Source organism: Hyphomicrobium sp., from assembly GCF_035687085.1.
Taxonomy (GTDB): domain Bacteria; phylum Pseudomonadota; class Alphaproteobacteria; order Rhizobiales; family Hyphomicrobiaceae; genus Hyphomicrobium_B.
In genome coordinates this window covers 228,487-341,808 of the sequence record NZ_DASRYS010000005.1, presented here as the reverse complement: position 1 = coordinate 341,808, position 113,322 = coordinate 228,487, and the positions used below count along the sequence as shown (strand labels likewise).

At 61.7% G+C, this 113,322-nt stretch carries 107 protein-coding genes, 1 tRNA gene, 1 other RNA gene and 1 pseudogene (2 of these 110 cut by a window edge); 44 read left to right on the top strand and 66 right to left on the bottom strand.

The annotated features are described in order from the left end of the window. On the top strand, window positions 1-607 hold the 3' portion of the coding sequence (locus VFG26_RS05060; protein ID WP_325022884.1) for an adenylate/guanylate cyclase domain-containing protein. It extends 677 nt beyond the left edge of the window; the window shows 607 of its 1,284 coding nt (coding positions 678-1,284); the start codon falls outside the window, past its left edge; its stop codon occupies window positions 605-607. An 11-nt stretch (window positions 608-618) separates the two neighbouring features. Here the strand turns inward: VFG26_RS05060 and VFG26_RS05055 are convergent, their stop codons facing one another. The 5 genes from VFG26_RS05055 to VFG26_RS05035 form a co-directional block, all read right to left on the bottom strand. Continuing rightward, window positions 619-1,116, bottom strand: a complete 498-nt coding sequence (locus VFG26_RS05055; RefSeq protein WP_325022882.1) for a UPF0262 family protein — start codon at window positions 1,114-1,116, stop codon at window positions 619-621. 6 nt (window positions 1,117-1,122) lie between these two features. After that, window positions 1,123-2,421, bottom strand: coding sequence for a histidinol dehydrogenase (hisD, locus tag VFG26_RS05050; protein ID WP_325022880.1), 1,299 nt, complete (start codon window positions 2,419-2,421; stop codon window positions 1,123-1,125). A gap of 41 nt (window positions 2,422-2,462) precedes the next feature. Further along, window positions 2,463-2,921, bottom strand: coding sequence for a DUF2948 family protein (locus VFG26_RS05045; protein WP_325022879.1), 459 nt, complete (start codon window positions 2,919-2,921; stop codon window positions 2,463-2,465). 104 nt (window positions 2,922-3,025) lie between these two features. Then, entirely contained in the window at window positions 3,026-4,318 is a 1,293-nt protein-coding gene (gene murA / locus VFG26_RS05040; RefSeq protein ID WP_325022876.1) for a UDP-N-acetylglucosamine 1-carboxyvinyltransferase, read from the bottom strand. A 122-nt stretch (window positions 4,319-4,440) separates the two neighbouring features. After that, window positions 4,441-4,623, bottom strand: coding sequence for a hypothetical protein (locus VFG26_RS05035; protein ID WP_325022874.1), 183 nt, complete (start codon window positions 4,621-4,623; stop codon window positions 4,441-4,443). 185 nt (window positions 4,624-4,808) lie between these two features. On the opposite strand from VFG26_RS05035, the gene VFG26_RS05030 reads away from it, so the two are divergent. Next, window positions 4,809-4,883 (top strand) — tRNA-Thr (locus VFG26_RS05030). A gap of 16 nt (window positions 4,884-4,899) precedes the next feature. Here the strand turns inward: VFG26_RS05030 and VFG26_RS05025 are convergent. The 9 genes and pseudogenes from VFG26_RS05025 to VFG26_RS04985 all read right to left on the bottom strand — a co-directional run bounded on the left by VFG26_RS05025 (window position 4,900) and on the right by VFG26_RS04985 (window position 13,133). Continuing rightward, window positions 4,900-5,121 carry a hypothetical protein gene (locus tag VFG26_RS05025; RefSeq protein WP_325022872.1) on the bottom strand — a complete coding sequence of 74 codons (222 nt, stop codon included), beginning with the start codon at window positions 5,119-5,121 and terminating at the stop codon, window positions 4,900-4,902. A gap of 86 nt (window positions 5,122-5,207) precedes the next feature. Continuing rightward, on the bottom strand, window positions 5,208-6,098 hold the full coding sequence (locus VFG26_RS05020; protein WP_325022870.1) for an N-acetylneuraminate synthase family protein: 891 nt from the start codon (window positions 6,096-6,098) through the stop codon (window positions 5,208-5,210). Between the two features lie 11 nt (window positions 6,099-6,109). After that, complete coding sequence (locus VFG26_RS05015; protein ID WP_325022868.1) at window positions 6,110-7,342, bottom strand: acylneuraminate cytidylyltransferase; 1,233 nt, start codon at window positions 7,340-7,342, stop codon at window positions 6,110-6,112. Beyond that, complete coding sequence (locus VFG26_RS05010) at window positions 7,339-8,172, bottom strand: SDR family oxidoreductase (protein ID WP_325022866.1); 834 nt, start codon at window positions 8,170-8,172, stop codon at window positions 7,339-7,341. Before VFG26_RS05010 ends, VFG26_RS05015 begins: the two co-directional genes overlap by 4 nt. After that, window positions 8,165-8,809 carry a Gfo/Idh/MocA family protein gene (locus tag VFG26_RS05005; RefSeq protein WP_325022864.1) on the bottom strand — a complete coding sequence of 215 codons (645 nt, stop codon included), beginning with the start codon at window positions 8,807-8,809 and terminating at the stop codon, window positions 8,165-8,167. The genes VFG26_RS05010 and VFG26_RS05005 overlap by 8 nt, the downstream gene beginning before the upstream one ends. Window positions 8,810-8,860: 51 nt before the next feature. Beyond that, window positions 8,861-9,166, bottom strand: a pseudogene (locus tag VFG26_RS17630) (Gfo/Idh/MocA family oxidoreductase); the annotation flags it as partial. Window positions 9,167-9,227: 61 nt separating this feature from the next. Beyond that, window positions 9,228-10,076 carry a phytanoyl-CoA dioxygenase family protein gene (locus VFG26_RS04995; RefSeq protein ID WP_325022860.1) on the bottom strand — a complete coding sequence of 283 codons (849 nt, stop codon included), beginning with the start codon at window positions 10,074-10,076 and terminating at the stop codon, window positions 9,228-9,230. 52 nt (window positions 10,077-10,128) lie between these two features. Next, window positions 10,129-11,865, bottom strand: coding sequence for a hypothetical protein (locus tag VFG26_RS04990; protein ID WP_325022858.1), 1,737 nt, complete (start codon window positions 11,863-11,865; stop codon window positions 10,129-10,131). A gap of 491 nt (window positions 11,866-12,356) precedes the next feature. After that, window positions 12,357-13,133: a glycosyltransferase family 25 protein gene (locus VFG26_RS04985; RefSeq protein WP_325022856.1), complete on the bottom strand. Its 777-nt coding sequence runs from the start codon at window positions 13,131-13,133 to the stop codon at window positions 12,357-12,359. Window positions 13,134-13,482: 349 nt separating this feature from the next. Here VFG26_RS04985 and mgtE point away from each other — a divergent pair, with 349 nt between their 5' ends. Then, window positions 13,483-14,853, top strand: coding sequence for a magnesium transporter (mgtE, locus tag VFG26_RS04980; protein WP_325022854.1), 1,371 nt, complete (start codon window positions 13,483-13,485; stop codon window positions 14,851-14,853). Between the two features lie 234 nt (window positions 14,854-15,087). Then, window positions 15,088-15,678, top strand: a complete 591-nt coding sequence (folE, locus tag VFG26_RS04975) for a GTP cyclohydrolase I FolE (RefSeq protein WP_325022852.1) — start codon at window positions 15,088-15,090, stop codon at window positions 15,676-15,678. On the opposite strand, the gene truA is transcribed toward folE, so the two are convergent. The 12 genes from truA to VFG26_RS04915 form a co-directional block, all read right to left on the bottom strand. Then, complete coding sequence (truA, locus tag VFG26_RS04970; protein ID WP_325022850.1) at window positions 15,668-16,426, bottom strand: tRNA pseudouridine(38-40) synthase TruA; 759 nt, start codon at window positions 16,424-16,426, stop codon at window positions 15,668-15,670. The genes folE and truA overlap by 11 nt on opposite strands. A 117-nt stretch (window positions 16,427-16,543) precedes the next feature. Then, complete coding sequence (locus VFG26_RS04965; protein WP_325022848.1) at window positions 16,544-16,846, bottom strand: hypothetical protein; 303 nt, start codon at window positions 16,844-16,846, stop codon at window positions 16,544-16,546. Between the two features lie 99 nt (window positions 16,847-16,945). Beyond that, window positions 16,946-17,887 carry a methionyl-tRNA formyltransferase gene (fmt, locus tag VFG26_RS04960; RefSeq protein ID WP_325022846.1) on the bottom strand — a complete coding sequence of 314 codons (942 nt, stop codon included), beginning with the start codon at window positions 17,885-17,887 and terminating at the stop codon, window positions 16,946-16,948. Between the two features lie 31 nt (window positions 17,888-17,918). Then, window positions 17,919-18,434 (bottom strand): peptide deformylase, encoded by a 516-nt coding sequence (gene def, locus VFG26_RS04955; RefSeq protein WP_325022844.1) that lies wholly within the window; start codon window positions 18,432-18,434, stop codon window positions 17,919-17,921. A 31-nt stretch (window positions 18,435-18,465) separates the two neighbouring features. Next, window positions 18,466-19,452: an NAD-dependent epimerase/dehydratase family protein gene (locus VFG26_RS04950; RefSeq protein ID WP_325022842.1), complete on the bottom strand. Its 987-nt coding sequence runs from the start codon at window positions 19,450-19,452 to the stop codon at window positions 18,466-18,468. Window positions 19,453-19,549: 97 nt separating this feature from the next. After that, entirely contained in the window at window positions 19,550-20,935 is a 1,386-nt protein-coding gene (locus tag VFG26_RS04945; protein WP_325022840.1) for an MATE family efflux transporter, read from the bottom strand. Between the two features lie 97 nt (window positions 20,936-21,032). Beyond that, window positions 21,033-21,638, bottom strand: coding sequence for a recombination mediator RecR (gene recR, locus VFG26_RS04940; protein ID WP_325022838.1), 606 nt, complete (start codon window positions 21,636-21,638; stop codon window positions 21,033-21,035). 195 nt (window positions 21,639-21,833) lie between these two features. Continuing rightward, window positions 21,834-22,154, bottom strand: a complete 321-nt coding sequence (locus VFG26_RS04935) for a YbaB/EbfC family nucleoid-associated protein (protein ID WP_045837167.1) — start codon at window positions 22,152-22,154, stop codon at window positions 21,834-21,836. A 49-nt stretch (window positions 22,155-22,203) separates the two neighbouring features. After that, the gene (locus VFG26_RS04930; protein WP_325022834.1) at window positions 22,204-24,018 is read right to left on the bottom strand and encodes a DNA polymerase III subunit gamma/tau; all 1,815 of its coding nucleotides are present in this window, start codon (window positions 24,016-24,018) and stop codon (window positions 22,204-22,206) included. A gap of 101 nt (window positions 24,019-24,119) precedes the next feature. After that, window positions 24,120-24,209: signal recognition particle sRNA small type (ffs, locus tag VFG26_RS04925), an RNA gene on the bottom strand. 104 nt (window positions 24,210-24,313) lie between these two features. Beyond that, the gene (locus tag VFG26_RS04920; RefSeq protein ID WP_325022832.1) at window positions 24,314-25,225 is read right to left on the bottom strand and encodes a prephenate dehydratase; all 912 of its coding nucleotides are present in this window, start codon (window positions 25,223-25,225) and stop codon (window positions 24,314-24,316) included. A 27-nt stretch (window positions 25,226-25,252) separates the two neighbouring features. Continuing rightward, window positions 25,253-25,987 (bottom strand): 3-deoxy-manno-octulosonate cytidylyltransferase, encoded by a 735-nt coding sequence (locus VFG26_RS04915; protein ID WP_325022830.1) that lies wholly within the window; start codon window positions 25,985-25,987, stop codon window positions 25,253-25,255. A gap of 158 nt (window positions 25,988-26,145) precedes the next feature. Between VFG26_RS04915 and VFG26_RS04910 the strand changes: the two genes are divergently transcribed. The 7 genes from VFG26_RS04910 to VFG26_RS04880 all read left to right on the top strand — a co-directional run bounded on the left by VFG26_RS04910 (window position 26,146) and on the right by VFG26_RS04880 (window position 35,215). Continuing rightward, window positions 26,146-26,706 (top strand): cytochrome c family protein, encoded by a 561-nt coding sequence (locus VFG26_RS04910; protein WP_325022828.1) that lies wholly within the window; start codon window positions 26,146-26,148, stop codon window positions 26,704-26,706. A 157-nt stretch (window positions 26,707-26,863) separates the two neighbouring features. Further along, window positions 26,864-28,798: an extracellular solute-binding protein gene (locus VFG26_RS04905; protein WP_414653261.1), complete on the top strand. Its 1,935-nt coding sequence runs from the start codon at window positions 26,864-26,866 to the stop codon at window positions 28,796-28,798. 29 nt (window positions 28,799-28,827) lie between these two features. Then, window positions 28,828-30,705, top strand: coding sequence for an extracellular solute-binding protein (locus tag VFG26_RS04900; RefSeq protein WP_414653258.1), 1,878 nt, complete (start codon window positions 28,828-28,830; stop codon window positions 30,703-30,705). Further along, window positions 30,705-31,826 carry a microcin C ABC transporter permease YejB gene (locus tag VFG26_RS04895; RefSeq protein WP_325022824.1) on the top strand — a complete coding sequence of 374 codons (1,122 nt, stop codon included), beginning with the start codon at window positions 30,705-30,707 and terminating at the stop codon, window positions 31,824-31,826. Before VFG26_RS04900 ends, VFG26_RS04895 begins: the two co-directional genes overlap by 1 nt. A 2-nt stretch (window positions 31,827-31,828) precedes the next feature. Beyond that, entirely contained in the window at window positions 31,829-33,043 is a 1,215-nt protein-coding gene (locus VFG26_RS04890) for an ABC transporter permease (protein WP_325022822.1), read from the top strand. Next, complete coding sequence (locus VFG26_RS04885) at window positions 33,043-34,677, top strand: ABC transporter ATP-binding protein (RefSeq protein ID WP_325022820.1); 1,635 nt, start codon at window positions 33,043-33,045, stop codon at window positions 34,675-34,677. The genes VFG26_RS04890 and VFG26_RS04885 overlap by 1 nt, the downstream gene beginning before the upstream one ends. Before the next feature lie 88 nt (window positions 34,678-34,765). Beyond that, a complete protein-coding gene (locus VFG26_RS04880; RefSeq protein ID WP_325022818.1) occupies window positions 34,766-35,215 on the top strand; it encodes a hypothetical protein in 450 nt (149 codons plus the stop codon). Between the two features lie 13 nt (window positions 35,216-35,228). Here VFG26_RS04880 and VFG26_RS04875 read toward each other — a convergent pair whose 3' ends face one another. Both VFG26_RS04875 and VFG26_RS04870 read right to left on the bottom strand, forming a co-directional pair. Then, window positions 35,229-36,128: a C40 family peptidase gene (locus tag VFG26_RS04875; RefSeq protein ID WP_325022816.1), complete on the bottom strand. Its 900-nt coding sequence runs from the start codon at window positions 36,126-36,128 to the stop codon at window positions 35,229-35,231. Further along, window positions 36,125-37,549 (bottom strand): leucyl aminopeptidase family protein, encoded by a 1,425-nt coding sequence (locus tag VFG26_RS04870; RefSeq protein WP_325022814.1) that lies wholly within the window; start codon window positions 37,547-37,549, stop codon window positions 36,125-36,127. Before VFG26_RS04870 ends, VFG26_RS04875 begins: the two co-directional genes overlap by 4 nt. A 213-nt stretch (window positions 37,550-37,762) precedes the next feature. Between VFG26_RS04870 and VFG26_RS04865 the strand changes: the two genes are divergently transcribed. Then, on the top strand, window positions 37,763-38,728 hold the full coding sequence (locus VFG26_RS04865) for a tetratricopeptide repeat protein (protein WP_325022812.1): 966 nt from the start codon (window positions 37,763-37,765) through the stop codon (window positions 38,726-38,728). Between the two features lie 157 nt (window positions 38,729-38,885). Here the strand turns inward: VFG26_RS04865 and VFG26_RS04860 are convergent, their stop codons facing one another. From VFG26_RS04860 to VFG26_RS04815, 10 genes are all read right to left on the bottom strand, one after another. Then, window positions 38,886-39,869: a type II secretion system F family protein gene (locus tag VFG26_RS04860; RefSeq protein ID WP_325022810.1), complete on the bottom strand. Its 984-nt coding sequence runs from the start codon at window positions 39,867-39,869 to the stop codon at window positions 38,886-38,888. Between the two features lie 39 nt (window positions 39,870-39,908). After that, window positions 39,909-40,922 carry a type II secretion system F family protein gene (locus tag VFG26_RS04855; RefSeq protein WP_325022808.1) on the bottom strand — a complete coding sequence of 338 codons (1,014 nt, stop codon included), beginning with the start codon at window positions 40,920-40,922 and terminating at the stop codon, window positions 39,909-39,911. Then, entirely contained in the window at window positions 40,891-42,390 is a 1,500-nt protein-coding gene (locus VFG26_RS04850) for a CpaF family protein (protein WP_325022806.1), read from the bottom strand. The genes VFG26_RS04855 and VFG26_RS04850 overlap by 32 nt, the downstream gene beginning before the upstream one ends. 13 nt (window positions 42,391-42,403) lie before the next feature. Further along, window positions 42,404-43,705: a CtpF protein gene (locus VFG26_RS04845; RefSeq protein ID WP_325022804.1), complete on the bottom strand. Its 1,302-nt coding sequence runs from the start codon at window positions 43,703-43,705 to the stop codon at window positions 42,404-42,406. 15 nt (window positions 43,706-43,720) lie between these two features. After that, on the bottom strand, window positions 43,721-44,461 hold the full coding sequence (locus tag VFG26_RS04840; RefSeq protein WP_325022802.1) for a CpaD family pilus assembly protein: 741 nt from the start codon (window positions 44,459-44,461) through the stop codon (window positions 43,721-43,723). Between the two features lie 18 nt (window positions 44,462-44,479). Then, complete coding sequence (locus VFG26_RS04835; RefSeq protein ID WP_325022800.1) at window positions 44,480-46,096, bottom strand: type II and III secretion system protein family protein; 1,617 nt, start codon at window positions 46,094-46,096, stop codon at window positions 44,480-44,482. Window positions 46,097-46,138: 42 nt separating this feature from the next. Next, window positions 46,139-46,945, bottom strand: coding sequence for a Flp pilus assembly protein CpaB (cpaB, locus tag VFG26_RS04830; RefSeq protein WP_325022798.1), 807 nt, complete (start codon window positions 46,943-46,945; stop codon window positions 46,139-46,141). A 171-nt stretch (window positions 46,946-47,116) separates the two neighbouring features. After that, window positions 47,117-47,647 (bottom strand): A24 family peptidase, encoded by a 531-nt coding sequence (locus VFG26_RS04825; protein ID WP_325022796.1) that lies wholly within the window; start codon window positions 47,645-47,647, stop codon window positions 47,117-47,119. Window positions 47,648-47,714: 67 nt separating this feature from the next. Next, on the bottom strand, window positions 47,715-47,891 hold the full coding sequence (locus VFG26_RS04820) for a Flp family type IVb pilin (RefSeq protein WP_325022794.1): 177 nt from the start codon (window positions 47,889-47,891) through the stop codon (window positions 47,715-47,717). Window positions 47,892-48,092: 201 nt separating this feature from the next. Continuing rightward, complete coding sequence (locus tag VFG26_RS04815) at window positions 48,093-48,281, bottom strand: Flp family type IVb pilin (RefSeq protein ID WP_325022792.1); 189 nt, start codon at window positions 48,279-48,281, stop codon at window positions 48,093-48,095. 557 nt (window positions 48,282-48,838) lie between these two features. On the opposite strand from VFG26_RS04815, the gene VFG26_RS04810 reads away from it, so the two are divergent. From VFG26_RS04810 to VFG26_RS04795, 4 genes are all read left to right on the top strand, one after another. Beyond that, on the top strand, window positions 48,839-49,336 hold the full coding sequence (locus tag VFG26_RS04810) for a pilus assembly protein N-terminal domain-containing protein (protein WP_325022789.1): 498 nt from the start codon (window positions 48,839-48,841) through the stop codon (window positions 49,334-49,336). Between the two features lie 145 nt (window positions 49,337-49,481). Then, a complete protein-coding gene (locus VFG26_RS04805; protein WP_325022787.1) occupies window positions 49,482-50,066 on the top strand; it encodes a TadE/TadG family type IV pilus assembly protein in 585 nt (194 codons plus the stop codon). A 27-nt stretch (window positions 50,067-50,093) separates the two neighbouring features. Next, the gene (locus VFG26_RS04800; protein ID WP_325022785.1) at window positions 50,094-50,696 is read left to right on the top strand and encodes a TadE/TadG family type IV pilus assembly protein; all 603 of its coding nucleotides are present in this window, start codon (window positions 50,094-50,096) and stop codon (window positions 50,694-50,696) included. A gap of 293 nt (window positions 50,697-50,989) precedes the next feature. Further along, window positions 50,990-51,625, top strand: a complete 636-nt coding sequence (locus VFG26_RS04795; RefSeq protein ID WP_325022783.1) for a TetR/AcrR family transcriptional regulator — start codon at window positions 50,990-50,992, stop codon at window positions 51,623-51,625. Here VFG26_RS04795 and VFG26_RS04790 read toward each other — a convergent pair. Next, on the bottom strand, window positions 51,622-52,452 hold the full coding sequence (locus VFG26_RS04790; protein ID WP_325022781.1) for a metal-dependent hydrolase: 831 nt from the start codon (window positions 52,450-52,452) through the stop codon (window positions 51,622-51,624). The two genes, VFG26_RS04795 and VFG26_RS04790, sit on opposite strands and share 4 nt — an antisense overlap. A gap of 243 nt (window positions 52,453-52,695) precedes the next feature. On the opposite strand from VFG26_RS04790, the gene VFG26_RS04785 reads away from it, so the two are divergent. After that, complete coding sequence (locus VFG26_RS04785) at window positions 52,696-53,613, top strand: cation diffusion facilitator family transporter (RefSeq protein WP_325022779.1); 918 nt, start codon at window positions 52,696-52,698, stop codon at window positions 53,611-53,613. On the opposite strand, the gene rimO is transcribed toward VFG26_RS04785, so the two are convergent. Further along, window positions 53,610-55,001: a 30S ribosomal protein S12 methylthiotransferase RimO gene (gene rimO / locus VFG26_RS04780; RefSeq protein WP_325022777.1), complete on the bottom strand. Its 1,392-nt coding sequence runs from the start codon at window positions 54,999-55,001 to the stop codon at window positions 53,610-53,612. The two genes, VFG26_RS04785 and rimO, sit on opposite strands and share 4 nt — an antisense overlap. Window positions 55,002-55,071: 70 nt before the next feature. On the opposite strand from rimO, the gene VFG26_RS04775 reads away from it, so the two are divergent. Both VFG26_RS04775 and VFG26_RS04770 read left to right on the top strand, forming a co-directional pair. Continuing rightward, window positions 55,072-56,100, top strand: a complete 1,029-nt coding sequence (locus tag VFG26_RS04775; protein ID WP_325022776.1) for an XdhC family protein — start codon at window positions 55,072-55,074, stop codon at window positions 56,098-56,100. Next, complete coding sequence (locus VFG26_RS04770; protein ID WP_325022774.1) at window positions 56,097-56,708, top strand: nucleotidyltransferase family protein; 612 nt, start codon at window positions 56,097-56,099, stop codon at window positions 56,706-56,708. The genes VFG26_RS04775 and VFG26_RS04770 overlap by 4 nt, the downstream gene beginning before the upstream one ends. Here the strand turns inward: VFG26_RS04770 and VFG26_RS04765 are convergent. From VFG26_RS04765 to VFG26_RS04745, 5 genes are read right to left on the bottom strand one after another with little or no spacing between them, the layout of a single operon-like run. After that, window positions 56,687-57,799, bottom strand: coding sequence for a DUF1513 domain-containing protein (locus VFG26_RS04765; RefSeq protein WP_325022772.1), 1,113 nt, complete (start codon window positions 57,797-57,799; stop codon window positions 56,687-56,689). The two genes, VFG26_RS04770 and VFG26_RS04765, sit on opposite strands and share 22 nt — an antisense overlap. Beyond that, on the bottom strand, window positions 57,789-58,859 hold the full coding sequence (locus VFG26_RS04760; protein WP_325022770.1) for an imelysin family protein: 1,071 nt from the start codon (window positions 58,857-58,859) through the stop codon (window positions 57,789-57,791). The genes VFG26_RS04765 and VFG26_RS04760 overlap by 11 nt, the downstream gene beginning before the upstream one ends. After that, window positions 58,856-60,031: a di-heme oxidoredictase family protein gene (locus VFG26_RS04755; protein ID WP_325022768.1), complete on the bottom strand. Its 1,176-nt coding sequence runs from the start codon at window positions 60,029-60,031 to the stop codon at window positions 58,856-58,858. Before VFG26_RS04755 ends, VFG26_RS04760 begins: the two co-directional genes overlap by 4 nt. Further along, window positions 60,028-61,491 carry a multicopper oxidase family protein gene (locus VFG26_RS04750; protein WP_325022766.1) on the bottom strand — a complete coding sequence of 488 codons (1,464 nt, stop codon included), beginning with the start codon at window positions 61,489-61,491 and terminating at the stop codon, window positions 60,028-60,030. The genes VFG26_RS04755 and VFG26_RS04750 overlap by 4 nt, the downstream gene beginning before the upstream one ends. Window positions 61,492-61,538: 47 nt before the next feature. Next, window positions 61,539-62,825 (bottom strand): imelysin family protein, encoded by a 1,287-nt coding sequence (locus tag VFG26_RS04745; protein WP_325022764.1) that lies wholly within the window; start codon window positions 62,823-62,825, stop codon window positions 61,539-61,541. A 215-nt stretch (window positions 62,826-63,040) separates the two neighbouring features. On the opposite strand from VFG26_RS04745, the gene VFG26_RS04740 reads away from it, so the two are divergent. From VFG26_RS04740 to phoB, 8 genes are all read left to right on the top strand, one after another. Then, complete coding sequence (locus VFG26_RS04740) at window positions 63,041-63,535, top strand: Rrf2 family transcriptional regulator (protein WP_325022762.1); 495 nt, start codon at window positions 63,041-63,043, stop codon at window positions 63,533-63,535. Between the two features lie 50 nt (window positions 63,536-63,585). Continuing rightward, on the top strand, window positions 63,586-64,851 hold the full coding sequence (locus tag VFG26_RS04735) for an ATP-binding protein (RefSeq protein ID WP_325022760.1): 1,266 nt from the start codon (window positions 63,586-63,588) through the stop codon (window positions 64,849-64,851). Between the two features lie 277 nt (window positions 64,852-65,128). Beyond that, entirely contained in the window at window positions 65,129-66,172 is a 1,044-nt protein-coding gene (gene pstS, locus VFG26_RS04730) for a phosphate ABC transporter substrate-binding protein PstS (RefSeq protein WP_414653257.1), read from the top strand. A gap of 96 nt (window positions 66,173-66,268) precedes the next feature. Then, window positions 66,269-67,252, top strand: a complete 984-nt coding sequence (pstC, locus tag VFG26_RS04725) for a phosphate ABC transporter permease subunit PstC (protein WP_325022758.1) — start codon at window positions 66,269-66,271, stop codon at window positions 67,250-67,252. A gap of 2 nt (window positions 67,253-67,254) precedes the next feature. Then, window positions 67,255-68,106: a phosphate ABC transporter permease PstA gene (gene pstA / locus VFG26_RS04720; protein WP_325022756.1), complete on the top strand. Its 852-nt coding sequence runs from the start codon at window positions 67,255-67,257 to the stop codon at window positions 68,104-68,106. Continuing rightward, the gene (pstB, locus tag VFG26_RS04715; protein ID WP_325022754.1) at window positions 68,103-68,888 is read left to right on the top strand and encodes a phosphate ABC transporter ATP-binding protein PstB; all 786 of its coding nucleotides are present in this window, start codon (window positions 68,103-68,105) and stop codon (window positions 68,886-68,888) included. The genes pstA and pstB overlap by 4 nt, the downstream gene beginning before the upstream one ends. A gap of 40 nt (window positions 68,889-68,928) precedes the next feature. Next, on the top strand, window positions 68,929-69,645 hold the full coding sequence (gene phoU, locus VFG26_RS04710) for a phosphate signaling complex protein PhoU (RefSeq protein ID WP_325022752.1): 717 nt from the start codon (window positions 68,929-68,931) through the stop codon (window positions 69,643-69,645). 46 nt (window positions 69,646-69,691) lie between these two features. Next, window positions 69,692-70,399 (top strand): phosphate regulon transcriptional regulator PhoB, encoded by a 708-nt coding sequence (phoB, locus tag VFG26_RS04705; RefSeq protein ID WP_325022750.1) that lies wholly within the window; start codon window positions 69,692-69,694, stop codon window positions 70,397-70,399. A 16-nt stretch (window positions 70,400-70,415) separates the two neighbouring features. On the opposite strand, the gene VFG26_RS04700 is transcribed toward phoB, so the two are convergent. Then, window positions 70,416-71,315 carry a zinc ABC transporter substrate-binding protein gene (locus VFG26_RS04700; protein WP_325022748.1) on the bottom strand — a complete coding sequence of 300 codons (900 nt, stop codon included), beginning with the start codon at window positions 71,313-71,315 and terminating at the stop codon, window positions 70,416-70,418. A 252-nt stretch (window positions 71,316-71,567) separates the two neighbouring features. Here VFG26_RS04700 and VFG26_RS04695 point away from each other — a divergent pair, with 252 nt between their 5' ends. The 4 genes from VFG26_RS04695 to VFG26_RS04680 all read left to right on the top strand — a co-directional run bounded on the left by VFG26_RS04695 (window position 71,568) and on the right by VFG26_RS04680 (window position 74,018). Beyond that, entirely contained in the window at window positions 71,568-71,957 is a 390-nt protein-coding gene (locus tag VFG26_RS04695; protein ID WP_325022746.1) for a hypothetical protein, read from the top strand. Between the two features lie 162 nt (window positions 71,958-72,119). Then, window positions 72,120-72,614, top strand: a complete 495-nt coding sequence (purE, locus tag VFG26_RS04690; RefSeq protein WP_325022744.1) for a 5-(carboxyamino)imidazole ribonucleotide mutase — start codon at window positions 72,120-72,122, stop codon at window positions 72,612-72,614. Between the two features lie 11 nt (window positions 72,615-72,625). Further along, entirely contained in the window at window positions 72,626-73,723 is a 1,098-nt protein-coding gene (locus tag VFG26_RS04685) for a 5-(carboxyamino)imidazole ribonucleotide synthase (RefSeq protein WP_325022742.1), read from the top strand. A gap of 166 nt (window positions 73,724-73,889) precedes the next feature. Continuing rightward, window positions 73,890-74,018 carry a hypothetical protein gene (locus VFG26_RS04680; protein WP_325022740.1) on the top strand — a complete coding sequence of 43 codons (129 nt, stop codon included), beginning with the start codon at window positions 73,890-73,892 and terminating at the stop codon, window positions 74,016-74,018. Between the two features lie 156 nt (window positions 74,019-74,174). Here the strand turns inward: VFG26_RS04680 and VFG26_RS04675 are convergent, their stop codons facing one another. The 4 genes from VFG26_RS04675 to VFG26_RS04660 all read right to left on the bottom strand — a co-directional run bounded on the left by VFG26_RS04675 (window position 74,175) and on the right by VFG26_RS04660 (window position 78,593). Further along, complete coding sequence (locus VFG26_RS04675) at window positions 74,175-75,137, bottom strand: HAD family hydrolase (RefSeq protein WP_325022738.1); 963 nt, start codon at window positions 75,135-75,137, stop codon at window positions 74,175-74,177. Between the two features lie 69 nt (window positions 75,138-75,206). After that, a complete protein-coding gene (locus VFG26_RS04670) occupies window positions 75,207-76,091 on the bottom strand; it encodes a formate/nitrite transporter family protein (protein WP_325022736.1) in 885 nt (294 codons plus the stop codon). After that, on the bottom strand, window positions 76,091-76,798 hold the full coding sequence (locus VFG26_RS04665) for a TlpA disulfide reductase family protein (protein ID WP_325022734.1): 708 nt from the start codon (window positions 76,796-76,798) through the stop codon (window positions 76,091-76,093). Before VFG26_RS04665 ends, VFG26_RS04670 begins: the two co-directional genes overlap by 1 nt. 70 nt (window positions 76,799-76,868) lie before the next feature. Continuing rightward, window positions 76,869-78,593, bottom strand: a complete 1,725-nt coding sequence (locus VFG26_RS04660; RefSeq protein ID WP_325022732.1) for a glycosyltransferase family 39 protein — start codon at window positions 78,591-78,593, stop codon at window positions 76,869-76,871. Window positions 78,594-78,698: 105 nt separating this feature from the next. Here VFG26_RS04660 and pyrE point away from each other — a divergent pair, with 105 nt between their 5' ends. Then, window positions 78,699-79,277: an orotate phosphoribosyltransferase gene (gene pyrE / locus VFG26_RS04655; RefSeq protein WP_325022730.1), complete on the top strand. Its 579-nt coding sequence runs from the start codon at window positions 78,699-78,701 to the stop codon at window positions 79,275-79,277. Between the two features lie 126 nt (window positions 79,278-79,403). Here the strand turns inward: pyrE and VFG26_RS04650 are convergent, their stop codons facing one another. Beyond that, window positions 79,404-80,075: a dienelactone hydrolase family protein gene (locus tag VFG26_RS04650; RefSeq protein WP_325022728.1), complete on the bottom strand. Its 672-nt coding sequence runs from the start codon at window positions 80,073-80,075 to the stop codon at window positions 79,404-79,406. A 129-nt stretch (window positions 80,076-80,204) separates the two neighbouring features. Further along, window positions 80,205-81,794, bottom strand: coding sequence for a phosphoenolpyruvate carboxykinase (locus VFG26_RS04645; RefSeq protein ID WP_325022726.1), 1,590 nt, complete (start codon window positions 81,792-81,794; stop codon window positions 80,205-80,207). A gap of 394 nt (window positions 81,795-82,188) precedes the next feature. On the opposite strand from VFG26_RS04645, the gene VFG26_RS04640 reads away from it, so the two are divergent. The 5 genes from VFG26_RS04640 to VFG26_RS04620 all read left to right on the top strand — a co-directional run bounded on the left by VFG26_RS04640 (window position 82,189) and on the right by VFG26_RS04620 (window position 86,051). Continuing rightward, a complete protein-coding gene (locus tag VFG26_RS04640) occupies window positions 82,189-82,893 on the top strand; it encodes a response regulator transcription factor (RefSeq protein ID WP_325022724.1) in 705 nt (234 codons plus the stop codon). A 26-nt stretch (window positions 82,894-82,919) separates the two neighbouring features. Continuing rightward, window positions 82,920-84,767: a stimulus-sensing domain-containing protein gene (locus VFG26_RS04635; protein ID WP_325022722.1), complete on the top strand. Its 1,848-nt coding sequence runs from the start codon at window positions 82,920-82,922 to the stop codon at window positions 84,765-84,767. Beyond that, window positions 84,751-85,227, top strand: coding sequence for an HPr kinase/phosphatase C-terminal domain-containing protein (locus tag VFG26_RS04630; protein WP_325022720.1), 477 nt, complete (start codon window positions 84,751-84,753; stop codon window positions 85,225-85,227). The genes VFG26_RS04635 and VFG26_RS04630 overlap by 17 nt, the downstream gene beginning before the upstream one ends. A gap of 107 nt (window positions 85,228-85,334) precedes the next feature. Further along, the gene (locus VFG26_RS04625) at window positions 85,335-85,736 is read left to right on the top strand and encodes a PTS sugar transporter subunit IIA (RefSeq protein WP_325022718.1); all 402 of its coding nucleotides are present in this window, start codon (window positions 85,335-85,337) and stop codon (window positions 85,734-85,736) included. 9 nt (window positions 85,737-85,745) lie between these two features. Next, complete coding sequence (locus VFG26_RS04620) at window positions 85,746-86,051, top strand: HPr family phosphocarrier protein (protein WP_325022716.1); 306 nt, start codon at window positions 85,746-85,748, stop codon at window positions 86,049-86,051. 60 nt (window positions 86,052-86,111) lie between these two features. Here VFG26_RS04620 and VFG26_RS04615 read toward each other — a convergent pair whose 3' ends face one another. After that, entirely contained in the window at window positions 86,112-87,491 is a 1,380-nt protein-coding gene (locus tag VFG26_RS04615; protein ID WP_325022714.1) for a pilus assembly protein, read from the bottom strand. Between the two features lie 390 nt (window positions 87,492-87,881). On the opposite strand from VFG26_RS04615, the gene ahcY reads away from it, so the two are divergent. The 7 genes from ahcY (at window position 87,882) to trxA (ending at window position 101,492) form a co-directional block, all read left to right on the top strand. Then, the gene (ahcY, locus tag VFG26_RS04610; protein ID WP_325022712.1) at window positions 87,882-89,291 is read left to right on the top strand and encodes an adenosylhomocysteinase; all 1,410 of its coding nucleotides are present in this window, start codon (window positions 87,882-87,884) and stop codon (window positions 89,289-89,291) included. A 230-nt stretch (window positions 89,292-89,521) separates the two neighbouring features. Further along, a complete protein-coding gene (locus VFG26_RS04605; RefSeq protein WP_325022710.1) occupies window positions 89,522-92,008 on the top strand; it encodes a PAS domain-containing sensor histidine kinase in 2,487 nt (828 codons plus the stop codon). A gap of 11 nt (window positions 92,009-92,019) precedes the next feature. Further along, window positions 92,020-93,570, top strand: a complete 1,551-nt coding sequence (tsaE, locus tag VFG26_RS04600) for a tRNA (adenosine(37)-N6)-threonylcarbamoyltransferase complex ATPase subunit type 1 TsaE (RefSeq protein WP_325022708.1) — start codon at window positions 92,020-92,022, stop codon at window positions 93,568-93,570. Between the two features lie 22 nt (window positions 93,571-93,592). Beyond that, window positions 93,593-94,333 carry a nucleotidyltransferase family protein gene (locus VFG26_RS04595; RefSeq protein WP_325022706.1) on the top strand — a complete coding sequence of 247 codons (741 nt, stop codon included), beginning with the start codon at window positions 93,593-93,595 and terminating at the stop codon, window positions 94,331-94,333. A 13-nt stretch (window positions 94,334-94,346) separates the two neighbouring features. Beyond that, a complete protein-coding gene (addB, locus tag VFG26_RS04590) occupies window positions 94,347-97,475 on the top strand; it encodes a double-strand break repair protein AddB (RefSeq protein ID WP_325022704.1) in 3,129 nt (1,042 codons plus the stop codon). Further along, the gene (gene addA / locus VFG26_RS04585; RefSeq protein WP_325022702.1) at window positions 97,472-101,059 is read left to right on the top strand and encodes a double-strand break repair helicase AddA; all 3,588 of its coding nucleotides are present in this window, start codon (window positions 97,472-97,474) and stop codon (window positions 101,057-101,059) included. Before addB ends, addA begins: the two co-directional genes overlap by 4 nt. 100 nt (window positions 101,060-101,159) lie before the next feature. Beyond that, complete coding sequence (trxA, locus tag VFG26_RS04580) at window positions 101,160-101,492, top strand: thioredoxin (protein ID WP_290991305.1); 333 nt, start codon at window positions 101,160-101,162, stop codon at window positions 101,490-101,492. Between the two features lie 75 nt (window positions 101,493-101,567). Here trxA and VFG26_RS04575 read toward each other — a convergent pair whose 3' ends face one another. From VFG26_RS04575 to rpsA, 13 genes are all read right to left on the bottom strand, one after another. Beyond that, complete coding sequence (locus VFG26_RS04575; RefSeq protein ID WP_325022700.1) at window positions 101,568-102,167, bottom strand: cysteine hydrolase family protein; 600 nt, start codon at window positions 102,165-102,167, stop codon at window positions 101,568-101,570. A gap of 34 nt (window positions 102,168-102,201) precedes the next feature. After that, complete coding sequence (locus VFG26_RS04570; RefSeq protein WP_325022698.1) at window positions 102,202-102,597, bottom strand: DUF779 domain-containing protein; 396 nt, start codon at window positions 102,595-102,597, stop codon at window positions 102,202-102,204. An 81-nt stretch (window positions 102,598-102,678) separates the two neighbouring features. Beyond that, complete coding sequence (adh, locus tag VFG26_RS04565) at window positions 102,679-104,199, bottom strand: aldehyde dehydrogenase (protein ID WP_325022696.1); 1,521 nt, start codon at window positions 104,197-104,199, stop codon at window positions 102,679-102,681. A 246-nt stretch (window positions 104,200-104,445) separates the two neighbouring features. Continuing rightward, window positions 104,446-105,795 carry a folylpolyglutamate synthase/dihydrofolate synthase family protein gene (locus VFG26_RS04560; protein ID WP_325022693.1) on the bottom strand — a complete coding sequence of 450 codons (1,350 nt, stop codon included), beginning with the start codon at window positions 105,793-105,795 and terminating at the stop codon, window positions 104,446-104,448. Window positions 105,796-105,823: 28 nt separating this feature from the next. Then, the gene (gene accD / locus VFG26_RS04555; RefSeq protein WP_325022691.1) at window positions 105,824-106,906 is read right to left on the bottom strand and encodes an acetyl-CoA carboxylase, carboxyltransferase subunit beta; all 1,083 of its coding nucleotides are present in this window, start codon (window positions 106,904-106,906) and stop codon (window positions 105,824-105,826) included. Window positions 106,907-107,083: 177 nt separating this feature from the next. Continuing rightward, the gene (trpA, locus tag VFG26_RS04550) at window positions 107,084-107,914 is read right to left on the bottom strand and encodes a tryptophan synthase subunit alpha (protein ID WP_325022689.1); all 831 of its coding nucleotides are present in this window, start codon (window positions 107,912-107,914) and stop codon (window positions 107,084-107,086) included. 1 nt (window position 107,915) lies between these two features. Next, window positions 107,916-109,157 (bottom strand): tryptophan synthase subunit beta, encoded by a 1,242-nt coding sequence (gene trpB / locus VFG26_RS04545; RefSeq protein ID WP_325022687.1) that lies wholly within the window; start codon window positions 109,155-109,157, stop codon window positions 107,916-107,918. 46 nt (window positions 109,158-109,203) lie between these two features. After that, window positions 109,204-109,854, bottom strand: a complete 651-nt coding sequence (locus tag VFG26_RS04540; protein WP_325022685.1) for a phosphoribosylanthranilate isomerase — start codon at window positions 109,852-109,854, stop codon at window positions 109,204-109,206. Window positions 109,855-109,867: 13 nt separating this feature from the next. Next, complete coding sequence (locus VFG26_RS04535) at window positions 109,868-110,107, bottom strand: hypothetical protein (RefSeq protein WP_325022683.1); 240 nt, start codon at window positions 110,105-110,107, stop codon at window positions 109,868-109,870. A gap of 17 nt (window positions 110,108-110,124) precedes the next feature. Beyond that, a complete protein-coding gene (locus VFG26_RS04530; protein WP_325022681.1) occupies window positions 110,125-110,475 on the bottom strand; it encodes a LapA family protein in 351 nt (116 codons plus the stop codon). A 64-nt stretch (window positions 110,476-110,539) separates the two neighbouring features. Beyond that, complete coding sequence (ihfB, locus tag VFG26_RS04525; protein ID WP_325022679.1) at window positions 110,540-110,839, bottom strand: integration host factor subunit beta; 300 nt, start codon at window positions 110,837-110,839, stop codon at window positions 110,540-110,542. 32 nt (window positions 110,840-110,871) lie between these two features. Next, window positions 110,872-111,834, bottom strand: coding sequence for a signal peptide peptidase SppA (gene sppA, locus VFG26_RS04520; RefSeq protein WP_325022676.1), 963 nt, complete (start codon window positions 111,832-111,834; stop codon window positions 110,872-110,874). Window positions 111,835-112,027: 193 nt separating this feature from the next. After that, window positions 112,028-113,322 carry the 3' portion of a 30S ribosomal protein S1 gene (gene rpsA, locus VFG26_RS04515; RefSeq protein WP_325022674.1) on the bottom strand. Its footprint extends 427 nt past the window's final position, so only the last 1,295 of its 1,722 coding nucleotides appear in the window; the start codon falls outside the window, past its right edge — the gene reads right to left on this strand; the stop codon is at window positions 112,028-112,030.

Genomic DNA, 113,322 nt, shown 5'->3' with positions numbered 1-113,322 from the left:
CGTCCTGCCCGACAGCGTGGTCGAGCGCCTGAAAGCCGCGCCCGGCGAAACCATCGCCGACGGCTTTTCTGACGCCTCAGTTCTTTTTGCTGACATCACGGGCTTCGTGGGCATGGCGCGCGGACTGGGCCCGGAAAAAACAGTCGCCCTGTTGAACAAGCTCGTCCGCGCTTTCGATGAACTGGCCGAGCATCACGGCGTCGAGAAGATCAAGACCATTGGCGATGCCTACATGGTGGCCTCCGGCGTTCCGATCCCTCGCCCCGACCATGCCCACGCGTTAGCAGCAATGGCGCTCGATCTCGTAGAAGCCGTCAAAGCGGTGAGCGCGGCTGAAAAAGTGCCGCTCAATGTCCGCGTCGGCATGGCGAGCGGACCGATGATGGCCGGCATCATCGGCAAGAATAAATTTAGCTACGATGTCTGGGGCGATCCGGTGAATCTCGCGAGCCGCCTGGAGCAATCGAGCGTTCCCGGACGGGTCACGATCTGCCCGTCGTGCTACGCGGCTCTCAGCGACGCGTTTCTGATCGAGCCGCGGGGGCTCATCGAAATAAAAGGTGTGGGTGCGCAGGAATCCTGGTTCCTGATCAGCCGGAAAGCTTGAGAGTAAGGGCGTCAGCCCTTCCAGTGCAGCGAGCACACGAGTGTGAAAAGGCGCCGCGCCGTGTCGTCGTCAACGATGACCTTGGGCAGCAGCTTTTCCTTGAGCAGCACGCTGCCTTCATCGTGCAGTGCGCGCCGGCTCACGTCGATCGCCTGAATGCGAGCCGGAGGCGCCGTACGCACGGCCTCGTAGTAGGACTCGCAGATCATGAAGTAGTCTTTGACGATGCGCTTCAGCGGCGTCAGCGCGATCGCGTGTTCGACAACGTCTCCATCGTTTGCCGGAGAGACGGCGAACAACAGCCGGTCGTCCGCGAGCGAGAGATTGAGCTTGTATGGACCAAGATCAACGCCATCGACGCGGAACGAATTGCCATCGAGAATATCGAAGATGGCAACTTCCCGCTCATGCTCGATATTAGAGTTGCTGCGCCCGAGCGATTTCGTATCGAGCACAATGTCGATGAGACGATCCCGGCTTTTTTCTTGAGCGGCGACCGTTTGATCCATCGGAATTCAACCTGCCTTTTGAAGCCGGATTTCAACGGAGCGGCGATGGCCTTCCAGGCCTTCCGCGCGTGCGAGCGTCATGGCAGCGGGTCCGATCTTTTCCAGAGCGCCACGATCGAGCTTGAGGATCGATGTCCGCTTCATGAAGTCGAGAACTCCAAGCCCCGACGAGAAACGCGCACTGCGCGCTGTCGGAAGGACGTGATTTGAACCGGAAACGTAATCCCCGATAACCTCGGGCGTCACGCTGCCAATGAAAATCGCACCGGCATTGCGAATGCGCAGCGCGAGATCTTCCGCATTGGCCGTGGCGATTTCGAGATGTTCGGCCGCGACGCGATCCGCCAGCGGCACTGCTTCTTCGAGCGAACGTAAAATGATTGTGGCGCCGAATGCGTTCCAGCTTTCGCCCGCGATATTTCCGCGCGGCAAAGTTTCAAGCTGCCGCCGGACGGCCTTCTCGACGGCATCTGCGAAGCCTTCGTCGTCCGTCATCAAAATCGATTGCGCCGCCGTATCGTGCTCGGCCTGCGCCAGAAGATCAGACGCGATCCAATCAGGATCGTTGTGCTTGTCGGCAATGACGAGAACTTCCGAGGGACCGGCAATCGAATCGATGCCGACCTGACCGAACACCTGCCGCTTCGCCGCCGCGACGTAGGCATTGCCCGGCCCGACGATTTTCACGACCGGCGCAATCGTCTCCGTGCCGTAAGCGAGCGCTGCCACAGCCTGCGCGCCGCCGATGCGATAGATCTCCGACACGCCCGCGATCTTCGCAGCCGCGAGCACCAGCGGATTGAGTTCGCCGCTCGGGCACGGCACGACCATGACGATGCGCGGCACGCCCGCGACCTGCGCCGGAACGGCATTCATTAAAACAGAGCTTGGATAAGACGCGAGCCCACCCGGAACATAGAGCCCGACGGATTCAACCGCCGTCCAGCGATGACCAAGTTCGACGCCCGCCGCATCGGTATAGCGATCGTCCGACGGCAACTGGCGCTTGTGGTGATCGGCAATGCGATCGCGCGCGAGGACCAGCGCATCGAGCGTCTCCTGCGAGCACGCGGCATAAGCGGCTTCGATCTCAGCCTCGGTCACAGCGAGCCCGGTCTTGCGAAGATCGATCCGGTCGAACTTGAGTGAAAGATCGATAAGCGCCGCGTCTCCGCGCGCCCGCACGTCGTCAACGATGGCGCGAACGGCATTGTCGACATCGGCCGACACTTCGCGCTTCAGTCCGAGAAGCTCGACGAAGCCCTTCTCGAAATCCTTGTCAGTGCTGTTGAGCCGCACAGGCATCGGCATCATTCCTCAAGGCATGCAGTCGAAGACAGTCGGTTTCAATCTTCCGGGTGCTGCGGCGAGTGCTTGGTCGCCCAGGCGGCCCCCAGGTCTTTCAGTTCGACCTCGATACATTCGACGCCCAGCCGAATGGCCGCGCCGCCGGCAAATGTCAACGTGACATCGCCTTCGGGCGATTCCGCTCCTGAAGTGGGCTCATAGGTGAGCGCCAGCAGTTCCAGCGCGGCGCGCTCGTCTTTGAGATCAATCTGATGGACTTTGACGCTGTTGACGCGCTCGAAGCGAAAACCGCAGCGGCGGCGCTCCAGATCGCCCGTTTGCGCAGCCTGCGGATTCTCCGCCAGTTTTTGCCAGTCGAACCGGTTTGCAATACCGGCGAAACGCTTCTCTTTCGGCAGATAAGTCATGTCGCCGACGCGCAGAACCGCGTCTTGCAGGTGAGCCGAGATGACGCCGAGATCTTCCGCATCGAAGGCAATGAGTTTGAGGTCCGGCATCCGTATCGAATGTCTCCGCTAAACGGCCTGAAAGGCTTTCTAGCGCAGAGTGTTACAAACACATACCGAAAGCTGCAACGCGGACTGGAAACCCGCGCACCCGTTCAGCTGCTGGCGACGCGCTCAATTTCGGCGCCACATGCGCCGAGCTTGCTTTCGAGCTGCTCGAAACCTCTGTCGAGATGGTAAACCCGGTTGATCACCGTCTCGCCTTCGCCCGCAAGGCCCGCGATGACGAGCGACACCGACGCTCGAAGGTCTGTCGCCATGACGGGCGCGCCTTTCAGCGTTTTCACGCCCCTGATCGTCGCCGTATCGCCGTGGAGCTGAATATCGGCGCCGAGGCGCGCCAGCTCTTGCACATGCATGAAACGGTTCTCAAAAATCGTTTCGCGAATGACGCTCGTGCCGGACGCGCGCGTGAGCAGTGCCATGAGTTGCGCCTGCAGGTCCGTCGGAAAACCGGGGAATGGCTCGGTCTCGACCGAGACCGGCGCAATGCCGCCGCCGTTGCGCATGACGCGGACGCCCGTTTCCGTCTCCGAGATCGACGTGCCCGTGTTCGCGAGAACCTCGAGCGCAGCCTTGAGGTCGCGCAGCCGCGCACCCTCGAGCATCACATCGCCGCCCGTCGCGGCAACCGCCATTGCGAACGTGCCGGTCTCGATCCGATCCGGCAGCACAGTATGCACCGCGCCTTCGAGACGATCGCGGCCCTGAATGCGCAGCGTCGACGTGCCGATGCCTTCGACCTTCGCGCCCATCTTGCTGAGGCAGAGCGCGACGTCGCCGATTTCCGGCTCGCGCGCCGCGTTCTCGATAACGGTTTCGCCCTTGGCGAGCGATGCTGCCAACAGCACGTTGTGCGTGGCGCCGACCGACACCTTCGGGAACACCACACGCGCGCCGTGCAATCCTTTCGGAGCACGCGCGATGACGTACCCTCCTTCGATGTCGATCTCGGCGCCGAGCGCCTTGAGGCCCGTCAAATGCAAATCGACCGGCCGCGTGCCGATCGCGCAACCGCCGGGCAGCGAAACCCGCGCCTCGCCCATGCGCGCGATCAACGGCCCAAGCACCCAGAAGCTGGCCCGCATCCGCGAAACCATCTCATAAGGCGCCGTAGTATCGACGATATCGCGCGCCGTCAGATGGATCGTATCGCCGAGATGGCTCGCTGGACCCGGCCGCTTGCCGTCCACGGCGAGATCGACGCCGTGATTGCGCAGAATGCGAACGAGAAGATTGACGTCGGCGAGGTTGGGAACGTTCTTCAGCGTCAGGCGGTCTTCGGTCAGAAGGCTCGCGATCAGCAGCGGCAATGCCGCGTTCTTGGCTCCTGAAATCGGAATTGTACCGCGTAGCGGCTTGCCGCCGACGATTTTGATCCGATCCATGTAAGCCTATTGTCTCCGGGGTGATGAAAACGGCGGCCCGAATCTCGGGCCCCGCCACAAACTCTGAGCGTGATTAAAGGTTGCGGCCTGCGGTGAGCAAGCGGCTTTTACGACAGAGGAGGCTAGGTCTCATTCGTGTCGGGAGGAGGATCGCCGCCTTCCCCACCCTGCCGCTTGCCCGCGGCCTTGCGCCGCTTCAGGTTGGCCCGAAGCTCTTGAGCGAGCCGATCCTGGCGCGTGAGCTTTCCTGTGCCCTTCCCCGCACCCGCGTTTCCTGGCCGCTTTGGCTGGGAATTGCTCGTCATATCCGCTCATCGCCTTCCGCAACTTCTCGCCGGCTTCGATTTTTTGGCGCCTGCGCAATCTGTTGGCAGCTTGGCTTTCCGGCTTGCTCGCCGTCAAGCCTTGTGGCAGTGTCCGCCCGCCCGAAGCAGGAGCGTACCAACGCGACGCCCCTGAAATCTCCGATTCTTCGAGGCGCACGCCTTCAGCTGCCGTAGCTCAGTGGTAGAGCACTCCCTTGGTAAGGGAGAGGTCGAGAGTTCAATCCCCTCCGGCAGCACCATCGAACCTAAGTAAATTCACAGTGCCGCAACAGCCCCCGCGATCGGGTCGATGAGCCATCGCAGAAGCGGATGGCGGCAGCCGATCGTCAGGTCCTCAGGCGGGTCAACCAACTCCGCCAAGCCGGCATCGTGGAGACCGCAGGCGCGGCATTGGCTACGTCTGCCGCGGCCGCCGCAAAAAAACCAGACAATGTAACCCTCCTCGGACGAGCTGCCCGCTGTTGCTGCCGCTTTCATTCAAGCGGGTCCTCTCAAAGGCGGACACGGCGAATTCGCCGCTAGGTCCGGCCGTATACTTCACTCGGCCATTGCGGCTGGGCCGATCAATTCGGGCTCAGAAGCGTATCCTTGACGCGCAATCGGGCCGCCGCGCTTCGCTCGCTTTCGTAGACTCTCTTGATGCCATCGCCGAGTGCGAGTTCGATGGCTCTGAGGTCTTTGATCAAGCGGCTCATGCCAACCGGCTCGACGGAGGCAGCTTGATCGCTTCCCCACATGGCACGGTCGAGAGTGATGTGGCGCTCGATAAAGCTCGCCCCAAGCGCCACTGCCGCGACCGACGTAGCAACGCCCACTTCGTGGCCGGAATAGCCGACCGGGCAGGCATAGAGGTCGCGGAGCTTTGGGATCATCCGCAGGTTGAGCTCCTTATCTGCGCACGGATAGGCGCTCGTGCAGTGCGCGAGGAGCAGGCGTTCCGTCCCGAGAATGGACACGGCAGCATCGATCTGGTCCAGCGTGGACATTCCCGTCGAAAGGATGAGCGGAACGCCCGCACGCCGGCAACTCTCGAGTAGCTCTCTATCGGTGAGGCACGCGGACGGGATCTTGATACAGGGCACATTGAACGGCTTGATAAAGTCGACCGAATCCGCGTCCCAGCATGAAACGAACCACGCGATTTCGTGCTCTTTGCAATATTGATCGATCTGTTGAAATTCAGCTTCCCCGAACTCAATCCTGTTCCGGTAGTCCATGTAGTTGATATAGCCCCAGGGCGTCTCCCGCATCCGATCGCGCTGATCGGCAGGAACGCACTTTTCCGGATTGCGCTTCTGAAATTTGACCGCGTCGCACCCGATGGCTTTAGCAACGGCAATCAGGCGCTTTGCAATATCTATGTTGCCATTGTGATTGATTCCGATCTCGGCAATCACGTACGTAGGAAACCCATCCCCTATTGTACGCCCTTCAATATCCTGCAACACGGCCATTATAATCCCTCCTATAAAAATGCTTTCAAAATAACGTCGCAAAACTCTCTGATGGCGCCGCGCCCCCCGGGCCGCGTTAGTATGAGATGTGCATGAGGAAGCACCGCTGCGTGCGCATCAGCGGGCACGACAGCACATCCAACAGACTTCAAACACGGAAGATCGTTGATGTCGTTTCCGACGAAGACGGTGTTGGAGATCGAGAGACTTCGATCAGCACACAACGTACGCAGCGCCGCCAGCTTGTCAGCCAGACCCTGCAGATACTCTAACCCGAGTTTCCGGCAGCGCGCCGCGACAACCGGGTTTTCTTCGGTCGACAACACGATCAGCGGGATTCCAAGACGACGCAGCTGGGAAATGCCGAGACCATCTGCACGATCGCAGAACACGCTTTCCTTCCCATCCGCAAACACCAAGACGCGATTGTCCGTAAACACCCCGTCAAAATCAAACACGATGAGGTCAATGGCGGCAGGCAGCCTGAATTCTGATGCCAGTCGCCCCGTTCTTGACGGCATATTGACATCGAGCGCTTCAACGGTCATCGCGCGGGCAGCAGCATTGAAATCCGCGATTGTATCGATATCGATGCAATAGGCGGGGTCCACCATGATCGGACGCACGCGCCGGCCGGTCAGCGAGTGCTGCTCGAGAACTGTCCGCGTCCACATGACGTCGATATGCCCGGTTTGCCAAAGCACCTCGGGCAGTTTTTGCCGTGGCTGGTTGTAAGGCTCTTGCAGATTTGTATCCAGCAACTGCTGCATATATCCGCCTTCCGCCGGCTGCCACATCTTGTAAGGGGTCTGCTTGGGGACCGTGACGCCGCGAACGGAGTCTGCTTTTTGATCGGATTCCAACAGCGATATTGCGCGGTCGATCAGCCCCCGTGGACGTAACGGAGTCGTGGGCCGCAATTGCACGATGACCTCCGGCCGATAGCCTTCGCGTTTCCAAAGCCAGTCGAGCGCGTGCTCGAATAGCGGAAAATCCGGTGTGTCGTCGTCGGCTATCGACGCAGGCCTGCGAAAGGGCGCCTCGGCGCCATAAGCCCGGGCGGCTTCAGCGATCGCTTCACTGTCCGTTGAAATAATTGTTCGCGTAACGCGCGAGGCGACAATGGCGCTGGCCACACTGTAGGCGATGAGAGGATGCCCCTTGAGAGGCAAGATATTTTTGTTCGGCAATCCCTTCGAGCCGCCGCGCGCCTGAATGATCGCCAGCACTTCGGTTTGTTTCACCACACCGTCCAACCCCCGTCGACCACGAGATTGGCGCCAGTCATGTAGGACGATGCGTCCGAGACAAGAAAGAGCAGCGGTCCGTTCATCTCATTTGGCCGCGCCATGCGGCCAAGGGGCGTGCGGCTGTTGAAGCGCCGGGTAAACTGTTCGTCGTGGCCGTCAAAAATCCCGTGGGGCGTCAGCGTATTCACGCGAATGCCAGCCTGGCCCCAGTACGACGCCAAATATCGCGTTAGGTGGGCGACGGCAGCCTTCGTAACCGCATAGCTTGCGGGCTTGAATGCGCGCTGCTGCTCTTCGCCGTCCCGCTGATACAAGCGCTGGTCGGGAGCGACGAGGCCATAGGTAGAGGAAATGTTCACAATGACGCCGCGTCCTGCGAGCGTCATGGCTCGGCCGGCGGCCTGCGCGCAGATGAACGCCCCTGTGAGATTGACGTCGATTGACTGCTGCCACGATGAAAGCGGAAAATCCTCGAAACCGCCCGCAAGCGCATTCCCCGTTTCTCCGTTGGCTTTCGGATCGATCGCTGCGTTGTTGATCAAGATGTCGAGCCTTCCCCAACGGGAGATCGTGGCATCCATCATCGCAGCTACGTCTTCCTGGCTCCGGACGTCAACCTCCCACGCCATTGCCTCCCCGCCGGCCGCATCGACAGCCGCAGCCGCTTCGGTTGCAGCCGCTGCTCCATCGATATCGGCAATAACCACGCGCGCCCCTGCGAGGAGCAGCGTCCGGGCAAACTGCCGGCCGAGCAATCCGGCGCCGCCTGTCAGTACGGCGACACGTCCCAACAAGTCGAAGAGCGGTGAAACCGGCTCAAGCATCAAGCTTTTCTGAAGCAACGCACCGCGCCTCCAACGCCATTTTGAGCACTGCAACGCCATCCGCTAACGGTATCTGCGGCTCGCTCCGTTCTTTCACACAAGCTAGGAAGTGACGCACCGCATCCCGGAACATCGTGTTGCGGTCAAAGCCATCCGGCGTGCGGCGCACGATTGTTTCGCCCTCGCCCACCCAGCATCGCAATTCACCCGCGTTGAAGTCGCAGATCGCGCGACCGCGGTCGCCCACCACGCTCAATTGGTGAATGGGCGGCCGTTGAACGTAATCTACGTGAGCATGAGCCACGACGCCGTTCGCGAATTCCACGTTGATGTCGCTCCAATCTTCGCCGGCCGGCGTATCAAGGAAGGACACGCGCCTCACCAACGCCTGAATCCGCCGCCACTCGCCAAAAAGAGCATAGAGATAATCCAGTGGATGACTGAGCGTCAGGATCGCGCCGCCACCCAATTCGCGCCGCGCGCTATAGCTCTTTCGATGGTCCTCCCATGGGTGCCAATCCGGCAGGTACTCCCCGTACGCCGCCGAAGCACCCGCAATGGAGCCGAGCTGGCCACGCGCGATCATCGCGCGGAGTTCGGTCAACATCGGATGAAACCGAAACTGGCAGCCGATCATCGCGATGAGCTTGCGTTCGCGAACTGCCGCGAGCAGCCGCCCGGCGTTCTCCAGCTCATGCCCGAGCGGCTTCTCGATGTAGAGGTCGCAGCCTGCCTCGGCAGCCGCCAAGGCAATATCCAAATGCTGAGAGCTCGGCGTCGCGACCACGACGATCTGCGGCCCAAAGCGGAGAGCCGCCTCCAGGCTACGAGTGGACGGAAAATCCGCAATTTCGCAATCATCCAAGACGCCAGCGCCGCTTCGAAGAAAAACGAAATTGCTATGGCCGAGCGCCCTCAAATTCCTGAAATGCCGCCGGCCCGCCGATCCGTATCCGGCGATCAAGATCGGCGAGGTGAGGTGCACGTCGGGCATCGATTGCAGCATCCCAGCAAAAAACTGAACGTCGCGGCGGCTTAATCCCGCTCACCCAGAATTAGCTTTTTGAAAATGTTCTTGCGCCGCCGTCCAGCCGGAACGGACGCTTGGCACGAACCTCAATATGGATCGAACAGCGCTCTTCGCCTGCGGCGCCTTGAAGGCGAGCGTGATACCCGCATGTGTTAGCCACGACTAAAGTATTGGCCCGACACACGACGACAGTTGGTTTTGGAAGCGAAGCGCTTTCGCGCGCATTAACCCGCCGCGATGGATCGTCGTCGGACTTCATCGTCGCGCTATGCTCATACACGCGGTAGAGCCGATCGGGAGTGAGCAAGTGGGTGCGCTCGACATATGTGAGCGGTCCACTCGCCATTGTGACATCGGTCAAGTACAGCCACGCCTTGTGGCTCGTGAAGTAGATGTCACTGTGAAGCTCAGTTTGCGGATCCCTCTTTTCCGCTTTCGCACCCTGCGTGAGATGCTCGATCTTCGCATATTGACCGAGATCGCCGAGCCGTCGCCGCTCCGCAGCTTCAAGAAGCGCTCTGAGGTGGGAATCCGCAAGAAACCGCACGAGCGCCGGAACGCGGCTTAGGTCCAGATCGGACACGCGAACACGCGCATCGCGATTCGGACCGCTATTGCGGACATAGGATCCCGGCGTCGAACTGACCGGGAGGTTCATGCACTCGGCTCGAAGTGAATTGAAGTGATCGCTTGCGAGAAAATCGTGCCAGAGGACAATGCCGTTCTGCTCCACCTGACGCACCTTGTCCGCTACGCTGGCATCGACCTTCATGTGCCGGCAATGATGAACCAGACGAGCGCCAACCGATCTGAATACCTGGAGTCCCATCAAATTAAGAGGCTTACTCGCGACGATCTTTTTGTCAGAGAACATCCTGAATCCTCATCGTCCAAAATAAATTGTCCCGGCACGCACGCCGGGTAAATCAATTCCTCTGCGCTGTGTGTGCTGCGCTCAATCTTGTTTTAAGATCAGCCCACCGGCGGGCCATTCCGCGCGCGTGACCGTTGAAGCGTTTCGGCAAGCCGCGGATTTCTTTTGCAGCTCGAGGAGGCGGTAGCAAAAAGTCCTCAGCTTCGGACCACGTTGCCCAGTCTGCAAATGCGTTGAGGTCTGAAGCTTCGAGCCAGTCTGCCAGCGTGCGATTGCGAATACGCACGCCGCTGTAGAAGGCGTCGACCCCGTATTTTTTATCGTACTCCAAGGTAACGGTGGACAATGGAAGGGGACGCAACCGGAACAACGCAAATGCGTAGCGGTTGGCAAGTTCCGTTTGGTCTGCCGACAAAGGCGCAATCTCATGCAGCCTCGCCACCTTGGCCAAATAGTCTTCTCGCGTATCCGAGTCGATCGTGAACCCTCTTCTATCGTAGCGGCCGGTTCCGCCTGTGAGCACCGGAATGCCCGAACGGGCAGCCTCGAGCCCCGCTGTCCCGCGGACGGTCAATGCCCAGTCCATCAGAGGAAAGATCGAGTAGGTGCTAACTTTGAAGTCCGCCGGTATGAGCTTCACGTGTTCGGGCAGCGTGCCGATGCGCTCGCGCAGAATGCGCACCTCGCTCGGCTCGACAGCCTCAAAATCGATTGCGTTTTTGCCGACGTGGGCCGGATGAATTTTGATCAGCCATTGCAGCTGCGTGTTGGCGCAGGCAGCCCGCACTGTTTCGACAAGCCACTCTTCATAATCGTTGAACAAGTCACGGCCACGGCCAAACGATGCATCCCAAGCGATGTGCGCAAAGATGACGGCAACCTTCTTGGAGCCGTCAATTCCGAGCGCAGAACGCACACGCGCGGCGTCTACGACGGGCCTTTCAAATTGCGTCGCCGTTTCGCCGTACCAGTCTCCGGCGGAATAGGAGGCAAAGAGTTCGTCATCGACCTCCTGCGCATAAGCATCCTTCCAAGCCATCGCCTTCACGAACTGCCAGGATGGCTCGGATAAAGAATTCAAATCGGAATCCCGATTGGCGGCCGTGTACCGCTTCAACATGAGCGTGTTGTTCCTGTGTCCTGGGAACCAGCGGATGAACGGAATGCCGAACGCAAGTGCCGTGTCCAAAATCTCACCTTTAGGCGTGTAGACCGTGTCTACGGCCAGCACCAGTTTGGGAGACGTGGCAGCGATGACGCATGCGGCGGCTTGCGCCGCGGCCATGGAGTTTGCGAGGTGGATCGCAAGACGCGCTCTGATTTCATGTGATCCAAAATCGATCCCGCCAATGCGCAGGTGCCTCCGCGCGCTCGAGATGGCGTGACCGCCGACGCGAACGCCGCCGATTTGCAGCGCCTGCAGGTCTTCGAGGGTGTAGCAGGAAGCAACGGCAGCGCCGGCTCGCTCGGTAAACATCGCCGAGTCTGGCAGATAGTCAGACCATTCGTAGATGGCACTCGGACCGAGGAGCTTGTAGTACGCCTTCAAAACATCGGGCTGCATCATGATAATGGGGATCGGATTCCACCCGGCCACCGAGAGCGCTTTCATCAAGCACAGTTCTATCTCGGTGCGTGGGGGAGCGCCGCTGATGAACAATGCGCGGGGTGCTGACCCATCGGGCGGCGGCAGCGGGACCTCGAGTGCACGCCGGTAAGTCGCGCCAAATTCATGGGCCCGCCGCTTCAACGCCTGCAACCGGCGCTCCCACGCAACATTATCCTGCATTCACATTGGTCCTCGGCTCTGGATATCCTGCGGAGGCAGTCGGGATCGACGTCTGGGATCAGTGAGCGCTCAGCGGCAGATGCCAGTGTTTACGTCAGAGGTTTACTTGCCTTCCGGCGAGGTAAAAAAATTCGCAGTATTTCATCGCTTCAAAAAGCAAAAATGAGAATTTGAACAACGCGTCCGAAAACCGAAGTTCCCACCAACTTAGGGGGCAACCATTTTTGCGACAAGCGCAATAGGAATTAACGAAGTTATTTGTAAGTGGAAAAATCAGCCATTCAAAACGGTGTTCTCACCCGAACGATATAATTGTCGAATGGTATCGGAATAATTCCGGCGGAATTCTGTTGTCCTCTTCCGGAGAGCTGCCAAGTTTTAGGGCCTCTCGATATCGGGCGCGGCGGTGTGAGCCTTGCCGAAAAAAAGCACGTCGCCATCGGAGCGGCCATAGCTGCCCGCTTCCCCAGCCAGCGCCGGGTTATCGGATCTCAAGAGTGACGCGTGATCCGGCTCGGAGCGACCGCCGCACTTAGCCCCATAATTTTGAGGACATGGGGACGTCGCCGGATTTCGTAGCCGAGTTTCCAGGCAAAATAGGCCAGCATGCTCCGCATCTCAGATGAAGAAGGGTTTTCTATCCGGCCTTGATCAATTCGAGAGCCGGCAAGATCTTCTTGTGCAACCAGCGTAGGAACGACCTCAAACGCCTTCGCACCATGCACATGCGTGTCTCTGAGGTAGATGTCATAGGGAAACCGGATCGGCAGAATATTGCGCAAGAGCTGCGAAGCACCCTGCCGCGAGACGACATAGGCGTGCGCGCAAACTGTCGTTGCATGCGTTCTTACGATTTTTCCCACGGCGGTCTCTAGCAGTAACCGCCCCCTGACACCCCCGATGCCGCCGACTTTAAGAAGACCCCAATCCCCCGGCAGGTGTACAAGGAGAGAAGCAATCGCTTGGCGAAGGTTTGCGGGAACCACGGCATCGTCCTCAAGGATCAGCGCCGTGGACTCTTCACTTGCGAGAAACGTCTCCAGCGCAAGCTTGTGAGACAAAGTGCAGCCGATCTCGGCAGCAAGAATCGGGCGACGAAAACGCGCCATAAAGCGCGAGGGAGCAAAAGACTTGATCTCTGATGCGGAAAGCTCGCGCCCGTCGACCCCCATCAGCATAACAAATGCGATTTCGGCCGCTTGCAGCCGAACCGAAATCTTCTCCTGGCGCCGCGTTGAAGTAGGCAAGCTGATGACGAGTGTAAGCATCGATGCACCCCAGCCGCCGGCCCCACCGGCTCAACTAGTATGCATACGGACGACTTTGCACGCCAATAGAGTGAGGCGCTTCGACACGCTTTTTCCATAGAGCGTGACCTCATTGACCGGTCGAGCCTTCGCCTGCTTGCCGGAAAAAGCGGCTTCCCTTGCCCTTGACTATTATGGCCAATCGGATCATGTGGCTGTGTGGCTGCCAGCAGTTTCGGCGCCGCGTTTTCGAAGGAAACCAATCCCTTGTCTGGCGACAGTAGTCGAATGCTTCGGCTGTTGCGGCACGTGGCCTGACCCTGGGTCGGCTCGCCACGATCCGTTGCAACGGCGGATCGAAAGGTGAGCCATGGAAGACATCCGCAGCGCCTCGGGTGAAACGCTCGACCCCATTGCCCTGGTCGAGCTGCTCGAAGAGCACGACGCCGACATCGTCGCCCGCCTCAACGATCTCGATCTCGAGACGGCAGGCGCGATCCTCTCCGAACTGCCACTCGATCGCGTCATCGAAATCTTCGACCGCCCCGAACTCGCGCGCGCCGGCGACTTGATCCTCGAACTTCCCGACGAATTCGCGGCCCAAGTTCTGAAGGGCATGTCCGCGGACCGCGCCGCCGACACCCTGCGCCTCCTCGACTCCCCCGACCGGACCAAACTCTTGGGGCTGCTCGATTTCGAGACCGCGGCCTCGCTGAAACTGCTGCTCGCCTATCCCGAAGGAACCGCGGGCAGCATGATGACGACCGAGTTCGTCAGCGTCCCCTCGACCTTCACCGTCGGCGAAACTTTAAAGCACATCCGCGAGGTGGAGCACACGCGCGAGACGATCTACGCGATCTACGTTCTCGATCCGCGTTCGCGCGCACTGGTGCAGACCGTGACGCTGCGGCAGCTGATCATGGGAGAACCGGGCCAATCGATCCTCGATGTCGCGCCTGACCGCGATCCCGTTTGGGTTAGCCCCGATACCGACCGAGAGGAAGTCGCGCGCCTGATCTCGATCCACGACCTTCTGGCCGTACCCGTCCTCAATGCCCGCCAGCGCGTGCTGGGCATCGTGACGGTTGACGACGTTGTCGATGCGATTCTTGCGGAAAGTACGGAAGACGTGCAGAAGTTCGGCGGCGTCGAAGGCATCGCCGAGCCCTATCTGCAGATTGGCTTCATGGAGATGATCCGCAAGCGCGCCGGCTGGCTCTGCGTTCTTTTCCTCGGCGAAATGCTCACCGCCAGCGCCATGCAGCATTTCGCCGATGAGCTGGAAAAGGCGGTCGTTCTGACCCTCTTCATTCCGCTCATCATGAGTTCGGGCGGCAACTCCGGGTCGCAGGCCACCTCCCTTCTCATTCGCGCGCTCGCACTTGGCCAGCTGCGGCTGCGAGACTGGTGGCGCGTAGCGGTGAGAGAACTCCCGACCGGGGTCATGCTGGGCGGCATTCTGGCCCTCATCGGCATGCTCCGGATCGCGCTCTGGCAGAAGCTTGGAATTTTCGACTACGGCGAGCACTGGCAGCTCGTTGCGCTGACGGTGGGCCTCGGCCTCATCGGCATCGTGACCTTTGGCTCGGTGGCGGGCTCCATGTTGCCGTTCGTACTCAAACGCTTAGGTTTCGACCCGGCGAGCGCCTCGGCCCCGTTCGTGGCCACCCTCGTCGATGTCACCGGCCTCATGATCTATTTCAGCGTGGCCCTCCTCGTCCTGCGGGGAACCCTGCTGTGAGGTCAGAAGACCTAACCGGCGCCCGGCGGCCGGCTCCTCGCCAGAGGAGTCGCCGGGCGCACGCAACAGAGGGCAGTTAACTGCGACAAGTCTCCGGTATCGACAAAAGGGAGCCCCACCCCCATCTAGCGGCGGCAAGGTGACGTTTGCCGTGCCGATTCCGATGGGTCTATAAGGCATCAACCGGCGGCCGTTGCCGTGACCGCTCCTTCCAACATCAACCAGTGTTAAGCAATGAATTCGAACGATAAGCCGACGCGCGCCGATGTTGAAGCGGCAGTCAAGACGATCATCCGCTGGACGGGAGACGATCCCTCGCGCGATGGCCTGCATGAAACGCCTGCCCGCGTGGTGAAGGCGCTTGAAGAATATTTCCGCGGCTACGCCGAGGATCCGGAAGAGATCCTGCAGAAGACCTTCGAGGAAATCGAAGGCTACGACGAGATGATCGTGCTGCGCGGCATTCGTTTCGAAAGCCACTGCGAGCATCACATGGCGCCCATTATCGGCCGCGCCTGGATCGGCTATATCCCGAACGGCCGCGTCGTCGGCATTTCCAAGCTCGCCCGCGTTGTCGATGCTTACGCCAAGCGCCTCCAGATCCAGGAGAAGATGACCGCGCAGATCGCCAATGCCATCCAGGACGTGCTGAGCCCGCAGGGTGTCGCCGTGGTCATCAAGGCCGAGCACCACTGCATGACGACGCGCGGCGTCCATAAGCCCGGCACTGACATGGTGACGAGCCGCATGCTCGGCGTCTTCCGCGACAACCCGATCACGCGTCAGGAATTCCTGGCGATCGTAACGGAAGATTCTAAGTCGTAACGGCGTCGTCCGGATAATCGACGCCGACGAGATAGAGGCCTGATGCGGGCGAAACCGGCCCGCATGCCTCGCGATCGCGCGCGGCCAGCGCCGCCGCAAGATCGGCTGGCGTCCACTTCCCCTCGCCGACCAGCTTCAAGCTCCCGACCATCGACCGCACCTGATGGTGCAGGAACGAGCGCGCCGAAACCTCGCACACGATTTCATCGCCTGAGCGCTTGATATCGAAAACGTCCAGCGTCTTTACGGGCGATTGCGCCTGGCACTGCGCCGCGCGGAATGTCGTGAAGTCGTGCTTGCCGATGAGCGCCGAGGCCGCTTCCGCCATCGCGTCGGCATCGAGATCGCCCATCGTCCACCACACCCGGTTCTTGTCGAGGATCGGCGGCGCGCGGCGCGTCAACAGGCGATAGCGATAGTGCCGCTTCACCGCGCTGAAGCGGGCATGGAAGTCGGGCCCGGCCGCCTCCGCCGCGACGATGCCGATGGGGTGCGGGCGCAGATGGAAATTCATGGCATCGCGGACGCGCGACGGCGCCCAGTCTTTCGTCAATTCGATGTGCGCGACCTGCCCCAGCGCGTGCACACCCGCATCCGTCCGCCCAGCACCGTGCACAGTCACGACCTCGCCGGTGAACTTGCGGATGGCATCTTCGAGCAAGCCTTGGATCGACAGGCCCTCGGCCTGCCGCTGCCAGCCAACGAAAGGCGTGCCGTCATATTCGATGGTAATTCGGAAGCGGGGCATCGGGCTCAAATGGAAAAGCGGGTCCGGCCATCCCTAGCCTTTGCCGGGCGGAGCCTCAACGGTCCAGTGCTGGGAAGCGGGCGGAAGGGCGTGCGGCGCGTTCGTTCCCTATAGCTGCTAGTGGCGCTCGCCACGCGCCAGAATGCGGTAGAAGCCCGGCCGCCACTCGTACGCGCGATCCGCCGCGGGCGCCGCGTAGCGCCCGTTGCTCGTGAAGAGGACAGCGCCATAGCCGTAATCGTCGCTCACATCCGGTGGCAGCGGCCTGTAGACACGAACGCCATGCTCGAGCGTGACAACGGCGCCATAGTAGAAGCGCGCCTCCTCCCGGGCCGCGAAGCCGTCAGCATGTGCAGAGGCCGGGAGCAGGCTCAACGCGGAGCCACCAAGGGAAACAACAAGCGCAAGCATGCGAAGCACGGGATTGGCTCTCCAGACAGACGAATCGCACTGCGAGATTAACCGCGCACAGCGAAAGTCTCAGTCCCTTTAGCGCCTATGATTAACAGCTGAGAGCCCTCAGAGAGGAAGACGCGTGCCAGCAGGCACCCGCGTGCCGCGCAGGAAGTCCGCGGCGGCCATTGGCTGCTTGCCCGCGCGCTGCAATCTCACAATGCGAATGGCGCCAGCGCCGCAGGCAATCGCGAGCTCATCGTCGATGATCGTGCCGGGCTCGGCGCCCGAATTGCCCTTCGTCTCGACTGCCGAGAGAACCTTGATCCGCTCCGCCTTGCCGCCGATCGAGATTTCGAACCACGCGCCGGGAAAAGGCGACAGCCCGCGGATATGATTGATGACCTCGCCCGCCGGACGCGAGAAATCGATGCGCGTCTCACCCTTGGAGATCTTCGTCGCGTACGTTGCCCCCTCGTCCGGCTGCGGCACGCACACGATGTCTCCGGCCTCGATTCTGAGGAGCGCTTCCGCCATCAGCTTTGCGCCGAGCTGAGACAGCTCGTCGTGCAACTCGCCGGCCGTCATATCGGGCGCAATGGGAACGTCGCGGCCAAGGCACACCGGGCCCGTGTCGAGCCCCTGCTCCATGCGCATGATGTTGACGGCCGTCACCGTGTCGCCCGCCATGATCGCGCGCTGGATCGGAGCCGCACCGCGCCACCGCGGCAGCTTCGAGGCGTGCACGTTGAAACACCCGAGTCGCGGCGCATCGAGCACGGCTTTGGGCAGCAGCAGCCCGTAAGCAACGACTACCGCCGCATCGGCGCCCAGCGCAGCAAACGCCTCGCGGTCGGCCTCGTTCTTGAAATTGAGCGGCGTGCGGACGGCGAGCCCCAATTCCTCGGCGCGACGATGCACGGCCGATTTGACCTCCGCCATGCCCCGCCCCGCCGGCCGCGGCGGCTGGCTGTAGACGGCAACCACCCGATGCCCGGCCGACACAATCGCGTCGAGCACCGGCACGGAGAAGTCAGGCGTCCCCATGAAGATGATGTTGAGCGGCATGTCGCCCGTCTGAGTTGGCGCGGAACCGGGATCAGGGCCCGCTCGTCCGGACCTGCTTCTTGAATTTACGGATGATGATGTCGCGCTTCAGCCGCGACAGGAAGTCGATGATCAGCTGCCCGTCGAGATGATCGAGCTCGTGCTGGATAGCGGTTGCCAGCAGACCGTCGGCCGCCAGCTCCTGCTCTTTGCCATGCCGGTCGATATAGCGCACGGTGACGGTCGAAGGACGCTCGATGTCGACGCGCACGTCGGGGATCGAAAGGCAGCCTTCCTCATGCACGCGTGTCGACTGGCCGATGGCGACCAGCTCCGGGTTCGCCATGGCGATCGGGTTCGGCGGCTCATCGCCCTCCGCAGCGTCGATGACAATGACACGCTTCGGAATGCCGACCTGCACTGCGGCAAGCCCAACGCCGGGCGCGTCGTACATGGTCTCCAGCATGTCGTCCATGAGCTTGACGACGGCATCGTCCACGCGCTCGACGGGATCTGAGATCTTGCGCAGCACGGGATCGGGAATTGTGATGATCGGAAGAATGGCCATAGGCGTGACATATGAAAGCCAGCCACCACGGTCAATGGCGTGCGGCTCTATACCGTTGAGGTTTTGAACGCTCGGGGCTCGGGCCCAGCAGCGCCGACGCCGCCAGGGCGGCCGCTGTGGCCTCCGGAGGCGCCCAGCCGATGCGCCGCAGCCGCACTGGATCGACAACGAGATCGCCGGTCAGCCGGTCGGCAAAATGCGGCTTACCGAGCAGCCGCAGCACGGCCGCCAGCGAGGCCTCCGGAACGGGCAAAAGCATCTCCGGCCGGCCCGCCCCCCGGCGCAGCGCCCGGATGATGTCGGCAATCGTTAACGGCTCCAGGTCGGCAACGTTGAAGGTCGTGTTCTCCGCTGTCTGCGTCTGCAGCACGTATTGGATCGCGCTGAGCAGATTGCCGATGCTGAGCAGGGACCGGCGCGCATGGAGCGACCCGAACGGCAGGGGCACCGGCAGAGCGGCAAGCCGCATCAAGGCCGCCATGTTCCCGCGCACGCCACCGCCATAGACGAGCACCGGCCGCAGCACCGTCCAGTGCGTCCCCGAGTCCTCCAGCATCTTGGCGAGGATCGCCTCGGCCGCGAGCTTCGACCGGCCGTAGGCATCGGTGGGTGCGGCCATCGTCGCTTCCGTCACGATACCGGGATGGGTCGCCCCGACTTGCGCCCGGATCGAGGACATCAGCACGAACCGTTTGACCCGCGCAGCGCGCGCCGCCCGGGCGAGCTGACGGGTTGCATCCACATTGATCGCCGTATACGCCGCCTCCGGCAAATCCGCGCGCGCATGGGACAGACCCGCGGCATGCACGACCGCATCGACGCCACGCACCAGAAATTCGGCCGCGAACGATCGCGACATGTCGCCGACGGCTACGCCTTCGACCCGCGGGCTGTCGAACACAATAGGCTGCCGCGATGCCGCGCGCACGCTGTAGCCCCGTTCTGCCAGCGTACGGACGACGTGCTGGCCGATGAAGCCCGACGCGCCGGTGACTAGAATGCGCTGCGCAATGGCCAAGCGTATCCCCCCAAATGGCATCCAGGAGCCCTCGGGCCCGATAGGACGTCACCGGACGATGTAGAACTGCGTCGCGGAAAAGTGCAACGGCCACGCCCTAGAGCGTCAGCGTTTTCCCAACCCGCGCGATCAATCGATAGCCCGCGATTATGGCAATGAGACCGAAGGCGACGCCGCCGACCATATATCCACTGAGAACGCCGTAAGCTCCGAAGAAATGCCCGCCCAGAACCACGAAGGGAATTGTGCCGAGCGTTGCCCGGCCCCAGTTCAAAACGGTTGAGAAGTGCGCCCGGCCCAGCGTGTTGAAAACCGCGCTCGTGATGAAAAGCGTCCCGAAGAAGACGAACAGCGGTGACAGCCAGCGGCAGAAGAAGACGATGAGCTCGCGCGTCTCCGGTCCCGCCTTGAAGACGTTGGCGAGCGGATGCGCGACAAGCGCGAGGATGAGCCACGCCAGCGCCGTGAAGCCCGCCGCCGTCAGCAGCGACAGCGTGAAAACGTCCCGCATGCGAGTCAGCGATCGCGCGCCGAAGTTCTGCCCGAGGATCGGCCCGACCGTCCCCGACAGCGCGTAAATGGCGCCGAACGCCACCGGATTGATGCGCGCGATGATCGCCCACGCCGCGACCGCCGCGTCGCCGTAATGCGACATCGCGAGGGTGACGTAGCCATTGCCGACCGCAGGCGCGATGTTCGTCAGCACTGCCGGCGCCGCGATCCGGCAATAGGCGGGCGCATCCTGCTTCAGCGTTGCGACCTTGGGCCGTCCCAGCAGTTCGTGCACGGCGACGACCCCATAGAGCCCGACGCCCATGATGACCAGCCGGGCAATGATCGAAGACACGACCGCGCCTTCGAGGCCCAATCCGAAATGCACGATGAAGAGGAGATCGAGCAGCGTGTTGACGATGGCGCCCGATAGCGTGACGAACATTGCGCGCCGCGCGTCGCCAACCGACCGCAGCACGGCAGCGGACGTCATGCCGAGCGATAGAACTGGCAGCGTCGGCACCAGGAACTCGAGATAGAAATGCGCAAGTTCGAACGTCCGTCCGCTGGCGCCCAGAAACGTCAGCAGTGGCCCGATCGCGAGCCAGGTCGCAACAGCCGCAACAGCCGAGATCGCAAAGGCGAGCACGTGCGCGTTGGCCGATAACCGGCGCGCGCGAACGCGCCGGTCCGCCCCGAGCGCGGGCGCCACCAGCGTGGTTGCTGCGATCGACAAGCCGATGCCGATCGAGGTCGCGAAGAACAGGATTGAACTCGCATATCCGATCGCCGCGACGATGGCCTCGTCGCCGAGACGCGACAGGAAATAGATGTTTGCGAGATCGCCGACGAAGATCGCCATCAGGCCGACGGCGCCGGCAGCGGTCATGGCCAGGATATGGTTGAGCAGCGGACCGGTGACGAACCGGGGCCCCGGGTTTCGGCGGCGAACACTATCGACTTCCGCCATTCGCGTGGCTCTCTCAACCATTTTCGTCATCCCCGCGTAGGCGGGGATCCGTCCAAGCAAGAGTTCATGACGGCTGGCCTAGACGGATCCCGGCCTTCGCCGGGATGACGGGAAGCATTTATAGTTTGCGTCGCGCCTTGAATGCGGCGGCGAGCGTGCCGTCGTCGAGATAATCGAGTTCGCCGCCGATGGGAACGCCCTGCGCCAAGCGCGATACCGTAACGCCGGCGGCAGCGAGTTGATCCGAGATGAAATGCGCCGTCGACTGTCCTTCGACGGTGGCATTGAGCGCGAGCAGAATTTCTTTGACGTCAGGCGACTGCGCGCGGGCGACGAGAGTTGCGATATTGAGCTTGTCAGGTCCGATGCCATCGAGTGGCGACAAATGTCCGCCGAGCACGTGATATTGCGCAGAGACCACGCTCGCGCGCTCCAGCGCCCAGAGATCGCCGACCTCTTCGACGACCACGATCAAGCTCTTGTCGCGGCGCGGATCGGCGCAAACGCTGCACGGCGAAACCGTATCGAGGTTTCCGCACACCGGACATTCAGCAATCTTCTCGATGGCCTGCTGCAAAGCAGACGACAGCGGAACGAGCAGCTCGTTCCGCCGCTTGAGCAACGACAGCACCGCCTTGCGCGCGGAACGCGGACCAAGGCCCGGCAGCCGCGCCAGCAGCTGCACCAGGCGCTCGATTTCGGGACCTGCCGTTTTGCGTGACATTCTTCAGTTTACGATGATGTTTGCCGAGAGCGCGATAAACTTCGTCATCCTCGAACGGCGAGCCTGCGAGCCGTTCGGGGATCCAGCATAAAACTGCCGAAGGCTCGATATGATCTTGGCGCCTCCGGCGAGCCTTGTGCTGGATCCCCGCCCATCATTCGCTTCGCTCATTCGGTCGAGGATGACGGGAATGACTTAGAAGAGCTTCATTCCTGGCGGCAACGGCAGCCCACCGGTGATCTCGGCCATCTTCGTCTGCATGACGTTGTCGACCTTGGCGCGCGCATCGGCGGCAGCAGCCACGATCAGGTCTTCGAGAATTTCGACTTCGTCAGGCTTCATCAGGCTCGGATCGATGCGCACACGCTTCACTTCGCCCTTCCCATCGACAGTGAGATGCACGAGCCCGCCGCCCGACTGGCCCTCGATCTCAGCTTTTGCCAGATCGTCCTGCATCTCCTTGAGGCGAGCCTGCATCTGGCCCACCTGCTTCATCATTCCCATTATGTCTTTCATAGCGTCCTCGCGGCATCATGCCGAAAATCTGGAAAATCGGGAGCGAGGTTTAAACCGCTTCGCTCTCGCTGTCCGTATCTGTGTCACGTCCAGCGATTCGCCGCACGTCAGCGATCTTCGCATCGGGAAAAGCCTCAAGTACGGCACGCACAGCCGGATGTGCTTTGAGAGACTCGAGTTCCGCCGCTTCACGCTGCCGGCGCACGACGCCGATCGGGAGAGCGCCCGCTTCCTTCGACAGAACGACGACCCAACGCCGGCCGGTCCACGCGTTGAGTTTCTCCCGCAGTTCGTTGGGAAGTTCCGGCGGCGCTTCTGGATAGAGGAAAAGATCGATCGATCCGGCAGTCGCATCGAATTTGACGAGGCTGACGTGATCTTCGAGATGGATCGTCAGCTTCACGTCGCGCTTGGCGCTTGTGAGCGCCACGACTTCGCTGAACGAACGCGGATTGGCGAGCGGGGCAGCGACGCGGCCCTCGCCTTCGTCTTCGTCATCGCCGATCGGCTCGCCGTCATCGAAGCCGAACTCGTCGGCGAGTTCCTCGCCATCCGCGATTTCAGCGACGGGTGCAGTAGCACGGGAATTGAGAGGACCACGCTGATCGGCGCCACCGCCATCGCCTTGAGGCAGAGCCGGACGCCGCGCCGGCGCCGCGCCACCGCCGATCATCCGGATCAATTCATCGGGTGTCGGCAGATCGGATGTGTAGGCGAGACGGATCAGCACCATCTCGGCCGCAACGCGCGGATTGGGCGCGCGCGCCGTCTCTTCGAAACCCTTCATCAGCATCTGCCAGGCGCGGGAGAGATACGGCATCGACAGCCGCCCCGCGAGGTCCTTGAGACGCGCTTTTTCTTCCGCCGTCAGACCTTCGCCCGCGGGCTCTTCGCCAACGGCTTTGACGCGCGAAATGGCGTGCACGGCTTCGGCAAGATCGGACACGACTTCGGGCGCTTCCGCGCCGTCGCGATGGAGCGACGCGAGCTGCTTGAGCGCACCGGCGACATCGCCACGGAAAATGCTTTCGGCGAGATCGAATATGCGCGCGCGGTCGGCAAGACCCAGCATGTCGCGCACCTTGGCGGCGGTGACATGCCCCTCGCCCATCGCGATCGCCTGATCGAGAATGGAAAGACCGTCGCGCACCGACCCTTCCGCGGCGCGCGCAATGAGTTGCAGCGCATCCGCATCGGCGCTGGCGCCTTCCAATCCGACGATTCTCTGGAAGTGCTGGGTCAAGACCGGCTGCTCGACGCGCCGGAGATCGAAGCGCTGGCAGCGCGACAGCACGGTGACCGGGACCTTACGGATCTCCGTCGTCGCGAAAATGAAGCGGACGTGCGCAGGCGGCTCTTCAAGCGTCTTCAGGAGCGCGTTGAACGCGCCCTTCGACAGCATGTGAACCTCGTCGATGAGGAAGACTTTAGTGCGCGCAACGAGTGGCGTGTACTGCGAGCTTTCGATGATCTCGCGAATGTTGTCGACGCCGGTGTTCGATGCAGCGTCCATCTCGAGCACGTCGGGATGGCGGCCTTCCATGATGTCCTTGCAGTGGACACCAAGGCCCGGCATGTCGATCGTCGGCTTGCCGAAGCCCGGCGCTTCGTAGTTGAGCGCTCGCGCAAGAATACGCGCCGTCGTCGTCTTGCCGACGCCGCGCACGCCGGTCAGCATGTAGCCCTGGGCGATGCGGCCGGACGCAAACGCGTTCCGGAGCGTCGTCACCATGGCCGACTGGCCGATCAGATCTTCGAAGGTCGCAGGACGATATTTGCGGGCAAGCACGACATAGGGCTTCGCGGGCTCTGAGCCGCCAGAAACCTCCACGCCGTCCGACGCATCTGAATTTTTCTTTGCCATGATCCCTGGATCGAACCTTTCGCCCGGAGGGCGAGGGAGCAAGGCGACCGCTCGATGGCCGCGCCCCCGCGGAGGGCCATGAGGCCCGCGAGCGCTGAAGAGGAGGCTGGCGAACGACCCGACTTCTGATCGTTAGGGCTGCTTCCTTCCGGACCTGACCCGGTTGGCGACGAATTCGTCCGTCACCAACCTCCCGTCCTTATAATGGGCCGGACAGCGGAAAAGTACAACCCTTTGCCGGAGCGGCATTTATCAAGCGAGGCCGCCCCGGTTCTACCTAATTTTTCGAGCGTCTTCAACCAGGACGCTTGATGGGCACAAGCCCGTTGGCAGCAAGCTCCCGCGCCTCCTTGCGGAAAGGGCTCGCCGGGTAGGTGCCGAAAATCTTGGTCTGGGTCGAGAAGAAGGACAGCTCTTCAAGTGCAAGTTGCACCGGCCGGTCGACGGGATGCCCCTCGATGTCCGCGATGAACATCGTGGCGTTGAAGGTGCCCTCTTCCTGATAGCTTTCGAGCTTCGTCATGTTGACGCCGTTCGTCGCAAAGCCGCCGAGCGCCTTGTAAAGCGCGGCGGGCACGTTGCGCACTCGGAAGAGGAACGTCGTCATCACCGGGCCATTGCCGGGCTCGGCATCGTCGGGATCCTTCGCGAAGATCACGAAGCGCGTCGTGTTGTGCTCCTGATCCTCGATGTCGCTCTTCAGGATCTTCAAGCCGTAGATCTCGGCAGCAAGCCGCGAGGCGATGGCCGCCGTCGAGAGATCGTTGCTTTCGGACACGAGCCGCGCCGAGCCAGCCGTGTCGGCCTCGGGAACCGGCGTGAGGCCCAGCTGCCGCAGCGTGTTGCGGCACTGGCCGAGCGCCTGCGTGTGGCTCATGACCCGCTTGATCGAGGACATCGTTGCATCGGGCTTCGCCATCAGCTGATGGCGAACGCGCAGGAAGTGCTCGCCCACGATGTAGAGACCCGAATCGGGCATCAGGTGGTGGATGTCGGCGACGCGCCCCGCGACCGAGTTCTCGACCGGGATCATCGCATAGCGCGCTTCCCCGCTGCTGACCGCGGCCAACGCGTCCTCGAACGTCGGATAGGCGACGCTCTCGAAACCGGGATAGGCCTCGCGCGCTGCCAGATGCGAATTTGCGCCAGGCTCACCCTGGTACGAGATTTTTGCGGCTCCGGCGTCGGAACCCGTCTGTTTTGTCATAGCCGTTCGATTGTCCGGGAAGGAGGCTTAAGGCGCGATGAGGCGGCGGGCGCGCTCAAGGTCGGCGGGAGTATCGACACCGAGGGGAACCGTGTCAACGATGGCGACGTCGATGCGCATTTGCGCTTCAAGTGCCCGTAACTGCTCGAGTTTTTCGCGTTTCTCGAGCGTCGCCTGGGGCAGCGCCACGAAGCGCTCCAGACTGTCGCGGCGATAGCCGTAAATGCCGATGTGATGAAAGAGCGGCCCCTCGCCGTGCGGCGCGGTCGCGCGCGTGAAGTAAAGCGCCCTGAGCCGGTTCTCGCCGATCGGCGTGCCGACGACCTTCACGACGTTGGGATTGCCGCGCTCCTCCTCGTCCGTGATGACGGCGGCGAGCGTCGCGATATCGGTTTCGCCAGACGCGAGCGGCGCGATGCAATCGCGGACGAGCGCCGGATCGAGCGTCGGCAGATCGCCCTGCAGGTTGACGATCGTGCCAACCTTCCGCGCCGGGTCGATGAGCGTCAGCGCCTCGTGAATGCGGTCGGAGCCCGAGGCATGATCGGCGCGCGTCATCACCGCTTCGCCGCCCGCAGCCTTCACGGCTTGCAAAATTTCTGTGCTGTCGGTTGCAACGACCGCTCGGCCGGCGTTCGCCTCCATCGCCCGCTGCCAGACGTGGACGATCATCGGCTTGCCATGAATGTCGGCCAGCGGCTTGCCGGGAAGCCGCGTCGCCTGCATCCGCGCCGGTATGAGGATCAGAGTTTCTTCAGCCACTGCGCTTTGTCTTTTGTTCGGTGACAAATTGCCACGATATCGCTATCGACATTTGAAAAACGTCGGCGCGCTCGCGGGGTCGCCGAACTTATATACGGCAATTCGATCCCGTCACGTTCAATTGCGCGTCCTGGGGAAGACCGTACAGGGAGCGGATTATGGATACGTTCGAATTCACGAAGACTGCGGCCGCCGTGTTGTCGGCGCTGCTGTTGATTGTCGGCGCGAAGACGGCCATCGACATGAACGTCGGCCACACGCCCGAAAAGCCGGGCTACGTGCTGCCCGCACCGGCGCCCGCCGAAACGGCCAACGCGCCGCAGGGCGAAGGTGCCGCCGCTCCCGCCGCTGCCGCAGGCAGTGAAGAAGTTGTCGCGCTCCTGGCACAAGCGAACGCCGAGAACGGCAAGGCGATCTTTAAGAAGTGCCAGGGCTGCCACGTCGCAGAGAACGGTAAATCGTCAACCGTCGGCCCCAACCTATGGGGCGTCGTGAACCGCCCGAAAGCGAGCTTCCCGGGCTACAACTATTCGGACGCGATGAAAAAGAAGGGCGGCGATTGGTCCTTCGAGGAGCTGGCCCATTTTCTTCACGGCCCCAAGACCTATATCCCCGGCACGAAGATGGTCTTCAACGGACTGGCTTCTCCCTCGGATGAAGCCGATGTGATCGCCTATTTGGCGACGCTTGCAGATACCCCTGTAGCGCTGCCAAAATGACGGCGTTTTAACTCGCTAAGGGCGGAAAACTTTGCGACCCTGCCGGGACTTGGCGGGGTCGTTTCACGTCCCGCCCCGCGGACTTATCCCCGGCCGCGCGCCCCATGTTAAACTGCCGCCGTGGTTGAGATTTGGAAGGACGAATTCGACGATGCAGATGCGACGCCTGACGCCGTTTACTGTTGCCGCGCTGGCGTTCTTGAGTTTCCTACCGGTGCCGAACCGGGCCATGGCCGATGAAAGCCAGTGCCACCACGCCATGTCGCTCGTGGAGGAGCCCAAATACGCACCGGATTTCAAGAATTTCGATTGGGTCAATCCCGATGCGCCGAAGGGCGGCACGGTGCGCCAGTGGGCGAACGGCACCTTCGACACGCTGAACCCGTTTTCCGACAAGGGCGTCAAGGCTGCGGGCCTTGGGCTGATCTATGACAGCCTGTTCACGCCGAGCTTTGATGAGCCTTCCACGCAGTACGCGCTGATCGCCGAGTGCGCGTTCTACCCGGATGATTATTCATCCGTGACGTTCAAGCTGCGCCCGGAAGCAAAATTCCACGACGGCCAGCCGATTACTCCTGAGGATGTCGTCTTTTCGTTCGACGCCTTGAAGAAGGCGAACCCGTTCTACGCATTCTACTACAAGAACGTCGAAAAGGCGGAAAAGACCGGCGACCACGAGGTGAAGTTCACGTTCGACACGAAGGGCAATCGCGAGTTGCCGATGATTGTCGGTGAGCTGAACATCGTGCCCAAGCATTATTGGGAAGGCAAGGACGCCAACGGCAATCAGCGCGACATCGGCAAGACGACGGTCGAGCCCCCGCTCGGCAACGGCGCCTACAAAATCAAGTCGGTCGATACCAGCCGCAAGATCAGCTACGAGCGCGTGCCCGACTACTGGGCGAAAGATCTGCCCGTGATGCGCGGTCAGCAGAATTTCGACAATCTCGAATTCACTTACTATCGCGATCGCACGCCCGCATTCGAAGACTTCAAGACAGGCCGGATCGATGTCTGGCCTGAGAACCAGGCCGGCGCCTGGGCGACGCAGTACAATTTCGATGCCCTGAAGAACGGCCTCGTGAAGAAGGAGGCGATCCCGGTCAAGCGCGTCGCCCCGATGCAGGCGTTCGTCTTCAACCTGCGGCGCCCGCAGTTCCAGGATCCGCGCGTCCGCCAGGCGTTCAACCTGCTCTTCAACTTCGAGGAAGCTAACAAGAAGCTGTTCTATAACCTCTATGAGCGCGTCGACAGCTACTTCGCGAACTCGGATCTCGCGGCGAAAGGCCTGCCCCAAGGCCGCGAACTCGAGATCCTGAATGAGATCAAGGACGAGGTTCCCCCGGAAGTCTTCACGACCGAGTGGAAGAACCCGGTCAACGCCCAGGAAGGCGACTACCGCAAGCATCAGCAGGAAGCGCTGAAGCTTCTGGAAGCCGCCGGCTGGAAAATCCGCAGCGAGGACGTCGAAGATCCCAACTGCGGCGCGTGGTGCAAATTCAAGAAGACGATCGGCCTCTCGTCAGGCTCGACCGCGCGTGTGCTGCGCAACGACAAGGGCGAGCAGATGACGGTGGAGTTCCTGATTCAGGGCGACACCTTCGAACGCATCATTCTGCCCTACGTGCAGAACCTCGCCGCGCTCGGCATCAAGGCCACCGTTCGCAACGTCGATGACGCACAGTACAAGCAGCGCGAAGACAACCGCGACTTCGACATCATCGTCGATAGCTTCCCCCAGTCGAATTCGCCCGGCAACGAGCAGCGCGATTTCTGGGGATCGGCAGCAGCCGACAAGCCCGCCAGCCGCAATACGGCCGGCATCAAGAACCCGGCCATCGACAAGCTCATCGACAAGATCGTCTTCGCCAAGGACCGCGCCGACCTCGTCGCTGCAGTCCATGCACTCGATCGCGTCCTGCTGTGGAACAACTACGTTGTGCCGCACTGGCATTATCCCTACGAGCGCCTGGCCTACTGGGACAAGTTCGGCCGGCCGGAGAAATTGCCGTCGCAGACCTCAGGCTTTACCCAGGTCTGGTGGTACGATGACGCCAAGGCGAAAGCAGTCGAAGCGGCCAAGGGGAAGTGACCCTCGTGCAAGGATCAGGGCGCCAGCGAATGTCCACGATGGCCGCCGCCAAGCTGACGCTTGCGGCGGTGCTCGGGCTGTTGATTTCGGCAGCGTGCGGATCAATCGCGTCCGCCGAGCCGCGTCACGGACTTTCGGTGTTCGGCGAGCTCAAGTATCCGGCTGACTTCCAGCACTTCGCCTACGTCAATCCGGACGCGCCCAAGGGCGGCCGGATGGTGACGATGGGAACGGGCGGCGCCAGCACGTTCGACACCCTGAACCAGTACATCCTGAAGGGCGACGCCGCGCAGGGCCTCGACTTCCTGTTCGACAGCCTGATGGTGCGCGCCATGGATGAGCCCGATGCCGTCTACGGCCTCGTAGCCCAGTCGGCCGACGTTGCACCCGATGGCATGTCGGTGACGTTCAAGCTGCGCCCGGAGGCCAAGTTCTCCGATGGCTCGCACCTGACGGCAGAAGACGTCGTCTTCTCCTTTAATATTTTGAAGGAAAAAGGTCACCCGTCGATCGCAATGACCTTGCGCGATGTCGCCTCGGCAGAAGCGCTCGATCCCGAAACGGTGCGCTACACGTTCAAGGGCACGCTTGTTCGCGACCTGCCGATGGTCGTCGCCCAATTGCCCGTTCTCTCGAAGGCCTATTACACGACGCAGCCCTTCGACGAGTCGTCGCTGAAGCCGCCGCTCGGCTCGGGTCCCTACAAGATCAAGGGCTTCAATCCGGGCACCGACATCACCTACACACGCCGCGAGGATTATTGGGCGAAGGATCTGCCCGTGAACAAGGGCCGGTATAACTTCGACGAGATCCGCTACGATTATTATCGCGACCGCAACGTCGAGCTTGAAGCGATCAAGTCCGGCAACTTCGACCTGCGCGAAGAATTCTCGAGCATCTCGTGGGCCACGGGCTACAACATTCCAGCTGTCGCCGAAGGCCGCCTCGTCAGGGTATCCCTGCCCGACGAACGCCCCTCGGGCGCGCAAGGCTATTTCCTCAACACGCGACGCGACAAATTCAAGGACGTGCGCGTGCGCCAAGCATTGGGCCTCGTGTTCGATTTCGAATGGTCGAACAAGAAGCTGTTTTACGGCCTCTACAAGCGCACATCGAGCTACTTCGAAAATTCCGACATGAAGGCGACCGGCAAGCCGAGCCCCGAAGAGCTGGCGCTGCTCGAGCCCTACAAGGACAAGCTTGCCCCTGAAGTGTTCGCCGAGCCCTATACGCCGCCCGTGACCGACGGCAGCGGCAACAATCGCGACAATTTGAAGAAGGCGCGCAACCTTCTCATCGCCGCCGGCTGGAAGCCCGGACCGGACAATTATCTGCACAATGACAAAGGCGAGCGGCTCACCATCGAATTCCTCGACTTCGAGGCCATGTTCGAGCGCATCAGCCTGCCCTACATCGAAAACCTGAAGAAGATCGGCGTCGATGCCTCGTGGCGTCTCGTTGATCCCGCCCAATACCAGCGGCGCGTGAAGTCCTTCGATTTCGATGTGACAACCCAGCGCTACTCTTTGCGCCTGACGCCCGGCATCGAGCTGCGCAGCTTCTGGGGCAGCGAAGCCGCCAAAACGGACGGCTCGTACAATCTTGCGGGCATTTCCGAGCCAGCCGTCGACGCGCTCGTTGACAAAGTTGTCGCGGCAAAGTCCCGGGCCGAGCTCGTCACAGCGACGCGCGCCATTGATCGCGTGCTCCGTGCAGGCCATTATTGGGTTCCGCATTGGTATAAGGCGTCCTACTCGGTCGTCTATTGGAACAAGTATTCGCGCCCGGCCGTGCAGCCCAAATATGATGCGGGCATTCTGGACACGTGGTGGTACGATCAGGCTAAAGCTGAGGCGCTGGCCTCGGGCAAGCCCATGGCGCAATCTCAGGAACCGGCAAAGCCCTGATGGCTGTTTATCTACTCAAGCGATTGCTGCTGATGATCCCGACGCTGTTCGGGATCATGCTCTTCTCGTTCATCATCATTCAGTTCGCGCCGGGTGGTCCGGTCGAGCGCATGATCTCGGAACTGACCGGCCAATCGTCCTCGATCGTCAGCCGCATGGGCGGCGGCGGTGGCGACACGCTGGGCGGCGGCGCGATGAGCAATCAGCTGGGCGTTGGCGGTGGCGACTCGATCACGTCCAAGTATCGCGGCGCCCAGGGCCTCGACCCCGCCTTCATCAAAAGTCTCGAGAAGCAGTTCGGCTTCGATAAGCCCGCCTACGAACGCTTCTACATCATGATGAAGAACTTCCTGACGTTCGACTTCGGAAAAAGCTATTTCCGCGACGTCTCGGTGCTCGACCTCATCAAGGAAAAGCTGCCGGTCTCGATCTCGCTCGGAATCTGGATGACGCTGCTGACGTATCTGATCTCGATCCCGCTCGGCATTCGTAAGGCCGTGAAGGATGGCGAGCATTTCGATACGTGGTCGAGCGCCGTCCTCGTAATCGGCTACGCGATCCCGGGCTTCCTGTTCGCGGTGCTGCTGCTCATACTTTTCGCCGGATCCTCGTTCTTCCAGTGGTTCCCCTCGCGCGGATTGTTCTCCGACAACTGGGATCAGCTCTCCACGTTCGGAAAGGCCAAGGACTATCTCTGGCATCTCGTGCTGCCGATGATCGCGATGGCGATCGGCTCGTTCACGACGATGACCTTCCTGACGAAGAACTCGTTCCTGGATGAAATCCGCAAGCAATACGTCGTCGCCGCGCGCGCCAAGGGCCTGACCGAAAACCAGGTGCTCTACGGCCACGTCTTCCGCAACGCCATGCTGCTCGTCATCTCCGGCTTCCCGGCGGCCTTCATCAGCGCGTTCTTCTCTGGTGCCTTGCTGATCGAGACGATCTTCTCGCTCGATGGCCTGGGTCTGCTCTCGTTCGAGAGCATTGAGAAGCGCGATTATCCCGTGGTCTTCGCCTCGCTCTACATCTTCTCGCTCGTCGGCCTCTTCGTCGGCATCCTGTCCGACTTCGTCTACACGCTCGTCGATCCGCGCATCGACTTCGAGACGCGCGAGGTTTGATGATGGACCAGAAGACCGAGCGCGCCGCGCCCACGACAATCGCTCCTACAGAGAAGCCCGCGAAGTCGCGGTGGCAGCGCCTGCGCCAGCGCTTCCGCCTGTCGCCGGTCAATCGCCGCCGTCTGGAACGCTTCAAGTCTCATAAGATCGGCTACCGCTCGTTCATCATCTTCACGGCGCTGTTCGTGGGCTCGCTCTTTGCCGAGTTCATCGCCAACGATCGCCCCTTGATGGTGAGCTACAAGGGCGAAATCCTCTTCCCCGTGCTCGTTGACTATCCGGAAGAGAAGTTCGGCGGCTTCCTCGCCGTCACCGACTACCGGACGCCCGACATCGCCAACGAGATCAACGCCAACGGCTGGATGCTTTGGCCGCCGATCCGCTATTCCTATTCGACGATCAACAAGGATTACCCCGGCCGCGTCGGCGACAACGGCGTGTGCCTGGGCTATCCGGCGCCCCCGCCATGGGCAACGAAGCTCCCGCTCTGCGAGGCGCCGCCCGATCAGATCGCGCGCTATAACGAACTTGGAAACACCAACTGGCTGGGCCTCGATGACCAGGGGCGCGATGTGCTCGCGCGCGTCATCTACGGCTTCCGCGTTTCCGTGCTCTTTGGCCTCATCCTGACGATCGTCTCGTCCGCCGTCGGCATCCTTGCCGGCGCCGTGCAAGGCTACTTCGGCGGCCGCGTCGATCTCATCTTCCAGCGGCTGCTCGAAATCTGGAACTCGATACCGGAACTCTTCGTGTTGCTGATCCTGTCGTCCCTCTTCGTCCCGGGATTTTGGACGCTGCTCGGCATTCTGATGATCTTCAGCTGGACCTCCCTCGTCGGCCTCGTCCGTGCCGAATTTCTGCGCGGCCGCAACCTCGAATACGTCCGCGCCGCCCGTGCGCTCGGGCTCTCCGACTGGCAGATCATGTTCAAGCATCTGCTGCCGAACGCCATGGTCGCGACGCTCACCTTCCTGCCGTTCAAGCTCTCCGGCGGCATCGCCGCGCTGACCGCGCTGGACTTCCTTGGTCTCGGCATGCCCCCCGGCTCGCCGTCGCTCGGTGAACTGCTGCTGCAGGGCAAGAAACACCTGGAAGCGCCGTGGCTCGGCATATCGGGCTTCGTCGCGGTGTCGATCATCCTGTCGCTCGCGATCTTCATGGGTGAAGCGGTGCGCGACGCGCTCGATCCCAGAAAGACATTCAGAGGCAAGAGTTGATGGCAGCCGGAACGCCCCTCGTCGACGTTCGCAATCTTTCCGTCGCCTTCGGAGGTGACGGCACGGAAGCCGTGCGTGTCGTCAAAGGCGTGTCGTTCACGGTCGGCAAGGGCGAGACGGTGGCGCTCGTGGGCGAGTCGGGCTCGGGCAAAACCGTCTCCGCGATGTCGATCCTGCGCCTGCTGCCGAACTCCGCTTCCCATCCCACAGGCGAAATCCTGTTCGAGGGCAAAGACATCCTGAAGATGAACCCGGCAGAGCTGCGCGCCATCCGCGGCCGCCGCATCTCGATCATCTTCCAGGAGCCGATGACGACGCTGAACCCGCTCCACACGATCGAGAAGCAGGTCGGCGAAATCATCAAGCTGCACCAGTCGGTGTCGAACGAGAAAGCACGCGAGCTCGTCATCGAGCTGCTGACGAAGGTCGGCATTCGCGACCCCGAAAAGCGGCTCGGCGCCTATCCGCACCAGCTGTCGGGCGGCCAGCGCCAGCGCGTGATGATCGCCATAGCGCTCGCCAACAAGCCCGATCTGCTGATCGCCGATGAGCCGACGACCGCGCTCGACGTGACGATCCAGGCGCAAATTCTCGAACTCTTGAAGTCGCTGCAGAAAGAGATGGGCATGGCGATGCTGCTCATCACGCACGACCTCGGCATCGTGCGCCGCATGGCCGAACGCGTTTACGTGATGCGCCACGGCGAGATCGTCGAAACGGGACCCGCCGAAGAGGTCTTCACCGAGCCCAAGCACGCCTACACGCGCCATCTGCTCGAAGCCGAGCCGAAAGGGGCGCCGCCCACAACCGACACGACGCGCCCTGTCGTCGTCGAGACCGACAATCTTAAGGTCTGGTTTCCGATCAAGCAGGGCCTGCTGCAGCGAACCGTCGACTACGTCAAAGCCGTCGATGGCCTGTCGATGAAGCTCCGAGCTGGTGAAACCCTCGGCGTCGTCGGCGAATCCGGCTCCGGCAAGACGACCCTTGGCCTCGCGATTCTGCGGCTTCTCTCATCCGAAGGCCCGATCGCCTACGTGGGCCAGCGCATAGACGGCTTGACGAACAAGCAGATGCGGCCGCTGCGCAAGGAAATGCAGATCGTCTTCCAGGATCCCTACGGCTCGCTGTCGCCCCGGCTCACCGTCGGCCAGATCATCGAAGAAGGCCTCGTCATCCAAAATCCGGAGCTCGATGCCGAGCAGCGCCGCGAACGCGTGAGCGCCGCGCTGAGCGAGGTCAACCTCGATCCCACGTCGCAGGATCGCTATCCGCACGAATTCTCCGGCGGCCAACGCCAGCGCATTGCCATCGCACGCGCCATGGTTCTTCAGCCGAAGTTCGTCATGCTGGATGAGCCGACGAGCGCGCTCGACATGAGCGTGCAGGCGCAGATCGTCGACCTGCTGCGCGACCTGCAGACGAGACACGATCTGGCTTACCTCTTCATCAGCCACGACCTGAAAGTCGTCCGCGCGCTGTGCAACTACGTCATCGTGATGAAGAACGGCAAAGTCGTCGAGGAAGGCCCCTCGCGCGACATCTTCGAAAACCCGAAGGACGAGTATACGAAGGCCCTGCTCGCGGCCGCCTTCGACATCAAAGTCGCCCACCGGGGCGCACTCGCTTCCTGACGGCGGCTCCCTGCGCGAACGGCCAGTTTCGGAGCCTTGCGGATCGGCTATCCTTCAGGCTCCGAATCGCTGCTTGCGAGATGCCCCGATGCTTTCCGACGATGTCTTCCGTGACCGCCTCGAGCAGACGCTCCTCGAGGTCGAGACATGGGCTGCAGGCATACGCGACTGCGCCGACGTCGGAATCGCCGCTTCTGACCGCTACTGGCGAATGGCCGTCGTCCCGAGCGAAAACCTGGCCTGCGCCTTCGAGCTCATCATGCACGCCAATCAGACGTTCGGCCTGCGGCTCGGCGCCGAAACCTATGAGGACCGGCCCATCGAGCAGATGGAGCTGTTTCCCGCTCTCGTCCGGGCGATCGAGGCGGGACACGTCGACCGGATTGAAATGTACAATGCAATGACGGCGGCGCTCACGGGTGTCGCGACGCGCGTCGAACTTGAACCGGGCTGGGACTGGGTCGGCCACCGCCGCATCTCGCCGGCGGGACCGGGCGAAGAATGGCGCACCCGCCGCTTCCTGCCCTATCGCCGTTGAGTGGCGCCAATGTCTAAAGCGCCGGCGCGTTGCCTGTGAGGCGCTTCACCGCCGTGATTTTGCCCCCGCCCGTCTTCTCGATCCGCCGCGCCGCTTCCGGCAACGGCTCGACCGCGACGAGCATGTGATAGGCGTTGGCGTGAATGAGCATCACGCCGTCGAGCATGATGCCGACGTGCCCCTTCCAGAACACGAGATCACCGCGCGCAAAGCCTTCGAGATCTTCCGAGACGAGCACGGTGTCACCAAGCTCCGCCTGCTGCATGTCGCTGTCGCGCGGCGCGGGAATGCCTGCCGCACCAAGCGCCGTCTGCACGAGTCCCGAGCAGTCGATCCCGACCCGCGTGCAGCCGCCCCAGAGATACGGCGTGCCGATGAAGCGCTCGGCAATTTCGGCATAGTCGCGCGCGAAGCGATCCCTCGGTGCCGCGTGCCGTGTGAAGACGAAGCCGCCGCCCTCGAGTTCCAGAAACCGCTCGTCGCCGCCACGCGCGGCCAGCGGAGCGTTCATGGGCAGATGCATGATCGGCGCCGACTTGATGTCGGGCGCGCCGTAGCGAAACGTACCGAGCGTCTGCACGCGATGCGTGGGACTGATGACACCGCGCGCGATCGTATCGGAGCGGAGATAGCCGACATACCCGTCACGCGCGAGCTGGACCCATGACCAGCCGTTGTTCTCATCGAAGACCGTCAGGTTCTCGCCGAACAGAACTTCGGTCTCGAAACCGCGCGCCGGATCGGGCTGCTTGCGAAGCGGCACGGTCGCCCGCACGATGAAACCCGGTTCGCCCGCAACGTAACGCTCGGCGGCCACCCGGCCCTCGAGCGATTTCGCGGCAAGGTCGGGACGGTAGGCGTTGCGGCGCGGATCGAGTGCGCCTTGGGGCCGTGGCGTGACTTGAGTATTCACGAGGTCAGCTCTCGCCTCAGTTGTTCCATCACTGCGCGCGCTGTCTGCGGCTCTCCGCCTTTGGGACCTAACGGCCGCGGCGCCGGACGCCAGCCATAGAGGTCGAAGTGGGCAAAACGGCGAGCCCTGCTGACAAAGCGCTTCAAGAATAGTGCCGCGGTAATCGCCCCTGCAAAGGGAGATTCCCAGACGTTGTTGATGTCGGCAACGTCGCTGTCGAGGTTGCGGCGATAACCCTCCCAAAGCGGCATGTGCCACAACGGATCGCCGATGGAGGCGGCGAGCGGCGGCAAGCTGCGGGCGAGATCATCGTCATTGGTGAAGAATGCCGGAAGATCGGGGCCAAGGGCAGAGCGCGCCGCGCCGGTCAGAGTTGCAAATACGAAGATGCTGTCGGGCTCGTCGGCATCGGCAAGCGCCAGCGCATCGGCGAGCACGAGGCGGCCTTCCGCGTCCGTGTTGCCGACCTCGACGCTGAGGCCCAGACGGCTCGCGAGCACGTCACCCGGCCGGAAGGCATCGCCGCCGACCGAATTCTCGGCCGTCGGGATGATGACGCGCAGACGGCATTTGAGCCCCTGCCCCATGATCATGTGGGCGAGCGATAGCGCCGTGGCAGCCCCGCCCATGTCTTTCTTCATGAGAAGCATGGCGCTCGCGGGCTTCAGGTCGAGGCCGCCGGTGTCGAACGTGATGCCCTTGCCGACGAGCGTAATCTTGGGCGCGTTCGCCGGTCCCCAAGTGATGTCGATGAGGCGCGGCGGACGCGGGCTCGCCCGGCCGACTGCGTGAATGAGCGGAAAGTTCGCCGCCAGCAGATCATCACCAGCCGTCACGGAAATCTTCGCACCATGACGCTCCGCGAGCACCCGCGCGAAGGCTTCGATGTCGGACGGCGCCAGATCGGATGCTGGCGTGTTGATCATATCGCGGCCAAGCCACACGGCTTCCGCGGTGTTAATGATGCGCTCCGCAGAGGGGTCTGAAAACCGCAGCTTGGCGCGATCGCCGTTCGTTTTGCCGTTCTTCTTGTAGCGCGAGAACGAGTAGGCCCCGAGCGACCACGCCAGGGCCGCGAGATCGGCCTGCGCCAGCTCGGACGCGATCCGGTACGTGCCGGCAGGCAGCGACGCGCTCAGGAGCCCGGTCAGCAATTCCGACGGCCCACTGGGCTCACCGTGGTCGCCATTGCCGGCCCCGAACGCAACGGACGCGATTTTCCCGTCGCTGCCCGGAATGAGGACGCTGCGCTTGGCGTTGCCTGAAAACTTTTGCGCCTTCAGCCAGGCACGCTGGGCGTCATCGAGCCAGGGAACGGCATCCGTACCGTCGGTGGGAACGAAATGGATCGGGATGTCGTCCGCGGCTTCAGCGCCAAGTGCAAAGGTTTCCGCTGCTGCCCAGGCTGTCGTCTCGACCATCCGTCTCACACTCCGCTCAACGTTGCATTCATATCTAGAAATCGCGCGCTGGCTGCAACAAGGCGCGCGTCCAGGGCACAGGGTTTCAGAGATGCATCTGCTTATACGGGTCTGCCGCAAAACTTAAGCGTTTGTTGACCCCTGCCCCAGAAACTGACGGCCGATCAAGATTCGCGAGCACAACCGCGATTCGCTTCCCGGACGGAGATCTTCATGACGCGTGTTGAGGGCCAAACCCCGCTTAGAGTACTGCGGCCCGCCCGCATGGGCAGCATCGCTGCCCTGACTGCGTGCCTGCTGTTGGGGGCCTGCTCCGCGACGACGGACCTCCTGCCGGGCATCGCGATGAAGCCGGACAGCGGCAAAGAGACGGCCGACGCGACGCCCTCCTCGCCGCAGAACGAGTTGCAGAAGGCAACGTTCTATTGGGGTAACGAATATTCCAAGAAGCCGTCGGAGCTCCGCCCCGGCCTCAACTACGCGAAAAATCTGAAAGCCCTCGGCGAGAAGGAGAAGGCGCTCGCCGTGCTCCAGCAGTTGAGCCTCGTCCACGGCAACAATCCCGAGCTTGCCAGCGAATACGGGCGCCTCGCACTCGACATGGGTCAGGTGGGCATCGCCAACCAGATGCTGACGATGGCCGACGACCCGGCGAAACCCGATTGGCGCGTTGTGTCCGCGCGCGGCACCGTCATGGCGAAGCAGGGCAAGTATTCCGAGGCGATCCCCTACTATCAGCGTGCCCTCGCACTGTCGCCGAACAATCCGGCCGTCACGAACAACCTTGCGATGGCCTACGCCATGGGTGGCGATCCGAAGAAGGCGGAAGATCTGTTGCGCCAAGCGTTGGCCTCTCCCGGCGCGACGCCGAAAGTGCGCGAGAATCTCGCGCTCGTGCTCGGCCTGCAGGGCCGCTACGATGAATCAAAGTCGGTCGCAGCGAGTGTGCTCAACACCGATACGGCGACTGCCAACGCGGCCTACCTGAAGCAGATGGTGAAGCTCGAGCCAAAGAGCGAAATGCCCGACGCGCAGAGCTTTGCCGCCAACACGTCGATCACGTCCGCCTCGCCGGCCCAAAGCGCCGTGCAGAAGGCATCCGCAAAGCCGGAGCCTTTGCCTCTGCACCAGGGCGTATGGCACACGAGCCCCGACGAAGGCCTGCCGATAGCGCGATAGGAAACGCAGCTTCTTTCTTGAAATAAGTGCAGCAGCCCGGCGCGCGAGCACCGGGCTGTTGTGTTTGGCAAAAGCGCCAAACGAAAAAGCCCTGATCACCATGGAGGCGATCAGGGCTAACGCGACACGAAACGAAGTCCTGCAGCGGCTCGGCGGCCTACTTGCCCATCTGCATGTACGAGATGCCGGCCGGTCCAAGAATGACGACGAAAAGCACCGGCAGGAAGAACACGATCATCGGCACGGTGAGCTTCGGAGGCAGGGCGGCGGCTTTACGCTCAGCCTCCGATTGGCGGATCTCGCGGTTCTCTTTCGCCATTGTTCTCAGCGCTTGACCAACAGGCGTGCCGTAACGTTCTGCCTGGACCAGCGCTGTCATCACGGCCTTGACGCCTGGAAGCCCCGTGCGCTTGGCGAGGTTCTCATAGGCTTGGCGCCGATCGTGCAGATAGGAAAGCTCAGCGGTCGTCAGCATCATTTCTTCCGCAAGCTCGACCGACTGGCCGATGATTTCCTTGCCGACCTTCGCAAAGCCGGCTTCCACCGACATACCCGATTGGACGCAGATCAACAGCATGTCGAGCGCATCAGGCCAGGCTTGCTTGATGGCCATCTGCCGCTTCTGCACGCGGTTGGTGATGAACATGTTTGGCACGTAGAAGCCGAGAAAACCAACCGCGAGCGCCATGAGGAAATTGATGGCCGCTGGATATCCGGAGTCGTAGACGACGAAGAAATAGAAGAGCGCGACGAAGAAGAGAACGACCGGAGCGACGACGCGGAAGAACATGAAGGTGACGATGTTCGCCTGGCCGCGAAGACCCGCGCGCTTGAGATTCTCGCGCAACTCCTCATTGTCGAAGCGCTCGCGAAGCTTCAGCTGATCGACGACCTGCTGCATGAAGCCCTTGGGCGTGGCACGAAGGCGGCCGCCCTGCTGGCGCTCCTTCGTCGCCATCTCGGCAAGACGGACTGAACGCATTTTGCTGCGCTCGATTGCCATCTCCTTCATGCGCCGGTTCATCTGGTCGCGCTGGAGCATCGGCACCGCGACCGTCAAAACGGTGGCGAAGACGCAAAACGCCGCGAGAATGGTCGCGAGCAATTGCGGGTCCATGACCGTTTCGACGAATTCCATCATCGCTTTGCTGCCGTCCTTCCGTACCTGCGCAACAACATCTCAGAACTTGAAGTTGATCATCTTCTTCATGACGAGCACGCCCATCGTCATCCAAACTGCGGCTCCGAGGATCATGAAGTGCCCGATGGTCGTCGTGAAAAGCGGCATGATGTATTCGGGCGATGACAGATAAACCATTGTCATGACACCGGGCGGCAGCGAGCCCAGAACGATTGCCGAAGCCTTGGCTTCCGCCGAAAGCGCCTTCACCTTGAGCGCCAGCATTTGCCGGTCGCGAAGCACACCGGCAAGGTTCGACAGCGCCTCCGACAGGTTACCACCCGCCTGCTGCTGGATCGAAATAACGATCGTCATGAAGCGCATTTCCGGCACGGGCATGCGCGCGCACATGCGCTCAAGACCGTCGGACAATGACAGCCCCAGCTTCTGCTGCTCGACCACTTCGCGAAATTCGCTGGCAAGAGGTTCAGGGCTTTCGCTCGCAATGACCTGAATACAATCGTTGAGTGGCAAACCGGATTTGATGCCGCGCACGACCACGTCGATGGCGTTGGCCAGTTGCGCCACGAACTTCTGCTGCCGGCGCGCGATCATCTTGTTCAGGATCCACCGCGGCAATCCGAGACCGCCGACGAATGCGACGACGACAGTGCCAGCTATGGGCAGCCCGGCGAGAAAGATCGAGGCCGACACCAGGACACCACCGGTCACGGCACTCGCGAGATAAAACTCCCGCGGTGACATTTTCGTGCCGGCCCGCATAAGCTTCAACCCCATCGTGACTTTCTTGTCGGCATTGTTACGCTCTTCAGCTTCCTTAAGCGTATCGGCGACCGATTTTCTGCGGCTGCTCTGCACGTCGCCTGTGGCAGCGGCGAGCCGGGCGCCGCGTACGCCAGAAACGCTCTCCAAGCGCTTGGCCTGGCGGTCATCGGCGAAATAGGGATAAGCAAACGCAAACACCGCCCCGGCAAACGCCAGCGCTACGAACAGCGGAACCAATACGGAAAAAAGATCGGCGTCAGCCATTGCGATCTCCGAGCGGGCTGCCATGCCGGTCTTCGACTTCGGATGCAACAAGCGCAGCCACGAGCCGCTCCGCCTCGCCGTAATATTCCGCGCGCTCGATGAAGCGCGGCCGCGTGATGCCGGTGGAGCGATGTCTGCCGATCAGCCGCCCGTGGGCATCTTCGCCTGTGATCTCATAGACGATGAGATTCTGGAGCGTGATCATGTCCTCTTCCATGCCCAGCACCTCCGTGATGTGCGTGATCTTGCGCGAGCCGTCGCGCAGGCGCGAGGCCTGAACGATCACATCGATGGAGCCGCAAATCATCTCGCGAATGGTCTTGATCGGCAGGGCATAGCCGCCCTGCATGATCATCGATTCAAGACGGCTCAAAGCCTCGCGCGGACTGTTGGCATGCAAGGTTCCCATCGAGCCGTCGTGGCCCGTGTTCATGGCCTGAAGCAAATCGAACGCCTCGGCTCCGCGGACCTCGCCGACGATGATGCGTTCCGGCCGCATACGGAGGCAGTTCTTGATGAGATCGCGCATCTTGATCTCACCCTCGCCCTCGAGGTTGGGCGGACGCGTTTCGAGCCGCACCACATGTGGCTGCTGCAGCTGAAGCTCTGCCGAGTCCTCACACGTGATGATGCGCTCGTCGTTATCGATCGACCCGGTGAGACAGTTCAGAAGCGTCGTCTTGCCCGAACCCGTGCCGCCGGAAATGAGCACGTTGCAGCGGACGCGGCCGATGATCTCGAGGATCGTCTTAGCGTCGGGCGTGATCGAGCCGTATTTCACGAGCTGCTCGAGACGCAGGCGATCCTTGCGGAACTTACGGATCGTGAGTGCCGGCCCATCGATCGCCAGCGGCGGCGCAATCACGTTGACGCGCGAGCCGTCGGGAAGGCGCGCGTCGCAAATGGGGCTTGATTCATCGACGCGCCGGCCAACTTGGCTCACGATGCGCTGGCAGATATTCATGAGCTGCTGATTGTCGGCGAAGCGGACGTTCGTCTTCTGAACCTTGCCCGCGACTTCGATGAAGGTCGTGCCCGCACCATTGACCATGATGTCGGCGATATCGTCGCGTGCGAGAAGCGGCTCCAGCGGCCCATAGCCCAGCACGTCGTTGCAGATGTCTTCGAGCAGCTCTTCCTGCTCGGCAATCGACATCACGACGTTCTTGATTTGAATGATTTCGCTGACGATGTCGCGGATTTCTTCGCGCGCAGCAATGCTGTCGAGCTTCGACAGCTGCGTCAGGTCGATCGTATCGATCAGCGCATTGAACACGGTCGTTTTGACGTCGTAGTACTCTTCCGAATGCCGCCGCTGCGATTCGACGACCGGCTCCGGCGCACGCTGCGGCGGTGGGCTTGCCGGCACAGTCGTGCGCGACGGCGCAGGCGCCGCGCGCTGCTCCATTGCGCCTGCAGCCGGCGACGGCTCGGGCGACTGCGGGCTGATGCGTCTCTCCGGCGATGGATCGTTCGAACGCCTACCGAACATACGATCTAGGTCCTCAACGCTTGAGCTTCAATTTCTCCAGGATCGGCGCGATGGCCGACAACGGCGAACTCGGCTTCTCCACCTTTGCGTCTTTGCGGCGCGTAAGCCTGTATGCCAAATCGTTGAACTGCTCGATGGCGCGCGCCTTCGAGCTGAACTCGCCAATCATCTGGCCGTTGTTGGCCGCCTGGCTGAACGTTTCCGAATCGTAGTCGATGACCGACATGACCTTGAGACCCAGCGCCTGCTCGAATTCCTTGACGCTGATTTCCTGACGCTTCGGCACATTCGCCATGTTGAGCACGAGATGCGGCTTCTCATCGTTCCGCCGTGCCGTTTTCAGAAGATCGACGATGTTCTTCGCGTTCCGCAGGTTCGCGAGATCGGGAACCGCGGTGATGACGACTTCGTCGGCCTGCAGCAGAACGCGCTTCGACCACGGCGACCAGCCGTGCGGAAGATCGACGGCTACGAACGGAACGTTCTGGCGCGCCACGTCGATCACGATGGAGCAGGCTTCAGGAGATATCTCGTAGTCACGGTCGAGCACGACGGGCGCCGCAAAGATCGAAAGGTGCTGCGAGCATTTCGTGAGCAGACGATCGAGCAATTGATCGTCGAGCCGTTCCGGTGCGGCCAAAGCCTCCGCAATGCCTTGCACCGGGTCCTGGTTGAAATCGAGACCCGTGGTTCCGAACGCCAGATCAAGATCGGCAATCGTCACGTCCGACTTCAAGATCTCCGACATCGTCCACGCCACGTTGTGGCAGATGGTGGAAGAACCAACACCGCCTTTTGCGCCGATGAACGCGAAGACGTGACCGACAGGATCGGTCTCAGGATTGTTGTAGAGGTTGGAAATGCTCTCGAGCAGCGCCATCGGATCGACCGGTGCAACAAGATATTCGGCAACGCCGCGCCGCAAAAGCTCGCGGTAAAGAACGACGTCGTTATGCCGCCCGACGACGATGACCTTCGTCCCCGGATCGCAGCTCTCTGCCAGCCGGTCGAGGTCGGCAAGCAGCTGGCTCGCTTTCAGCGCGCTGTCGAGCATGATGAGATTGGGCGTCGGGCTATCGAGATAATGCGCGATGGCAGCGCCGATGCCACCCATGTGAACACTGACATGCGCCTTTGATAAACGGCGATCTTCGGCAGCAGACTGGATGGCTTCGGCCACCTGAGCGTCGTCACAGAATGCCTGCACTGAAATGCGCGGAATGGGTCGGGCGCGATCTGCCGGGTGAAGATCGGGCGACTGAGCATCCTCGAAGAACGGCTCTTCGCTTGAACTCACTGAAGCGTTTCTCGACATGTCGTCTCCGCGAGATTAATTGCCGCCGGTGGCGGCTTTGATGGCCGCTTTTTCAGCCTCAGCGCCGAGCGCCGCACCCGAAACGTATTTCTTGTACATGTCATCCCGGCGGTTCGCATCGCGGCCCGTCATCGTTCGCGGTCCCAGGAGATCGGAGGGATTGGACACCATGACCGCGAGATTGCGCTGCGACGAGCAGCCGAAGTTTGGATAGGGCGTGTTCTGATAGTTCCGGGCGAGATTCTCCGACCAGTCGCGGCCGCACTCCGGCGCCTCGGCGACATAGCGCATGTAGGATAGCCGCAGAGGCGCCTCGCGGCTGTCGGCGTGATAGGCCTCAACCGCAATCGCCGTTTCCGAATAACCGCTCTCGATCATCAGCTGGCGCGTCTCGTCGGCAGCTTGCATCGCAGCGCTCTCGTTCATCGATCCGCCGGGGGCCGAAATGACGATGCGGCTGTTGCCGGCATCGGCTGCCTTGCTCCGTCCGGCGAACTCAAGGACGCGCGCCCGCTGCATCGGCGTCAAACCTTCAGCACTCGCCGCAACCTTCAAGTTGAGCGATGCAGGCTGCTGCGACACCAGGATCGGATGCCGCTGCTCGGGATCGATGAGCGTCCAGCCGGCGACGCGCGGCCCAGGCGCATCTTGCCGGCACCCCGCGACCATCATCGGAATGAGCGCGGCGACAAGGAGTTTAACGGTACCCGATCGCATCGTTCGCGCCAGGCGTTCGGTCGTGCACTTAATCTGCATGATGCGTCTGCGCCCCAGCTATTCGACGATGAAACCGTAGTCACCTTTGAGACCGCCCGACGGCATCATTTCGCTCTTGCCGTAGATGCGGTTGAGGTGACCGAGAAAATCCGCCTTGAGGTCAGTCGCTGGCGCCAAGCCGTCCGTCGGCGCTGCGAGTTGCTGACGAGACGTCGGCTGCACGAGGTAAGGCGTGACGATAACGACGAGTTCCGACTCCTGATTCTGGAAGTCGCGGCTGCGGAAGAGCGTGCCCAGGATTGGAATGTCCTTAGCGCCCGGAAACCCGTCGATGTTCTGCTGCGTCTTGGTGTTGATGAGACCCGCAAGCGCGAGCGATCCGCCGGACGGCAGTTCCACCACCGTCTTCGCTTGCCGCGTGTCGAACACCGGGTTGTTGCCGACGAACCGCGAGATATCGCTGACGCTCGTATCGATCTTGAGGCTGATGCGGCCCTCTGACAGGACGACCGGCGTAAAAGCAAGCTGCACGCCGAACTTCTTGAAATCGACGGAGCTGACGCCCGTTTGCGTGTCGACACCCGTAACGTAGGGCACTTCACCGCCCGCGAGGAATTCCGCCGACTCGCCCGAGATGGCGGTGAGGTTCGGCTCGGCGAGCGTCCGGATCAGCCCATCCCGTTCCAGCGCGCGAATGGCAGACTGGATCCGGTTCGCGCCCGTGCCCCAACCGGAAATCAGACCGCTATTGCCGACAGAGCCGGCTCCGGGACCGGGGTTGAACGGGCAGATCGGCGCACCAGCGGCGCACGCCGCTCCCGCGGCGGCGGGGATGCCGAAGGTCGGCAGCGATCCGAGACCCTGCGCAGCCGAGATGGGAAGCGCATTGTCGGTGAGCAGCGTGGTCGAGAAACTTCCCGACTGCAGGACGCCGCCGAGATTGACGCCGAGTTGCTTGAGAGCCGTACGCTGAACCTCGGCGACCGTCACCTTCAGCATCACCTGCTCTTCGGCTTCGACGGTCAGCATGTTGATCACAGGCTGCTTGAGCTCGTTATTATCGCTTTCCGCAGTCGAAACACCCTCCTTGACGTTGATGGAGGTGCTCACGAGCTTCTGGGAAACGAACTGCGCGGCAATGTTGCCGGCGCGCGTAGAATCGAGAGGGCTCTTGACGCTTCCCGTCAGAATGACGGTCTGGTTGAGCATCTCGACCTTGATCGACCCGCCCTTGATAACCCGGTTGAGGAGCGCCTGCAGTCCAGCCGATTCCCGCTCGATGTAGAGTTCCATCGTCGCGAATTGCTCGCCGGCCGTATCGAAGAAGAACGCATTGGCTTCGCCGGGGCCCTTGGCAAGCAGGAAGACCCTGTTGGCGCTGAGCACCACGGCGTCGATGACCGCGGGGTTCGAGACCATCACGTCTCGAACGTCACGTGGGAATTCGAGCAAGACCGATTTGCCCATGCCGATCTTGAGGCTCTTTCGGATCGGGCCGCCGGTATCCTGAATACGGATGAAGGACTGATGCTGCCCCGTGCCAGCGATGTCGCGAAAGGACCCCTCGTATTCCTGCGGTTGCGCCGCTGTCCCCGAAAGGATGAGCGCGCCGCTGACAAGCATCGCGATGGCGCGCAATCGCGCGCGCCATGAAAACCCGGAATTCCTGCGCATGAGGCCCTGCACCTTAAGACGACCACTGACTTGGACTCTTACTCAGTTAACGCCATACACACGCGACTTCGATCCGTAGCGCACGATGCGCACGGAGCTGTTTTTAGGCTTATCCAGATTGAGGCTGCCGGCACGTGCCGGATCAGTGCTCAAATCGGCAACGCTGCGAAGCGATAGAGTGATTTCGCCCATCGAATTGGCGAGCGCCATCATCTCGGCTTGCCGCGGCGTCAGCTCGAGCGTCGCCGTCGACGCTGAGCTGTCGGCTGCCTTCTTGCCTTCCTTCGTCTCGATCTGCTGGCCGATGGCCATCACCCGGACGTTACGGAAAAGAGTATCGGATACGCTCTCTTCCTGATTGTTACGGTTGCGCACCTGACGGATCAGGATGACGTCGACATGATCGTTGGGAAGGATCAGGCTGCCGGCAGCCGTCTCGGCTTTGATCCTCGTCGAGATGGCGCGCATGCCCTGCGGCAGGATCGCGGCCAAAACGCCGCCCTGGCCAGCCTTGATCAGCTTCTGCGTGGTGATGGGCTCGCCCGCGAGCAGCGGCGAACGCGCCACCGAACCGGAGAGATCGCGCATCATCGCAACGCCGCCCGTCTGCTTAGTGATGTAGCTTGGCGTGACGGCCTCAGAGGGCCAAGCGACCCAGCGAAAGCTTCCCTCGTTGACGATCTGCCCGACGGGAATGTCCGATCCGGCGACAAGAACCTCAGTGCTGTTGACGGTCTTCTCGACGGTGACCGGAGCTGGCGGCGGCCGAACGAACGAACTCGCGACGTAATAGGCGAGCACGGCAGCACCGAGAGCTACCGAAAATCCAATGAGCTGAGCCCGTTTCATCCGCCCCTTAGTCCCTCGAGATCACAAAGAGATCTGCTCAGAACGATGACGGCCAATTGTCAATTTGAGGTTAATTGTCGTGCCGAAGCGAGGCTAAGCCGCAAGAAGGTTGTAGGGACAGTTATCAAAGCGTAACGCTCCGTCCCGCTCACGAACCCAATCAGTTAAGCCTCACACGAGCGAGAGAAAAATGTCCGTCCTCGGAAAGACGACGAGCGCACCGGCCGCGATCGCGATGCCATAGGGAATGGGCCCCTTGTGCGAATGAAGCCGCTGCGCCCAGCCGGGAAGAGCAAACGCCTGCGCCGGAAACCAATTTCTGTAAACAAGGATCGCGAGCGCAAGAATTCCGCCGAACACAGCAATGAACGCCAAGTATTCGAAAATGTGATTGGATCCGATCCAGATGCTTCCTGCTGCAATCAGCTTTGCGTCGCCGCCCCCGAGCAGATTGAGAGCAAAGAGCGAAAACGTCAGCGCCAGGACAGCAAAGCCGATCCCCAAGTTCATGCCGAACGTCTCGAGCGGCATGGGCGTTAGCGCGGCCACGGCGAGAAAGCCGCCAACCAGCGCCAATGAGACCTTGTTCGGTATTTTCATCGTGAAAAGATCGTTCGCTGCGGCAAAGGCCATCGCGACGGGAAACGTCATGAGGAAAAGCGAGGCGAGCGACGTCATGTAGGCGACCTGAATAAAATTCACACAGACGCTGGAGGATGCAGCGTTTGAGTAAAAGTGGCGCTAATGGCCAAGAGGGCCTGTGCCCGCCTCAGTCTGACGGGGAGAAATAGGAGGAGACGTTGATGAGCTTTTCCTGCAAGTCCGTCGATATTTGCGTGAGGCCGCCAATGATAGAGATGCTGACGATGCTGCCGATCAGTGCATATTCGATCGCCGTGGCGCCGTTTTGGTCCTGGAGAAAGCCCCGGATAAGGTTGTCGCGCATGCCTGAAGACATCCTTCTGCTGTCGTTCTCATCAACGTACTGAACGATGCTAACTCAGAGGTCTTAATCTTCGGTGGTAGACTAGAAAAGCCGCGAAAATTGCTGAAGTAAAATCAAACAAGCTGGCCTGGCGGCTAAAACAAAATGCGCCCGGAGCTTGTTTCTCCGAGCGCAAGCGCTTCTCGCAAAGTCTGCTGCTTATCAGCCGCCGCCGGCCGGAGCGGCGCCCGTCGTCAGAGACGTTCCAACGTCGGTGAAGGTGTCAACCAGCGCGTTCTTAAGAGGGGTAAGCCCGGCGATGATGCCGACGCCGACGATAGCGGCGATCAAGCCGTATTCGATAGCCGTTGCACCCGACTCGTCCGACACGAAACGCGAAAACACATTCATATGTACTCTCCCAAACTGGTCTTGATTGTATGTCCGATCCTGGCTCACCGGCGGTTTCCGTCCATCCGCTGAGCTGAAACTGACCGTAAGCTTCAAAGATTAAAGCCAGGTAAAACTGGACAAAGTTCTCGGATGATCAACATAAAAATCAAATGATAACGGCTCATCGCTCCAAAACTATAAGTATATATCGGTAAATAATCTTGTAATATTACTTACCATGTTCTGTTTTACTAGTAAAAACGAGGAGCAAGAGAGAAAGTGGTAATTAATACTGCTTAATTGTTAGATCTTCCGGGATCACAGTAGGCTTTGATCAGGTATTCCATCTTGCTGGAGTACCTTGGCGGTGAGCGCAGAAACTCTGCTGAGCTTGGATGATCACGCTTGGATTTCTGAGGGGCACATCCAACCCAAGTAACCTTTTAACGCCATTGAGCCTTGTGAACGCCGAGACGGAAGGCGGAGCTGCATGCTGTGGGACGGCTGTTTGCAGTTCATTCACCAATTCGTGCGGTAATTATCTCGTTCTTCGACACATCGGATGCCGCATGCCCATGAACTTCACCTCACCCGCGACGATGGTTGGCTCTATCCGGGCCATTGCCTGCGCGAGCCTCATGGGATTGCTTGCGACGCCAGGCGCCGCCGCGGACCTCATCGTTCGCTACGACCAATCGCAATTGCTGCGGCTGCCGAGGCCCGCATCCGAAATCATTGTCGGCAATCCCTCGATCGCAGACGTGACGCTTCAGGACGGCAACCTGCTTGTCGTGACGGGCAAGACTTTCGGCATAACGAACATTATCGCCCTCGATAACGACCACAACGTCATCCAGGATCAGCGGGTGATGGTGGAACGCGACGACCGCCGCGTCGTGAATCTTCATAAAGGCACGCAGCGCTTCACGTACGCCTGCACGCCAAACTGCGAGCCCACCCTGACTATCGGGGACGAGAAAGACTTCTTCGATACGGTCAAGAAGGCCAATACTGACAAGACGGCATTTTCAGCCGGCGTATCCGATCAAAGCACTGGAGCCAATCAGCAGTAGGCATGTGCCTTCTCGCGGCAGCCTTCGAGGGCCGCCGTGTTTCGTTTAACGCTTTGTGAACCGCGCGAAACAAAAGACCTTTCGATAAATACGCTTTTAATGTTCCAGGACTACCTCTCATCAGTATGAGTTTAATGAGGGGCGGATGCTTCTGCGCGGACCAATCGCTGGCTTTGTGAAGGCTAAACTGGCGAGCAGCCTCGGCCGCTTGAAACGCGACGACCGCGGCGCCACGGCCGTCGAGTTTGCAATCGTCGTCACGCCCTTCTTCATGTTCATTTTTTGCCTCGTGGGCTGCGCCTTCTACTTCTTCATGACGAACTCGATCGAGAAGGGGCTGGATCAAGCCGCGCGGCTCGTGCGGACAGGCCAAGCCGTCACCGCAAAGATGACCGTCGAACAATTCAGAAAAACCATTTGCTCGGGCGCAGGCAGTTGGGTCGACTGCAACAAACTGAAAGTGTACGCGGCGGCGTCAACAGGCTGGAACGATAAGCCTACGCTTATCAACTGCCTGAACGACAACAGCAATCAAGATAAGCTCATGGTGCCGACTGACCTGATTGCTAAGCACACCGGCACCGCAAGCCAGGTCGTGTTTGTGACCACCTGCTACAAATGGAATTTCACGAAGATTCTTCCCTTTTTCAAATTCGGAAATGCGCCGGATGGATCAACGATGCTGCAGGCGGCGACCGCGTTCCGCAGCGAACCCTATGCGAACAATTGAACCATGCATCATAGCAGCCGCTGCCGATTGTCGAATTTGCTTCGCCGCTTCCGCCGGAACACTGCGGGAGTCGCTGCCGTCGAATTCGCCTTCATTGCCCCGCTGCTCATGCTCATGACCTTCGGCACCTTCGAAGTCACACGCGCGCTGATCATGCATCAGCGCTTTCAGAAGGCGACCGCGATCATCGGCGACCTCGTGGCGCGCGAACAGCAGCTCGGCACGAACACCGCGGAAGCGAAAGCTCAGCTGACATCTCTCATGACAGCTGCCCAGCAAGCGATGGCGCCCTACTCGTCTTCGTCGCTGCAGATGGGCATCTACCAGTTCCGGGCAAAAAGCGACGACGCAAACAAGTCGCGAGTTGAATGGTCTTACGCGTACAACAACATGACCGTTCAGCCCTGCACGCTCACCTACGCTTCAAACAGTATCGTCCCTCCAAACCTTCTCTCGAAGGGGGATGCAGCAATCATCATCGATGCGAAGTATCAATATACTCCGCTCCTCGCGAACCTTCTGCCGAAATTCATGAGTCGGATGACCTGGACGGATAGAATCACGTTCGCCCCGCGCTACGGCTCCGTTTTGTACGGCCAGGCCACGCAAAACACGACTTGCCCGGCCTAAAAGAGCCATTCCCGCAAATTTCGCGGCGATGTGCGCTTCGCGCACCATCAATCCCCCATTATTTATACATTTTTTGATTAATCAGGGTACTGAGGAAATTGTTCCTCCGGCGCTCTGACGAAGAGCATTCCATTATCCGCGCCCCCACGAACCGCGAAGCGCCAAGGAATTTTATTCCTTCGCCCGGCGCTTACAAATGGGTAATGCGCACTATCGGTGTACGGACCCTCCCTTGTCCAGGTTACGTCCATTCAGTACAGATTGTTTAAAAGCTTTCCGGGGATCGTGAACGTATGGGACGAAGATCCGTACACTCGCCAGAGGAATTGCGGCAGCTCATTCTCGACGCGTCACAAACAATCGTAGAGCGGAACGGTATCACGGGCCTGTCTGCCCGAGAAATCGCGCGCATGATCGGCTACTCCCCGGGCACCCTTTATAATATCTTCGAAAACCTGGACGACGTTCTGTTGACCCTGCAAGTTCAGCTGATGGGTCGCACGCTTGATCATATGAAGCGCGTTCCGCTCGGACCCGACAGCGACAAGAATGTCGAAGCCCTCGCACATGGCTACGTCGATTTCGCACTCGTCAATCGGCGCATGTGGAATTTGTTCCTCGCCCACAGCTTGCCGCCAGGAACGAGCGTTCCCGCGCTACTTCACGACTATACGAACAGCCTGATCGACATCGTCAGAACCGCGCTGGAGCCGATTGCCCCGAATGCGCCGCGGGCATCTCTGGAAGCAATGGCGCGCGCCCTGTGGGCAGGCCTTAACGGCATCACGGCGATCGCCGCGACCGAAAAGGGCGTCTACCTCACACCGGCCACCGCGCAATCCTATGCCCGGGAATTGACGACGCTCTTTCTGAAAGGTCTGCGCAGCGACACCGCGCGCGTCAGCGATGTGGCTTCCACGCGAAGCTAGCGCTGCATCACTTCTTCCGGTGCCGCTTTGGTCTCCTGACCATCACCACCGATTGAGCCCGTTGTAATGCCGCGCGGTTCGTCCGCCTTCCGGCTGGCCACGTGCGGTCCATTGACGAGCCCAAACCACTTGCCGGCCGGAAGAATGCGCTGTTGCAGGCCCGTCCACATACTCCGCGAGCTGAGCCCATCGACGAACGTGCTGGTCTGTGGCGACAGCATAATCGCGACGGCGGTCGCGCACGCCATAGCTGCGGACGCCATGACGTTCCTGCGGTCGATGAATTTCAGCGCCGTGCCGAACGACGCCTTGATGCGCGTATCCATCACGTCGACGGAGTAGATCTCGTCCAGCGTCAGGTGGGTGATGTAGCCGACGAACATGAACACGGCAGCAAGCCAGGCAACGCCATCGGGTTTTCCGAGCAGATGCCGGAATACGATCGCTGTCGCAATCGATGAGAAGACCGCGGCGAGGATCGAGTGCCAGATCCCCCGATGAACGGAAATGCGATGGAAGACCGAATGCAAGCCGTATCGCACGAGGAGCAGCGTTCCGAGCCACAGCACCCAAAGCTCCGCAATCGAGTATTCCGTTGCCGCGTTGAACAGCACCGCAAATGAAAAGAAGATGGCGAGCCCCGCGAACATGGCTCGGCTTGGCCGCGAGTCTTTCAGGTCGATGTCAGGCAGCACGGAACCCAGCACGCCAGCCAAGGTTACTGCGACGAGATTCTGCGGGGCGACGACGTCTGCGGCCAATGTCAGGGTTGCAAGCGCACCCGTGACGACGGTACCAATCGCAATGTGAGTGGTGAAATTCGCCATGGCTGCCCCAAACCCAATGCCCGCGTGGAAGCCCAGACGTTAGGACTGGCTGGCGGACCTCTCCTGGGGTAATGGAGCATCAGATTCGCTCCGCGCGGACGAGGGCCCAGCGCGGCACAAATGTGGATAAGCCGGGTCAGCACATTATGACTGCCGCGGCAGTCAAGACGCTCTCTCCCCATGTGGCGCAGCGATTCGAAATATGAGACCAAATGCGCTGCCATTGACGGAAAACCGCTCTTAATGTCCTCCGCCACCAGAACGAAGCACGACCTCATCGCACGCATTGCTGCGATCAACATCGCCGTCTCGCTGACGGTCGTGACGTTGAAGTATGTCGCGTACGCGGTTTCGGGATCCGTGGCGCTCTTCTCCGATGCTCTCGAGAGCATCGTCAACGTCATGACCGCGCTCGCAGCCTACGGTGCCATCCGCTGGAGTTCGAAACCGCCGGATTCCGATCACCCCTTCGGTCATTATAAGGCAGAGTTCATCGCGGCCATGTTCGAAGGCGCGATGATCGCCATTGCCGCGCTGCTCATCCTGTACAAAGCCTACTCAGGCCTCGTGCACGGCGTCGTGTTCGAGCAGCCAGGTCTCGGCCTCGCGATCAGCGTTCTATCGACGGTCATAAACGGCGGCTGGGCATGGGCTCTCATCCGTTGGGGTACAACGCACCGTTCGCCCGCGCTGGTCGCCGACGGCCAGCACCTCTTTACCGATGTCATCACCTCGGTCGGCGTCGTCGCAGGGCTCGCCATCGCCGTGGCGACGGGCTGGTACATCCTCGATCCGCTGCTTGCAGGTGCCGTGGCGCTACACATTCTCTACATGGGGTACCGGATCGCGACCGACTCCATGTCGCGATTGATGGATCAGGCGGCGAGCCCGGAAATCGAAGGCCGCATCCGCGGCGTGATCGAGGCGAACGGCCACGGCGCACTCGAGGCCCATGATATCCGCACCCGGCAAGCGGGCCGCGCGCTCTTCATCGAATTTCACCTCGTGGTGCCGGGTTCGATGAGCGTGGACGAAGCGCACGATATTTGCGATCGCATCGAGCATTCGATCGAACGCAGCATCGAAGGCTCGGAAGTCGTGATCCACGTCGAGCCGGATCACAAGGCGAAGCCGGAGGCCTCAGGGGCCGTACCGCTTTAAGCGCGTACCGCCCACAAATCGTATTCATCGGCTTCGATGACTTTGCCGCGGATCACATCACCCGGCTTCAGTCCGTCTTCGCCGTTCAAGAACACGTTGCCGTCGATTTCGGGCGCATCCCACTTCGAGCGTCCGATGGCGCCGTCTTCATCGACTTCATCGATGATGATGTCGATCTCGGAGCCGACGCGCGCGCGCAGGAGTTCGCTGCTGACGTCCTTCTGCGCCGCCATGAAGCGATGCCAGCGCTCTTCCTTCACCTCTTCGGGAACCGCACCCTCGATCGCATTGGCCGGTGCGCCATCGACGGCTTCATATTTGAAGCAACCCGCGCGGTTGATCTTGGCTTCCTTGAGCCAGGTGAGCAGAAACTCGAAATCCTCGTCCGTCTCGCCCGGGAAGCCGACAATGAACGTCGAGCGGATGGCGAGATCCGGGCAGACATCGCGCCAGCGGCGAATCCGTTCCGCCGTCTTCTCCTGCGAGGCCGGACGGCGCATCGCCTTCAGCACGGACGGAGACGCATGCTGAAACGGAATGTCGAGATAAGGCAGGATTTTTCCGTCCGCCATCAGCGGAATGACCTCATCGACGTGCGGATAGGGATACACATAATGCATCCGCACCCACGCGCCGAGATCGCCCAGCGCCCGCGACAGGTCGAGGAAGCGTGCTTTGAGCGGGCCGCCCTTCCATGGGCTTTCCGCGTACTTCAGATCGAGACCGTAGGCGCTCGTATCCTGGCTGATGACGAGCAGCTCCTTGACGCCGGCGTTCACGAGGCGCTCGGCCTCAGTCATCACGTGGTTGGCCGGCCGGCTGGCAAGATCGCCGCGCAAAGACGGAATGATGCAGAAGGTGCAGCGATTGTTGCAGCCTTCCGAAATCTTGAGATACGCGTAATGGCGGGGCGTGAGCCGCAGTCCTTCCGGCGGCACGAGATCGAGGAATGGATCGTGCAGCGGCGGCACGGCATCGTGCACCGCTTCGACGACCTGCTCGTATTGATGCGGACCGGTCACGGCTAGAACGCCCGGATGCGCCTCGCGAATACGGCCCTCCTCGACGCCGAGGCAGCCCGTGACGATGACGCGGCCATTGCCGTTCATCGCTTCGCCAATGGCGTCGAGGCTTTCCTGCTTGGCGGAATCGAGAAACCCGCACGTGTTCACCACGACGACGTCGGCACCCGAATAATCCCGCGCGATCGAATAGCCTTCCGACCGCAGCTTGGTGATGATGCGTTCGCTGTCGACCAGCGCCTTCGGACAGCCGAGCGAAACGAACCCGACTTTGGGCGCGCGCGGCTGCGGCGCACCGGAGCCATGCGCCAGCCGCCGGACCTTTGCGCTTGCCTTTGCCTTGATCTTTACAGAGGGTCTCGCCATGTTCGCGCTTCTAGCCTCCGGGCTTCACAAGCGCAATCGCGACACTGTAGCAGCCCCTCAGAGATGCCCCGTGACCGACCTGCAAACTGATCAAGTTGCCGCCAAAACCAATGCTCCGATCACCGATCCGCGGGCGGCAGCAAAGGCTTGGCTCGAAGCCGGCCGGCCTGTCGCCATCGCCACGGTCATTGATACCTGGGGCTCAGCGCCCGTCCGCACAGGCGGTCAGATGGCAATCGCCGGTATCGACGAATTCCAGGGCTCGGTATCCGGAGGGTGCATCGAAGCGGATGTGATCGCGGCCAGCCTCGACGTCATCGAAACCGGCAAACCCGAAACCTTGAGTTTCGGAATTGCCGATGAAATCGCCTGGCGCGCCGGCCTCGCCTGCGGCGGCAAGCTGCGTGTTTACGTTTCGCGCCTCGATCCGGCAGCCGACCTTGATTTCATCGAGCGATTGGATGAAGCCGCAGCCCACCGCACGCCGATCGTGGTGGCGACGCGCCTCGCCGACGGCAGCCGCGAAATCCGCAATGGTTCGGCAGCAGCGGAGACAGCAATCGCCGACGTTGTCCGGCGCGGCCGCAGCGGCGTCGATGACAGCGGCGAGTATTTCCTGCATGCGCTGACGCCGCCACCGCGCATCGTCATCATCGGCGCAACGCATATCGCTCAACATCTGGCAACGATGGCGACAGCGTCGGGCTATGACGTCAAGGTGCTGGACCCGAGAACGGCATTTGCGAGCACCGCGCGTTTCGAGGCATCACAGATCATCGCCGGATGGCCCGAAGGCCGCTTCCGCGAAATGGCGGCCGATCCGTTCTCCGCCGTCGTGACGCTGACCCACGTCGACCACATCGATGATGAAGCGCTCGCCATCGCTTTGAAGTCGCCGTGCCGGTACATCGGCGCTCTGGGCTCGCGGCGCACGCACGCCAAGCGCGTGGAACGGCTGAAGGCTTTGGGCTTCACTGATGACGACATCGCCCGCATCAACGCCCCCGTCGGACTCAATATCGATGCCGAGACGCCGGGCGAAATTGCGACATCCATCCTCGCGCAGATCATTCAGGCTTTCCGGAAAGCGCCCGCGTGAAGCTCGCCGCGATCATCCTCGCTGCCGGACGCTCATCGCGCTTCGAAGATGGTCATAAGCTGCTCGTCGAAATTGGCGGCGTGCCGATCATTGCCCACGTCTGCGCCGCCCTCGCCCAATCCAAGATCGATGACATCGTTCTGGTAACAGCTGGGCGAGACGACGCGGTGGCGCGTGCCGCGGGATCAGGCCGCTGGCGGCAAGTCGAAATTCCGGACTTCACCGGAGGGCTCTCGACCTCGCTGCGCGCCGGGCTCGCCAGCGTCAGTCAAACCGCGGACGGGGTGCTCGTTGCCCTCGGTGACATGCCGGGAATAACGAGCGGCCTTGTCGATACGCTGATAGCGGCCTTTGAGACCGACCCCGGCGCAATCGTCTTTCCAGCGATGAGCGACGGCCGCCGCGGTCATCCGATCATCTGGCCAAAAGCCCTATTCCCGGCGCTGCAAGCGGTATCGGGAGATTCCGGCGGCAGGACGATCCTCGCTGAACACCGGAACCTTTGGCACCCCGTCACGTGGGATGAACCGGGCGCCTTCACCGACATCGACACGCGCGCCGACCTTCAGACCTATATCGGCGAAGTTCAGCCGACCCGGCGCAAGTGATTGTCGAACGCGACGTCTTGCAGCTCGCGCTCTGTGATGGTCGAAGCCCGCGGCGTCTCATAGCGAATGACGCCGAAGCCCGAGGACGCCGCGAAATTCTCCGCGCCCTCAGGCGCGATTCCGCACACGTCTTTGAGATCGCTCTGGCCGACGACTTTGGCCGTCCGCGTATCGACATAGAGCACGTGCCCCGCTTTGGGCGCGCTCGCCGCGATCGTCAGCCCATCCGAGCTGACGGCCATTGAGCCGATATAGCCCTTGAGATCGCTGCCGCCCTTGCCCTGCGGTTCGATCAGCTTCAGCGCCCGGTCCGGCCCCGCGCTGCCGACGAGCTGCGGCGTCTCACTCGGGCTGCCCTCCCACTGCGCGCCGAACCATACAAGACCCGCAGCGTCCTGAGTGACATGCCGGATGGAAAGCGACTGCAGCTCGCCCGTCATGTCGTGCTTGGCGATGAGCTTGCCGGTCACGGCATCAACGAACGCCAACGACGGCTCCATCTCATCGACGTTGAGATTGACGCGGCCAGCGTCCGGCACCGTATCGAGACCGCCGTTCCCGACCGCAATCGTCCGTCCATCCGCCAGCAGCATGATCTCGTGCGGCCCGGTGCCATAGCTTGAATGCTCGCCGATCTTCTTGAAGCCGGACGCAACATCGTAGATGCCGATCACGCCCATGCCGGTCTCGATGTCGTTTTCCGAAGCATAGAGCAGCCGCCCGTCCTGCGAGAAACTGCCGTGGCCGAAGTAATGCCGCCCATCGCCGGGCGTGAAGATATGTGGCGGACTGTTCTTATCCAACTCGAAAGCAACGGCGAACGAGCCCGGCCGCCGCGCGAACGCGGCAACCCGGTTTGAAGGACGATGAATGGCAATGTCGTGGCCCCGGCCCGACAGCGGAACCTCGCGAACGACGGACCCATCGGCGCGAAGGAGCAGCACGCCGTAGCTCCCTTGCGCATGCCGCATGGCGCTCACATAGGCAATGTCGTCAGCGCTCGCGCCGGCGGCGGCAAAAGCCCCCTGCAGGCGCGCCGTGCCGACGAACGCCAGCGTGCCGAGAAGCAATGATCTGCGATCAATCGCCATCGAGTTCATTGAACCCCACTGTGAGCTTGGCCGTCACCGCCAGCCGGTTGGCAACCATGTTGCGGAGCGCGTTCGCGCGGTCGAAAACTTCTCGTGGCGTTGGCGCATCGTCGCGTTCCGCATGCGCCGCGCGCCCGCCAGCACCGTCGCTCGATTCGAGCGTGCGCCACGTTCCGTTGGCCCAATCCTTCATCCAACGCCGGTTAGCGGGCAGCCAGCTTTCCAGCTGCAGCGCATTGTAAAGGTGGCGCAGCGAAGTGACGGTGGCGGTGTAGTACGGCTTTTGCAGCCCCGATTTGTCGTAGGGCGGCTTCAACCGGATCTTGGGATCGATCTGCGGCTTCATTTGTACGTCAGCCGTCAGCGATATGCCGACGATCAGCGCTTTGACGACTTCGACGGCCGCTTCGTCGGCGCTCTTGTACGTATCGTTCTCGGGCCCGGGCTTGAGCATCTTCTCCGCCCAGCCGCCGGGCTTCTCCCACTCTTCCGCCAGCTCGCTCGTGAGCCGCACGATGTTGCCGGCAATGGCCTCAGCGAGAAGGCAGCGATAACGCGCAGACGCGTCCGGACCGAGCGGCGCCTCCTCATCGCGGATCAAGTATTCGAGCGCGGTGAGCCCCTGGACAGCCGCACTCTGCTTGCCGATGGCGCCGGGCTGCGCGAGAGCCTCATCCTGCTTAGTCAGAATGAGGCGCATCTGCCGCGACACATATCCACGCGGATCGGGCCAGAACGAAAGCTGCTCGCGGCGGCCTTTCTCGAGCATCGGCCCGAAGCGCAGGAAATCGACACCCGCATAGGCCACCACCGTTTTCGCCAACTGGTCAGAAAGCGCACGGTTGACTTCCGGCGAACCCGTTTTGCAGACGTTGGCGACGGCGGCAGGCAGCGGCTCGGCCGCGGCTTTCAAGGCATTGAAGTGGGGAACGATGTGCTGCTCGATCGCGGCCTTGACCATCCCCTCGTGACTGAGGGGTTCGCTGACCGCGATACCAGCAGTTTGAAGGGCCAATGCGAAAGTGAAGAGCCCGGCGAGCGTCGCTTTTCTTATCATCATAACCCGTTCACATAATCGACGAGACGCTTCTTGTCGTCCGGCGAGAGCGCCACGAAGAGATCGCGGCTGCGCTCAGCCTCTCCGCCATGTTTCCCTATCGCTTCTTCCACGGTCGCTGCCGACCCGTCATGGAGGAAGCGCCGCTGCTCGGCAGGCACGCGATGACCGATGAGCGGTGCGGTACGCCATTCCGATGATTTGACGCCCGGCTCGCCCGCGCCGTCATCGAGCCCCGGACCCATATCGTGAAGAAGGAGATCGGTGAAGGCTGGAATTTGCCGCCCATCGCGCGTGGTGAGCGCCGGAACGTGGCATTGCGCGCACCCCGTGGCGGCAAAGAGGCTGGCACCGGCAGAATCCGCGGCTTCGTCCGGTGCGCGCAGCGTCCGGATATAACTTTTGACATAGCCCAGCATCGCAGTGGAAATCTCACGTCCGTCGAACGCCGCGCTCTCGCCGTTCGGCAGCGCCGCACATTCCGTTTCGAGCTTCGTGCAGTCGCCGTTCGGGAACGGCATTTTCGGACTGGATAAGCCGATGTCGATGGCGAAGGCATGCGCGATCTGATCGTCGAGCGTCACATGCGCCGCTTTCCACCCGTAACGGCCGATGCCGCGCGGGGTGATGTTCGCGCGTCCTTTGATACCGTCGCCGTTTCGATCATCCGGATCGGCACGTTTCAAAATTTCTTCGTCTGCGACGTCATCGAACGCGCCCCTCCCAAAAAGCGGCGGCGCCAGCCGCGCACTGGTGTGCACGCCATCGGCGAGCGGCGGCCCCGTCAGCTTATACTGAAGGCTGGGCAGGAACCGCGCCTCGCCTTCGGGCATCAGCTTCGGCACCGCATTCGTTTGCAATTGCAGCCCATAATAGGGATCCGTCGTGCCATCCGCTTTGCCGAAACGCACAACAGCGCCGGCGATATCGGCCTGCCCGTCCTCACGCGTCACAACCCGCGCTCCCTCGCCGCGCGCATGGCAGCCGGTGCACGAACGCGAAGAAAAGAGCGGCCCGAGCCCGTCGGTTGCTTTCGTCGAGGCGGGCGCGGGAATCCATAGCCTATCGAACAGCGCCTTGCCGACCGGCACGTCCAGTTGATCCGCATGCGCCGCATTTGCGGGCGCGATGGCCGCGCACAGGAGGGCAATCGAGACGCGCAGCACGACGTTCACACGACCTCGATGTAACCCATCATGCCCGTCTCTTGATGTTCGAGAATATGGCAATGGAACATCCACTTTCCGGGATCCCCGGCGACGATGCCGACCTCGATCCGTTCCTTGGGCAGGAGCAGCACCGTATCGCAGTGGACGCGCGGTAGCTGACGAAGGCTCGAACTCAAGACTTCGAACATGTGCCCGTGGATATGGATCGGATGCGCGCGCGGCGTCGTGTTCTTCAGCTCGAAGATATAGCTGCTGCCGGATTTGAGAACCGCAAGCGGCGGCCCGAGTTCTTTGTGATCGGCGCCGGGCCACGCCTGCTTGTTGATGGCCCAAAACGTTCGCTTCGTCAGGCAGAGCGGCCCGATCTGAATGTCCGATACCGCGCCGGCCGCTGCGATCGACGCGCCAGTCGGCGTCGCGGAAAACTCGACGGGAATGCGCTGCGCCGAAGCCTCGTCGAGCTTTTCGAACGGCATCATTTTGAGCGGCGTGGCCTTGAACGGCGCGGTGCGCTTGGGGGCTCCCTCCGACTTGAACTCGGCGAGCAGGTACGGCTCTTTTGAGAAGTAATCGAAGAGCTTTACCGAATGTCCCGGCGGCGCAGAACGAAGGAGAAGGTCAACCCGCATGGCGCTGCCCATCCGCCAGGATTCGAGCGGAATGGGCGTCACGCCGTTGCCGTCGACCGCGATGATCGCGGCTTCCGCATTCTCAAAGCCGATGTCGGAAACGCGCATCGGGTCGAGATGATAGAAGCGGATGCGCACGTCGGCCGACGAGGGAACTGTGATGACGGGAGATGCCTCGCCGTTGACGGAGCGGACCGTGCCGGGCGTGCCGCCGCGAGCCGCGCCCTCATCCGTGCTGAACGGCAGGAACTTGCCATCGGGCCCGATGTGCCAGTCCTTCATCAGAAGCACGGCTTCGGCGTCCGGTGGCTCGATCTCGTCGCCCTCGACGATCAGCGCACCAATCAAACCCCGGCCGAAATGCTCGACCGAGTTGCAGTGGGTATGGAAGAAGAACGAACCCGTGTCCGGCGGCACGAAGGAATAGTGGCCTTCAGCGCCGGGCGCGATCGGCTGCTGGGTCATGTACGGCACGCCGTCCTGATCATTCGGAATCCGAAGGCCGTGCCAGTGGATTGTCGCGACTTCGCCCGCGACCGGCAGGTTGTTCTTGAACACCGTATCGAGGCGCTCGCCGAGCTTCATGCGCACGATCGGAAACGTCGTTCCGGCCTCGAACGTCCACAACGGCAGCGTGCGGCCGTTGAAGCACGGAAGCGCCGTCGGCCGCTCGGCAAGATCGAACGTGACGGCCTTAACGCCCTCGGCTTCAGGCTGCGCGATGACTTTTTGCAAGCCACCCGCGTGGGCTTCGAACCGACGCCCGACCGCAAAAATCCCTGCGGCGGCGACGGAGAAGCCTGCAGCCCCAGCCATGAGGTCCCTGCGTGTCACCATGCCAAGACCTCATCGAACGCGAGAGTACTCGTAGCGGGATGGATCAACTATTTCGCCCCGGCGACCTTGCTCGGATCATCCAAGCTGTCGGAACCTTCGATCTTTACTTTGAGGCCCAGAGCAGCAACGACGGCTTCGATGGCGCGGGCCTGGGCGACCAGAGCATCAACGCCGTCAAGAATGAGCTTGTTGCCCTCGTCGTTGCCGGCTTCGAGCATCTGATCGTAGAGCATTCCGCCAGATTCGGCCTTGGTCTTGATCGCCTGCATCTTCTCGAGCGTCAGCGCCATCGCTTCATCGACGCGCTTTGCGGCTTCCGGCGCCTTCTCGCGCGCGAGTTCGGCAATGCTTGGACCGCTCTTCGCGCTCGGCCCTTCGTATTTGCCGTTCCACAGCGCGATCATGCCGACCTGATCGTAATAATGGCTGTTATGCGTATTGTTCGAGAAGCAGTCATGCGCCTCTTCCGGATCGTGCAGCAGCACGCCGAGCTTCATGCGCTCACCGGCGAGTTCACCGTAAGAGAGGGAGCCAATTCCGGTCAGAATGATGGAAAGCTGCGCGTTCTCGTTCTGCTGCGCGATGGCCTTGCGCGCCTCCCCGTCCGGCTTCCACTTGCCAACCATGTCCGAGAGATCATCGACGAGCAGATCGGACGCAGCCTTCAGATAATCGCGGCGGCGATCGCAGTTGGCGTTCGTGCAGTTTTTGAGATCGAAGTCGCTGGCCGGCCGCTCGCCTGCCTTGACGCCGGGTTTGTGAAGGTTCTGGCCCCACAACAAGAACTCGATTGCGTGATAACCCGTGCCGACGTTGGCTTCGACGTCGAGAGCGCTGTTCAACTTGGCGATGACGTCCTTGTCGATCTTGGAAGCGTCAAGAATCTTGGGTCCAAGACGAATCTTCTTATTGGCGATGATATTGGCCGTGTAGAGAGGATTTTCTTCCTTGGTGTCGCCGTAGCTCGCCTGATCGACGTAATCGATCAAGCCTTCATCAAGCGGCCACGAGTTTACGTTGCCTTCCCAATCGTCGACGATCTTGTTGCCGAATCGGAAGCCTTCCGTCTGCATGTAGGGAATGCGCGACGCCTTCCATGCCTCGCGAGCTGCTTCCAAGGTTTGAGCGTTTGGCGCCGCGAGAAAGGCATCGATCGCCTTGTCGAGATCCCGGGCCTTGGCCAGCGCATCGGAGTACATCGCTTCCGCGACGTCCCCGTAATTCTTGATGATTTCCGAAGTCGTAGGCGCCGCCCCGGCAGGTGTCCCGGCTATGAAGAGAGCCGCCAGCGCCAATTGAGTTGCGCAGGCCCATGCAAACGCCTTTTTCGACATTTCGGTCTCCATGCAGGGTGGTTTGAGGGCGGCCCCAAAAAGAGGGTGCGAGGGATCCTGGATCCGATTATTTACCGGGCTTGTATAGAATGCGGGAGAGGCCATCTGTCAAGTGAACTCGCAGCCGCCCTGCCCCTTGCCACAGCGATAAGATTTGTGAAACAAGCAAGTCGAACGAATTTTGCGCCGCGGCCGCGCGGACCGGGTAATCACAGATGCGCTTGACGAAGCAAACAGGCCACGCCATCCGCATTCTGATCGATTGCGCGCTTGCCGGAAATCAGCTCGTGAAGGTCGCCGACATTTCCGAGCGGCTGGGCGTGACCAAGCAGAACGTCTTTAAAATCGTTCACATCCTTTCGCACGCCGGGTTCTTAACGGCTGTCAGAGGACCGAACGGCGGCGTACGCCTGGCGAAACCCGCACCGTCAATCAAAATTGGCGACGTGGTGCGCGCCATAGAGGTGACGAGAGTACAAGTCGAAGGCGGAACCGATCCGACGTCGAACGATGCGGACCCAGGCAATATCAACGCGATGTTCGACGATGCGTTGGCGGCCTTCATCACGGTCCTTGATCAGCATTCACTCGCCGAACTTGCGGTCCGCTCGCCCATTGGCCTCACCCAGGCCAGGGACCCCGGCGAAGATGCTCGCGCCAGCAAGGCGCGCAGCAAAAAGCCCGCGGCTCGAACATCTCGGCGCAGTTGACCCCGTTGGCCGCTGGCTTCTCCCGCCTATCGGAGTTACTTCCACGGAACATGACCCGTGAGAGCGTTCAATTCCGTTTCGCAGCCCTCGCAGCAGGTGCAATTCTCGCACTCGTTCCGGCATGTGTCTGGGTGGGCGAGCCTCTGCGCACGCTCGTTTTCTTTGTCTGCGGCCTGATAGCCGGAGTGTCCGCGCTGCTGGCTTGGCCGCGCGCCGTCGGCGATCAAAAAACCAATGAAACGGCCGGCCTGATTGCCAGTTCTGACAAGATTCTGACGTGGACGGATATTGCCGCCGCAATGCCGGACCCCGCAATCATCCTCGATCAGGCCTCCGTCATCCTCAATTACAATGAAGCGGCCTTGAGCCTGTTCGACCGATTGCGGCAGGGCGTGCCGCTCGAGCACGTCAATCGTGACCCGGAACTCATTGCAGCCGTCCGCGGAGCGTTCGAAGATGTTGGCAAGCATACCGCAAGCCTCGTTCCGCGCGGCGGCTTGGGGGGAAAGCGCCTCAGCGCAACCGTGACCCCGCTCGGCGGCGACAAGCAGCATCAGCCCATCGCCGTATTGATTACGATCCACGACGAGTCCGAGCAGCACCGCCTGCTCGAGATGCGCGCCGATTTCATCGCCAACGCCAGTCATGAATTGCGCACGCCCTTAGCATCCGTGCGCGGCTTCATCGAGACGCTTCAAGGGCCGGCAAAAAACGATGAAGCCGCCCGCGAGCGGTTTCTCGCCATCATGGCAGATCAGGCCGAGCGCATGACGCGCCTGATCGACGACCTGCTCTTGCTCAGCCGCGTGGAAGAGAAAGCCAACCTCAAGCCCACGGGCAGTGTCGAGCTGAATGCATTGATCGCAGATGTTGTCCGCTCGCTGGCACCCTTCGCTGCGGAACGCAGCATTTCGATCAGCGTCGAACCGGCTAGCGGCGAATTGCTGGCGACCGGCGATCGAGATGAGCTGTTTCAGGTCTTTCACAATCTCATCGAAAACGCCGTCAAATATGGCCGGGATGGCGGCCACGTGCAGATCACCCTGAAAAAGCAGGCGGGCGTTCGCGACGGCGCCCGCGCGCGTGCGATCGTCAAGATTGCCGACGACGGGCCAGGCATCGCTCCAGAGCATCTGCCCCGGCTCACCGAGCGCTTTTACCGGGTCAGCGCCGAACATTCCCGGCGCATAGGCGGCACGGGCTTGGGCCTTGCCATCGTCAAGCACGTCCTCAGCCGCCACGAAGGGGAACTTTCGGTCGAGTCGGTTGTCGGAAAGGGCACGACGTTCGACGTTGCCCTCCCGGCTCGCCAATAAAAGGTTGTCAATTCAATATCTTAAACTGTCACAAATTCATTACGTCGCGGCGCTACAAGGGCCGCGCGAAAGGACGACGGTTTTTTGAAAGCACGCCGCAGTGCCGACAGCCCGCTTTTGGAAAGAAATCGGCCAGCGCGAGGCGAGAACGGTAGGAAAATCAGGGCGTTAACGTTTCATATAGCCGTGATCTAACTGGAATAGAGAGTGCGGGCCGGAGCCTTGAGGCCCGGATGGAGCGGTGAGGCTCCAAGCCCCGTTAAACGAGGAGACCACAGTGAAACAGTCTATTTTGGCGCTGTTTGCGGCTTTTGCGGCGGCAGCCGCGGTGTCCGCTCCTGCCAAGGCGGCCGACCTTTCCGGCGCGGGCGCGACGTTCCCCTATCCGATTTATGCGAAGTGGGCCGACATCTATAAGAAGGAGACCGGCATCGGCCTCAACTATCAGTCGATCGGTTCGGGCGGCGGCATCAAGCAGATCATCGCTGGCACGGTCACCTTCGGCGCAACCGACAAGCCGCTCTCGGGCGAAGACCTTGAGAAGAACGGCCTCATCCAGTTCCCGACCGTCATGGGCGGCATCGTCCCGGTCGTGAACCTCGAGGGCATCAAGCCCGGCGAGCTCGTATTCGACGGCCCGACGCTCGCCAAAATCTACCTCGGCGAAATCACTGCGTGGGACGATCCGGCTATCCAGAAGCTGAACCCCGGCCTGAAGCTGCCCTCTGACGCCATCGCTACGGTCTATCGCTCGGACGGCTCGGGCACCACGTTCGTCTGGACCAACTACCTGTCCAAGGTCAGCCCTGACTTCAAGTCGAAGATCGGCTCCAACACGTCCGTCCAGTTCCCCGTCGGCCTTGGCGCCAAGGGCAACGAAGGCGTCGCCAACAACGTGATGCAGACGCAGGGTTCGATCGGCTACGTCGAATACGCCTACGCCAAGCAGAACAAGATCTCCTTCGCGAAAATGGTCAATAAGGACGGCAAGACGGTTGCCCCACTCATCTCGACGTTCCAGGCTGCCGCCGCCAACGCCGACTGGGCCAAGGTTCCCGGCATGGGCGTAATCCTGACGGACGAGCCCGGCGCCGACTCCTGGCCGATCACCAATCCGACGTTCATCCTTATCCACAAGAAGCCGAAGGACGTGACGGCGGTGAAGCAAGCGCTGCAGTTCTTCGATTGGGCCTATGCCAACGGTGGCAAGACGGCCGAAGAACTTGACTACGTGCCGCTTCCCGAGAACGTCGTCGCCATGGTCAAAAAGAGCTGGGCCGAAGTTGTGGGCGAAGACAACAAGCCGGTTTTCTCGAACTAATGACTGGATAATGAGAAGCGCCCCGAGGCGGGCGCTTCTCGACTTGGCTTATAAGGCTGACGGCTTTTCCTGAGTCTGGAGCAAAATTTGACCTTCATGGCAGACGCTAACTCTCAAGCGGCAGCGGCGGCAGCAGCCCGGCGCAAAGTTCTCGAAGGTCTACGCCTGACAGACGGGTTCTTCCGCGGCCTCACGATGTCGTCCGCGTATTTCGTCCTCATCCTTCTAGGAGCGATCTTCGCGTCGCTGGTTGTCGGCGGCTATCTCGCGTTCGAAACGTTCGGCTTCAGCTTTCTCACGACCGAAGTCTGGAACCCGGTGACCGAGCAGTTCGGCGCCCTGGCGCCGATCTACGGAACGATCATCACCTCCTTCATCGCGATGCTCGTCGCGGTGCCCGTCAGCATCGGCATTGCCGTGTTTCTGACCGAACTCTGCCCCATCCCGCTGCGCCGGCCGATCGGCATCGCCATCGAGCTATTGGCCGGCGTGCCGAGCATCATCTACGGCATTTGGGGCCTCTTCTTCTTCGCACCCGCCATTCAGCGCTACGTTCAGCCCGAGTTGATTGCCACGTTCAAGAACGTGCCCATCCTCAATCAGGTGTTCGCGGGCCCAGCCTACGGCATCGGCATCCTGACGGCGTCCTTGATCCTCGCGATCATGATCCTGCCCTTCATCACCGCGGTCTGCCGCGATGTCTTCGAGACCGTCCCGCCCGTCCTGAAGGAAGCGGCGTACGGCATGGGGTGGACGACGCGTGAAGTCGTCCGCCACGTCGTCATTCCCTACACCCGAGTGGGCATCATCGGAGGCGTCATGCTGGGGCTCGGCCGGGCGCTCGGCGAAACGATGGCTGTTACCTTCGTCATCGGCAACGCGCACCGGATCTCGGGCTCCATCCTGGCGCCCGGAACGACCATCTCGGCGACCATCGCCAACGAATTCACCGAGGCTGTCGGCGACGTTTACACGTCGTCATTGATCGCGCTCGGCCTCATCCTCTTCTTCATCACCTTTATTGTCTTGGCCCTCGCCCGCCTCATGTTGATGCGCATCGAGAAAAGGGCGGGAGCATAGCCATGGCCCTCGACAAAGCGAAATACCGCCGGCGCCGGATCAGAAGCACGATCACCGTCGTGCTGAGCTGGTTTGCAGCGGCCCTCGGCCTGACCATTCTGGGCGTTATCCTGGCGACGCTGCTCTACAAGGGCCTCGCCGGCCTCGGCCCGCAGGTCTTCACGCAAATGACGCCCCCGCCCGGCAGCGACGGCGGCCTGTTGAACGCCATCGCCGGCAGTCTCATCATGACATTCGCGGGCGTCATCGTCGGCACGCCGATCGGCATTCTGGCCGGCACCTACCTCGCCGAATATGGCCGCTACAGCAAAGTCTCGTCGGTGATCCGCTTCATCAACGATATCCTGCTCAGCGCGCCATCGATCGTTACCGGCCTTTTTGTCTACGAGCTGATGGTACGCCCGATGGGGCACTTCTCGGCCTTCGCAGGCGCCGCTGCGCTCGCCATTCTCGTCATTCCGACGGTCGTTCGGACCACCGAGAACATGCTGTTGCTGGTGCCCAACCAGCTCCGCGAGGCATCCGCCGCCTTGGGGCTTCCGCAGTCGCTCGTCATCCGCAAGGTCGCCTACAGGGCAGCCCGCGCCGGCATGATCACGGGCGTCCTGCTGGCAATCGCCCGCGTCAGCGGAGAAACCGCGCCGCTACTCTTCACCTCACTGAACAATCAGTTCTGGAGCACCAATCTCAATGCTCCAATGGCGAGTTTGCCCGTGGTCATTTTCCAGTATGCTCTCAGCCCCTATGAGGACTGGCAGCGTCTCGCCTGGGCAGGCGCACTACTCATTACCGCAGCCGTGCTGACGTTGAGCATCGCCGCGCGTTGGTTAAGTTCTTCGAGGACGCAGCAATGAACTTGATGTCGAAAGATGTGGACGCAGGGCTGACCGAAAAAATTTCGATCAAAGATCTGAAATTCTACTACGGCCAGACGCTTGCACTGAAGAACATCTCGCTTCCGCTTTATGAGCGTCAGGTGACGGCGTTCATCGGGCCGTCCGGTTGCGGCAAGTCCACGCTCCTTCGTGTGTTGAACCGCATGTACGACCTCTATCCCAATCAGCGGGCCGAGGGCGAAGTGATGTTCGACGGCGAGAACATCCTCGAGATGAAGGATCTCAATCTCCTGCGCTCGCGCATCGGCATGGTGTTCCAGAAGCCGACGCCATTTCCGATGACGATTTACGAAAACATCGCGTTCGGCATTCGCCTTTACGAGCGGCTGTCGAAGTCTGAAGTCGATGCACGCGTGCAATCGGCGCTGGAGAAAGCCGCGCTCTGGAAGGAAGTGAAGGACAAGCTGCACTCGAGCGGTCTCAGCCTTTCAGGCGGTCAGCAGCAGCGCCTCTGCATCGCGCGCACCGTCGCCATTCGCCCGGAAGTCATCCTCTTCGACGAGCCCTGCTCGGCGCTCGACCCGATCTCCACCGCCAAGATCGAAGAGCTGATCGACGAATTGAAGAACGAGTTCACGATCACGATCGTCACGCACAACATGCAGCAGGCGGCCCGCGTCTCTCAGCGCACGGCGTTTATGTACTTAGGCGAGCTTGTCGAGTTCGGCGTCACCCAGAAGCTCTTCACGAACCCGACAGACAAGCGCACGCAGGACTACATCACCGGCCGCTTCGGATAACATCGCATCGAGCCGGACTCGATTTTCAGGGAATGAGATCATGAACGAACATACCGTGAAATCGTACGAAGACGAGCTGAGGCTGCTCGATCGCCGTATCGCGCAGATGGGCGGCTACGCGGAGAAGCTTCTCGTTCAAGCCATGGACGCACTCGAGCGCCGCGATCCGAAGCTGGCGGACAAGGCCGTATCGGACGACGTCATGATCGATCAGCTCGAACGTGAGGTGCAGGAGCAGGTCATCATCATGATCGCGCGGCGCCAACCGCTTGCCAACGATCTGCGCCACATCATGACGGTCGTCAAAATTGCAGCCGATCTCGAACGCATCGGCGACTTGGCCAAGAATATCGCCAAGCGCGCGCTCGCCATCGCCAACGAGCCCTATCCCAAGCCCCTGATGACCGGCATGCGCCACATGACCGAGATGGTGCAGACTCAGCTCCACGATGTGCTCGACGCCTTGGCGGCGCTCGACGCCGAAAAGGCAATGCAGGTCTGGCGCGACGACCAGCAGGTCGACGCAATGTACAATTCGCTCTTCCGCGAACTGCTGACGTACATGATGGAAGATCCGCGCAACATCGGCATCTGCACGCACTTCCTGTTCGGCGCCAAGAACATCGAGCGCATTGGCGATCACACGACCAACATTGCCGAGAACGTCTATTACCTCGTTCACGGCGTCCCGATCGCTGACGACCGGCCGAAGGGCGACAAGACGTCATCGACGCTCATCACGCCGAGGCAATCGTGAAGGCACTCTGGACGAAGGCACCCGCAACGAACGCTGACGGAAAGCCATGCCAGCCAAGATCATCGTCGTCGAAGACGAAGCGTCTCTCGCAGAACTTCTGAAATACAATCTCCAGTCCGAGGGCTATGAGGTCGTCCATGCGGCGGATGGAGAGGAAGCCGAGCTTCTTCTTTCGGAGCAGAATTTCGACCTGGTGATCCTCGACTGGATGATCCCGAAGATCTCCGGCATCGAGTTGTGCCGGCGGCTCCGCAATCGCTCTGAAACGCAAAGCCTGCCCATCATTTTATTGACCGCACGCGGTGAAGAATCCGATCGCGTGCGCGGCCTGACGACCGGCGCCGACGATTACGTCACGAAGCCTTTCTCGGTTCAGGAACTGATGGCACGGGTGAAGGCGCTTCTCCGCCGCGCGGCGCCCGAGCGGATGAGCGACATCCTCGTCTCAGGCGAGATCACGATGGATCGCGCCGCCCACAAGGTGACCCGTGGTCCCCGTGAGGTTCGGCTCGGCCCGACCGAATACCGGATGCTCGAAGTCTTCATGGAAAGCCCGCGCCGCGTGCTGTCGCGCAGTCAGCTGCTCGATCGCGTTTGGGGCCAGTCTTCCGAAGTGGATGAGCGGACGGTCGACGTTCACATCGGCCGCCTCAGGAAATCGCTGATCCGCGGCAATGAAAGCGATCCCATCCGCACGGTCCGCGGCGCCGGCTACGTGTTCGACGGCCGCGAGGCGGAAGCCCAGGCGCAGTAGCACCTAAGGCCCGCGCTCAGGTTTGCCCGTTCAAACAATCGGCCATGCTGTGCGCGATGTTGCGCATGAGATCGAAGTAGAGCCCAGGTCCCGGCGACAGCAACTGCCCCTCGGCATCGATCGTCCCGGAGCGCGCCCGCGTCCCCTCCATCACGGCAGCGATGAGATTGGGCTGAAAGTTCGGCTCGCTGAAGATGCAAACCGCGCCGAGTGATGCGAGCTTGCGGCGAACTTCCGTCAAGCGCTTCGCACTTGGCGGCACGTCCGGGCTGACAGTAATCGAGCCGGCAGCGTGCTGGCCGAAATGATTTTCGAAGTACTGCGTTGAGTCGTGGAAGACGATGAACGGCTTCCCGGTCGAATCTTTGAGTTCCTCCGCCAGCTGTCGATCGAGCGCGTCGAGATCAGCAATGAGCCGCACCGTGTTCGCCTTGATCTTTTCGGCGTGCGCGGGAAAGCGAGCCTCGAGCTCCTTCGCCACGGCATTGACGATGGCCTTGGCGTTCTGCGGATCGAGCCAGATGTGCCCATCCTTGCCGGCCTCATGATGATGGTCGTGGGCATCGGCCGCATCTGCCGCTCCGGCATGCTCATCTTCGTGCTCTTCGAAGGTGCCGCCGTGACGCTGATCGAGGAGCTTCACGCCATCGGCGTCCACAAGGGTGATCACGGCGACCTTCGACGGCAGCGACGACACGAGCTTCCGCGTGAACGGCTCGAGCTGATCGGAGACCCGAACGAAGATGTCCGCATCGTTGATGGCGCGCGCCGTCGATGGCTTCAGCGTGAACGTATGGGGCGATGCCGCGCCATCCACGACGAGCTGCGGCGTGCCCACGCCCTCCATGATGCGGCTGACGAGCGAATGGATGGGCTTTATGGTGACGGCGACTTTCGGCGCCGCCGTCTCAGCCATGGCAGGGCTTGTCGCGAATATGAGAAAAGCCCCCAGACACAGAAAAAATCTGCCGGCCATGGTAATTCCTTGAATTTGCAGCGGACACTCCGGCGACCGTTCTAGAGATTGCCGGCATCCCGGCAAGTCATGAAACGGTGAAGCCGAGCCGTTTCAGCTGGGGACACGCATTAACTACTGGTTTAGATTTGCGGACAGTTACTGCGCTTTTGATGCAAAATTGATGGAGCGCTTGCTTCCGCGAGATCCATCATGCCGACGATCCTCCGAGTCCTCATCTCAGCGTTGCTGATGCTGGCCCCAGGGGCAGCCTCGCGCGCCGGCCTCGACGTGGAAGCACCCGCGGGCCCCGAGAGAATCTATGAGCTGATCGTCGTCGAAGCCGATGGCTGCATATACTGCCAGATCTTCCGGCGCGATGTGCTTCCTGCCTACAGGGTCTCCGAGCAGGGCAGAAAGATGCCGGTCCGGTTTGTCGACATCAATGAGCTCGGACCCGGATTGGATTTCAACACTGCTGTCGACATCGTGCCGACGTTCGTCGTCGTCAAATCGCAGCACGAAGTCGGCCGCATCTCAGGCTACGTGGGCCCGGAAAACTTCTTTCACACGATCAATTATCTGCTTGGCTCGGCGCCTTGAACTGGGGCCGCAAGCGCGCCTGATCCCGGCCTGCCGGACAGCAGCTCGCCAAAACCGTGGCTTACTCACGCATTTCTCGATGAGCGACACCGGAAACCCTTGTAAACTGGGGCTTGCTCCTGTACCGACGCGGTTTCCGTTTTCGGGGCTTTGGACGCCATTATGAGCCGGATCAGGCCGCACGTCGGCATTATCATGGGAAGCCAGTCCGACTGGCCGACAATGCAGCTTGCCGCCGACATTCTGGCGGAACTTGGCGTCGCCTTCGAAACCAAGATCGTATCGGCGCATCGCACGCCCGAACGCCTCTATTCCTATGCCAAGGGCGCAAAGGCCGCAGGCCTCAAGGTCATCATCGCAGGTGCGGGCGGGGCTGCGCATCTGCCGGGTATGACCGCCTCCATGACGACGCTGCCCGTCCTCGGCGTGCCCATCGAATCCAAAGCGCTCAAAGGCCAGGACAGCCTTCTGTCGATCGTGCAGATGCCGGCCGGCGTGCCCGTAGGCACGCTTGCGATCGGTGAAGCCGGCGCGAAGAATGCCGGACTTCTGGCCGCAGAAATCCTGGCTCTTTCCGACGCCGCGCTGGCCGACAGGCTTGAGGCCTGGCGCAAGAAGCACTCGGCCGACGTCGCCGAAACGCCCGTAAAGGCTTGATGACGACCACGATGACTGCCCTTCCGCCCGGTTCGACCATAGGCATTCTCGGCGGCGGCCAGCTTGGCCGCATGCTTGCGATGGCGGCTGCCCGCCTCGGCCTCAAATCTCACGTCTACGCCCCGGAAAGCGACAGTCCGGCGTTCGACGTCGCGACCCACTACACGGTCGCGGCTTACGAGGACGAAGCACGCCTCAAGGCCTTCGCGGAATCCGTCGACGTCGCGACGTATGAATTCGAGAACATTCCGGTCGCGACAGTTGAGTTCCTCTCCGCGCGCGTTCCCGTCCGCCCCGGCGCCAAGGCGTTGGGCTGCGCCCAGGACCGCATGAACGAGAAGACGCTGGCGCGCGAGCTCGGCGCCATGACGGCGGAATTCGCCGCCATCGGCAGCTATAACGATCTCGCGAAGGCTCTTGATGGCGGCTTCCCGATCCCAGCCGTTCTGAAGACGCGCCGCTTCGGCTACGACGGCAAGGGCCAGGCGAAAATCCTGAAGCGCGAAGACGCGGAAGATGCCTGGGCCGAAATGCGCGGCCAGCCCTCGATCCTCGAAAGCTTCGTGAACTTCCGCGCCGAAGTCTCCGTCATCGCCGCGCGCGGCATCGACGGCGCGTTCGCGGCCTTCGACGTGACCGAGAACGAACACCGCAATCACATCCTCCATCGCTCCGTCGCGCCGGCCGCACTCGATGCAGGCACGGCCCAGGAAGCGATCGAGATCGCCCATCGCATCGCCGAGAAGCTCGAATACATCGGCGTCTTCGCGATCGAATTCTTCGTCGTGACGGAAGGCGGCCGCGATCGCCTCTTCGTCAACGAAATGGCGCCGCGCGTCCACAACTCCGGACATTGGACGCAGGACGGCGCGCTGACCTCGCAGTTCGAGCAGCACATTCGCGCCGTCGCCGGATGGCCGCTCGGCGCAACAGCACTGATCGCGCCCGCCGCCGAGATGATCAACCTGATCGGCGACGACATCCTGACCTGGGAGAAGATTGCTGCCGAGCCCGGCGCGTTCTTCCATCATTACGGCAAGCGCGAAGCCCGCCCCGGCCGCAAGATGGGCCACGTCAATCGCCTGCTCGCGAAAAAGCCCGGCGCCTGATCTCCGGCTGCGCGCCTAAGCGCTGTTAAATTCACCCGCGCAATCACCATATCTGCTTCGCCAAAGCCCGCATGCTGCGGGCCGGTGAGCTAGAGCACGCCGCACGATTAGGGATGCTCTGAGCGCAGATTAATGGCATGATGAAGCATCAACGGAGGTGGGGAACATGGACACAAGATCAATCATCATCGGCGTGCTCGCCGGCGCCGTCATCGTGCTCGGCTATATCGTTTGGGATCAGCAGCAGTCCAAAGTGAAAGTCGACCTTCCCGGCATCAAGATTGAGGGACGATGAGCCCCCACCCGTCATCCTCGAACGGACGCGCGCAGCAAGACCGTTCGGGGATCCAGCGTAAAAAGCGCGAAGCTCCCTATGGCGTCTGCGACGCGCCTAACGCTGGATCCCCGGCATTCGCTCGCGCCGCTCGCTCTGCCGAGGATGACGTTCGCATCACCCCAACCCCCTTGCCTCTTCCTTCACGCGCACGTCCGCGATGATGCGATCGAGAAGCAAGCACGTGCGCTTGAATAAATCCGAACCCTTGCGGTAGTCGGCTGTCGCGTAGAAATCGCAGCGGCCGGCCTTGAAGAGCTCGATGCATTTCTCTTTGCTCTCGCCTGGATCGTGCACGGCAATGGCGTGCCCGCCGTTCTTTTTGAGCAGCGCCATCGACGGCACGTCCGTATCTCCGTCGCCGAAATAGATGAAATTGGAAAACGGGATCGGCCGCTCATCCTCGGGCATATGCGCGTTGATGCTCTCGCCCAAGTCCTCGATGCCCTTGTTGATGCGGAACAGAAACTGCGTCTTGCCGGTGTCGGAGATGACGCGTTTCGGAAACGGCACCTCGTAAGCGTCGAACCAGTATTCGCTGGCGAACACGTTGGCGAAATGCGGATAGATCTTCGTCCCCTCGATGATCTCGGTCAGGCCCGACGACACGAGGTAGTGCTTGACCGTAATGCCCGCTTCTCCGCCGCGCTTTTTCACGTAGGCGTGCATCTGGTCGAACCAGGCGGCGACACCGGGATAAAGCTCAACCTTCTTGCCTTGAGCGACGAGATCGGCGCGATCGATGCGAACGTTCTTCTCCTTCGCCTTCTTGTAGAGAAGATGCATGTAGGTGATGAGCGCGTCGGCGCGCTCGGCCTTCGACACGCGCGTGCACTCGGCCCAAAACTCGCGCGGCTCGATGCCGAGCTTCGGCAGAAACGCATATTCCTGCATCGGCCGCGGCGACAGCGTGCCGTCGAAATCGTAGACGAGCGCAATCACCTTTTTGTCGGCGGATTTGGAACTGCCCCGCGAAGACGCCGCGCTTGCGCCAGAAGCCCGCGGACGCGCGGGCGTACCCGAAGCCGCTCCCTCGCCCAGCTGTGCCTTCGCACCCCGTCCGCCCGCTCGCTCGACCATGAGCTGTCTCCGCTCTCGACTTGTAGGGCGGAGAGAAGCGTGATTCGGGTGGCGCAAGAAAGTCAGGCGTCAGCGGTCTGAACGCTCGGCGAAAATTTCTTCGCGCACCTGCGCGTAGCTCAAGAGTGAAAAGAGCACCGTGCCGCCGAAAACGTTGCCGGCAAGCGTTGGCAGGAAAAAGACGAGGAAGGCTTTGTCGAAGCTGACAAGGCCCTTGAGCACCCCGTAGGCCGCCTCGACCGAACCGGCAACGATGTGCGTAAAGCCGAAAAAGGCGATGAGATACGTGAGCAGCAGGATGATCAGGAACTCGACCCCTTCGGTGGCCGCGATGATCCAGACGAGCGCGGCGATCATCCAGCCCGCACCGATGCCCTTAGCGAACATCTCCGCCGGCGTGTTGCCCATCACGTTGTTGACGATGTTCGCCAGATGAGGCTCGAGATCGGGCGTGATGATCGGCAGCCAGGCAATGGCCGAAGCAAAGACAATGCTACCGGCGACGTTCGCCGCAAGCACGATGCCCCACAGGCGAAGCATCTTGATGAGCCAATGGAAGCTCCGCCGCGCCATGACGGGCAGCACGGCCGTCAGAACGTTCTCGGTGAAGAGCTGCTGGTGGCCGAGAATGACGATGAGAAAACCGACCGCATAGCCGAGCTTGGAGACGATAGGCGTCCACTCGGATGCGGGAAGATGCGCCGCCAGCGCCGCTTCGGTGAGAAAGGAAAAGCCGATGGAAATGCCGGCGGCCATGCCGGACCACCACAGCGCGGAAACGGGCCGACGCAATTCCGCCTCGCCCTGCACGCGCACGATTTCGTGGATGACGGCGGCGCGCGGTTTGACCGAGTCATGAACCTGCGCGCGCTCCTTGCGGCTGAGCCCAGACCCAGGCAGAGAGCCTTTTTGGCCCTCCGGCTTGGCGCCTTGCCCGGTCCGCTCGTCAGCCATCAGTGTTTGCAGCCAGGACCGTGAATGTGCCCCGGCTCGCCGTGGGCGGCATGCTCGTGATCGTGCGAATGATCGTGGCCGTGGTGGTGATGATCATGACCGTGATCGTGCCCATGGTCATGACTGTGATCGTGCCCGCAGCCGCAAGAGTCGCCGTGGCCGTGATGGTGCGCCTCGGGATCAACGAGCGCCGCGGCAAGCTTACGCTCGAGCGCGATCGACATTTCGCGCGGGCTGTTCTTGTCCTCGATGAGCAACGCCATCACTTCCGCACCGAGACGGAAATCATCGACCGCGCCGAGATAGTGCCGCCGCAGACGTCCCTGCCGGTCGAAGATCAACAGCGCCGGCGTGCCTTGCAGCTCGTAAGCCTTCATCGTCTCGGGAAGGCCCTCAGCGCTCGGCTTGTCGAGCGCAACGGGAATGGTGATGCCGTTCTCGGCCAGATAGGCTTCGACCTTCTCGGGCGTCTGCTCGTCGAACTTCTCAAATGCCATGTGCAGGCCGAACACCGCGACCTCGTCCTCGGTGAAGCTGCCGCGCAGACGCATGGCCTGCGGCAGGCCGAACTTCTGCGACCCCGGGCACGCGAGCTGCCAGATCGCTATGACGACGACCTTGCCCTTCTCTGCCTTCAGCGTGCGCTTCGTATCGGAGTTGAGCCAGCGCTGCGCGATGATCTCGGGTGGGCGTTCTGGGTTGAACATCAAAGCAATCCTTGCGCTATGTCTCAGTCATATAGCATCGCCGGCCCGCAATCGGCAGGGGGCGGCCTCGTCAATCGCAATCGCCTGACTTTTCTGGACCCGCCGCTGGAACATTCTCACGGCAAGCAAAAGCCGCTGGCACCATGCAGGGTTCCGCCGGGTTCGCCGAATAGATCCGGAAGTGCAAGGGGCAGCCACGCATCGTGTTGTATGCGGAGATGCAGCCCACCGGAGCCGGAAGCGGCACTTGCGAGTTCGATTGCAGCGCCCAATTCGTCCGCTTCCGCCAACGGTCTTCGACGACAAAGAGGTCCGGCCCCTTCTCCCGAATGGCCTGCGCCACGGCTTCCGGGACCTGGTGCTCGGGCGGGATGCCAAGCACGAAGCGTCCGGACGGTTCGCGGAAGCCGATGAGCGCCTTGCTGTGAGCCGGGCAATTCGCAATCGCCTTGGCGATCTCCTGCGCGGGCCAGATCTTCTCGATGCCGGGCAGCACAACGCCCAGCAACGTGACGGCGAAGAGCGCGAGCCCGGCTATGCCGATCGCGGCCCAGCGGCGAAGCTGACCCTCCCAGCCAAGCCGCCCGCTCCAGATGAAAAGGGCCGCCACGAGGAAGATGAGCACGGAGGTGAGAATGCCCGGAACCTCGCCGGTGAAAAGATAGATGGCCGCGAAAATCGCCAGCGGCAGCGCCGCGAAATATGTCGGCCAGATAGCAAAGAGGCTCCAGGCCGGACGCTTGCCGAGCCCGCTCTCGCCCGTCACCACCATGGCGACGCCAAGCGCGAGCGCCGGAAACATCGTCTGCACCATGTAGGTGCCAGGCTTCGACGAGATCAGTTCGAGATAGGCGAGGTAGCCCAAGACCCACGCGAGCAGAAACCGCGAGAGCGCCAGCTTGCGGCTGTCCCATGTCTGCTTGAAGGCCGTGCCAAGCAGCACCGTGCCAGGGATGAAGCCCAAAATGAGCGCGAGGGTGAACGTGCCGGGGAAGGCGCGGAGCTTCATGTCCTGCGCGCCGCCGAGTGCGCCGAGGAACGGCCACCAGTCCATACCCGCAAATGGCGTACCGTCCTGATGCGCACGAACGAACAGCCAGATCGAGCCGATGGCCAGCGCGATGGGAAGGCCGGCGAGCGGCCGCAAGCGCTTCAGCCAAGACAGATCGCGGTCCATCACATAGAGCGCAATCAGAGTCGCGAGAACGAGGATCGGCACCAGCAGCGCATTGATCACAACGCCAACGCCCACCGCCGTCCAGAACAGGAGCGCCATCGGATAGCGTTCATCGGGCTTCGTATAGAGCCGCGCCAATGCCAGCATCGCGACAGTCGCTGGCAACAGCGACAATCCTTCCGCGATGGCGAGCTGTGACACGAGCACCGTCAGCGGTGAGACGGCGAACAGCGCAGCCGCGATCAGCGCCGTCTCTCGCCCGACAAGCCCGCGTCCCAGCCAAAACACCGCGAGCACGGCGAGCGTCACCGCCAGAAATGACGGGATGCGATAGATCCGAATGTCGCGCGCGTGGGCCTCGCCGGCGAGCCACCGCACCGCGCCCTGCGCCCAAAACGTGCCGATAGGCCGGTATTGGTGAACGACGCTGCCATAGCGCGGGTCGGTCCAGTCCCCGCGTTCCACCATGTCGCGCGTCGTCTCCGCATAGATGATCTCGGTCCGATCGACCGCGGGAAGGCGAACGAGGCCTGGCAAATAGACGGCGAAGCAGAGCGCCAGGAGGCCAAGCGATGGGGCCCAGCGCCGCGCTGCAAGCGTCGCCCACCAGTTCCACATTGCGCGTTGGCGCTCCACTACAATAAGCCTTTCGAAACTTGACATGCCCTCGGAACTCGGCTGTTTGCGCATCGAACGCAGAAAACGCAAGGGCTCAACTACCGCATGCCAGGAAAATCGGCTGATCCCACAGCGCGCCGCGCGCGGCTGATCGAGATCATCAAGCAGCGATCTTTTCAGGAAGGGCCCGAGTTCAAGCTCGCGTCGGGTAAAACGTCGACCTTCTACTTCAATATGAAGCCGACGATGCTGGACAGCGAAGGCGCCTATCTCATCGCCGCGCTCATCCTCGACCAGCTTAAAAATGTCGAAGCCGATTTGATCGGCGGCCTTGAAATGGGCGCGGTGCCGATTGCATCGGGCGTCGCAGCCGTCTCCTATACCGAAGGCCGCAATCTCTCGGCCTTCTTCGTCCGCAAGCAGGCCAAAGAACACGGCACGCAAGCGCTCGTCGAAGGACTGGCGAAGGGCGACAGCATGGCCGGTAAAAAGGTCGTGGTCGTGGAAGACGTAACGACGACGGGCGGCTCAGCTTTGAAGGCTGCCGAAGCGCTCCGCGCTGCCGGTGCCGAGATCGTCAGCGTCATCACGGTCGTCGACCGCCTCGACGGAGCCGCCGAAACCTTCGCCGCCGCCGGCCTCAAGTTCGAACCGCTTCTGACGCTGGCTGACTTCAGAAGCTAAAGCCACCACCTGTCATCCCGGCCGAAGCGTAGCGCAGAGCCGGGACCCAGGCGGCAAGCCGAAACCGTGACAGGATGGGTCCCGGGCTCGCCAGGTGGCTCGCCCGGGATGACAATCGGGTACGCGCTAGCCGATGTGCTTCTTCAGGAATTCGCTCGTGCGTTCCCAGGCGAGTTCGGCGCAATGCCGGTCATGCACGGAGCGCTGCTCGTTCATGAAGGCGTGGCTGGCGTCATAGCGAAAGAACTCACCGGGCTTGCCCGCGGCCTTCATGCCGGCCTCGAACGCATCGACCATCTCCGGCGTGATGAAATCATCGCTATTGGCAAAATGGCCCTGCAGCGGCACCTTCACGTCCGCGGGTTTCGCGACGCTCTCCGGCGGCAGTCCGTAGAAGGGAACGGCGGCCGAAAATTCCGGCGCGCGCGACGCGGCGATCACGGCGACCGCACCGCCCATGCAGAAGCCTGAGACGGCAACCTTGGGGCTGGAGCGCAAAAGAAACTGCGCGGCACCACGCACGTGCTGATCGGCTGCCTCGACGAAGTTGAGCGAGTTCATCTCGCGGCCCGCCGCTTCCGCGTCGTGATAGGGAACGACGACGCCATTGAAGAGGTCGGGCGCCAGCGCATCGTAACCGAGCAGCGCGAAGCGATCGCAAAGCCCTTTGATCTGGTCCTGCAGACCCCACCATTCCTGTATGACAACGACGCCCGGAGCATTCGCCTTGCCGGCGAGCGCCAGATAGCCTTCGGCAGTCTTCCCGTCAGGGCGGGTGAATGGAATGCGGGTACCCATGTGACGAAGCCTCGTGAGTTCAGCTGATTTCGTAGGCTTCTCTTTAGGCGCGGCGACGTAGGCGGGCAATGGCCTCTTGGCCTAGCCACGCTGCCGGTCGTCGCCAGAAAAGTGCAGCCGCTCGTTCACTCACTCTGCAGCGATAACGGAACCTGTGAGCGGGCCCGCGCTCAGCACGGCCGCATCCACATACGGCGCGAACTTCGCGAAATTGGCGTGAAACATCTGCGCGAGCTTCGCCGTCGTCGCGTCGTAGGTCTTGGGATCGGCCCAGGTGTCACGAGGGCGCAGAAGCTTCGCATCGACGCCCGGAACAGCAACCGGCACGGCGAAACCGAAAACAGGATCCTCACGCATCGGCTGATCCTTCAGTCCACCCGAAAGCGCCGCATCGAGAAGCGCTCGTGTGACGGCGATCGGAATGCGCGTGCCTTCGCCGTACTTACCGCCTGTCCACCCTGTGTTGACCAGCCAGCAATCGACGCCATGCTCGGCAATCAGCGCGCGCAAGAGGTTGCCGTAGATACGCGGATGGCGAGGCATGAATGGCGCGCCGAAGCACGTCGAAAATGTCGGCTGCGGTTCGGGTCCCATGCCCTTCTCGGTGCCCGCGACCTTAGCCGTGAAACCGGAAAGGAAGTGATACATCGCCTGGCTCGGCGTGAGCTTCGCGATCGGTGGCAACACGCCGAAAGCATCAGCCGTCAGCATAATAATGTTTTTGGGATGCCCCGCCGTGCCGGTGGGGCTCGCATTGGCGATCGCCTGGAGCGGATAGGCAGAGCGCGCATTTTCAGCGAGCCGGTTGTCATCGAAGTTCGGCACCCGTGTCGCAGGGTCAATAACGACATTCTCGAGCACCGTCCCGAAACGGTTGGATGCAGCCCAGATCTGCGGCTCGGCCTCCTGCGAAAGACGGATCGTCTTCGCATAGCACCCGCCTTCGAAATTGAAGATGCCCTGCTCCGACCAGCCGTGCTCGTCATCGCCCAGAAGAACCCGCTGCGGATCAGCCGAAAGTGTCGTCTTGCCTGTTCCCGAAAGACCGAAGAACACGGCAGAACTTCCGTCCCTGCCCGCGTTCGCCGAGCAATGCATGGGCATGACGTTCTTGCCCGGCAGGATGTAGTTCAAGAACGAGAACACGCTCTTCTTGATCTCACCGGCGTAGCTCGTGCCGCCGATGAGGACGATGCGCTTCGTGAAATTACACGCAATGACCGTCTCGGATCGCGTCCCGTGATAGAGCGGCGCGGCTCGGAAGCTCGGCAACGCGACGACGGTGAAATCCGGAACGAATGAGGCGAGTTCGCCTGGCTCCGGGCGGCGGAGCAAATTGCGAATGAAGAGCGACTGCCACGCGTGCTCGGTCACGATGCGCGTGTTGAGGCGGTGCTCTTTCTGAGCGCCGGCAAACAGATCTTGTACGAAAAGCTCCTTGTGCCGCGCAAAGCTGATGAAGTCGGCGAGGAGCCTGTCGAACTCCTCCTCCTCCATCGCCTTCGCGTTGTCCCACCAGATCGCGCCTTCGGTCTCGGCGTCGCGAACGATGTATTTGTCATCCACCGACCTGCCGGTGTGCTGTCCTGTCTCGACTGCGACAGCTCCGCTCGCTGCGAGCCTTCCTTCGCCCCGGCGAACCACATACTCGACGAGATCCGCCTCGAGCAGGTTATGACGCACCCTCTGCGAAGATAACGCTGGAAACAGCTCAGCCATCGTATCTGCCTCATGAGAAAGGAGCGTCGCGGCGCACGAAAATACGCCGCACCTGCTAACAACGTCTGACTGGGCGGTTTTGTGCCGCAGACCCCCGCGGGCAATGATGCGCGAAAGGTTCGGTAACATTATGTTACCGTTCGAGCGGCCTGGAGACTCGTCCCTGCGCTGAGGATGCGTGCAGTATACCCGCCAAACAAGCGGAAATTTGCAGTTGTGACCGCAGAACTCATCCGCTCTGCCTTGCCGTTGAAAGCGGGGTCGCCTATTCAGGGGCCATTCAGCCTCCGGCGCCCATTTGGACGGGGCGCCACAATTGGTACACCATGCAGCCATAAGCGCTTGTACTAGCGCGGTGCATATCCGCTGCGGCCGAGGGGCATAAGAGGAACAGATGAAGGAAAAGAGCACAATAGCTCTCGTCGACGACGAGCGGAACATCCTCACATCGTTGCGAATGGCCCTCGAGGCCGAAGGCTACAAGGTTCGCACCTACGGGGATGGCGTCTCGGCGCTGGAAGCGCTGACCGAAGAGCCGGCTGATCTTGGCATCTTCGACATCAAGATGCCGCGCATGGACGGCATGGAGCTTCTCCGCCGCGTGCGCCAACAGTCGACGATGCCGGTCATTTTCCTCACCTCCAAGGATGAGGAAATCGATGAACTGTTCGGCCTCAAGATGGGTGCGGACGATTACATCGCGAAACCCTTCTCCCAGCGCCTCATCGTCGAACGTGTGAAAGCGGTCTTGCGCCGCGTTGCGCCCAAGGACGGCGTGCAGACCGAAGACGAAGCCAAGCGCGTGCTCGAGCGCGGCAAGCTGAAGCTCGATCCGGAGCGCCATACCTGCCACTGGGACAACAAGGGCGTAACGCTGACGGTGACGGAATTCCTGATCTTGCAGGCACTCGCCACGCGGCCGGGTGTGGTCAAGACACGCGATGCCTTGATGGACGCAGCGTACGATGATCAGGTCTATGTTGACGACCGCACCATCGACAGCCACATCAAGCGGCTCCGCAAGAAGTTCAAGCAGGTCGATGACGACTTCGACGTGATCGAAACACTTTATGGCGTCGGCTACCGCTTTAAGGAATAGGCGGCCGATCAGCCACCGGGGACGGGATGGCGCTCGACAGCAATGACATGACGGCTGCCGCATCGTTGAGTGGTGCGGACGGTGTTCCGGCGGCCGCCGAAAGCGACAGGAAGCCTAAAGTCGACTTTCGGGCCGCGGCCGCGCGCGCGAGCGCCGCGACCAGCCGCTGGCTCTCGCATAGCCTTATCGGCCGCATCATCGGCAAGAACCTCAGGCGGCGCATTCTTCTCGCGAACGTCTTGGGCCTCGCCGGCCTCCTGTTCGCGATGCTCTACCTCAGTCTGCATCACGGCTGGCTGCTCGACGCCAAAGTCGACGTCGTGCGGACCGTGTCCCGCATCACGGCCGAGGCGATCGCCTATCGCGCCGTCAATGAACGCGCGATCTTCGATCCCAACCGGATCCCGGAGAAGACGCTTTCGCGGGCCCAGCGCGATGACGCGTTCGCAGCCCTTGAATTACCCATCGACCCGCATCAGGCGGCGATCGTCCTGAAAAAAGTGGTCGGCCCGGCAGACCTCAAGGCGCGCATCTACTCGGCCAAGGGAACGCTGATTCTCAATGGCGATACGCTCTTCTCCAATGATGAGCCCTCGAGCGAGCAGCCGAGCCTGACGGCGGACGAGCCGGCTCCGCGCCTCAAGAACTTTTGGACCCGGCTCCATTATTGGGTGATCAACAAGGAGCTGAAGGTCTATCGCGAATTGGGAACGGCCAACGGGTTCCTCTATCCGGAAGTTCAGCGCGCGGCGCAGAACGGCGTCGAAACACCAATTCTGCTGCTGAACCGGAATGGCCAGCAAATTGTCTCGATGGCCGAGCCCATCAAACGAGGTAACAAGATCCTAGGCGTCCTACTGCTTTCGACGAACCCCGGCGATATCGACGACGTTCTGTGGGACGAGCGTTGGCTAATCTTGCAGATCGCGGCGATGGCGCTTCTGGTCGCGATCGGCAGCTCGCTGGTTTTGGAGCGAACCGTCGCAGGCCCCATGCGCCGGCTCTCGGAAGCCGCCAACCGCGTAACGCAGAATATCTCCGCGCGCGAGCAGCTGCCCGATCTGACCGGCCGCAGCGATGAAGTCGGCCAAACCGGCCGCGCCTTCGTTGCGATGACGAACGCTCTCTATCGCCGTATCGAAGCCAGCGAGAAATTCGCAGCCGACGTTGCGCACGAATTGAAAAATCCGCTCGCGGCGGCCCGCTCCACCGCCGAGGCGCTCGCTTACGCGAGATCGGACGCCGACCGGACGGAACTCGTCCAAGAGATCCAGACAGAGCTGAAGCGGCTCAACCGCCTCATCAACGACATCTCGAGCGCCTCCCGCCTCGACGCCGAACTCGCCCGCCAGGAAATGCAGCAGGTGGACGTCCGCACTGTGCTCGAAAGCGTCAACAGCCTCTTCTCGGAGATGCTGGCCGACGACAACCGCAGCATCCGCTTGATCGTAGAGCCGGCATCTGCCGCCGCCTACACGGTGCGCGGCAACGACGGCCGCCTCGCTCAGGTGTTCACGAACCTGATCGACAACGCCTTGTCGTTCTCGCCCGAAGGCGGAACGGTGACGGTTCGCGCCAGGCCCGTCGGCGAAACAGTCGAAATCGCCGTCGAGGACGAGGGGCCGGGCATTCCGCCCAACAAGCTCGCTCAGATCTTCGATCGGTTTTACAGCGACCGCCCGCAGACCGATGCGAAGCGCGGCAAGAACTCAGGGCTCGGCCTCTCGATCTCGCGCGAGATCGTGGTCAGCCACAGCGGCGAAATCTTTGCGGAAAACCGCGGCTCGAACGCAGGACAGCAACCAAAGGGCGCGCGCTTCACGGTCCGCCTGCCGCTATCCCCGTTAGGACCTGGCCTTGCCTGGAGAGCTTGATCGCGTTCATGCGACAGCCATTGCCGTCGGCGGTCGCGCGGCCCTGATCCGTGGAGCTTCCGGATCAGGTAAATCCGATCTCGCCTTCAGGTGCCTGGGCCTCGGCCTCTCCGCCATTGTCCCTGACAGGGTTATGCTGGTGTCCGACGATCAAGTTCTCCTGAGACGCGAGGGATCGAGTCTCCGTGCGAGCGCCCCGCCCCAACTGCGTGGAAAAATTGAGGTACGGGGGATCGGCATCCTCGACGTTGACGCGGTAACCGAAGCGAACGTCGTTCTCGTTGCCGACCTCGTCCACGAGGGAGCCATTGAGAGATTTCCCGATCCCTGGCCCTGTGCCCAAATTATGGGCGTTGCGATACCTCAACTTCGGCTGCGGCCGTTCGAGAGCTCAAGCGCGCTGAAACTTGTAGCAGCCATTCAAAGTGCCGCCCAGCCACGTAGCGAGCCAAAGGCCTGAATGAGGTCCAGAAACTGCTTGCGCCAGCTGCAAACACTTGCCAATTTCCGCGCCAACACGGCGGCAAAAAACCAATCGCCCCACGTAAATGAAATGGCCCGTCGCTCATGATCGGACTTGTCATCGTCACGCATGGCGGGCTTGCGCAAGAGTTTCGCAATGCCCTCGAGCACGTTGTGGGCAAGCAGCAGGCGCTTGAGACGATAGCAATCGGCCCCGACGACGACATGGAAGCGCGCCGGGTGGAAATCTTGAGCGCAGTACAGCGCGTCGACAACGGCAAGGGCGTGATCGTGCTGACCGACATGTTCGGAGGCACGCCGTCCAACCTTGCCATCTCAGTCATGGACGAGACGAAGGCTGAAGTGATTGCCGGCATCAGTCTCCCCGTTCTGGTGAAGCTGGCCAGCATCCGCAGCGAGACGCCGCTGGAACAAGCTGTCATCATGGCGCGCGACGCCGGCAAGAAATACATCAAGGTCGCAAGTCAAGAACTGTCCGGCGGCTGAGAAGGAACAATGCCCGAGTTGGTCAATAGCTTTAAACCGGAAGCGGTCGTCATCATCCGGAACGTCAAAGGCCTGCATGCGCGGGCATCGGCAAAGTTCGTCAAGTGTGCCGAAAGCTATGAAGCCACCATCACTGTTACCCATCACGGCAATTCCGTGGGCGGCACTTCGATCATGGGTCTGATGATGCTCGCGGCGGGCCCCGGCTCCGAACTCCATATCAAGGCCGAAGGCCCGCAAGGCCCCGAAGCCCTACAGGCGCTCGTCCGCCTCGTCGAAGCGGGTTTCGATGAGGAATGCGTCGGCGACGCCTGATCTCGGCTACCGCACTCGGCGGCCGGCTCCCCGCCAGGGGAGTCGCCGAGTGCAATCAAATCACTGCGAGAGATAAAGCGTCGAGATCTTCAGCGCGATGTCACGGAACGCTGCCTTCAGCGCGTCGCCCGTCGACGAGTTGTAGAAATGGTCGGCATCCGTCGCGCACTTCTTGAGCGTGTCGATGGCCGTGGAATTGGTGAGCTGGAAGCCGACCGTGTAGACCTCGATGCCCTTGGCCTTCATCGCCGTGCACTGGGACAGGGCTTGGACGCTGGAGCAGCCATTGGCGGCTTTCGAACACTTCGTTGAGTCCTGATCAACGAGAACGCCATTGGCGTCGTACTGGACGTTATATTCGCCGTCCGTCATCAGAACCGCTATCTTCTTCACATCCTTCGTGTTGTAAGCAGCTGGCTTGCTCGAGGACGCCCACAACGAGGCCCAGTTAGGAGCTAGCATGTACCAGGCCCAGGCCGTACCGATGTGCCCGGCAGTGTAGTAACCGACTGATAGACCGTTAATCTTTGAGAGCAGCGTATTCTTATCGCTCGTTAACGGAAGCACCTCAGCGTTCGCGGCGACATCGCATTCAGGGTTGTAAGTCGTCTTGCCGTTCTGCTTCACCTCGACCTTATGCGCCATGACGTATTGTCCGGACTTTGGCGCCGCATCGGTATATTTCTGCGAGCCCGTGCGCTCCACGACGCAAGGGTTCGTGGTCGACGTCGCTCCTGTCGCCGTTTTGAAAGCAGCACCCGGAAGACGAACGTCCTCGGCGAATGGAACGATTGCGACTCTGGACGTAAACTTGCTTTGATCCTTCCAGACGACGATGTTGACGAGGTCGCTCGCAGCAGCCTTCAGGTCAGTCAGCTTCTGGCCCTGCATCGACCGCGTGACGTCGAGCATCAGGCTGACTTCAAGGTTGAGTTCGGCGTTGCCGCCCACGGCCAGCACAGCCTTGGCATAGTCCATGCCATTGGCGCGGAGCAGCGGCAGCGTTTTGACGCCTGCCACGCTCATGAACGGGGTGGCAATCGAAGCATTGCCCTTCGCGACGACCGCCGTCCCGCTGTCGGTGACGGCGAAGTTGATCGTGTCGGACTTGGAGACGACCGGGATCCGGCTCTGGACCGCCTGCTTGTAGTAGGCCTGAGCGACCTTGATCGCACCCGCCTGGTCCCCGCCGTTGGTCTGAAGCGCCCGCGCCCCTGCCAACACCGCTGCGTCGGTTGCTTCCAGCGTCTGATGGCGAGCGTTGAGGAGACGCCCATAATCGACGGCAAGACCGATCAGCATGACGATGACGAGCGTCATGAGGCCGAAGAGAATAGCCACATCGCCGCGTGTATCAGCGGCAAAGCGGCGAAGCCGGCTTTCAGCTGTCCTGCCGCAGCTGCCCAGCACATGCCGCAAGGAATGTGACGCGAACTTCATCGACCGCCTCCGGTGAATACGTTGGATGCACACTGAAGGGTTGATGATTTAAGACGAATTAATCCGATATACCGAATTCCGGATGAGATTAACCGCTGCTCTATTTAGAAAATCCAATTTTATTCAAATTTTATGCATTGGATTTACCTACAGTTTACCTGAAGTTCTTCGTGCCTGGGGCCACTCCGGCCGCGCTCCCGCCGGTCGGGAGACATAAAGACTTGTTTATATGTTGTTGCCTGCAGGCCTCGAGTTCGCTATAGCACCGGCTGAGACGACCGTTGGGGCCGCCAACGTTTGAGACGGCTGAGCGCGCCCTCCTGGGCTAAGCACGGGGTCAGGCCAGCAGCGCTTCGGCATTGCAGGCGCATCCATGAGGAAAGAACCCACATGAGCACGAAATTCACGGACTACATCGTCAAGGACTTGAGCCTTGCCGAATGGGGCCGCAAGGAAATCTCCATCGCCGAGACCGAAATGCCGGGCCTCATGGCCACGCGTGAGGAATACGGCGCGTCGAAGCCCCTGAAGGGCGCGCGCATCGCCGGCTCGTTGCATATGACGATCCAGACGGCGGTTTTGATCGAGACCCTCGCAGCTCTCGGCGCCGACATCCGCTGGGTGTCGTGCAACATCTACTCGACTCAGGACCACGCCGCCGCCGCGATCGCTGCCGCTGGCATCCCCGTGTTCGCCTGGAAGGGCGAGTCGCTGACCGACTATTGGGATTACACCCGCAAGCTCTTCGAATGGGGTGACGGCGGCGTTCCGAACATGATCCTCGACGACGGCGGCGACGCCACCATGTTCGTTCACCTCGGCCTGCGCGCAGAGAACGGCGACACCGCGTTCCTCGAAAGCCCCGGCTCAGAGGAGGAGACGGTTTTCTTCGCCCTCATCAAGAAGACGCTTGCCGAGAAGCCCAAGGGCTGGTTCGCAACCGTCGCCAAGTCCATCAAGGGCGTGTCGGAAGAAACGACGACAGGCGTGCATCGCCTCTATGAGATGCAGAAGGCAGGCAAGCTCCTCTTCCCGGCCATCAACGTCAACGACTCGGTCACGAAGTCGAAGTTCGACAACCTCTACGGCTGCCGCGAAAGCCTCGTCGACGGTATCCGCCGCGGCACGGACGTGATGATGGCCGGTAAGATCGCGATGGTTGCTGGTTTCGGCGACGTCGGCAAAGGCTCGGCCGCTTCGCTCCGCAACGCCGGCTGCCGCGTGCTTGTATCGGAAATCGACCCGATCTGCGCGCTCCAGGCGGCGATGGAAGGCTACGAAGTCGTGACGATGGAAGACGCGGCACCGCGCGCCGACATCTTCGTGACGGCGACCGGCAACAAGGACATCATCACGCTCGACCACATGCGGGCGATGAAGGACCGGGCGATCGTCTGCAACATCGGCCACTTCGATAACGAGATCCAGGTCGCCGGCCTCAAGAACTTCAAGTGGAACAACATCAAGCCGCAAGTCGACGAGATCGAGTTCTCGGATGGCAAGCGCATCATCCTTCTCTCGGAAGGCCGCTTGGTGAACCTTGGCAACGCCATGGGCCATCCCTCGTTCGTCATGTCGGCGTCGTTTACGAACCAGACGCTGGCCCAGATCGAGCTCTTCACCAACCAGGGCAAGTACAAGAACGAAGTCTATACGTTGCCCAAGCACCTCGACGAGAAGGTCGCGATGCTGCACTTGGCGAAGATCGGCGCGAAGCTTTCGAAGCTCCGGCCCGATCAGGCCGCCTACATCGGCGTCAAGCCGGAAGGCCCCTTCAAGCCGGAACATTACCGGTATTAATGGCCAAGCTTCGCTTGGATTGACCAGATGCGCGGCGCCAGGGGAACACTCTGGTGCCGTTTCATTTTGTGGCACCCCAGCACTGTGGCAACCGCGCCTCGGGCACCGCATACTCCGGTTGATTCGTGCCGCAAGGCCCGGAATCTATTGGCGTGCCCGCACACGGTGTGCAGTGCCGCTTTGCACCACAACGGAATTCAATGCGCACGACGCCTGCCCAGAACCGACGGTTGACCGCCCGGCTTCAGCTGGCACTTCTACTTCTTGCGGCTATGGCATCGGTCGCAGCGATGGTGGCCGTGTTCGTTGGTGGACATCAGATCGAGCCGACCAACCTCACCGAACGACAGATGGCAGTCGTCGGAGTCGTAGCAGCCGCCGTGTTCGTAGCCGGGCTGATCATCTGGAATATGGGCAGCGCCGCCCGCAAGGAAGCGGGCAAGGCGAAGGCAGAGAGCCAGCATCTCCGTCGCAATCTCGCAGCAGCTGACGCCATCATCCGTGCCGAGCCGCAGGTTCTCGTCTTCTGGGAGCAAGGCCAAGCCGTCCGCATCGCCTCGCACACGCTGACCGGAATCCCTGGCCTGCCGGACCAGCACGCCGAAATCCTGCGCTTCGGCCAATGGCTGCAGCCGGCCTCGGCCGACATGCTGAAAACATCGCTCGACGCCCTCTTCGCCAACGGCCGGGCTTTCAGCATCATCGTGAGAACGGGCGCGGGTGCCGCGCTCGAAGCAGAAGGCCGCGCCGCCGGCGGACGCGCCGTCCTTCGCTTCAAGGATGTATCGACCTACAAAGCCGAAATCGCGCGCATCGACGAACGGCACGCGATGCTTGCACGCGACATCCGCTCAAGCCGCGCGCTTCTCGACACGCTGCCGATGCCCGTCTGGCTGCGTGATCAATCGAACCGCCTCATCTGGGTCAACAAGGCCTACGTCAAAGCCGTCGATGCCGAAAGCGAGCTTGAGGTTCTGCAGGGCCAGATCGAATTGCTCGAAATGCGTCAGCGCAAGCACGTGCTGAAGACGATCGCCAGCGGCGAAAGCTATAAAGCGCGCGTGCACCTAATTGCAGGCGGCGAGCGCAAGCCGCACGACATCGTCGTCATACCCGTGGACGGCATGCTCGCCGGCGCCGCCATCGACGTGACCGACATCGAAACGGCGCAAGGCGAGCTCGATCGCCAGGTCGCCGCCTACGATCGCACGCTCGACCGTGTCGAAACCGCTGTTGCGCTCTTCAGCCGTGATCAGAAGCTGGTCTTCTACAATGCAGCGTTCGCGAAGCTCTGGTCGCTCGACCCTGCTTGGCTCGCAACACGGCCGACGGACGCGGCGATCCTCGACCGGCTGCGCGAGATCGGCCTTCTGCCGCCCGTCGTCAGCCATCGCGATTGGAAAGCGCAGGTTCTCGCCTGCTATACCTCCGGCACGCCGCTGGAAGACATCTGGAACCTGACCGACGGCCGCATCATCAACGTCATCGCCGAGCAGCGGCCCGACGGCGGCGTCACGTACCTCTTCGCCGACGAGACCGATCGCTTAGCGCTCGAAGCCCGTTACAACGCGCTCATCGACGTGCAGCGCGAAACACTCGACAGCCTCAAGGAAGGCGTCGCGGTGTTCGGCACGGACGGACGCCTCAAGCTATTCAACCGGGCGTTCTGCGGCATCTGGAAGATTCAGGCAGGCCGGCTCAAAGAGTTGCCTCACATCGGCGAAATCATCGCCGCGGTGCAAGACCTCTATCCGGATGCCGGTACTTGGATGCGCATCGGCCGCGCTGTCACGGCCTTCCAGGATGAGCGCGAGACGCTCTCGGGCCAAATGCTCCGCACTGACAATGTCGTCGTCGATTTCGCGCTAATGCCGCTGCCCGATGGCGCAACGCTGCTGACGTTTGCCGACGTCACCGATGCGAAGCTTGCTGAACGCGCCCTCGTCGAACGCAACGAAGCGCTCATCGCCGCCGACCGCCTGAAGACGAACTTCATCGGCCACATCTCCTACGAGCTGAGAACGCCGCTGCAAACCATCAACGGCTTCTCGGAAATGCTCGCCAATCCGATGTTCGGCCCGCTGAACGATAAGCAGAGAGAATACCTGGCCGACATCAGGTCGTCTTCGAACACGCTGCTCGCGATCATCGACGACATCCTGGATTTGACGACGATCGAAGCGGGCGGCCTCGAACTGAAGCTGTCGCCAGTCGGCGTCCGCGCTATCATCGACGCCGCGATCCTCGGCATTCGCGAGCGCGCAGTACGCGCGCGCCTGACGATCGACATCGCGATTGCCGACGACGTGTCAGAGATTCTGGTGGACGAAGCCCGCATGCGGCAGGTTCTCTATAACCTCCTGTCCAATGCCGTCGGCTTCTCCAAGACCAACGGAACGGTGTACCTCGCCTGCTGGCGCCAGGACGGAAACATCTATTTCCGGGTGGAAGATGCCGGCATCGGCATCCCGAAGGACCAGATCAGCCGTGTGTTCCAGCGTTTCGAAAGCCGCAGCCGCGGCTCGGAACACCGCGGCGCAGGCCTTGGCCTTTCAATTGCCAAAAGCCTCGTCGAACTACACGGCGGCAATATCGAAATCACCTCCGAAGAAGGCCGGGGGACACGCGTGGTCGTCCGCATCCCGGAACGGCCCGTGAGCCGGTCTTCCAACGGCGGCAGCAAGCACAGGCTGGCGGGCGGCGAGCGCGCAGCATAAAACCGAGCGCGATGACAAACCCGGCATCCTCATTCAAAGACCTGACAGAAGACGAGGTCGCGCGCTTAGCGCAGGAGGTCGCTTTCCTCCTCCAGCCCGGCGATACGTTGGCGCTGGAAGGCGATCTCGGCGCCGGCAAGTCGACCTTCGCGCGCGCCCTCATTCGCGCCATTGCGGGCAACCCGGATCTCGAAATCCCAAGCCCAACCTTCACGCTCGTGCAGGCCTATGAAACCCCGCGTTTCGAAATCGCGCATTTCGATCTTTACCGCCTGTCGGATGCGAGCGAGATCGATGAACTGGGCCTGGATGCCGCCTTAACGCGGGGCATCGCCATCATCGAATGGCCCTCGCGTGGCGAGGATCGCATTCCGCGCGACCGCTTCGCGATGCACTTTGAGGAAACGGCAGACCCTGACCGCAGAAACGTCAACGTCATCGCGGCAACGCCCGATCTGCAGGTCCGTCTCGAACGTTTCATCGCGATCCGTGATTTCCTCGCCCGTTCCGGCTGGGGCGATGCATCGACCGCGTTTAGTTACCTGCAGGGCGACGCCTCTCCACGCCGCTATGCCAGGCTGAAAAAGGCCAACGGCACGCGCGCGATCCTGATGGATTCCCCGCAGCGGCCCGACGGTCCGCCCATTCGCGACGGCAAATCCTACAGCGCCATTGCGCATCTCGCCGAAAGTGTGAAAGCCTTCGTCGCCATCGACAGCGCGCTGCTCGCCACCGGATTGTCCGTCCCGCGCATCTTGGCCCAAGACCTTGCCGCGGGCCTGCTGATCATCGAAGATTTTGGCGATAAAGTCTTCGGCGCTGAACTGGCGCGCGGACGCGATCAAGCCGAGCTTTGGAAACGCGGCGTCGAAGCGTTGGTCGCCGTGCAAAGCACAAAGCCGCCAACCAGCATCGCACTTTCCGACGGCACCGAATTCGGTCTTCCCGAAGCTGACGAGGGCGTTCTCGAAATCGAAACGCAGCTGCTGCTCGATTGGTACTGGCCCGCCCTCCACGGCAAACCACCGCCGCAGTCGGCGCGCGATGCCTTCGCTGCGCTCTGGAGAGGCACGTTCAAGCGGGTGCTGCGCCAGCCGAAGACATGGCTGCTCCGCGACTTCCATTCGCCCAATCTGATCGCACTCGATGACCGGGCGAGCCCGCGGGACGTCGGCATCATCGATTTCCAAGACGCCATGATCGGCCCCGCCGCCTACGACCTCGTATCGCTGCTGCAGGATGCGCGCGTGAACGTGCCCGAGAACCTGGAAACTAAACTGCTCGATCAATACGTTGCGGCCATCGCTGCCCGCGACCCGCAGTTCGATTTGCCCGAATTCCGCTTCAGCTACGCCGCACTCGGGGCGCAACGAAACACCAAGATCCTCGGCATCTTCGCAAGGCTGGCCATGCGCGATGGCAAGCGGCAATATCTCGCGCACGTGCCAAGGATCTGGGGGTATCTCGAACGGGATCTGCAGCATGAGGATCTCACCGCGCTCAAGGCATGGTATGACGAGAACCTACCTGGGAGCCTGCGCGCAGAAGCCCTGAAGATCTAACGCGATTTCGGAGAAGCTTCAAATGACGTCCGCCAAGCGCCCATCGAGCGCGTTCGTTCTGGCTGCCGGCAAGGGCGAACGCATGCGCCCGCTGACGAACACAATCCCCAAACCCCTCGTGCCCCTTGGCGGCAAGCCGTTGATCGACCATGTGCTCGACCGGCTGACAGCAGCGGGCATTAAGCGCGCCGTAGTCAACGTCCATTACCTCGCCGACAAAATCGAAAAGCATCTGGCACACCGGTCCGCGCCGCAAATCACCTTCTCCGACGAGCGCGACCAGTTGCTCGATACCGGGGGTGGCGCGCTCCGTGCGCTGCCCAAGCTCGGCGGCGGCCCTTTTCTCATTCACAACTCCGATTCCGTTTGGATCGAAGGATTGGGTTCCAACCTCGATCGCCTTCTCAACGGCTTCGATGAAAACCTGATGGACAGCTTGATGCTCGTTGCGCCTCTGGCTGCCAGCATCGGCTATGAAGGCCTGGGCGATTTCCATATGGATCCGACGGGCCACCTGACGCGGCAGACCGGACCGCGCCTCGCGCCGTTCGTATTCGCCGGCGTCTCCATCGCTCATCCGCGTCTCTTTGAGAACGCGCCTGAGGGTCCATTCTCGCTGAACAAACTCTGGGATCGCGCTATCGACAAGGGTCGCCTCTACGGCGTGCGTCTCGAGGGCGTCTGGATGCACGTCGGCACGCCCGAAGCGCTCACCCAAGCTGAAGCCGCACTCACCGAACCGTTATTGACGAGCTCCGACTGAACCCGGGAAACTGATGCAAGCCAACGTCTTCACGTTACCGCTCGGAGTGCCATTCCTCGAAGCACTCGCCCGGGCGATTCTGAATGGCGATCTTCCAACGGCTGGCCGGCCCCCGCCTGACATCCTGACGCTTCCAAAAATCACGCTTCTTCTGCCGACGCGCCGGGCCGCACGCGTCGCGCGCGAAGCCTTCCTCCGCGTGGCAAACACGCGTGCGCTGATCATGCCGCGCATCCAGCCGATCTCCGAAGGCGAAGGCGATCTCTCCCTCATTGAAAGCATCGCGGAACTCGGCCCCTCAGGCGCCGAAGCTCTGGAACAGCCACCCGCGATCGCGTCGCTCGACCGTACGCTGACGCTGATGCAGCTTGTCGGCAAATGGCGCCAGTCGATGGCCGAGAATGCTTCGCAAGCGGGCAAGACCAAACTCGGATCGACCCCGGCGCAGGCCGCTCAGCTCGCCGCCGAACTCGGCAAGCTCATGGACGACATCGAGCGCGAGAACGTCTCGCTCTCAGGCATCGAAAATCTCGTTCCGGAAACCTATTCCGAGCATTGGAAAGCGACGGTCGACTTCCTGAAGATCGTCACCGAGATGTGGCCGAACTATTTGGCCTTGAGCGGCCTCTCCTCTCCCGAAGCCCGCCGCAATGCGCTGATCCATGCCGAAGCCGAGCGCATCTCGCGGTTGAAGCCCGACGAGATCGTGATCGTCGCGGGCGTGACGGGCTCCATTCCGGCGACGGTGACGCTGATGCGCGCGGTCGCTGAGCACCCGTCAGGCGCCATCGTCCTTCCCGCACTAGACCACTCTCTGGACGATGAAAGCTGGAACCAGATCCCCGGTCACCCTGAGCATCCGCAGTTCGGGTTGCGTAAGCTGCTCGATGGTCTCGGCATCTCGCGCGATGACGTTGCGACATTGCCCGGCGCCCATGCCGATGCCGCGCGCACGGCTCGTGCAGCATTCTTTAGCGAGGCGATGCGCCCTTCAGCGACGACGGCGCGCTGGCACGAATTCGCAGCAAACGCCGACCGCGAAGAACTCGAGCAAGCGCTTGCCGGCGTCTCGCTGATCGAAGCGCCATCCGCGCAAGACGAAGCCGAAACCGTCGCCCTCATTCTGCGTGAAGCCATCGAAACGCCCGGACGCACCGCAGCGCTCGTCTCGCCGGACCGGTTGCTCGCGCGCCGCGTCGCCATCCGCCTCGAAGCCTGGGGCATCCGCGTTGACGACAGCGCCGGCCGTCCGTTTGCCAAAACCGTGCCCGGCGCGTTTCTCGCCCTCGTACTGAATGCGGTCGTCAGCGACTTCGCACCGGCCGAAACAATGGCGCTGCTGCGCCATCCGCTCTGCCGGGCCGGTTTCAAGTCGTTCGACATTCGCCGCTTTGCGCGCGCGCTCGAAATCACCGCCTTCCGCACGGCCTACCTTGGCCGCGGCCTCGAAGGCATCCTCGCCGCGCTCGATACGGCCGAACGCGACGATGGCGGCGACCGGAAGTTCCAGCACGTCGCCGCGCGCCGGCTTTGGGCGGAAGATCGCGACGGCGCCCGCCAGGTCGTGCTGAAGATCGCCGAAGCCTTCAAGCCGTTGACCGATCTCTACGCGGACAACAGCGAACACACGCTGGCGGACTTCGCCCGCGCCCATGCCGCCAGCGCCGAAGCGCTTGCCACGCTTCCCGACGAGGAAGCGACCGCACTGAATGGCCAGAACCCGCTCTGGCAAGGCGAAGCCGGAGAAGTCGCCAGCTGCTTCTTCACCGAACTGCTGAAACCCGATACGCCGGACGTCGCAATCCGCGCCTCCGATTACGCTGATCTCTACGCGACGCTGCTCGCCAAGGAAAACGTCCGTGAGCGCACGGCTGTCCATCCCCGCATTTCCATCTGGGGACCGTTCGAAGCGCGCCTGCAGCAGCCCGATGTGCTGATCATCGGCTCGCTCAACGAAGGCACGTGGCCCGAGGCCGCCGAGCCCGGCGCATGGCTTAACCGCCCAATGCGCGCGGAACTCGGACTGCCCTCCCCGGAAGAAGAAACCGGCCGCGCCGCGCATGACTTCGTGTCCCTTCTCGGCGCAGAAACCGTTTACCTCACGCGGGCCGAAAAGGTCGGCGGCGTACCGACCGTACCCTCGCGCTGGCTGATGCGCACGACGGCGTTGCTCAAAGGCATGAAGCTCGAAAGCGCGCTTGAAGCAGACAAGCCGTGGCTCGCTTGGGCGCGCGCGCGCGATTGGACAGACCCAGCAAATCAAGTGCGCATTGCGCCGCCCGAGCCGAGGCCGCCCGTCGAAATCCGCCCACGCAAGATGAGCGTGACCGAGATCGAGCGCTGGACCAGCAATCCCTACGCGATCTTCGCGCGCCACGTGTTGAAGCTCGATCAGCTTCCGGAGCTTGGCGCTGCGCCCGACGCGAGCCTTCGCGGCGGTCTCGTTCACGACGTCATGAAGCAGTTCGCCAAGGAGTTCCCCGGCGGCCTGCCGCCTGATCCGCTCCCCGAACTCGAACGCATTGCGATCACTGTGCTCGAAGTTTTCACCGGTCATCCGCGCGTCGCCGCTTTTTGGCTGCCGCGTCTGAAACGCTTCCTCGCCTGGTTCGCAATGACGGAAGAAGCCAGGCGTGACGGCGTGAAGGCGATCATTCCCGAAACATCGGGCAGGCTCGTGCTCGACGCGAACGGCCAGCCCTTTACGCTGACAGCCCGCGCCGATCGCATCGACGACAAGGGCGGCGCCATCGTCATTACCGATTACAAGACAGGCGCCGCGCCCAGCGACACCGCCGTCAAATCCGGACGCTCGCCGCAGCTGCCGCTTGAAGCCGCAATCGCGCTTGGCGAAGCCGGTTTCCCGAACCTCGGCGGCCGCACGGTCGAAGCGCTACGCTACATTCGCGCCTCAGGCGGCGAGCCGCCCGGTGAAGAGCGCACCGTCAAATGCGATGACGTCGCCGCACTCGCAGCCGAAGCGCGCACTGGTCTCGAGTTGCTGATCGCCGCGTTCGATCGTGTCGAGACGCCCTATCGCGCCATTCGCCGCCCCGGCTATCGCTACGATTTCGATGCCTACGCGCATTTGGCGCGCGTCGCCGAATGGTCGGCCCACGTCGATGAAGAGGCGGCGTCATGAACCTCGAAACAAAAAGGATCTCTCCGGAAGAGCTTCTGCGACTCACTGGCGAAGCGCAAAGCGCCGCCTCCGATCCGCAAAACTCCGCGTGGGTGAACGCCAACGCCGGCACCGGCAAGACGCACGTTCTGACACTGCGCGTATTGCGCCTGCTGCTCGCCGGGACGCGGCCCGAACGCATCCTCTGCCTGACCTTCACGAAGGCGGCAGCGGCCGAGATGTCGAAACGCGTTTTCGACCGGCTCGCCGGATGGGTGACAGCGAGCGACGACGAACTGCAAAAAGATCTGACGAAGATCCTAGGGCGACCGCCCACGGCCGATCTGATGCAGCGCGCGCGAACACTCTTCGCGCTCGCAATCGAGACTCCGGGTGGCCTCAAGGTGCAGACGATCCACGCTTTCTCTGAACGCCTCCTGCAGCGCTTTCCGCTCGAAGCAGGCGTGCCGCCCGATTTCAAGATCCTCGATGACCAAGCCGCGCGGGAGCTGAAAGCCGACGCCATCGAAGCCATCTTGACCGAGGCAACCGGCGCGCCGGACACTCAGCTCGGCAAAGCACTCGACTTCGTCATCCGCTACGCCGCGGATGCGCACTTCGATCAGCTGATTTCAAAAGCGGTCGAAGAGCGCAAATGGCTTGAGGCCTCTGCTCATGTCGAGCCGGGCCAAATCGAAGACGAGCTTGCGGCAATGGACGCCGCGCTCCGCAAGCAGCTGAGCGTGCGCGCCGCCATTGCCTCCGCCGACCTGCATAGCGAATGTGCGAACGTTCTCTCGAAAGAAGAACTGAAGGAACTCTGCGAACTCCTCGCCACGGGCACCAAGACCGACAACGGCCACCTGGAAGCCCTTTCCGCAACGCTGCAGAATGATAATCACCAGCACGTGACCGAACTGCTGGCGAAGTACTTCCTCGTCGAAAATGGCGAGAAGCTGCGCGCCAGTCTGATGACGAAAAACTTGACCAAAGCTCGGCCGGGCTTGCACTCCCGTTGCCAGGAAGCGCAGCAGAATTTCTTCAAGCTCGCGCAGGAAGCTCGAGCCCTGACGCTGATCGACGCGTCGCTCGCCCTCTATCAGATTGCCGGCGCCGTTCTGCGCCGCTACGCCGCCGCGCGCAATTCCGCCGGCGCCCTCGATTTCGATGACCTCATTCTGAAAACCCGCGCACTGCTGACGAGCGAAGAAGGCCAAGCGCAATGGGTGCTCTTCAAGCTCGACGGCGGCCTCGATCACATCCTCGTCGACGAAGCCCAGGACACGAGCCCCGAGCAGTGGGAGATCATCTCCGCACTCGCCCGCGAGTTCTTCGGCGATACCGGCGCCGGCACATTAACGCGCACCGTTTTCGCGGTCGGCGACGAGAAGCAGTCGATCTATTCGTTCCAAGGCGCGGCCCCAAAAATGTTCGCCGAGATGGGCCATCGCTTCGCGACGCTTGCGACCGAGGCAAACCTCGCCTGGAAAACCGTTCCGCTTACACTGTCCTTCCGCACCGTCGCGCCCGTTCTCAACGCCGTCGACCGCGCGTTCTCCGATCCGGTGCGCACGCCGGGATTGACCGCTGCCAACGGCCACATCTCGCACGCCGCCCACCGCACCGGACATGCAGGCCTCGTCGAAATCTGGCAGACCGAGGTTCCCGACGATACGACCCCGGCCAATCCGTGGACGCCGCTCTCCGACACGAGCGAGCAGTCGCCCGCGAACCGCCTCGCCGATCGCATCGCCGATACGATCAAGTCATGGATCGCGCCGGATAGCAGCGAACGTCTGCTGTCGGAAAACCGTCCGATCCGCGCTGGCGATATCCTGATCCTCGTCCGCAAGCGCAATCCGTTCGCCGTGCCGATGGTGGCCGCACTCAAACGGCGCGGCATTCCCGTGGCTGGCTCCGATCGCGTACGGCTCACCGAACAGATCGCCGTGCAGGACCTGATGGTGCTCGGCGATTTCCTGACGCTGCCCGAAGACGATCTCGCGCTCGCGACCGTCCTCAAAAGCCCGCTCTTCAATCTCACCGACGATGATCTGCTGACAATCGCGCACGGCCGCAAACGCACGCTGTGGTCGGCTCTGCTCGATAACGCCGACTCCCATCCTGCATTGAAAGACGCCGCCGAAACGCTGAAGCGCTGGCGCGCCAAAGCCGACTTCACGCCACCGTTCGAGTTCTACTCGGGCATTCTCGACCGCGACGGCGGCCGCGAGAAAATGCTGAACCGCCTCGGCCCGGAAGCCGCCGACGTCATCGACGAATTCCTCGACCTCGCGCTGTCCTACGATGAAAGTGATCCGCCATCGCTGACGCAGTTTCTGACCCAGCTTCGTGCCGCCAACCCGGAAGTGAAGCGCGACATGGAGCACGGGCGCAACGAAGTCCGCGTCATGACGGTGCACGGCGCCAAGGGCCTGGAAGCGCCGATCGTCTTTCTACCCGACACCTGCACCACCTCGTCCGGCGAAGACGCATCGTCCCGCCTCGTGAAGCTTGCAACAAAGGATGATGGCAAAGCGCCCGAGCTTGTCGTTTGGAGCGTCAAGGGCACATCCCGCGTTCCCGCGATTGAGACCGCGCGCGCCGAGCGCGAAGCCGCGGACCGCGAAGAGCGCAACCGCCTCCTCTACGTCGCGATGACCCGCGCGCGCGACCGGCTCTACATCGCCGGTTTCGAAACGAAGCGCGGGCGCGTTCAAGGCTGCTGGTACGACGTCGCACTCGAAGCCCTGCGTGACTCGATGCGCGAAATCGATCTCGGCGATTGCAAGAAGATCTGGCGCATGGAAGCGCCGCAGATTGCAACGCCGGTAGAACCCAAAAACAATCAGCGCACCGAGCAGAATGCTCAGACGCGTCCGGACTTCGCAACGCGCCGCGCGCCGGCCGAGCCCAAACTTTCGGTGCCCCTCGCGCCGTCGCGCCTCGAGCCGTACGCGCCCGATGCCGAGGGCGAACCTATCGTCCCCGTCAAACGCGACGCCGCAGCGACGAACGATAGTCCCTCGCCGCTCACCGTCGGCGGCGCCAATCGCTTCCTGCGCGGAACGATCACGCACGCGCTTCTCCAGCATTTGCCCTCGATCGCAAATGATAAGCGCGAGATGATCGCAACCGCATTCGTTGAAAGACGTGGCGCACCGTTGCCGTCAGCCGTCCGCGCCAGCATCGTCAAAGAAACGCTCGCGGTGCTGGCCGACGAGCGTTTCGCGCCGATCTTCGGATCAGACAGCGTCGCCGAAGCTCCGATCGCCGCCGTCATCCCGCGGCCGAACGGCAAAGGTCCCGCGCTCGACCTCTCCGGGCAAATCGATCGCCTGGCGCTGACCGGCAGCGAAGTACTGATCGTCGATTACAAAACCAACCGTCCGCCGCCCGCCGAAGTGCGCCATGTTGCAGACGCCTATCTCTACCAGCTTGCGGCATATCGGCTGGCGCTGGCGGAAATCTATCCGGGCCGCCCCGTGCGGGCCGCACTCCTCTGGACGGATGGCCCCCGACTCATGGAGATTCCAAAGGACGTTCTCGATCTCTACACAGCACGCCTTTGGGACCTGGAACTAGGGAGCCTTGACGCTTCCTGACCTAATCCCTACTTGATGGATCAGCTTTTCTTTGCGTGCCTGAAGGGCCCGCAAATCGGGATTCGGCCGGTAACGCGGGCCCGGAAATGGAGAATTATCAATGTCTAACGCAGTGACAGACGCAAGCTTCGAGGAAGAGGTTTTGAAGTCAAGCGAACCCGTTCTGGTCGACTTCCACGCGACCTGGTGCGGCCCGTGCAAGGCCATGGCACCGGCGCTCGATCAGGTCGCCAAGGAAATGACCGGCAAGGTTAAGGTCGTGAAAGTCGACGTCGACGCCAACCCGCAGGTCACCGGCCATTATGGCATTCGTGCTATGCCGACGTTGCTGATCTTCAAGGGCGGCAAGGTTGCAGCCCAGCACACCGGCGCGATCGTGCAGAAGAAGAAGCTCGAAGACTGGATCAACTCCAGCGTCGCCGCAGCCGTCTAAGCTCCGCGCACACCGGATTTGAAAAGCCCCGCGAAAGCGGGGCTTTTTTGTTTCTGGGGTTTCGCGAGCACGCGATCAGTCGGCGATCTTTTCCGCTCCCGGTACGACGACTGCGAACATGTCGTTGAGGGCAACGAGGCTCGCCTCCTGAAGCTCCTTCGCGGAAACCACACCGCCCGTAGGACTGGCGAGCGACCGCGTTGCCGTCGCATTGCCGACGACCGTCGGACGGTAGCCATGATTGAAAGCAGCGCGCGCGGTCGAATTCACGCACATGTGCGTCATGAAACCCGCGAGCGTCAGTTCCTCAACACGTAAGTTCTTGAGCAGCTCATCGAGGTTCGTCTTCTCAAACGAACTTGGATAGTTCTTCACAACTGCAGGCTCGCCCGCTTGCGGTGCAACCGGCTCCGCGATGGCTCCAATCCGATCCTTGACGTCATAAGGCGAACCAGCGCCTGCATCGTGCTGGATGTGAATGATCGGCCGCCCGGCATCGCGATAGCGCTGCAAAAGCTTCTGGCATTCGGCAAGCGCCGGCTCCACGCCTTCGAGCTGCATGATACCTTCCCGATACGTGTTCTGACAGTCGATCAGCACCAGCGCCGAATTGGCGATGCGCGCAGGCGTATAGCCAAGCCCCGCAATGTCGCGCAGCGTCCGTGAAACGGTCATCGATAACTCTCCCGAGCGGATTGATTGTTTTTACTTAGAGCGGCGGATGCTCGACGCCTGTCGGCGGCGGCCCCATCGCATCGAGCGCCTCGGTTTCCGCATCCGAATAGATGCGCGACCGCGTCAGGAAGCGAACGCCTTCCGGACTTTCGACCGAAAATCCGGAACCGCGCCCTGGCACGACGTCGATGATGAGATGGGTGTGCTGCCAGTATTCGAACTGCGACCGGCCCATGTAGAACGGCTGTCCGCCGATCTCGCCCATGTACACATCCTGCGCGCCGACCTTGAACTCGCCGCGGGGGTAGCACATCGGCGCGCTGCCATCGCAGCAACCGCCCGATTGATGAAAGAGCAGCGGCCCGTGAATGCCTTGAAGCTTCTCGATCAGCTTCAAGCTCTCGGGCGTCGCCGTAACGCGACTGACCATCTGGCCCTCCGTTTGAAAAATGAAAGGGCACGCACCGGGTCGCGGCGCATGCCCTTCGATTTGCGGTTCAGCCTGCTGGCATCAGAAGAAGCCGAGCGCCTTCGGGCTGTAGCTGACGAGCATGTTCTTCGTCTGCTGATAATGATCGAGCATCATCTTGTGCGTCTCGCGGCCGATGCCCGACTGCTTGTAGCCACCGAACGCAGCGTGCGCCGGATAAGCGTGATAGCAGTTGGTCCAGACGCGGCCCGCCTTGATGCCACGGCCCATCCGATAGGCGCGCGTGCCGTTACGCGTCCACACGCCGGCGCCAAGGCCATAGAGCGTGTCGTTGGCGATGGCGAGCGCTTCCTCGTCATCCTCGAAGGTCGTGACGGAGACGACGGGTCCGAAGATCTCTTCCTGGAAGACGCGCATCTTGTTGTGGCCTTCGAGAACCGTCGGCTCGACGTAGAAGCCGCTGGCGATCTCGCCGCCGAGGTTCGCCCGCTGGCCGCCCGTCAGCACGCGGGCACCTTCGCTCTTGCCGATCTCGATGTAGCTCAGGATCTTTTCGAGCTGATCGTTGGACGCCTGCGCGCCGATCATCGTCGTGGCATCCATCGGATGACCCTGCTTGATCTTTACGACGCGCTCCAAGGCCCGCTCCATGAACTTCTCATAGATCGAACGCTGGATGAGCGCGCGGCTCGGACACGTGCAAACCTCGCCCTGGTTCAGCGCGAACATCGTGAAGCCTTCGAGGCACTTGTCGAAGTACTCATCATCGGCCTGCATCACGTCGGCGAAGAAGATGTTGGGCGACTTACCGCCGAGCTCCAGCGTGCACGGAATGATGTTCTCCGATGCGTACTGCATGATGAGACGGCCCGTCGTCGTCTCACCCGTGAACGCGATCTTGGCGATACGCTTGTTCTGGGCGAGCGGCTTGCCGGCTTCGATGCCGAACCCGTTGACGACGTTCAATACGCCTTCCGGAAGGAGGTCGGCGATCAGGTCCATCAGAACCATGATCGACATCGGCGTCTGCTCGGCGGGCTTCAGAACCACGCAGTTGCCGGCAGCGAGCGCAGGCGCGAGCTTCCACACCGCCATGAGGAGCGGGAAGTTCCACGGAATGATCTGGCCGACGACGCCGAGCGGCTCGTGGAAGTGATAGGCGACCGTGTCGTGATCGATTTCCGCGATCGAGCCTTCCTGCGCGCGCACGCAGCCGGCGAAGTAGCGGAAGTGATCAATGGCGAGCGGAAGATCGGCATGGGTCGTCTCGCGGATCGGCTTGCCGTTATCGATCGTCTCGACGAGAGCGAGAATGTCGAGGTTCTCTTCCATGCGGTCGGCAATCTTCGACAGCACGCGGGCGCGCGTCGCCGGAGAAGAATTGCCCCAGGCGTCCTTGGCCTTGTGCGCAGCATCGAGTGCGAGTTCGATGTCTTCAGCCGTCGAGCGGGCAACTTCGCAAACCTGCTGGCCCGTGATCGGCGTGACGTTGGAGAAGTACTGGCCGCGGACGGGAGCCACCCACTTGCCGCCGATGAAATTGTCATAGCGCGGCTTGATGACTTGCCGGCCTTTGAGCTTGTCCATAGCTACGTGCTGCATCGTGCATCTCCTCCGAAATGACGCCTGTACCGGCGTCTTTAATCGCTCAGTTTTAGCGCATTTAAGTGCCCTTGAAAGCTCACCTTGCCTGACTTCGCGGCTTTATTTGGTAGGGGCAGCCATGCAAGGCCGCAGCCGCGCGGCGCCGTCTCCGGTCGAGCGAAGCTTTCTGAAATCTCCGTGTCGGCAAGTTAATGAACAGCCGGCGCATTTGGCTGCGCCGCTGAACAGCAGCTTTTGCGAAGCCTACTGGAGGTCCTGCTGCAATGTCAGGACGTGCCCGGCGAGATAAAGCGAGCCGCAAATCAAAACGCGCTTAGGCCCTTTCGAAAGCCCGGCAATCGTTTGCAGCGCGTCGATCACGTTTTTGCGATCAATCGCCTGCATGCCGGCTCCCCGCGCGACCTCGGCGAGATTTTCTTCGCTATGCGGGGCCTCGTGCGCACCGGGGATCGGCACCGTGTAGATCGCCCGCACAAGACCGCGGAACGGCGCAAGGAAGCCCAGCGCATCCTTCTGGCCCATCATCCCGACGATCAGATAGACGGGCTTGGGCGACTTCTCATCGAGCGTTGCGAGCGTATCGGCGACCATATCGCCGGCCGCCGGATTATGCCCGCCGTCGAGCCACAGCTCGGCCTCCTCGCCCAAAAGAGCAGGTAGCGGCCCGGTTGTCAGGTGCTGCATCCGCGCCGGCCATTCGACGGTGCGAAGCCCTTCTTCAAGAGCCCGCTCGTCGATCGCGAGCGACGGAATGCGCTCACCCAGCGTCAGCGCCGCAGCAACCGCTGTCCCGGCATTGACGATCTGATGCCGTCCGATGAGCGCGGGCAGCGGCAGGTCCAGCAACCGATCGTTGCTCTGAACGATCAGACGGCCTGCCTGTTCGTAGGCGTCGAAGTCCCGGCCCCAAACCGTCAGCGGTGCCCCGAGCTGTCGCGCCCGCGATTCCAGCACGGACAAAACATCGTCCGACTGCTGCGAGACCACGCCCGGAACGCCACGCTTCAGAATGCCGGCCTTCTCGAACGCGATCTTGGCAAGCGTCGGACCGAGCTTTTCGGCGTGGTCCATCGAGATCGGCATGATGATGGTGAGTGCAGGATCCTCGATGACGTTCGTCGCATCGAGTCGGCCGCCAAGGCCAACCTCGAGCAGAAGAACGTCGGCTGGCCGTTCCGAGAAGGCAAGAAACGCCGCTGCTGTCGTGATCTCGAATTGCGTGATGTCATCGCCATCGTTGACGGCGTGAACCCGCGTCAGAACATCGACGAGCGTGTCTTCGTCAATCGGGTGCGCCTTGCCGTCATCGCCCGCGAGCGCAATGCGCTCATGAAAGCGGACGAGATGCGGCGACGTATAAACGTGCACGCGCTTTCCAGCAGCTTCCGCGAAGGCTTTGAGATAAGCCGTCACCGAGCCCTTGCCGTTGGTCCCGGCGATATGCACGACAGGGGGAAGCTTCTTTTCGGGATGGCCGAGCTTCGCCAGCAAACGTTCCACGCGGCCGAGCGACAGGTCGATCAGCTTGGGATGCAAAAGCATCATGTCCGCCAGAATGGCGTCGCTTGTGCGTCGTGTCGTCGACGAGGTCATGCCGCCCCGCACTACCTTTTGAGAATTGTTAGGTGCCCTGGGGCGCGTCCTTGGGGGCTGCCGAAGCCGAACCGGCTTCATCGCGGCGAGGCTTCTCGCCCTTGCCCGGCTCGAACCTCTGGCTGTTCGGAACCACTTCCGGTTCAACGACGCCGCTTTCCCGCGCGGCCGTCTCGATCACCTTGCCGTCGACAGGCGCGCCGTTGACGTAGGGCTTGCCGTTCATCTTGCGGGTATCTTTGGCTTTCGTCGCCTGTACGCCGCTCATCAAGAGCCGCGAGATGCGCGCAAGCGTTTCACGCATTTCATGGCGATGTACGACCATGTCGATCATGCCGTGCGAAAGCAGATATTCGGCACGCTGGAAGCCGTCGGGAAGCTGCTCGCGGATCGTCTGCTGAATGACGCGCGGACCGGCAAAGCAGATGAGTGCGCCAGGTTCCGCGATGTGGATGTCACCGAGCATCGCGTAGGAAGCGGTCACGCCGCCGGTCGTCGGGTCCGTCAGAACGACAATGTAGGGAAGCCGCGCGTCGCGCAGACGCTGCACCGCGATCGTCGTGCGCGGCATCTGCATGAGAGAGAGAATGCCCTCCTGCATGCGCGCACCGCCCGATGCTGCAAAAAGAATAAAAGGCGTTTTGAGTTCGTACGCGCGCTGCATGCCCGCAATGATCGCTTCGCCGGCGGCCATGCCGAGCGAACCCGCCATGAAGCGGAAATCCTGCGCCGCGGCGACGACCCGCATGCCGTCGAGTTCGCCCTCGCCAACGAGGATGGCGTCTTCGAGCTTCGTTGCAGCCTTCGCGTCCTTCAGACGATCCGTATACTTGCGGCCGTCGCGAAACTTCAGCGGGTCCTGCTGCACGGACGGCACCGCCACAGTGCGATATTCGCCGCCGTCGAACAGGTGCTGCAGGCGCTGCTGCGAACCCATCCGCATGTGATAGTTCGAGCCGGGCACAACGAATTGATTGGCCTCGAGGTCCTTGTAGAAGACCATCTGGCCCGACTCCGGGCATTTCACCCAGAGGTTATCCGGTACATCCCGCTTCGCCGTCGAAAGTAGCCCACTGATCTTGGGGCGGACGACGTTGTTAATCCAGTTCACGTGCTCTTGGCTCCTTGTAAGCCGCTCCCAGCGCCTATCGCATCAACGTGCGGGCACGATGGCAAGCTCTTCGCAGACCGACCGCCATTTAGCGCCTCTCGGGGGGCTGGCGCTAGGACAACGCCAAAAATGGGGGTGCAGAAGGCTGTCTCCAATAGAACTTCTCTAGGAAAAGCGCTAGTCGGCCGATAGCGCCGCGCTCAATTCGCCCACCAGTTCCCGCACGCCCTTGCGGGTCTCTTCCGTCGCCTCACCGTTCGCCCCGAGCGACTTTTCTATAAGAGAAACAATGGCTGAGCCGACGACGACCCCGTCGGCGCCCTTGGAGATGGCCCGGGCCTGCTCCCCCGAACGTACGCCGAAGCCGACGACCACGGGAAGCGGCGTTTCGGCTTTAATGGCCGCAACTTGGGCGTGAACGTCGTTAACGACCGGCGCCGCGGCGCCCGTGATGCCCGTAATGGAAACATAGTAAACGAAACCCGACGTATTCTTCAAAACGGCGGGCAAACGGTGCTTGTCGGTCGTGGGCGTGGCGAGCCGGATGAAGTTGAGCCCGGCGCTGAGCGCGGGAAGGCACAGCTCGTCGTCGGCCTCTGGCGGCACATCGACGACGATGAGGCCATCGACGCCGGCCGCTTTCGCATCCTTGATGAAGCGCTCGTTGCCGTAGACGTAGATCGGATTGTAGTAGCCCATCAGGACGATCGGCGTGGTCGCATCTTTGGCGCGGAAATCGCGGACGAGCTGCAGCGTCTTGACCATGTCCTGACCGGCCTTCAACGCCCGCTGCGAGGAAGCCTGGATCGCCGGGCCGTCCGCCATCGGGTCCGAGAACGGCATGCCGAGTTCGATGATATCCGCGCCGGCCTTGGCGAGGTCCTCCAGGATCAGCGCGCTCGTCTCGGGATCGGGATCGCCCGCAGTCACGAACGTGATGAGCGCCGGACGATTTTCCTTTTTCAATGCCGCGAAGCGGGCATCGATGCGTGTGACGTGCTTGGTCATCCTAGATCTTTATGCCCAGATGCTTCGCGACCGTGGCGAGATCCTTGTCGCCTCGGCCGGAAATATTGACGACGAGAAGGTTGTCCTTCGGCAAAGTCGGCGCGAGCTTCTTCACGAGTGCCAGTGCGTGGCTCGACTCGAGCGCCGGAATGATGCCTTCAAGGCGCGTGCAGAACTGAAGTGCATCGAGCGCTTCTTTGTCGGTCGCCGGGACGTAGGTCACGCGCCCGATATCCTTCAGCCACGAATGCTCAGGCCCGACGCCCGGATAATCGAGGCCCGCGGAAATCGAGTGGCCTTCGAGAATTTGTCCGTCGCGATCCTGCAAGAGATACGTGCGATTGCCGTGCAGCACACCGGGCGACCCGCCGGTCATCGACGCCGCGTGGCCGTTCTCAACCTCGACGCCATGGCCACCCGCTTCGACGCCGTAGATCGCCACGCTTGGGTCGTCCAGGAACGGATGGAAAATGCCAATCGCATTCGAGCCGCCGCCGATGCAGGCGACGATCGTATCGGGCAACCGTCCTTCGGCTTCCAGCATCTGCGAACGCGTTTCACGGCCGATCACCGACTGGAAGTCACGCACCATCGCCGGATAAGGATGCGGCCCCGCTGCCGTGCCGATGAGATAGTACGTATCGCGCACGTTGGTGACCCAATCGCGCAGCGCCTCATTCATTGCGTCTTTCAACGTGCCCGCACCCGACGTCACCGGATTGAGCTTTGCGCCGAGCAGCGTCATGCGCGCAACGTTGGGTGCCTGACGTTCAACGTCGGTGGCGCCCATGTAGATTTCGCATTCCATGCCGTACTTCGCACACACCGTGGCAACGGCGACGCCGTGCTGGCCTGCACCCGTCTCGGCGATGATCCGCTTCTTGCCCATGCGGCGCGCCAGCAGGATTTGCCCGAGGCAGTTGTTGATCTTGTGCGAGCCTGTGTGATTGAGCTCTTCGCGCTTGAAGTAGATCTTCGCGCCGCCGAGTTCAGCCGTCATGCGCTCGGCGTAATAGAGCGGGCTCGGCCGGCCCGCGTAATTCAGGCTCAAGGAATCGAGCTCGCGCTGGAATTCCGGATCAGCCTTCGCGGCCTCATAGGCGCGCTCGAGTTCCAGGATCAGCGGCATCAGCGTTTCAGCCACGAAGCGGCCGCCGAAGATGCCGAAAAATCCCCTGTCATCGGGACCGGTCGCATAGCTGTTGAGAGCGGCTTCCGGTGCCTTTTGAGATTTCGTTGCCATGAAAGCCTCGCTTATCTCCGCAGCCTGTGGCGGGGAGATGAAAAGATCAGGTCTGCTTAGCGGTCTTTATCGCCAGAAGAAAGCGGTGGATCAGCGACGGGTCCTTGATCCCCGGCGCACTTTCGACGCCCGACGATACATCGACCGCCATCGGCTGGGTCAACGCGATCGCCTCTGCGACGTTGTCAGGCCCGAGCCCGCCGGAAAGCATGAACGGATGGGCTCCTGCCACGCCCTCGAGCGCGCGCCAGTCGAACGTCATGCCGTTGCCGCCGGGGAGTGCCGAGCCGGGAGGCGCCTTCGCATCGAACAGGATCAGGTCGGCCGCGCCGGTAAAGCCTTGGGCGCTTGCCGCATCGTCTGCTGAGGCGACGGGAATGGCTTTGATGATCGCGCGGCCGAACTGCTTTTTGATGAGCGCCACGCGCTCGGGCACTTCGCGGCCGTGCAGCTGCAGAATGTCCGGCGCCACCTCGTCGACGATCTCTTGCAGGGTCGCATCGTTCGCGTCGACGGTCAGGGCCACGATCTGCGCCTTCCCGCGCGCTTGGGCCGCCAGCGCCTTGGCTTGCGCGATTGCGAGGTGACGCGGGCTTTTCGGAAAGAAGACAAGGCCGATGTAATCGGCGCCGCCGGAAATGGCGGCCTCCAAGGCGTCAGGCGTCGTGATCCCGCAAATTTTGGCGCGTGTGGTCATCGAATTTCATGCGTTAAGCCGCAGGCGTACCAGTCAGACGGCGCCGCTGCCAGCGCCTCAGGGCGATGAATGTCCAAACGCCTTCGACAAGGCCGAATGGCCATGCGCCCTGCAGAAAGCCATAAACCGAACCCATCGCGCAGGCGATGGAAAAGCCGAGAATACACCAGGGGCTGCTGTCCTCGAACGTATAGAACAGAAGCATCAGGCTGACGGCCAAGAGGCCGAAGAGCGTCAAGGCATCAAACGACATCGAGGACCGGGCTCATCTCAACGCCCGGAGATCGCCAAGCGCTGCTCTACGGCATCAGCGGCGGCTTCACGTTCGCGCGCAAGGCGATCGGCCTCTGCCTGCCAGCGCGCGGCGCGCTTGCCTTGCGAACGCGCCGTCTGACGCCAACGGCTCTGCCCCATCCACGTTGCGATACCACCGAGGACGACGCCGAGAACGAGAGCGGCCAGAAGATAGATATAGAAGGGCAGTTCAATAGAGAGCGCCGGCGTTTCCGGACGAAACGGATCGAGGATCAGATTGACCGGCTGCCGGTTCGAAACCGCAATGGCAACGAGGATAATGCCGAGCGGAAACCCGATAAGTAGCGCGAGAATTCGCCGGAACATGATCTACCTCACTTTGCGCACACGCGAATTCCGCAGCCGCCGCCACCGCTTCAGTGCTTGTTCGTTAGTGCTGCTTCGCGCCGTTGAGCTTGTTCAGCCTGTCGCGAAGTTCTTTGCCCGTCTTGAAGAACGGCACGAATTTCTCAGCGACCGCGACCGTCGTTCCGGTTCGGGGATTTCTTCCCTGCCGCGATGCGCGATGCTTCACCGTGAACGCCCCGAAACCGCGAAGCTCCACGCGATCACCTCGCGACAAAGCATCGACAATTTCATCGAAAATTACGTTGACGATGCGTTCGACGTCGCGATGGTAAAGATGCGGATTGGCAGTGGCAATCCGTTGCACAAGCTCCGATTTGATCACGTTTCGCTCCCAGCTTCGGCGACCATTTCTTCTTATTTTTCAGAAGGGTGCCAAACTGAGAGAAGACCGTCAAGCCCGAGCGTCGAAATCATCCGATCACGAAGCAAAAAATTTGCAGCATCCCCCGCGGTTTGGCCGAAGAGCCACCCCACGATGCCCGCCGACATGGCGCCAAATCCGTAGGCGTTGCTGTTTCCAGGCTTCCAATCGACGACTTTCGCACCTTGCGGAACGCTTTTCACGTCCTTGAGCCATTTGACGGCTTCGTCCTCGCCGCCGAGTTGATCAACCAACTTCGCTTCCAAAGCCTCGCGGCCCGAGTAAATCCGGCCTTCCAGCAGGCCTGGAACGTCCGTGGCCTTGACCCCGCGCCGGGTCTCGACCAGCCCCACGAACCACTTGAAGCCGTCGGCAACCATATTCTCGGCGACCTTCCGGCCGGGTTCCTCGAGCGGCTCGAAGGGCGAAGGCGAGGCCTTCAGCGGACCACTCTTAACCTCGTTCATTTTGACGCCGATCTTGTCGAGCAGCTGCACGACCTCGGGCCATTGTACGATGACGCCCACAGAGCCCGTAATCGTGTTTCCACGGGCAACGATGTGGTCGGTTGCTATCCCTGCGATATAGGCCGCCGAGGCCGCTACGGTGCCAAACTGGGCCACCACGGGCTTCTTCTTGGTCAGCGCCCGGATACCCTCAAAAAGCGCCTCGCCACCCGTCGTCGTGCCGCCCGGGCTGTTAATGAATAACAGGACGCCCGAAACGCTATCGTCGTCGCCGATGTCCTTCAGCAATTTGAGCTGGTCGCGGTCTTCGGTGATCGTCCCGTCAATCGTCACCCGGGCGATCTGCTTTTCGCCAAGTGTCGCCAGCTTGTTGCCGCCGAGCGCCAGCGCTCCGATCGCGACCAGAGCGCCGATGAGCCCGGCCGCCCGCCAGAGCGACACCGAGCGGCGCAGCCGCCGGCGGTCCAGAACCGTTTCCGTTTCAAGCATGGGGGGTGTGCCCTTTCCGTGCGCGCAGCCTCCGGGCGGGAGGCCCGTGAGGCGCGGCTTGTTCTCGCGCGAACGTAGGCAAGGTTGCGGCCGCGAGCAACGGGAAAGCCCGCGACCTCTCGCCCAAAAGTTAAGGCGCGCGACAGGGGGCTGCCGCGCGCCTCAGGATTTCTCAGGCTAAGCCTTGATCCGATTACTCGGAGTCTTCTGCGCCTTCGCGCTTCTTGATGGCAGCCTTGAAGATGTCGCCGAGCGAAGCGCCCGAGTCGGTCGAGCCGTACTGAGCGACCGCCTGCTTCTCTTCGGCAAGCTCCAGCGCCTTGATCGAGAGAGCGATGCGGCGCGCAGCCTTGTCGACCGAGATCACGCCGGCGTCGACCTTGTCGCCGACGTTGAAGCGCTCAGGACGCTGCTCGGAGCGATCGCGCGAAAGATCGGCGCGCTTGATGAACGAGGACAGCTCGCTGTCTGCGATCTTGACCTCGATGCCAGCGTCGCTGACCGCCGTGACCGTACCGGTGACGGCATCGCCCTTCTTGTACTTCGCCATGGCGTCTGCCGGGTCGCCCGACAGCTGCTTGACGCCGAGCGAGATGCGCTCCTTCGAGCCGTCAACATCGAGCACCATGGCTTTGACGTTGTCGCCCTTCTTGTAGTCCTTGATGACTTCGTCGCCCGGCTTCTGCCAGTCGAGGTCGGACAGGTGGACCATGCCGTCGATGCCGTTGTCGAGGCCGATGAAAAGACCGAATTCCGTGATGTTGCGGATCGGGCCTTCGACGATCGAGCCCTTCGGGTGCTGCGTCAGGAACGCATCCCACGGGTTCTCCTGCGTCTGCTTCAGGCCGAGCGAGATACGGCGCTTCTGCGGATCGACTTCGAGAACCTGAACTTCGACCTGCTGGCTCGTCGAGACGATCTTGCCAGGGTGCGTGTTCTTCTTCGTCCAGCTCATTTCCGAGACGTGGATGAGGCCTTCGACGCCCGGCTCCAGCTCAACGAACGCGCCGTAGTCGGCAATGTTCGTCACGGTGCCCTTGACGCGAGCGCCGACCGGATACTTGGCTTCGATCGCCGACCACGGGTCAGACTGAAGCTGCTTCATGCCGAGCGAAATACGCTGCGTTTCCGGGTTGATGCGGATGATCTGCACCTTCACCGTATCGCCGACGTTGAGGATTTCGGACGGATGGTTGACGCGGCGCCACGCCATATCGGTGACGTGAAGCAGACCGTCGATGCCGCCGAGATCGATGAACGCACCGTAGTCGGTGATGTTCTTGACGAGACCGTCGATGATCTGGCCTTCGGCGAGACGAGCGACGATTTCCGTTCTCTGCTCGGCGCGGCTCTCTTCGAGAACCGAGCGGCGCGAAACAACGATGTTGCCGCGACGGCGATCCATCTTAAGGATCTGGAACGGCTGCGGCTGATGCATCAAAGGTCCGATATCGCGAACGGGGCGGATATCGACCTGGCTGCCCGGAA

What these genes read in the sequence shown, in the direction of transcription:
- VFG26_RS05055 (WP_325022882.1), bottom strand. Translation starts at nt 1,116, where the DNA reads ATGGATCAAACGGTCGCCGCTCAAGAAAAAAGCCGGGATCGTCTCATC.
- hisD (WP_325022880.1), bottom strand. Translation starts at nt 2,421, where the DNA reads ATGCCTGTGCGGCTCAACAGCACTGACAAGGATTTCGAGAAGGGCTTC.
- VFG26_RS05045 (WP_325022879.1), bottom strand. Translation starts at nt 2,921, where the DNA reads ATGCCGGACCTCAAACTCATTGCCTTCGATGCGGAAGATCTCGGCGTC.
- murA (WP_325022876.1), bottom strand. Translation starts at nt 4,318, where the DNA reads ATGGATCGGATCAAAATCGTCGGCGGCAAGCCGCTACGCGGTACAATT.
- VFG26_RS05035 (WP_325022874.1), bottom strand. Translation starts at nt 4,623, where the DNA reads ATGACGAGCAATTCCCAGCCAAAGCGGCCAGGAAACGCGGGTGCGGGG.
- VFG26_RS05025 (WP_325022872.1), bottom strand. Translation starts at nt 5,121, where the DNA reads ATGAAAGCGGCAGCAACAGCGGGCAGCTCGTCCGAGGAGGGTTACATT.
- VFG26_RS05020 (WP_325022870.1), bottom strand. Translation starts at nt 6,098, where the DNA reads ATGGCCGTGTTGCAGGATATTGAAGGGCGTACAATAGGGGATGGGTTT.
- VFG26_RS05010 (WP_325022866.1), bottom strand. Translation starts at nt 8,172, where the DNA reads ATGCTTGAGCCGGTTTCACCGCTCTTCGACTTGTTGGGACGTGTCGCC.
- VFG26_RS05005 (WP_325022864.1), bottom strand. Translation starts at nt 8,809, where the DNA reads ATGATCGGCTGCCAGTTTCGGTTTCATCCGATGTTGACCGAACTCCGC.
- VFG26_RS04995 (WP_325022860.1), bottom strand. Translation starts at nt 10,076, where the DNA reads ATGTTCTCTGACAAAAAGATCGTCGCGAGTAAGCCTCTTAATTTGATG.
- VFG26_RS04990 (WP_325022858.1), bottom strand. Translation starts at nt 11,865, where the DNA reads ATGCAGGATAATGTTGCGTGGGAGCGCCGGTTGCAGGCGTTGAAGCGG.
- VFG26_RS04985 (WP_325022856.1), bottom strand. Translation starts at nt 13,133, where the DNA reads ATGCTTACACTCGTCATCAGCTTGCCTACTTCAACGCGGCGCCAGGAG.
- mgtE (WP_325022854.1), top strand. Translation starts at nt 13,483, where the DNA reads ATGGAAGACATCCGCAGCGCCTCGGGTGAAACGCTCGACCCCATTGCC.
- folE (WP_325022852.1), top strand. Translation starts at nt 15,088, where the DNA reads ATGAATTCGAACGATAAGCCGACGCGCGCCGATGTTGAAGCGGCAGTC.
- truA (WP_325022850.1), bottom strand. Translation starts at nt 16,426, where the DNA reads ATGCCCCGCTTCCGAATTACCATCGAATATGACGGCACGCCTTTCGTT.
- fmt (WP_325022846.1), bottom strand. Translation starts at nt 17,887, where the DNA reads ATGCCGCTCAACATCATCTTCATGGGGACGCCTGACTTCTCCGTGCCG.
- def (WP_325022844.1), bottom strand. Translation starts at nt 18,434, where the DNA reads ATGGCCATTCTTCCGATCATCACAATTCCCGATCCCGTGCTGCGCAAG.
- VFG26_RS04945 (WP_325022840.1), bottom strand. Translation starts at nt 20,935, where the DNA reads ATGGTTGAGAGAGCCACGCGAATGGCGGAAGTCGATAGTGTTCGCCGC.
- recR (WP_325022838.1), bottom strand. Translation starts at nt 21,638, where the DNA reads ATGTCACGCAAAACGGCAGGTCCCGAAATCGAGCGCCTGGTGCAGCTG.
- VFG26_RS04935 (WP_045837167.1), bottom strand. Translation starts at nt 22,154, where the DNA reads ATGAAAGACATAATGGGAATGATGAAGCAGGTGGGCCAGATGCAGGCT.
- VFG26_RS04930 (WP_325022834.1), bottom strand. Translation starts at nt 24,018, where the DNA reads ATGGCAAAGAAAAATTCAGATGCGTCGGACGGCGTGGAGGTTTCTGGC.
- VFG26_RS04920 (WP_325022832.1), bottom strand. Translation starts at nt 25,225, where the DNA reads ATGACAAAACAGACGGGTTCCGACGCCGGAGCCGCAAAAATCTCGTAC.
- VFG26_RS04910 (WP_325022828.1), top strand. Translation starts at nt 26,146, where the DNA reads ATGGATACGTTCGAATTCACGAAGACTGCGGCCGCCGTGTTGTCGGCG.
- VFG26_RS04905 (WP_414653261.1), top strand. Translation starts at nt 26,864, where the DNA reads ATGCGACGCCTGACGCCGTTTACTGTTGCCGCGCTGGCGTTCTTGAGT.
- VFG26_RS04900 (WP_414653258.1), top strand. Translation starts at nt 28,828, where the DNA reads ATGTCCACGATGGCCGCCGCCAAGCTGACGCTTGCGGCGGTGCTCGGG.
- VFG26_RS04895 (WP_325022824.1), top strand. Translation starts at nt 30,705, where the DNA reads ATGGCTGTTTATCTACTCAAGCGATTGCTGCTGATGATCCCGACGCTG.
- VFG26_RS04890 (WP_325022822.1), top strand. Translation starts at nt 31,829, where the DNA reads ATGGACCAGAAGACCGAGCGCGCCGCGCCCACGACAATCGCTCCTACA.
- VFG26_RS04885 (WP_325022820.1), top strand. Translation starts at nt 33,043, where the DNA reads ATGGCAGCCGGAACGCCCCTCGTCGACGTTCGCAATCTTTCCGTCGCC.
- VFG26_RS04880 (WP_325022818.1), top strand. Translation starts at nt 34,766, where the DNA reads ATGCTTTCCGACGATGTCTTCCGTGACCGCCTCGAGCAGACGCTCCTC.
- VFG26_RS04870 (WP_325022814.1), bottom strand. Translation starts at nt 37,549, where the DNA reads ATGGTCGAGACGACAGCCTGGGCAGCAGCGGAAACCTTTGCACTTGGC.
- VFG26_RS04865 (WP_325022812.1), top strand. Translation starts at nt 37,763, where the DNA reads ATGACGCGTGTTGAGGGCCAAACCCCGCTTAGAGTACTGCGGCCCGCC.
- VFG26_RS04860 (WP_325022810.1), bottom strand. Translation starts at nt 39,869, where the DNA reads ATGATGGAATTCGTCGAAACGGTCATGGACCCGCAATTGCTCGCGACC.
- VFG26_RS04855 (WP_325022808.1), bottom strand. Translation starts at nt 40,922, where the DNA reads ATGGCAGCCCGCTCGGAGATCGCAATGGCTGACGCCGATCTTTTTTCC.
- VFG26_RS04850 (WP_325022806.1), bottom strand. Translation starts at nt 42,390, where the DNA reads ATGTTCGGTAGGCGTTCGAACGATCCATCGCCGGAGAGACGCATCAGC.
- VFG26_RS04845 (WP_325022804.1), bottom strand. Translation starts at nt 43,705, where the DNA reads ATGTCGAGAAACGCTTCAGTGAGTTCAAGCGAAGAGCCGTTCTTCGAG.
- VFG26_RS04840 (WP_325022802.1), bottom strand. Translation starts at nt 44,461, where the DNA reads ATGCAGATTAAGTGCACGACCGAACGCCTGGCGCGAACGATGCGATCG.
- VFG26_RS04835 (WP_325022800.1), bottom strand. Translation starts at nt 46,096, where the DNA reads ATGCGCAGGAATTCCGGGTTTTCATGGCGCGCGCGATTGCGCGCCATC.
- cpaB (WP_325022798.1), bottom strand. Translation starts at nt 46,945, where the DNA reads ATGAAACGGGCTCAGCTCATTGGATTTTCGGTAGCTCTCGGTGCTGCC.
- VFG26_RS04820 (WP_325022794.1), bottom strand. Translation starts at nt 47,891, where the DNA reads ATGCGCGACAACCTTATCCGGGGCTTTCTCCAGGACCAAAACGGCGCC.
- VFG26_RS04815 (WP_325022792.1), bottom strand. Translation starts at nt 48,281, where the DNA reads ATGAATGTGTTTTCGCGTTTCGTGTCGGACGAGTCGGGTGCAACGGCT.
- VFG26_RS04810 (WP_325022789.1), top strand. Translation starts at nt 48,839, where the DNA reads ATGAACTTCACCTCACCCGCGACGATGGTTGGCTCTATCCGGGCCATT.
- VFG26_RS04805 (WP_325022787.1), top strand. Translation starts at nt 49,482, where the DNA reads ATGCTTCTGCGCGGACCAATCGCTGGCTTTGTGAAGGCTAAACTGGCG.
- VFG26_RS04795 (WP_325022783.1), top strand. Translation starts at nt 50,990, where the DNA reads ATGGGACGAAGATCCGTACACTCGCCAGAGGAATTGCGGCAGCTCATT.
- VFG26_RS04790 (WP_325022781.1), bottom strand. Translation starts at nt 52,452, where the DNA reads ATGGCGAATTTCACCACTCACATTGCGATTGGTACCGTCGTCACGGGT.
- VFG26_RS04785 (WP_325022779.1), top strand. Translation starts at nt 52,696, where the DNA reads ATGTCCTCCGCCACCAGAACGAAGCACGACCTCATCGCACGCATTGCT.
- rimO (WP_325022777.1), bottom strand. Translation starts at nt 55,001, where the DNA reads ATGGCGAGACCCTCTGTAAAGATCAAGGCAAAGGCAAGCGCAAAGGTC.
- VFG26_RS04765 (WP_325022772.1), bottom strand. Translation starts at nt 57,799, where the DNA reads ATGGCGATTGATCGCAGATCATTGCTTCTCGGCACGCTGGCGTTCGTC.
- VFG26_RS04760 (WP_325022770.1), bottom strand. Translation starts at nt 58,859, where the DNA reads ATGATGATAAGAAAAGCGACGCTCGCCGGGCTCTTCACTTTCGCATTG.
- VFG26_RS04750 (WP_325022766.1), bottom strand. Translation starts at nt 61,491, where the DNA reads ATGGTGACACGCAGGGACCTCATGGCTGGGGCTGCAGGCTTCTCCGTC.
- VFG26_RS04745 (WP_325022764.1), bottom strand. Translation starts at nt 62,825, where the DNA reads ATGTCGAAAAAGGCGTTTGCATGGGCCTGCGCAACTCAATTGGCGCTG.
- VFG26_RS04740 (WP_325022762.1), top strand. Translation starts at nt 63,041, where the DNA reads ATGCGCTTGACGAAGCAAACAGGCCACGCCATCCGCATTCTGATCGAT.
- VFG26_RS04735 (WP_325022760.1), top strand. Translation starts at nt 63,586, where the DNA reads ATGACCCGTGAGAGCGTTCAATTCCGTTTCGCAGCCCTCGCAGCAGGT.
- pstC (WP_325022758.1), top strand. Translation starts at nt 66,269, where the DNA reads ATGGCAGACGCTAACTCTCAAGCGGCAGCGGCGGCAGCAGCCCGGCGC.
- pstA (WP_325022756.1), top strand. Translation starts at nt 67,255, where the DNA reads ATGGCCCTCGACAAAGCGAAATACCGCCGGCGCCGGATCAGAAGCACG.
- pstB (WP_325022754.1), top strand. Translation starts at nt 68,103, where the DNA reads ATGAACTTGATGTCGAAAGATGTGGACGCAGGGCTGACCGAAAAAATT.
- phoU (WP_325022752.1), top strand. Translation starts at nt 68,929, where the DNA reads ATGAACGAACATACCGTGAAATCGTACGAAGACGAGCTGAGGCTGCTC.
- phoB (WP_325022750.1), top strand. Translation starts at nt 69,692, where the DNA reads ATGCCAGCCAAGATCATCGTCGTCGAAGACGAAGCGTCTCTCGCAGAA.
- VFG26_RS04700 (WP_325022748.1), bottom strand. Translation starts at nt 71,315, where the DNA reads ATGGCTGAGACGGCGGCGCCGAAAGTCGCCGTCACCATAAAGCCCATC.
- VFG26_RS04695 (WP_325022746.1), top strand. Translation starts at nt 71,568, where the DNA reads ATGCCGACGATCCTCCGAGTCCTCATCTCAGCGTTGCTGATGCTGGCC.
- purE (WP_325022744.1), top strand. Translation starts at nt 72,120, where the DNA reads ATGAGCCGGATCAGGCCGCACGTCGGCATTATCATGGGAAGCCAGTCC.
- VFG26_RS04685 (WP_325022742.1), top strand. Translation starts at nt 72,626, where the DNA reads ATGACTGCCCTTCCGCCCGGTTCGACCATAGGCATTCTCGGCGGCGGC.
- VFG26_RS04680 (WP_325022740.1), top strand. Translation starts at nt 73,890, where the DNA reads ATGGACACAAGATCAATCATCATCGGCGTGCTCGCCGGCGCCGTCATC.
- VFG26_RS04675 (WP_325022738.1), bottom strand. Translation starts at nt 75,137, where the DNA reads ATGGTCGAGCGAGCGGGCGGACGGGGTGCGAAGGCACAGCTGGGCGAG.
- VFG26_RS04670 (WP_325022736.1), bottom strand. Translation starts at nt 76,091, where the DNA reads ATGGCTGACGAGCGGACCGGGCAAGGCGCCAAGCCGGAGGGCCAAAAA.
- VFG26_RS04665 (WP_325022734.1), bottom strand. Translation starts at nt 76,798, where the DNA reads ATGTTCAACCCAGAACGCCCACCCGAGATCATCGCGCAGCGCTGGCTC.
- VFG26_RS04660 (WP_325022732.1), bottom strand. Translation starts at nt 78,593, where the DNA reads ATGTGGAACTGGTGGGCGACGCTTGCAGCGCGGCGCTGGGCCCCATCG.
- pyrE (WP_325022730.1), top strand. Translation starts at nt 78,699, where the DNA reads ATGCCAGGAAAATCGGCTGATCCCACAGCGCGCCGCGCGCGGCTGATC.
- VFG26_RS04650 (WP_325022728.1), bottom strand. Translation starts at nt 80,075, where the DNA reads ATGGGTACCCGCATTCCATTCACCCGCCCTGACGGGAAGACTGCCGAA.
- VFG26_RS04645 (WP_325022726.1), bottom strand. Translation starts at nt 81,794, where the DNA reads ATGGCTGAGCTGTTTCCAGCGTTATCTTCGCAGAGGGTGCGTCATAAC.
- VFG26_RS04640 (WP_325022724.1), top strand. Translation starts at nt 82,189, where the DNA reads ATGAAGGAAAAGAGCACAATAGCTCTCGTCGACGACGAGCGGAACATC.
- VFG26_RS04635 (WP_325022722.1), top strand. Translation starts at nt 82,920, where the DNA reads ATGGCGCTCGACAGCAATGACATGACGGCTGCCGCATCGTTGAGTGGT.
- VFG26_RS04625 (WP_325022718.1), top strand. Translation starts at nt 85,335, where the DNA reads ATGATCGGACTTGTCATCGTCACGCATGGCGGGCTTGCGCAAGAGTTT.
- VFG26_RS04620 (WP_325022716.1), top strand. Translation starts at nt 85,746, where the DNA reads ATGCCCGAGTTGGTCAATAGCTTTAAACCGGAAGCGGTCGTCATCATC.
- VFG26_RS04615 (WP_325022714.1), bottom strand. Translation starts at nt 87,491, where the DNA reads ATGAAGTTCGCGTCACATTCCTTGCGGCATGTGCTGGGCAGCTGCGGC.
- ahcY (WP_325022712.1), top strand. Translation starts at nt 87,882, where the DNA reads ATGAGCACGAAATTCACGGACTACATCGTCAAGGACTTGAGCCTTGCC.
- tsaE (WP_325022708.1), top strand. Translation starts at nt 92,020, where the DNA reads ATGACAAACCCGGCATCCTCATTCAAAGACCTGACAGAAGACGAGGTC.
- VFG26_RS04595 (WP_325022706.1), top strand. Translation starts at nt 93,593, where the DNA reads ATGACGTCCGCCAAGCGCCCATCGAGCGCGTTCGTTCTGGCTGCCGGC.
- addB (WP_325022704.1), top strand. Translation starts at nt 94,347, where the DNA reads ATGCAAGCCAACGTCTTCACGTTACCGCTCGGAGTGCCATTCCTCGAA.
- addA (WP_325022702.1), top strand. Translation starts at nt 97,472, where the DNA reads ATGAACCTCGAAACAAAAAGGATCTCTCCGGAAGAGCTTCTGCGACTC.
- trxA (WP_290991305.1), top strand. Translation starts at nt 101,160, where the DNA reads ATGTCTAACGCAGTGACAGACGCAAGCTTCGAGGAAGAGGTTTTGAAG.
- VFG26_RS04575 (WP_325022700.1), bottom strand. Translation starts at nt 102,167, where the DNA reads ATGACCGTTTCACGGACGCTGCGCGACATTGCGGGGCTTGGCTATACG.
- VFG26_RS04570 (WP_325022698.1), bottom strand. Translation starts at nt 102,597, where the DNA reads ATGGTCAGTCGCGTTACGGCGACGCCCGAGAGCTTGAAGCTGATCGAG.
- adh (WP_325022696.1), bottom strand. Translation starts at nt 104,199, where the DNA reads ATGCAGCACGTAGCTATGGACAAGCTCAAAGGCCGGCAAGTCATCAAG.
- VFG26_RS04560 (WP_325022693.1), bottom strand. Translation starts at nt 105,795, where the DNA reads ATGACCTCGTCGACGACACGACGCACAAGCGACGCCATTCTGGCGGAC.
- trpA (WP_325022689.1), bottom strand. Translation starts at nt 107,914, where the DNA reads ATGACCAAGCACGTCACACGCATCGATGCCCGCTTCGCGGCATTGAAA.
- trpB (WP_325022687.1), bottom strand. Translation starts at nt 109,157, where the DNA reads ATGGCAACGAAATCTCAAAAGGCACCGGAAGCCGCTCTCAACAGCTAT.
- VFG26_RS04540 (WP_325022685.1), bottom strand. Translation starts at nt 109,854, where the DNA reads ATGACCACACGCGCCAAAATTTGCGGGATCACGACGCCTGACGCCTTG.
- VFG26_RS04535 (WP_325022683.1), bottom strand. Translation starts at nt 110,107, where the DNA reads ATGTCGTTTGATGCCTTGACGCTCTTCGGCCTCTTGGCCGTCAGCCTG.
- VFG26_RS04530 (WP_325022681.1), bottom strand. Translation starts at nt 110,475, where the DNA reads ATGTTCCGGCGAATTCTCGCGCTACTTATCGGGTTTCCGCTCGGCATT.
- sppA (WP_325022676.1), bottom strand. Translation starts at nt 111,834, where the DNA reads ATGCTTGAAACGGAAACGGTTCTGGACCGCCGGCGGCTGCGCCGCTCG.